General features: G+C 55.2%; 82 protein-coding genes and 1 pseudogene (1 of these 83 running past the window's edge). 58 read left to right on the top strand and 25 right to left on the bottom strand.

Annotated elements, in window-relative coordinates; genetic code table 11:
• On the bottom strand, window positions 1-203 hold a 203-nt coding region (locus tag D3A97_RS25190; protein ID WP_232826008.1), incomplete at its 3' end, for a hypothetical protein.
• Between the two features lie 8 nt (window positions 204-211).
• On the opposite strand from D3A97_RS25190, the gene D3A97_RS17720 reads away from it, so the two are divergent.
• Both D3A97_RS17720 and D3A97_RS17715 read left to right on the top strand, forming a co-directional pair.
• Complete coding sequence (locus tag D3A97_RS17720) at window positions 212-751, top strand: ORF6N domain-containing protein (protein ID WP_198674052.1); 540 nt, start codon at window positions 212-214, stop codon at window positions 749-751.
• 45 nt (window positions 752-796) lie between these two features.
• Window positions 797-1546 (top strand): hypothetical protein, encoded by a 750-nt coding sequence (locus D3A97_RS17715; RefSeq protein WP_119079857.1) that lies wholly within the window; start codon window positions 797-799, stop codon window positions 1544-1546.
• A gap of 43 nt (window positions 1547-1589) precedes the next feature.
• Here D3A97_RS17715 and D3A97_RS17710 read toward each other — a convergent pair whose 3' ends face one another.
• Window positions 1590-1931, bottom strand: a complete 342-nt coding sequence (locus D3A97_RS17710) for a hypothetical protein (protein WP_157986608.1) — start codon at window positions 1929-1931, stop codon at window positions 1590-1592.
• A 197-nt stretch (window positions 1932-2128) separates the two neighbouring features.
• On the opposite strand from D3A97_RS17710, the pseudogene D3A97_RS25370 reads away from it, so the two are divergent.
• The 5 genes and pseudogenes from D3A97_RS25370 to D3A97_RS17685 all read left to right on the top strand — a co-directional run.
• A pseudogene (locus tag D3A97_RS25370) lies at window positions 2129-2194 on the top strand (hypothetical protein); the annotation flags it as partial.
• 39 nt (window positions 2195-2233) lie between these two features.
• Window positions 2234-3301, top strand: a complete 1068-nt coding sequence (locus D3A97_RS17700; protein WP_232826007.1) for an ABC transporter permease — start codon at window positions 2234-2236, stop codon at window positions 3299-3301.
• A gap of 58 nt (window positions 3302-3359) precedes the next feature.
• Window positions 3360-3920 carry an SRPBCC family protein gene (locus tag D3A97_RS17695; RefSeq protein ID WP_119079854.1) on the top strand — a complete coding sequence of 187 codons (561 nt, stop codon included), beginning with the start codon at window positions 3360-3362 and terminating at the stop codon, window positions 3918-3920.
• A 51-nt stretch (window positions 3921-3971) separates the two neighbouring features.
• Window positions 3972-4520 carry an SRPBCC family protein gene (locus D3A97_RS17690; protein WP_119079853.1) on the top strand — a complete coding sequence of 183 codons (549 nt, stop codon included), beginning with the start codon at window positions 3972-3974 and terminating at the stop codon, window positions 4518-4520.
• A gap of 76 nt (window positions 4521-4596) precedes the next feature.
• Window positions 4597-5094: a DUF2911 domain-containing protein gene (locus D3A97_RS17685; RefSeq protein WP_119079852.1), complete on the top strand. Its 498-nt coding sequence runs from the start codon at window positions 4597-4599 to the stop codon at window positions 5092-5094.
• Between the two features lie 65 nt (window positions 5095-5159).
• Here D3A97_RS17685 and bioA read toward each other — a convergent pair whose 3' ends face one another.
• Window positions 5160-6446 (bottom strand): adenosylmethionine--8-amino-7-oxononanoate transaminase, encoded by a 1287-nt coding sequence (gene bioA / locus D3A97_RS17680; protein WP_119080166.1) that lies wholly within the window; start codon window positions 6444-6446, stop codon window positions 5160-5162.
• A gap of 178 nt (window positions 6447-6624) precedes the next feature.
• Between bioA and D3A97_RS17675 the strand changes: the two genes are divergently transcribed.
• The 4 genes from D3A97_RS17675 to D3A97_RS17660 are packed head-to-tail and all read left to right on the top strand — an operon-like array spanning window position 6625 to window position 8908.
• A complete protein-coding gene (locus tag D3A97_RS17675; protein ID WP_119079851.1) occupies window positions 6625-6924 on the top strand; it encodes a GNAT family N-acetyltransferase in 300 nt (99 codons plus the stop codon).
• A 14-nt stretch (window positions 6925-6938) separates the two neighbouring features.
• On the top strand, window positions 6939-7304 hold the full coding sequence (locus D3A97_RS17670) for a hypothetical protein (RefSeq protein WP_119079850.1): 366 nt from the start codon (window positions 6939-6941) through the stop codon (window positions 7302-7304).
• Window positions 7301-8173: a pirin family protein gene (locus D3A97_RS17665; protein ID WP_198674051.1), complete on the top strand. Its 873-nt coding sequence runs from the start codon at window positions 7301-7303 to the stop codon at window positions 8171-8173. Before D3A97_RS17670 ends, D3A97_RS17665 begins: the two co-directional genes overlap by 4 nt.
• Window positions 8174-8203: 30 nt before the next feature.
• On the top strand, window positions 8204-8908 hold the full coding sequence (locus D3A97_RS17660) for a DNA alkylation repair protein (protein ID WP_119079849.1): 705 nt from the start codon (window positions 8204-8206) through the stop codon (window positions 8906-8908).
• Window positions 8909-8920: 12 nt separating this feature from the next.
• Here D3A97_RS17660 and D3A97_RS17655 read toward each other — a convergent pair whose 3' ends face one another.
• From D3A97_RS17655 to map, 3 genes are all read right to left on the bottom strand, one after another.
• The gene (locus D3A97_RS17655) at window positions 8921-9790 is read right to left on the bottom strand and encodes an aldose 1-epimerase family protein (protein WP_119079848.1); all 870 of its coding nucleotides are present in this window, start codon (window positions 9788-9790) and stop codon (window positions 8921-8923) included.
• A gap of 30 nt (window positions 9791-9820) precedes the next feature.
• Window positions 9821-10999, bottom strand: a complete 1179-nt coding sequence (locus D3A97_RS17650; RefSeq protein ID WP_119079847.1) for a DUF5009 domain-containing protein — start codon at window positions 10997-10999, stop codon at window positions 9821-9823.
• 181 nt (window positions 11000-11180) lie between these two features.
• The gene (gene map / locus D3A97_RS17645) at window positions 11181-11945 is read right to left on the bottom strand and encodes a type I methionyl aminopeptidase (RefSeq protein ID WP_119079846.1); all 765 of its coding nucleotides are present in this window, start codon (window positions 11943-11945) and stop codon (window positions 11181-11183) included.
• Between the two features lie 104 nt (window positions 11946-12049).
• On the opposite strand from map, the gene D3A97_RS17640 reads away from it, so the two are divergent.
• The 5 genes from D3A97_RS17640 to D3A97_RS17620 all read left to right on the top strand — a co-directional run bounded on the left by D3A97_RS17640 (window position 12050) and on the right by D3A97_RS17620 (window position 17821).
• The gene (locus D3A97_RS17640) at window positions 12050-12781 is read left to right on the top strand and encodes a LytR/AlgR family response regulator transcription factor (protein ID WP_119079845.1); all 732 of its coding nucleotides are present in this window, start codon (window positions 12050-12052) and stop codon (window positions 12779-12781) included.
• Window positions 12782-12791: 10 nt separating this feature from the next.
• Window positions 12792-14684, top strand: coding sequence for a histidine kinase (locus D3A97_RS17635; protein WP_119079844.1), 1893 nt, complete (start codon window positions 12792-12794; stop codon window positions 14682-14684).
• Between the two features lie 244 nt (window positions 14685-14928).
• Complete coding sequence (locus tag D3A97_RS17630) at window positions 14929-15411, top strand: hypothetical protein (protein ID WP_119079843.1); 483 nt, start codon at window positions 14929-14931, stop codon at window positions 15409-15411.
• A 133-nt stretch (window positions 15412-15544) separates the two neighbouring features.
• The gene (gene pepE / locus D3A97_RS17625; RefSeq protein WP_119079842.1) at window positions 15545-16249 is read left to right on the top strand and encodes a dipeptidase PepE; all 705 of its coding nucleotides are present in this window, start codon (window positions 15545-15547) and stop codon (window positions 16247-16249) included.
• Window positions 16250-16357: 108 nt separating this feature from the next.
• Window positions 16358-17821 (top strand): Gfo/Idh/MocA family protein, encoded by a 1464-nt coding sequence (locus D3A97_RS17620; protein WP_119079841.1) that lies wholly within the window; start codon window positions 16358-16360, stop codon window positions 17819-17821.
• Window positions 17822-17879: 58 nt separating this feature from the next.
• Here D3A97_RS17620 and D3A97_RS17615 read toward each other — a convergent pair whose 3' ends face one another.
• Window positions 17880-18590 carry an NUDIX hydrolase gene (locus tag D3A97_RS17615; protein WP_317126382.1) on the bottom strand — a complete coding sequence of 237 codons (711 nt, stop codon included), beginning with the start codon at window positions 18588-18590 and terminating at the stop codon, window positions 17880-17882.
• 167 nt (window positions 18591-18757) lie between these two features.
• Between D3A97_RS17615 and D3A97_RS17610 the strand changes: the two genes are divergently transcribed.
• From D3A97_RS17610 to D3A97_RS17585, 6 genes are all read left to right on the top strand, one after another.
• Complete coding sequence (locus D3A97_RS17610; protein WP_232826006.1) at window positions 18758-19882, top strand: aldose epimerase family protein; 1125 nt, start codon at window positions 18758-18760, stop codon at window positions 19880-19882.
• 179 nt (window positions 19883-20061) lie between these two features.
• Window positions 20062-20643 carry an RNA polymerase sigma factor gene (locus tag D3A97_RS17605; RefSeq protein ID WP_119079839.1) on the top strand — a complete coding sequence of 194 codons (582 nt, stop codon included), beginning with the start codon at window positions 20062-20064 and terminating at the stop codon, window positions 20641-20643.
• A 63-nt stretch (window positions 20644-20706) separates the two neighbouring features.
• Window positions 20707-21738 carry a FecR family protein gene (locus D3A97_RS17600; protein ID WP_198674050.1) on the top strand — a complete coding sequence of 344 codons (1032 nt, stop codon included), beginning with the start codon at window positions 20707-20709 and terminating at the stop codon, window positions 21736-21738.
• Window positions 21739-21788: 50 nt separating this feature from the next.
• A complete protein-coding gene (locus tag D3A97_RS17595) occupies window positions 21789-25505 on the top strand; it encodes a SusC/RagA family TonB-linked outer membrane protein (protein ID WP_198674049.1) in 3717 nt (1238 codons plus the stop codon).
• 22 nt (window positions 25506-25527) lie between these two features.
• The gene (locus tag D3A97_RS17590; RefSeq protein ID WP_119079837.1) at window positions 25528-27207 is read left to right on the top strand and encodes a SusD/RagB family nutrient-binding outer membrane lipoprotein; all 1680 of its coding nucleotides are present in this window, start codon (window positions 25528-25530) and stop codon (window positions 27205-27207) included.
• Between the two features lie 125 nt (window positions 27208-27332).
• The gene (locus tag D3A97_RS17585) at window positions 27333-28283 is read left to right on the top strand and encodes a YihY/virulence factor BrkB family protein (protein ID WP_119079836.1); all 951 of its coding nucleotides are present in this window, start codon (window positions 27333-27335) and stop codon (window positions 28281-28283) included.
• Here D3A97_RS17585 and D3A97_RS17580 read toward each other — a convergent pair.
• Window positions 28280-29026 carry a DeoR/GlpR family DNA-binding transcription regulator gene (locus tag D3A97_RS17580; protein ID WP_119079835.1) on the bottom strand — a complete coding sequence of 249 codons (747 nt, stop codon included), beginning with the start codon at window positions 29024-29026 and terminating at the stop codon, window positions 28280-28282. The two genes, D3A97_RS17585 and D3A97_RS17580, sit on opposite strands and share 4 nt — an antisense overlap.
• Before the next feature lie 94 nt (window positions 29027-29120).
• On the opposite strand from D3A97_RS17580, the gene D3A97_RS17575 reads away from it, so the two are divergent.
• Complete coding sequence (locus tag D3A97_RS17575; RefSeq protein ID WP_119079834.1) at window positions 29121-29675, top strand: 5' nucleotidase, NT5C type; 555 nt, start codon at window positions 29121-29123, stop codon at window positions 29673-29675.
• An 85-nt stretch (window positions 29676-29760) separates the two neighbouring features.
• Here the strand turns inward: D3A97_RS17575 and D3A97_RS17570 are convergent, their stop codons facing one another.
• Window positions 29761-30306, bottom strand: a complete 546-nt coding sequence (locus D3A97_RS17570) for a hypothetical protein (RefSeq protein WP_119079833.1) — start codon at window positions 30304-30306, stop codon at window positions 29761-29763.
• Window positions 30303-30770, bottom strand: coding sequence for an N-acetyltransferase (locus tag D3A97_RS17565; protein ID WP_119079832.1), 468 nt, complete (start codon window positions 30768-30770; stop codon window positions 30303-30305). Before D3A97_RS17565 ends, D3A97_RS17570 begins: the two co-directional genes overlap by 4 nt.
• Before the next feature lie 592 nt (window positions 30771-31362).
• Between D3A97_RS17565 and D3A97_RS17560 the strand changes: the two genes are divergently transcribed.
• Window positions 31363-31968, top strand: a complete 606-nt coding sequence (locus tag D3A97_RS17560) for a sensor histidine kinase (protein WP_438830699.1) — start codon at window positions 31363-31365, stop codon at window positions 31966-31968.
• A gap of 37 nt (window positions 31969-32005) precedes the next feature.
• Window positions 32006-32764 carry a LytR/AlgR family response regulator transcription factor gene (locus tag D3A97_RS17555; protein WP_119079830.1) on the top strand — a complete coding sequence of 253 codons (759 nt, stop codon included), beginning with the start codon at window positions 32006-32008 and terminating at the stop codon, window positions 32762-32764.
• Here D3A97_RS17555 and D3A97_RS17550 read toward each other — a convergent pair.
• Window positions 32733-35069 carry an ATP-binding protein gene (locus D3A97_RS17550; RefSeq protein ID WP_119079829.1) on the bottom strand — a complete coding sequence of 779 codons (2337 nt, stop codon included), beginning with the start codon at window positions 35067-35069 and terminating at the stop codon, window positions 32733-32735. The genes D3A97_RS17555 and D3A97_RS17550 overlap by 32 nt on opposite strands.
• A gap of 3 nt (window positions 35070-35072) precedes the next feature.
• Window positions 35073-36575: a flavin-containing monooxygenase gene (locus D3A97_RS17545; RefSeq protein ID WP_119079828.1), complete on the bottom strand. Its 1503-nt coding sequence runs from the start codon at window positions 36573-36575 to the stop codon at window positions 35073-35075.
• Window positions 36576-36788: 213 nt separating this feature from the next.
• Here D3A97_RS17545 and D3A97_RS17540 point away from each other — a divergent pair, with 213 nt between their 5' ends.
• Window positions 36789-37682 (top strand): class I SAM-dependent methyltransferase, encoded by an 894-nt coding sequence (locus D3A97_RS17540; RefSeq protein WP_119079827.1) that lies wholly within the window; start codon window positions 36789-36791, stop codon window positions 37680-37682.
• A 63-nt stretch (window positions 37683-37745) separates the two neighbouring features.
• Here the strand turns inward: D3A97_RS17540 and D3A97_RS17535 are convergent, their stop codons facing one another.
• The 5 genes from D3A97_RS17535 to D3A97_RS17515 form a co-directional block, all read right to left on the bottom strand.
• On the bottom strand, window positions 37746-38858 hold the full coding sequence (locus D3A97_RS17535; protein WP_119079826.1) for an epoxide hydrolase family protein: 1113 nt from the start codon (window positions 38856-38858) through the stop codon (window positions 37746-37748).
• A 113-nt stretch (window positions 38859-38971) separates the two neighbouring features.
• Window positions 38972-39736, bottom strand: a complete 765-nt coding sequence (locus D3A97_RS17530) for a 3-keto-disaccharide hydrolase (protein ID WP_119079825.1) — start codon at window positions 39734-39736, stop codon at window positions 38972-38974.
• 36 nt (window positions 39737-39772) lie between these two features.
• Complete coding sequence (locus D3A97_RS17525; RefSeq protein ID WP_119079824.1) at window positions 39773-41014, bottom strand: DEAD/DEAH box helicase; 1242 nt, start codon at window positions 41012-41014, stop codon at window positions 39773-39775.
• Between the two features lie 45 nt (window positions 41015-41059).
• Entirely contained in the window at window positions 41060-41578 is a 519-nt protein-coding gene (locus D3A97_RS17520) for a class I SAM-dependent methyltransferase (protein ID WP_119079823.1), read from the bottom strand.
• A 143-nt stretch (window positions 41579-41721) separates the two neighbouring features.
• Entirely contained in the window at window positions 41722-43308 is a 1587-nt protein-coding gene (locus tag D3A97_RS17515; RefSeq protein ID WP_119080162.1) for an FMN-binding glutamate synthase family protein, read from the bottom strand.
• 431 nt (window positions 43309-43739) lie between these two features.
• Here D3A97_RS17515 and D3A97_RS17510 point away from each other — a divergent pair, with 431 nt between their 5' ends.
• The 3 genes from D3A97_RS17510 (at window position 43740) to D3A97_RS17500 (ending at window position 46908) form a co-directional block, all read left to right on the top strand.
• Window positions 43740-44270 (top strand): hypothetical protein, encoded by a 531-nt coding sequence (locus D3A97_RS17510; RefSeq protein ID WP_157986606.1) that lies wholly within the window; start codon window positions 43740-43742, stop codon window positions 44268-44270.
• A gap of 122 nt (window positions 44271-44392) precedes the next feature.
• On the top strand, window positions 44393-45700 hold the full coding sequence (locus D3A97_RS17505) for a Kelch repeat-containing protein (protein WP_157986605.1): 1308 nt from the start codon (window positions 44393-44395) through the stop codon (window positions 45698-45700).
• A 32-nt stretch (window positions 45701-45732) separates the two neighbouring features.
• Complete coding sequence (locus tag D3A97_RS17500) at window positions 45733-46908, top strand: AGE family epimerase/isomerase (protein ID WP_119079820.1); 1176 nt, start codon at window positions 45733-45735, stop codon at window positions 46906-46908.
• Between the two features lie 18 nt (window positions 46909-46926).
• On the opposite strand, the gene D3A97_RS17495 is transcribed toward D3A97_RS17500, so the two are convergent.
• Genes D3A97_RS17495 through D3A97_RS17485 form a run of 3 tightly spaced genes read right to left on the bottom strand, consistent with a single transcriptional unit; the run spans window position 46927 to window position 49838 of the window.
• A complete protein-coding gene (locus tag D3A97_RS17495; protein WP_119079819.1) occupies window positions 46927-47559 on the bottom strand; it encodes a response regulator in 633 nt (210 codons plus the stop codon).
• Window positions 47560-47567: 8 nt separating this feature from the next.
• The gene (locus D3A97_RS17490; protein WP_119079818.1) at window positions 47568-49340 is read right to left on the bottom strand and encodes a sensor histidine kinase; all 1773 of its coding nucleotides are present in this window, start codon (window positions 49338-49340) and stop codon (window positions 47568-47570) included.
• Window positions 49341-49379: 39 nt separating this feature from the next.
• A complete protein-coding gene (locus tag D3A97_RS17485) occupies window positions 49380-49838 on the bottom strand; it encodes a DoxX family protein (RefSeq protein WP_119080161.1) in 459 nt (152 codons plus the stop codon).
• A gap of 138 nt (window positions 49839-49976) precedes the next feature.
• On the opposite strand from D3A97_RS17485, the gene D3A97_RS17480 reads away from it, so the two are divergent.
• The 5 genes from D3A97_RS17480 (at window position 49977) to D3A97_RS17460 (ending at window position 58966) form a co-directional block, all read left to right on the top strand.
• Entirely contained in the window at window positions 49977-51191 is a 1215-nt protein-coding gene (locus D3A97_RS17480; RefSeq protein ID WP_119079817.1) for a sialidase family protein, read from the top strand.
• Window positions 51188-52117, top strand: a complete 930-nt coding sequence (locus D3A97_RS17475; RefSeq protein WP_119079816.1) for a dihydrodipicolinate synthase family protein — start codon at window positions 51188-51190, stop codon at window positions 52115-52117. Before D3A97_RS17480 ends, D3A97_RS17475 begins: the two co-directional genes overlap by 4 nt.
• Window positions 52118-52407: 290 nt before the next feature.
• The gene (locus D3A97_RS17470) at window positions 52408-55650 is read left to right on the top strand and encodes a SusC/RagA family TonB-linked outer membrane protein (protein ID WP_198674048.1); all 3243 of its coding nucleotides are present in this window, start codon (window positions 52408-52410) and stop codon (window positions 55648-55650) included.
• Window positions 55651-55666: 16 nt separating this feature from the next.
• Entirely contained in the window at window positions 55667-57655 is a 1989-nt protein-coding gene (locus tag D3A97_RS17465) for a RagB/SusD family nutrient uptake outer membrane protein (protein WP_119079815.1), read from the top strand.
• Between the two features lie 267 nt (window positions 57656-57922).
• The gene (locus D3A97_RS17460) at window positions 57923-58966 is read left to right on the top strand and encodes a TlpA disulfide reductase family protein (RefSeq protein WP_119079814.1); all 1044 of its coding nucleotides are present in this window, start codon (window positions 57923-57925) and stop codon (window positions 58964-58966) included.
• A 90-nt stretch (window positions 58967-59056) separates the two neighbouring features.
• Here D3A97_RS17460 and D3A97_RS17455 read toward each other — a convergent pair whose 3' ends face one another.
• Window positions 59057-59650: a GNAT family N-acetyltransferase gene (locus tag D3A97_RS17455; protein WP_119079813.1), complete on the bottom strand. Its 594-nt coding sequence runs from the start codon at window positions 59648-59650 to the stop codon at window positions 59057-59059.
• 125 nt (window positions 59651-59775) lie between these two features.
• Between D3A97_RS17455 and D3A97_RS17450 the strand changes: the two genes are divergently transcribed.
• The 11 genes from D3A97_RS17450 (at window position 59776) to D3A97_RS17400 (ending at window position 79499) form a co-directional block, all read left to right on the top strand.
• Complete coding sequence (locus D3A97_RS17450) at window positions 59776-60414, top strand: class I SAM-dependent methyltransferase (RefSeq protein WP_119079812.1); 639 nt, start codon at window positions 59776-59778, stop codon at window positions 60412-60414.
• A gap of 69 nt (window positions 60415-60483) precedes the next feature.
• Window positions 60484-60915, top strand: coding sequence for an SRPBCC family protein (locus D3A97_RS17445; RefSeq protein WP_119079811.1), 432 nt, complete (start codon window positions 60484-60486; stop codon window positions 60913-60915).
• A gap of 93 nt (window positions 60916-61008) precedes the next feature.
• On the top strand, window positions 61009-61740 hold the full coding sequence (locus D3A97_RS17440) for a GNAT family N-acetyltransferase (protein ID WP_119079810.1): 732 nt from the start codon (window positions 61009-61011) through the stop codon (window positions 61738-61740).
• A gap of 74 nt (window positions 61741-61814) precedes the next feature.
• Window positions 61815-62240: an SRPBCC family protein gene (locus D3A97_RS17435; protein WP_119080159.1), complete on the top strand. Its 426-nt coding sequence runs from the start codon at window positions 61815-61817 to the stop codon at window positions 62238-62240.
• Window positions 62241-62592: 352 nt separating this feature from the next.
• The gene (locus D3A97_RS17430) at window positions 62593-63768 is read left to right on the top strand and encodes a hypothetical protein (protein ID WP_157986604.1); all 1176 of its coding nucleotides are present in this window, start codon (window positions 62593-62595) and stop codon (window positions 63766-63768) included.
• A 9-nt stretch (window positions 63769-63777) separates the two neighbouring features.
• Complete coding sequence (locus D3A97_RS17425; protein ID WP_119079808.1) at window positions 63778-67206, top strand: DUF6603 domain-containing protein; 3429 nt, start codon at window positions 63778-63780, stop codon at window positions 67204-67206.
• On the top strand, window positions 67203-70568 hold the full coding sequence (locus tag D3A97_RS17420; RefSeq protein WP_119079807.1) for a hypothetical protein: 3366 nt from the start codon (window positions 67203-67205) through the stop codon (window positions 70566-70568). The genes D3A97_RS17425 and D3A97_RS17420 overlap by 4 nt, the downstream gene beginning before the upstream one ends.
• A gap of 22 nt (window positions 70569-70590) precedes the next feature.
• Window positions 70591-76197: a hypothetical protein gene (locus D3A97_RS17415; protein ID WP_119079806.1), complete on the top strand. Its 5607-nt coding sequence runs from the start codon at window positions 70591-70593 to the stop codon at window positions 76195-76197.
• Window positions 76194-78068, top strand: coding sequence for a hypothetical protein (locus D3A97_RS17410; protein WP_119079805.1), 1875 nt, complete (start codon window positions 76194-76196; stop codon window positions 78066-78068). Before D3A97_RS17415 ends, D3A97_RS17410 begins: the two co-directional genes overlap by 4 nt.
• 52 nt (window positions 78069-78120) lie before the next feature.
• Window positions 78121-78933, top strand: a complete 813-nt coding sequence (locus tag D3A97_RS17405) for a DUF6597 domain-containing transcriptional factor (protein ID WP_119079804.1) — start codon at window positions 78121-78123, stop codon at window positions 78931-78933.
• Between the two features lie 77 nt (window positions 78934-79010).
• Complete coding sequence (locus tag D3A97_RS17400) at window positions 79011-79499, top strand: anthrone oxygenase family protein (RefSeq protein WP_119079803.1); 489 nt, start codon at window positions 79011-79013, stop codon at window positions 79497-79499.
• A 115-nt stretch (window positions 79500-79614) separates the two neighbouring features.
• Here D3A97_RS17400 and D3A97_RS17395 read toward each other — a convergent pair whose 3' ends face one another.
• On the bottom strand, window positions 79615-80466 hold the full coding sequence (locus tag D3A97_RS17395) for an SDR family oxidoreductase (protein WP_119079802.1): 852 nt from the start codon (window positions 80464-80466) through the stop codon (window positions 79615-79617).
• Window positions 80467-80835: 369 nt separating this feature from the next.
• On the opposite strand from D3A97_RS17395, the gene D3A97_RS17390 reads away from it, so the two are divergent.
• The gene (locus tag D3A97_RS17390) at window positions 80836-81438 is read left to right on the top strand and encodes a Crp/Fnr family transcriptional regulator (protein ID WP_198674047.1); all 603 of its coding nucleotides are present in this window, start codon (window positions 80836-80838) and stop codon (window positions 81436-81438) included.
• On the opposite strand, the gene D3A97_RS17385 is transcribed toward D3A97_RS17390, so the two are convergent.
• Window positions 81431-82444, bottom strand: coding sequence for a LacI family DNA-binding transcriptional regulator (locus D3A97_RS17385; RefSeq protein ID WP_119079800.1), 1014 nt, complete (start codon window positions 82442-82444; stop codon window positions 81431-81433). The genes D3A97_RS17390 and D3A97_RS17385 overlap by 8 nt on opposite strands.
• A gap of 276 nt (window positions 82445-82720) precedes the next feature.
• Here D3A97_RS17385 and D3A97_RS17380 point away from each other — a divergent pair, with 276 nt between their 5' ends.
• The 11 genes from D3A97_RS17380 (at window position 82721) to D3A97_RS17330 (ending at window position 104980) form a co-directional block, all read left to right on the top strand.
• On the top strand, window positions 82721-85864 hold the full coding sequence (locus D3A97_RS17380; protein ID WP_232826004.1) for a SusC/RagA family TonB-linked outer membrane protein: 3144 nt from the start codon (window positions 82721-82723) through the stop codon (window positions 85862-85864).
• An 18-nt stretch (window positions 85865-85882) separates the two neighbouring features.
• The gene (locus D3A97_RS17375) at window positions 85883-87451 is read left to right on the top strand and encodes a RagB/SusD family nutrient uptake outer membrane protein (RefSeq protein WP_119079798.1); all 1569 of its coding nucleotides are present in this window, start codon (window positions 85883-85885) and stop codon (window positions 87449-87451) included.
• Window positions 87452-87453: 2 nt separating this feature from the next.
• On the top strand, window positions 87454-88344 hold the full coding sequence (locus D3A97_RS17370; protein WP_119079797.1) for a DUF5017 domain-containing protein: 891 nt from the start codon (window positions 87454-87456) through the stop codon (window positions 88342-88344).
• Between the two features lie 10 nt (window positions 88345-88354).
• Entirely contained in the window at window positions 88355-90046 is a 1692-nt protein-coding gene (locus tag D3A97_RS17365; RefSeq protein WP_119079796.1) for a sodium:solute symporter family protein, read from the top strand.
• Window positions 90047-90168: 122 nt separating this feature from the next.
• On the top strand, window positions 90169-92718 hold the full coding sequence (locus D3A97_RS17360; RefSeq protein ID WP_198674046.1) for a glycerophosphoryl diester phosphodiesterase: 2550 nt from the start codon (window positions 90169-90171) through the stop codon (window positions 92716-92718).
• 3 nt (window positions 92719-92721) lie between these two features.
• Entirely contained in the window at window positions 92722-96114 is a 3393-nt protein-coding gene (locus D3A97_RS17355; protein WP_119079795.1) for a hypothetical protein, read from the top strand.
• Window positions 96111-97610 (top strand): SGNH/GDSL hydrolase family protein, encoded by a 1500-nt coding sequence (locus tag D3A97_RS17350; protein WP_119079794.1) that lies wholly within the window; start codon window positions 96111-96113, stop codon window positions 97608-97610. The genes D3A97_RS17355 and D3A97_RS17350 overlap by 4 nt, the downstream gene beginning before the upstream one ends.
• Before the next feature lie 118 nt (window positions 97611-97728).
• The gene (locus tag D3A97_RS17345) at window positions 97729-100587 is read left to right on the top strand and encodes a glycoside hydrolase family protein (RefSeq protein WP_198674045.1); all 2859 of its coding nucleotides are present in this window, start codon (window positions 97729-97731) and stop codon (window positions 100585-100587) included.
• A gap of 20 nt (window positions 100588-100607) precedes the next feature.
• Complete coding sequence (locus D3A97_RS17340; RefSeq protein ID WP_119079792.1) at window positions 100608-102884, top strand: FAD-dependent oxidoreductase; 2277 nt, start codon at window positions 100608-100610, stop codon at window positions 102882-102884.
• A gap of 33 nt (window positions 102885-102917) precedes the next feature.
• Entirely contained in the window at window positions 102918-103457 is a 540-nt protein-coding gene (locus D3A97_RS17335) for a hypothetical protein (protein WP_119079791.1), read from the top strand.
• A gap of 251 nt (window positions 103458-103708) precedes the next feature.
• Window positions 103709-104980: an acetyl-CoA hydrolase/transferase family protein gene (locus tag D3A97_RS17330; RefSeq protein ID WP_119079790.1), complete on the top strand. Its 1272-nt coding sequence runs from the start codon at window positions 103709-103711 to the stop codon at window positions 104978-104980.
• A 312-nt stretch (window positions 104981-105292) separates the two neighbouring features.
• Here D3A97_RS17330 and D3A97_RS17325 read toward each other — a convergent pair whose 3' ends face one another.
• Window positions 105293-108190: a polysaccharide lyase family 8 super-sandwich domain-containing protein gene (locus D3A97_RS17325; RefSeq protein WP_198674044.1), complete on the bottom strand. Its 2898-nt coding sequence runs from the start codon at window positions 108188-108190 to the stop codon at window positions 105293-105295.
• A 114-nt stretch (window positions 108191-108304) separates the two neighbouring features.
• On the bottom strand, window positions 108305-112447 hold the full coding sequence (locus D3A97_RS17320) for a hybrid sensor histidine kinase/response regulator transcription factor (RefSeq protein ID WP_119079788.1): 4143 nt from the start codon (window positions 112445-112447) through the stop codon (window positions 108305-108307).
• A 214-nt stretch (window positions 112448-112661) separates the two neighbouring features.
• Between D3A97_RS17320 and D3A97_RS17315 the strand changes: the two genes are divergently transcribed.
• Window positions 112662-115076, top strand: partial view of a SusC/RagA family TonB-linked outer membrane protein gene (locus tag D3A97_RS17315; protein WP_232826003.1) — the 5' portion only. The gene runs 774 nt beyond the window's last position; 2415 of the gene's 3189 nt are visible here — the first part of the coding sequence; it begins with the start codon at window positions 112662-112664; the stop codon falls past the right edge of the window.

The following is a 115076-nucleotide window of genomic DNA, read 5'->3' as shown; positions in this document are numbered from 1 at the left end:
GTTTTTTTCGTCGGGCGGCCCCCAAAAACCCCCCCTTTTTTGGGCCCCGGCCGCGCTGTTAAAAAGTTGGAGATCACAACTTGTGATCTCCAACTTTTTAACAGCGCGGTGAAGTTTTTATCGTCTTTTTCAGAAACAATATCATATCTGGCATTCTTTCTACCAGTTAGATCATCTTTATCGTTACATTCATCATAAATCATTGTTTGTTATGCCTGCATCCAAGCATATACCTGCCGTACGCGATGAACTGATCATCGACAAGATTTACCTGGTAAGAGGCCAAAAGATCATGATAGACCGTGACCTGGCGGATCTTTACGGTGTGGAAACAAGGGCGCTTAAACAAGCCGTCAGAAGGAACATCACCCGCTTTCCCGAAGATTTCATGTTCGAAATGAACAAAGAAGAGTTCGAAAATTGGAGGACGCAAAATGCGTCCTCCAAAAAAGACCGGCAGGGGTTGCGTTATGCGCCGTTTTGTTTTACAGAACAGGGGGTTACCATGCTGTCATGCATCCTCAACAGTGAAAGGGCCATTACGGTCAATATTCGCCTCATCCGGATTTTTGCCCGCATGCGGGAGGCCCTGCTGGCGCATAAGGATATACTGCTGAAACTGGAGCAGTTGGAAAGGAAAGTGACCGGGCACGATGAAGATATTGCCCGCATTTTTGAATGCCTGAAACAACTGCTGCAACAGCCTGAGCAGCCCCGTACGCGCATCGGTTTCAGGCTGACGCAGGAATAACCGGCATATTCATTATTTTTGACGGCCAAAACAACAATAAGACCTATGAAGCGGCTACTCCCTGCCTTCCTGATATTGCTCTCCATGGCCTGCCAGCAGCAGGCTCCCCGCCAGGCTGTGCAGGCCGCCGGTATCGGGGATTCCCTCTCTACCGTTGCCCCGGGACCGGAAGCAGCGGCCATAGCGGAAATAAAAGACACGGTTACCATAGGCGGCCGCCTCTTTACCTGGTCCCCAATAGACAAAAGCGAGTTTGATGCCATCCCGGAAATGCAGCCGGATACCAGTGAGGCCGTGAACATTGCAAAGGCGCCGGAAGGCCGCGTAGTACGCTCCGGGGATTCCCTGATATTTTCCCTGATAAACGGTGGGCGGCATGTAGTGGTGAACAACCATCATGACGGTGATGATTTTGCCCAGTTCACCTACCAGGGTTTCATACCGGAGCTACAGCACTGGCTGGTGCTCAATATCGGGTATGAATGGTTCTCGTATGACCTTATCAGCGCCCGTACCGGCGCCCTGCTGCGTACCATCGGCATCCCGCAGTTTTCACCTGACAAAAAATATTTCATTGCCGCCAATGCAGACCTGGTAGCGCAGTTCAATGACAATGGTTTTGAATTGTATGAGGTCAGGGAAAGCGGGCCGGTACTGGTGCAGGAATATCAGGCTGAAAAATGGGGCCCGGCAAAGATCAAGTGGAAAGACGCCAACACTTTCTATGCAGAAATAAGAGAAGTAGATACGCAGATGGAAGAAACCATCCGCCATGTAAAATTTTCCCTTCAATAAACAAGTACATATAGCACTCCCCCTAGGGGGAACAAAGCGTTTATTAACCTTCGCCGGAATATACCGGGTCACGGTCTTCCGGGGCCAGCCTGATCACGGAGTTGCGGGTATCATCTACCACCCGCTGCGCCTGCAGCCTGAGGCGCCGCAGCCCGTCTGCCAGGGCTTCCATGCTTTTTTCCGCGGACTCGGCTATTTCATTGTGATGTTTTATAACACTGGTAAGGCGTTTGATATGTTCATTGATGACGTTGCAAATGATCTGTGAGGCGCTGAACGGGTCAAAGTCCTGCAGGTCATTCAGAATGTCGTCATAGCAGGTACACATTTTTTCAAGGTTGGCTGAAGTTGGAACAGCGGCTGATTGGATTTGATGATTTGCCATAATTGGTTGAGTTTTTCAGTTGCCGGCAACCCGGTTGGTTGATCTATCTTTATCGGTTCAGATATGCGGCGATGCAGCCGCTTGTTGCAACTTAATAAAATGTGCCATTGGCCCACGCTGTAAAATTGTTAACTACCGGTTATTGAAGAATAGGGTGAAGTGACGGACGCTTTTTTTAAAAAAATCACGATCATTCTTATTCCGGCTTATTTGCGGAGCGGTTTTCCTTATTCGGAACGGAATATTACCTTTACTCCCTTTAAAGGGAACATATGGCAGGAAAATATAATCAGTGGAAAGCAATGTGGGCAATCACCCGGGCCAGCATCCGGGGCATGTTCAGAAGTCCCTCGGCAGTAGTGTTCAGTCTTGCCTTCCCCCTGGTTTTTATACTGGTGTTCGGCTTCATCGGCGGCCGGGGCGTGTCGGTGAAGGTGGGCGTAGATGCGGCGTCAGACACAACCGGCGCCATCTACGAAGCATTGCGGGGCAGCAGCGGGATACGGCTGGTAACCACCATGCCGCAGGCACAGATGGAAGACGACCTCCGCAAGGGGCGGCTGACGGCCATTTTACGCATAGATTCGGGCGGTCAGGCGCCGCTGCCCAGGTACAATATTCATGTTAAGACCTCTACCGCCAGCGGAGAAAGCGCGGGCGTGCTGTTCAATATACTGGGCACCAGCCTCAACCAGGTGAATGACGTGGTGTACCCGCGGCCTTCCATTGCCCGCATCACACCTGAAGTGGTGCCGGGGAGGGCCTACAAGTCTATTGATTTTATATTGCCCGGGCAACTGGGCTTTTCCCTGCTCAGCGCCGCTGTGTTCGGCACGGCTTTCCTCTTTTTCAGCCTGCGCCAGACGCTGGTGCTGAAGCGTTTTTTCGCCACGCCTATCAGCCGGATGTACATCATACTGGGAGAAGCGCTGAGCCGCCTGCTGTTCCAGTCTTTTGGCTCCGTGATCATCATCAGCATCGGTTACTTTTTCTTTGGTTTTACCCTGGTGAACGGTTTTGCCACCTTCCTGGAAATGTTGGTGCTATGCCTCTTCGGCCTCATTGTGTTCATGGGCTTCGGGTTCATTGTAAGCGGTATTGCCAAAACGGAAAGCACCATTCCGCCGCTGGCCAACATTGTCACCCTGCCGCAATTTTTGCTGGCCGGCACCTTTTTTTCGGTAGACGTGTTCCCGGCATGGCTGCAGCCCGTTTGCCGGGTGCTGCCGCTAACCTACCTGAATGATGCCTTGCGCAAGGTGGCTTTTGAAGGCCTGCACCTCTGGCACCTCGGCCCGCAATTGCTGGTACTGGTGGCCTGGGGCGTAGTGGCGTACGGGGTGGCCATAAAAGTTTTCCGCTGGGAATAAGGGATAATTGCAGGAATAAACGTAACTTAAATGTCCTCCTCAATTAAAAACACTCCTTATGCAACAAGCCTTGTTCATTCTGTTGGGGGCTTTGGCTGTGCTCGTGCTGGGGTTTTTTATATTCTCCCTTTATCTTCCTTCCCGTGTAAGGGTAGAGCGTTCCCTGGTAACGGAAGCGCCGGCTTCAGCCATATTCCCGTTCGTGAACGTATTGCGCAAATGGCCGGAGTGGTCTCCCTGGCATGCGTATGACCCTGCCATGGACCTGCAATACACGCAAAAAGACGCCGGTGCGGGCGCCGGTTACGCCTGGAGCAGCCGGCACAGGAATGTAGGGAAGGGGAGCCTGGTCATCATGGAAAGCCGCCCGCATGAGTACCTTGCCGTGGAAATGAACTTCATGCAGCAGGGTACGGCCAAAAGCTGGTTCCGCTTTGAACCCGTGGCGGAGGGTACCCTGGTTACCTGGGGCATGGAGGCGGATATGGGGCAGGACCCGCTCCGGAAGCTGATGGGGCGGATGATGGACAAATGGGTGGGCGGCGATTTTGAAAAAGGATTGCGCAACCTGAAACGGGTCTGTGAAACGGAATTGAAAAAAGAAAGGATCAATCACTAAAACAACAATGGGTAAAAGAAAAGCCCCGGCTTCTTTTACGATAATACGAATATGCGACTCATCAAGATGTTTTTGGCCGCGGTGGTCATTTTAGGTACACTGGTTTTTCTTTTATCCCTGCTATTCCCGTCTACGGCCCGGCTGGAGCGCTCGGGCTCCATCAATGCCCCGCTGGCGGAAGTATATGCCGAGGTCAGCAACCTTGAAACATGGCCCTCCTGGAATCCCTGGGACCCCGCTTACAGCGGCCGGGGCAATATGCTGCAGCAATATTCCAAGCCAGCTGCCGGACTGGGAGCCTGGTATACCTGGAGCAACACGGTGGGCAATGCGGCCTCCGGCAGGGTGGAAATAGTGGTGGCAGACCCCAGGAAGGGCATTACCTACAACATGACCCACCCCGCCATGAAGCCGGTAACGGGTTTTATTGAACTGAAACCGACCACTGACGGCCAGGGTACCGCCATCCTCTGGCGCATGGAAACCAGGGTAGGTATGACGCCCTGGTGGAAGCTCCGCGGTTTTTTGCTGGACCGTATGTTTGGTGCTTCCATGGAAGAAGGCCTCAACAAACTCCGGGATATTTGCGAAAAGAACTGATTTTTATGTAAGCGGTACGGTAATTGTAAGAGGAACGGCGTATTTTTCCAACATCAAATCATCAAATCCTATTTTTATGAAAAGTATGTTATTGGGCCTTGCCTTTCTATTTACCGCCACCACCATCGTGGCGCAGCAAAAACCCCCATTGAGCCCGCGTGTTACCGCCTCTGGCGAAAATGTGGAAATTGCCTACGGCCAGCCTTCCAAAAAAGGCCGCAATATTTTCCCCGGCCTGGAAGCGTATGGTAAAGTATGGCGTACCGGTGCCAATAAATCCACAGACATTACCTTTAAGAAAGATGCCAGCTTTGGCGGTACCAAGGTAAAGGCCGGTACGTATTCACTGTTCACTATTCCCGGTGAAAATGAGTTTACCGTTATCCTGAACAGCGTACCCGACCAGCCCGGCGCTGCTGATTATGAAAAGAATAAGGGCAAGAACGTAGCGGAAGTGAAGGTGCCCCGCCAGAAAACCGCGGCTACCGTAGAAAAACTGACGTTCTCTTTCCCCAAAGGCGCTATGGTGTTTGAGTGGGACGATACCAAGATAAGCGTGCCCCTGACCTTCTAGGCAGGAAAGAAAAAATTTGAAAGGGCCGGCGGTGCAACTGCCGGCCCTTTTTATGTTGCCAGGCATCAGTTCCATTTTTCTCCGTAGGCCCGCAGCATGTCCAGTATGCTGGCGTATACTTCGTCCAGCTGCGTATCGGTAATGCAGTAGGGCGGCAGTATATACAGGGTATTCCCCAGCGGCCGGAGCATTATCCGCTTCTCCCTGAAAAAGGCATGCAGGAAACCCGAAAGGTCGTTGATATAACTGTCTGCCTCACCGGTCTCGATCTCGAAAGCCAGTATAGTACCCAGCGTGCGCACGTTCTTTACGTCTTCCTGGTAAGCCAGTTCCACGGCAAATTGCCGGTGCCGGGCGGCAACGCGCTCCCTGTTCTGCCGGCAGGCCGGTTGCTGAAAAAGTTCCAGGCTGGCCAGGGCCACGGCGCAGGTCAGGGGGTTGGCGGTAAAAGAATGGCCATGAAAGAGGGTTTTCAGCTTGTCTGAGGAAAGAAAGGCGGTATAAATCTCATCCGTGCAGGTAGTGATGCCCATGGCCATGGTGCCGCCGGTAAGGCCTTTGGAAAGGGTAATGATGTCTGGCGGGGCGGTTACCTGGTCCATGGCAAAGCTGGTGCCTGTTCTGCCAAAGCCGGTCATGATCTCGTCCGCAATAAGCAGTATGTTCCGTTGCCGGCAGTGTTGCAGCAGTTTGTCAAGCAGGGGGGCCTCATACATCACCATGCCGCCCGCACCCTGTACCAGCGGCTCAAAAATGAATGCGGCCGTATCTGGCGCAAGGGTGTCTACTTCCTGCAGCAACTGGTCAATATTTTCTTCCGTGGGGAGGTCAATGAAACTGACCTTGAACAGGTAGTCATCAAAAGCGCGGGTAAACACGCTGCGCGCGCTCACGCTCATAGCCCCGAAGGTATCTCCGTGGTAGGCATTGCGGAACGCCAGCAGGCGGTTTCTTTTTTCACCTTTGTTATGCCAGTACTGGATGGCCATTTTCATGGCCACTTCCACGGCCGTAGAGCCGTTGTCAGAATAGAACACTTTCTGCTGCCGGCCGGGGAGCACAGGCAGCAACCGTTCCGCCAGCTGTACTGCCGGCTCGTGGGTATACCCGGCAAATATGCAGTGGTGCAACTGCCGCGCCTGTTCTGCCAGCTTTTCCGTGATATATGGATGGGAGTGCCCGTGAATGTTGACCCACCAGCTGGAAGTAGCATCCAGGTAGGGGGTGCCCGCTTCGTCAAACAACAGGGCGCCTTCGCCCCGTACAATGCCTACCGGCGCGGGCGCCGTCTGCATCTGGGTGTACGGGTGCCAGATCACTGCCTGGTCACGCTCGCTCAAACTTTTTTGCATGGAGCAAATGTACATGACTAAAACAAAACATACATCATATCACTAATGGCGCCCGTGCAGAACCAAAATCCGTAACTTTGTGTTTTATTGAATACCGGCACAGGATTTGGTCAGCACATGAAAAACCGTAACAGCCGGAGTACGTTCGTGTAGTCTTCACTGTTAAAACCCGAATTTTATGGAAGCGAAGGCGCTGGAAATAACTGACAATGTGAATGCCAGGCAGTTTGAAGCCAGGGTGAGCGGCCTGATGGCAAAGCTGGAATATATGTTTGGCGGGAAAAAGATATTTCTCACCCATATAGACGTGCCGCAAGCCCTGGAGGAAGAAGGGGTGGCAGATGCGCTGATAGAACGGGTGCTGCAGGTGCTGGAAGAAAGGAACCTGAAGCTGGTGCCCCTCAGTCCGCATGTAGCCGCGTACCTGCGCAAACATCCCGAATGGAAAAAACTGCTCGCCCACGGCATCAACCTTTGATTAATACCCGTTATATGCCCATAGAAAATTTCGACAAATTACACAAGCTCCACCAGGAGTGGAAAAGAGACCTGCTGCTGAGCGAAAAGGAGATCAAGTCCCTGCAGGAAGAGCTGGGAGAGCTGGCGCGGCAACCGCTTCAGCATGACCAGCTGGTGAAAGTGGAACATTTCCAGAACGCCCTCATCCGCCAGAAAGAAGTGGTGAACGATGAGCTGCAGCTGATCATCAAGGGAGACAAAATGATGTCTGAGGCCAATGGTGACGATGCGCAGCTGCAAATGCTCCATAACAAGCTGCAGGAAGACATGGATACCTTTGACCGGTTGTTCGTAGAGCTGCGCGAAGAGTTCAAGGCCTTTAAACGCAGCCTCCCGTGAGCCCCCACCGCAGCGTAAAAACCGTACTGTACGCAGACCTGAAGGAAATGGGCGATGTGCCGGTACGCCAGCCATTCCCGTCCGTGCATGCAGACCGCATAGACCCTTTTCTGCTATTGCATCACCTGCAGGTGCAGGTACCTGATGACAGGCCGGTGAAACACGCCGGCGTAGGGCCGCACCCGCACCGCGGCTTCTCTCCCGTTACCTTTATCCTCAAAGGCGGAGTGCACCACCGGGACTCCAGGGGCAACAACAGCGTAGTGTGGGCCGGCGGCACCCAATGGATGCATGCCGGCCGGGGTATTGTACATAGTGAAAGGCCGCCGGAAGGTATCTTTGAAAAGGGAGGAGAGCAGGAAATGCTGCAGTTATGGGTAAACTCTCCCGCTGCCCGTAAAATGGAGCAGCCTGCCTATTTTGCGCTGCATGCGGAAGATACGCCGGTAGTACATAGTGTAGACGGCCTTGTGCGTGTACAGGTCATAGCAGGGGAGCTTAACGGCACCCAAGGGCCCATACCGGCCATTACCCCTGTAAACACGTTTGTGGCGCGTTTCTCCAGGGGAGGCCGGTTCTATTTTCCCCTCCCGCCTGCGCACAATGCCTTCATCTACGTGGTGAACGGTGTGGTGAAGGTAGAGGGTGGCAGCGTATATACCGCCCTGCACGCGGTGGTGTTCGGGAACGATGGGGAAGGAATTGGTATTGCCGCGGATGAAGACAGCGTGGTGCTGGTGGCCTCCGGCCAGCCGCTTAACGAAAAGATAGCCGCCAACGGGCCTTTTGTGATGAACACTGAAACCGAAGTGCTGGAAGCCATGAGAGATTACCAGATGGGGAAAATGGGTATTTTGATCGAGGAATAGGCGTACTTTTATATAGCAAACTCCTTTACCATGACGTTACAACAAACGCTGGACGCCATCAGGGCCTGTGGCAGCGAGCAAACACGCAATACCCTCATGAAGCACGGAGCGGTAAATACTTACGGCGTGAAGGTGGCAGACCTCAAGAACATCCAGAAAAAAATAAAGAACGATCAGGCGCTGGCCCTGCAATTGTATGACACCGGCGTGTATGACGCCATGTACCTGGCCGGCCTGGTGGCAGACGGGGCAAAAATGACGGAGAAGCAGCTGCAGCATTGGGTAGAAGCCTCGCAATCCCAGGGTATCAGTGAATACACCGTGCCCTGGGTGGCATCCGAACACCCCGCCGGCTGGAAGCTGGCGCTGCAATGGATAGCGTCCGGCAACGAGAAAATTGCCAGCAGCGGCTGGAGCACGCTGGGCGGCATAGTGTCTATGTACGCCGATGACGCGCTGGACCTGCCCATGCTTGAAAAACTGCTGAAACGGGTGGAGAAGGAGATCCATAAAGCCCCTAACCGCGTGCGGTACACCATGAATAGCTTTGTGATAGGCGTGGGCACCTATGTGAACGCGCTGGAGGAGAAAGCAGTGGGAACGGCCCGCAAAATAGGGCTGGTCAGCGTAGACATGAACGGCACGGCCTGCAAGGTGCCGTCCGCTGAGGAATATATAAAGGCCTCCCGGAACAGGCCGGGAGGCGCTAAAAAGAAGAAAACGATCAAGTGCTGACGGCAGTGCCCGTTAAAAGAATACGGCAGACCATTGCCGCTGGAAGATCTCTTCCGGTTTCAGGGGGATGATGCCTTCCTTTTCCTGCAATTCACCACTGGTATTTACATGGTCTGCAATACCGCACCATGGCTCAATGCAAACAAAGTCCGCATCTTTGGCGCTCCAGATGCCCATATACGGGAAACCCGGAAAATGCACCTCCACCCCATGCGCCGTTTGGGCGCTGCGGATGGCAATGGCGGTAGAAGCCAGTTGTTTGAACACCAGCGCGTCTTTATAGAACAGATCTTTTTTAAGCGGCAATTGCCTGGTTTGCTCCAGGTAGGGCAGGGGCGTTGTTTCTATTTGTCCGCCGGCTGAAAGCGGCCATACGCCTGCCGTTTCTGTTTCATTAAAGTGCAGGGCATAGTCTTCAAAGCTGGTGCCGGGCGCCAGCGGTACCCTGAAGGCGGGATGGGCACCAATGGAAAAATACATCACATCGTCTCCCATGTTCTGCACTTCATAATTGACCAGCAAGGTGGCGTCTTGCACGGTATAGCGCACGTTCAGGCTAAACGGGAAAGGATAATGTTGCAGGGTGCGCTCATTGTCCTGCAGGGAAAAGTTGATGCTGGTGGCCGTGTGAAGGGTAACGGTAAACGCCATGTCCCGGGCAAAGCCGTGCCGGCCCAACTGGTACTCCCGGCCATTATAACGGTAGGTGTTGTTTTTCAGCCCGCCTACTATGGGAAAGAGAATAGGGCTTTTTTTGCCCCAGAAAGCAGGGTCTCCGCTCCATAAATATTCCAGCTGATGGTCTTTCCGGGTAATGCTTTGCAGCTCCGCGCCTTGTGCGCTCAGCTGCACTTGTAAATAATCGTTCGAAATCTCTAACATGGATGTAGCAGGGTTTTTTCTCCTGCGAAGTTACAGTTTCAAACGTATTCCTGCTTTGGCAAGGCCGCGGGTTATTTGTATGATAATAATGGCAAACAGCAGGGATTTCAGGAGGCCGGTGATGCCGCCCAGCCTGATGAGGCCGGTCATATGGGTGACGGCCATGACCGCATATACGAAATATGGCACCAGGTAGCACAGCAGCGTGTCTGAACCTGCGGGCCTGATAATGTTGAACCAGTGGGCTTTCTGCTTCAGATCGCACAACCAGTACAGCGCTATGAACAGCAGGGTGGTGAGGGCGCTGCAAATGAGCACCCAGCTGGGCGTGGCCAGTATTTTGGAAATGCCCCATACCGGTCTTGTGGCAAAACCCGCCGCCAGCCACACCAGGGCCAGGGCGGCCAGTACGCCGGTGAGCGCCTGCCAGCGGCCCGCCGCGGTGTATTGCCTGAACAACTGGGACACTAATACGCCGGCCAGTACCAGCGCGGGCATGGCGCCGTCTTCCAGCGGGTCCAGCAGCAGGCGCAGCAGGCTGTCTGAAGGGGTAAGCCGGGCATGCGCGGCCATGCTGCAGCCCATGAACGCCAGCCAGGCGAAGACCGTGGCCAGCAGGCTGCCGCGGCCCAATACATACACCAGGGCAGACACCAGGTAGGCCCAGCCTATCAGCCCCAGAATGCCCCACCAGTAGGTGGAAAACAGCTGGCCGTCTGCGCCGCCACGGCAGATGTAGGCCAGCAGCGCCAGGGTGGCAAGGCCAATGGCCTTGAGAATGTTAACGGCCACCCGGGGAAATGTTGTGGGGTACTGGTTCCAGACCAGGATGAAGCAAACGCAGCAGATCACGTTCCAGGCATTGCGGGAGAGGCCGGTCTGCACTTCATTGAGGTATCCTCCGTTCACCAGGAAGAGACCCATCACTATGAGCGCCACAGAGCGCTCCAGCACATGACGAAACAGTTGCAGCCGGGAATCGCCCTTTTTGATGCGGCTGGCAATAGCATAGGGAATGCTCATGCCCACTATAAAAAGAAAAGCGGGGAAAACGGTATCCGCAAGGCCCATGCCATCGTCTTTTGCGGCGGTGTGCTCCAGCCAGGAGGGGATGTTGTGCAGGGTCCACAGGTCGTTCACAAATATCATCAGCAACATGGTAACGGCACGCGTAATGTCAATAGAGGCAATGCGTTGGGTGATGTTCATCTAACGTGGGTTTGATGAATCAAGATAAGGAATGAAGACGGGATTTTCCCGGAAATAATAAAGGGCCCGGAGGCCCTTTAAAATATGTTTGTTGTGCTGTTTACTCCCAGGCATATATTTCCATTTTATCCCGGAGAAGTGCATGGTTCATACACATGATGCGGCTGGTGATGCGGCTGGTTTACTCCCAGATGCCATTATCCTTCGTCAGCACCAACGGCAGCCCGTCCGTTACCACAATGGTGTGCTCGTGCTGGGCTACAAAGCTGCCATCCCGCGCTACCAGCGTCCATCCATCGCCGTTTTCATAAGCCCAGGTAGCTTTGGTGGAAATGAAGGTCTCTATGGCTACCACGGAGTTCTTACGGAACCTGGATTTGTTGTAGGGATCGTAATAGTTGGCCACGGAATGAGGCGCTTCATGCAGGCCGCGGCCAATGCCATGCCCTGTGAGGTTTTTGATAACGCGGTAGCCGCGGCGTTTGGCCTCGGCCTCTATCAGCCCGCCCACCATGGCTATTTTGACGCCATCGTGAATGTGGGCAATGGCCGTTTGCAGAATGCTGCGGGAAGCGTCTACCAGCGCCTGGTGCTGCCGGAGGTCTTCTCCCAGCACAAAAGAACCGCCGTTGTCTGCCCAGAAGCCGTTCAGCTCCGCGGAAACATCTACGTTCACAAGGTCTCCTTCGCGGAGTATGGTTTTACGGCTGGGAATGCCGTGGGCAATTTCGTTGTTAACGGAAATACAGGTCCAGCCGGGGAAACCGTAGGTCAGCTTGGGTGCGGGCCTGGCCCCTAAAGCGGTGAGGAGCGTACGTCCGTAGTTGTCCAGTTCCGCGGTAGACATGCCCGGTTGGGCATATTCCCGCATCTTTTTGAGTGTTACGGCTACTGCTTCGCTTACTTTCTGCATGCCCAGCAGCTCTGCCTGGTTCGTGATTGACATGTTTTACCTGTTAATTCCCGCAAGATACGTAATGATTCCCCTAAAAAAGATATTTTAGCAACCGGAAAAACCACGCAACCTACTGAATCTAAAAAGCAACCCCCGTGATCAGAGTAGTCATAATAGATGATGAGCCCGCCATCCGCAAAGATCTTCAGACGCTCATGCAGCAGCAAACCGGTTTTGTAGTGGCAGGCGCCTGCGGCAGCATACAAGAAGCCCGGGTGCTCATACCGGCTACGCAGCCAGACCTGCTGCTGCTGGACATATCTTTGGGAGACGGCACCGGCTTTGACCTGCTGCAGGAGCTGGCGCCTGCCTGCAAGGTGATCTTTATCACCGCCCACCAGCATTTCGCCATCAAGGCCATCAAGTACGGGGCGCTGGATTACCTGTTAAAACCGGTAGATGAGGAAGAGCTGCGGCAGGCGCTGGCCCGCGCATCCCGCATGCAGGCCGCGGAACCGGCGCAACTGGCCGTGGCCCGGGAGCAGCTGAAACAGGGCGGCCTGCCGCACCGTATTGTGTTGCGCTCCCAGCAATACCTGCAGATAGTGGCTTTTGAAGAGATCATTTATTGCCAGAGCGATGCAGGGTATACCACCTTCTTTTTGGCAGACGGGCGTAAAATTGTAGTGTCAAAATCCATCAAGGAGTATGAGGAGTTGCTGCCGGATACCTGGTTCCTGCGGCCGCATCAGTCTTACCTGGTCAACCACCGCTTTATTGACCGGTACCATAAAGACGGTTACCTGGTACTCCGCAACAATATAGAAATACCCGTTTCCACCCGCCGGAAAGATTTTGTGATGGAATACCTGACCGGCAACCGATAATTTTTCTCACATGCAACGTATACCCGTTCTGATATTGCTGCTGCTGGCGGCATGCGGGCCGCAAAACGCCCCGCGGCAGGAGCGCAGCGCCGATTCGCTGATCGCTTTCATGAAAAACGAGGTCAACCCCTATTTTCATGACCACCTCCCGCGTGAGGCCGGCCGCCTGCTGGACAGCCTGCTGCCCATGGTAAAGCAGGCCAACGATTACCGGGCTACCTGCAACTGGTTGCGCTGCAAGGGCGTGCAATACAATATGCTGAAACAGTATGACAGTGCGCGGTATTTCATTGACCGTTCCGTGCAGCTGGCCCGGGAGCAGGATACCACCGGCAAACAGATACTGGGCGGCAATGTACAGATGGCAGACCTGCTGCGCGAGCAGCGGGAATATGACAGCGCGCTGCGCTATGCCAGGGAAGCCTACTATCTTGCCAAAAAAGTGGATACGCCGGGCCTGCCCATTATCTGTTTCCGCCTGTCAGAGATCTACAACGAAATTGGCGACGCCCCCGCCGTACGGCGCTACCTGTTTGAAGGGTACGAACGCTGCACCCAGCCCCGGCTTAAAACGGTATTGGCCAACAGCATTTCCAAATATTACAAAGACGCCGGGCATACAGATTCCGCTATTCTCTTTTTCCGCGAAATGGAAAGGGATACCAGCTTTTCCAACCCTTATTTTGATGCAGTGCTGCATGAGAACCTGGGCGTGCTGCTGGTAGACGATCATAAACCGGAGGAAGGCCTGCGCCATCAGCTCCAGGCCATGGAGATCAACCGCGGGCTGGATGAGCTGGACGGAGATTCTTACCTCAACCTGGCGGTGACCTACAGCAAGCTGGGCCAGTACGGCACGGCCACCACCTACCTTGACAGCGCGCTGCACCTGGCCACCGCCCAGCAAGACCAGAACGCCATTACCCGTACCTGGAACCGCCGCGCCAACAACCTGGCGGACCAGGGGAATTACAAGGCGGCTTTCACCGCGCTAGACAGCGCTTATGAGAGCTTTGCCGCCGAGCAGGACTCTTCCCTGGCATTGCAGGCCCGCGAGCTGGAAACGCAGTACGCCGTAAAGGCTAAAGATGATGAAATTGCGGCCCTTGCCTTTGAGAACAAGGTAAACCGCCAGATCCGCCGGCAGCAGCAGGTCATTATTGCGGTAATTGCCGTTGCGGCCGTGTTGCTGGGCATACTGGGCCTGCTGCTGTGGCGCAGGAGGGCCATGCAGCTGGAGCTGCGTGAGGCCGCCCTCCGCCAGCGCCTGCTTCGCAGCCAGATGGAACCGCATTTTATTTTCAACACCCTCAGCGTGCTGCAGAGCTTTATCCGCAGCAACGAGCGGGAAAAGTCCATCAAATACCTCAATAAATTTGCCCGCCTGGTACGCATCAGCCTTGAGAACGCCAGGGAGAGCATAGTGCCGCTCAAAGACGAGCTGGTGGCGCTGGAAAGCTACCTGAGCCTGCAGGCCATGCGCTTTGAGGACGCGTTTGATTTCAAGATAGACGTATATGAACATTATGAGGAAGACGGACTGCTGATACCGCCCATGCTGCTGCAGCCCTTTGTGGAGAATGCTATCCTCCATGGCCTGCGCCGGGTAGAGCACGGAGGCATGGTAACTGTGCGTATTGAGCGCCGCCAGCATACCCTGCACTGTGTGATAGAGGATAACGGCAGCGGCATGCAGCCCGCGGAAGACGGGCGCGGTGAAAAACAATCGCTGTCCACCATCATCACCCAGGAGCGGCTGGCCATGCTCAGCAAACAGACCGGGCACCCCGCCACGCTGCATATTACAGACAAGAAGGTGGAGAACAGCCACGGCATAAAAGTGGAAATGGACATTCCCTTCCGTAAGAACAGTGCGGCGCATGCCGGCCGGGAAACGGCGTGAGGCCCGCCCCGCTATCAACACATATATCCCCCAAAAGCGCACGGATTTGAGAAAAGCCCGGGCGCTTTTGCATTATAGCCCCTGCCGCCGGGCCGTCTTTAGTATGTTTATGCCAGATACAGCTAAACATAATCTTATGACAATGGATTATAACGGTCATGTACCTACGCAATTTTGCCATGTGGCTGTTGTTGCTGCGGCTATCAGGGCCAGGATTTCGTGAGCCCTCATTATAAACATCAGTATGCCGTTCTTCCGTTTTTTCCGCAAGCAAAATAATCAGTACATCCGGCCTTCCATTGAACTGGCTTCCCTGGTAGAGCGGCGTGCGGAGGAATTTGGCGCCTTTTACAAAGAGCGCTTCGGTTACCGGCTGAATTACCGGTTGGGCAGCCTGAGCATACTGGATTTGATACTATCAGAAGCCCGTTACAGCGCACTGTCTGTCGAATGGAAGCAGTGGCTGGCCGTACATGCCGGGGCCTACCTGTTCAGGGTGGCCTCGCAGCGGTTTCATGACTGGCCGCTGCAATACCTCTGGTATCACCCGCTGGAGCAGCCGGTGCTGGTGGTAGGCGCCCCTGTTTTCCGCATCAGCCTGCTGGCGCAGCAGGCCGTGCTGCAAAGGCTGGAAGACCGGGAAGAACCGCCGCTGCCCCTGTTTTTTGAGCGTTTTGAAAAGGCGGTGCTGCCGGCGGCTGAGGGAGACGATCTTTTATTTATGTAAGTGTTGCTATGTCATCATAACCAACCCCGCGGAAACCATGCTTTCCTTCATCCATACGCCCGCCATTTCAGCCTGATTGTATGCCCTGATACGTAAACTCTCCCAATCCGGGGGAGTTTACTATTTTTGGGATATGAGAAAGATCGTTCTGGCCAGTACCTCCACCTTGTTCGGGCAGGAGTACCTCGCTTACCTGAAACCCGCTATGCAGCAGCTTTTTTTCGGTATTTCCGACATCGTTTTTATTCCCTACGCCCGCCCCGGCGGTATTTCTCACGATGATTATACGGCCCGCGCGGCAGAGGCGTTCGCCACCATCGGCATCCGCGTAAAAGGGCTACATACGTTTGAAGACCCGGCCGTGGCCCTGTTGCATGCACAGGGTTTTTTCACCGGCGGCGGCAATACCTTCCTGCTGGTCAAACAACTGCATGAGCTGGGGCTGATGGAAGCGCTGAACGCTGAAGTGGAAAAAGGGAAACCTTACCTGGGCGCCAGTGCGGGCAGCAACATTGGCGGCATCAACATGCAAACCACTAACGACATGCCCATTGTATACCCACCCAGCTTCCAGACCATGGGGCTGGTACCCTTCAACCTCAACCCGCATTACCTTGACCCGCAGCCAGGCCTGCAGCACATGGGCGAAACAAGGGAAACGCGCATCAAAGAGTTCCATACCCAAAGCTCCATACCCGTGGTGGGCTTGCGGGAAGGAGGGTGGATAGAGGTGAACGGCACAGAAATTACCCTGCGCGGCGAGCCCGGCGCGCGTATTTTCAAGGCCGGCCACGCGCCCTACGAACTGGAAAGCGGGGGCAGCCTGGCCATCTTGTAAACCGCTTTGTACCGCCCTGCGGCCGTTCCATGAAAAAAAGCTGGGGAAACTGTAAAACTTTACTATTTTTAGCAGCTCTTTATTGTCTACGCTCAACTACAAAAAACTATGAGTTCGAACCGCAGAAATTTCCTACGCCACCTGGCAGTAGGGTCAGGCGCCCTTGCCATGGGCCTGCCTTCTTTCGCTTCCACGCCCACCGCTCCCTCAGACAGGGAACTGGATGCTGCACTGAAGCAATCAAAGAAACAGCAACGTTTTAATATGTGCGGTTATGCCGCGCCCAAAATTGACAAGGTGCGCATTGGCTTTATTGGCCAGGGCCAGCGAGGCCCGGGCGCCGTGCAGCGCATGTCTTACATAGACGGTGTTGAAATTGTGGCCCTGTGCGATCTGCTGCCGGAACGCGCCACCAAGTCCAACCAGATCGTGACCAAGTCCGGCAGGCCGGCCGCCAGGGAATATTCCGGTGAGAACGGCTGGAAAGACATGATCAACAACGAGAAGCTGGACCTTGTATACATCACCACGCCCTGGGAGCTGCACACGCCCCAGGCGCTTTATGCCATGGAGCATGGTTGCCATGCCGCCTCCGAAGTGCCCATAGCCCTTACGCTGGAAGACTGCTGGAAGCTGGTGGAAACCTCCGAAAGAACAAAGAAGCACTGCATGATGCTGGAAAACTGCTGCTATGACTTCTTTGAACTGCTGACCCTTAACATGACCCGCCAGGGCATGTTCGGCGAGCTGGTGCATGCAGAAGGCGCCTATATTCACGATCTGCGTGACCTCAACTTCTCCAAAAAAGGTTACCAGAACATGTGGCGCCTCCGTGAAAATATCAAGCACAACGCCAACCTGTATCCCACCCACGGGCTGGGCCCCATTGCGCAGTGCATGAACATTAACCGGGGAGACAAAATGGACTACCTCGTTACCATGGCCAGCAACGATTTCATGATGGCAGACATGGCAAAAGAAAAAGCGGCTGCCGATCCTTTCTATAACGAATTTGTGGGCAAATCCTACCGCGGTAACATGAGCACTACCTCGGTCAAGACCGCTAAAGGCAAAACCCTCATGATACAGCACGATGTGACCACGCCGCGGCCGTACTCCCGCATTCACCTGATCAGCGGTACCAAAGGCATGGCCTCCAAATATCCCAGCCCCGAGCGTATTGCCTTCGGCCATTCCTGGATCAAGGAAGAAGAAATGACCAAGCTGAAAGAGCAATACACCCCGGAGATCATCAAACACATCGGCGATCTGGCCAAACAGGTGGGTGGCCACGGCGGTATGGACTTTATGATGGACTGGCGCCTGATAGACTGCCTGCGCAACGGCCTGCCGCTTGACCAGGATGTGTATGATGCCGCCGCATGGAGCTGCATTGTGCCGCTCAGCGAGAAATCCATTGCCAAACGCGCCAGCAGCGTAGACATTCCTGACTTTACCCGCGGCGCATGGAAAACCAACAAACCGGTAGAACTGACGCTGAAAGGCGGCGGCAACACGGGCGTAATTGGTGTGGAGAAGAAATCAGAATCGAAACAGCTCAACGTACACTAAAACGATCTTGTTGCAATACACAGGCGCATCCGGTAGGGTGCGCCTTTTTTATGTATGCCTACTGCACATAGGTGGGCCTGGGAATAAAATTGAGGAAGGCATTGAACTTGATCTGGTACTTCCGCTTGTCCAGTTTGTAATAGAACGCGCCCCGCTTGGAGCTTTGTTTTTCCTTGTCGTTCTGCTTCACCAGCAGGCCGGTAGACAGCACTTTCCTGGAAAAGTTCCGCTTGTCCAGCAGCGAGCCGTAGATGCCTTCATACAGGCTTTGCAATTGCGGGAGGGTGAATTTCTCCGGCAGCATTTCGAATACAACAGGGTGGAAGGCGGCTTTATACCGCAGCTTTTGTTTGGCCATCTCCACCATGTCCCGGTGGTCAAAGATCAGGGAGGGCAGTTTTTTCAGCGGGAACCATTCCGGATGGTAATCGTTATTGATCTGCTTTTTGTACTTGTTGATGTCTATCAGGCTGGAGTAGGCCACCGATACGGTTCTTTCTACGGGGTCCCGGTCTACTTCGCCGAAGGCGTGCAGCTGTTCCATGTATACGTCTTCCAGCCCCGTCAGTTCTTTCAATATCCTGGCCGCCGCTTTCTCCAGGTTTTCATTGGGCTGAACAATGCCTCCCATCAGGCTCCAGCGGCCCTTTTCAGGCTCAAAGCCTCTCTTGATCAGTAAAAGTTTCAGTTCCGTGCCGTCAAATCCGAATATGATGCAGTCTACCGCGAGCAACATCCTGTTCTTGCCTGCGTAGTGATTGATTTTCAAGTCTATCAGTTTTCGCGTGTGAATATTGTTAGGCTAATATCGTAAAACTATAATTGTCAATTTGACTTTTTTTGCTGGAAAATCCGGGATTAATTCCTGATATTTAAACGATAAATCCACGTGATCATCAAAACATTTTTCTCATGTTCAAGAAAACCGCTTCTGTTATGACGATTGTTACCTGCAGCCTGCTGGCTGGCTCCGCCTGCAACAACGCTGGGCCTAAAAAGAGTGTTGCTGAAGATTCCACCGCTGCCGTCCCGGCCATTGAAGTGCAGCCATACGGAGAAGTGGATGGCGAGCCGGTATCCCAGTACACGCTGGCAAACGGTAAAGGCATGATCGTAAAAGTGATCAATTACGGTGGAATTATCACAGACATTATTACGCCAGACAAAGATGGCAATGCCGGTAACGTAGTGCTGAGCTACGATTCGCTGGCGGGGTACCGCCAGAAAGGCAACCCTTATTTTGGCACGCTGGTGGGCCGCTATGCCAACCGCATTGCCAAGGCCAGGTTCAATATAGATGCCGCGGAGTACAAACTGGCGGCCAACAATAACGGCAACTCCCTGCACGGCGGTCTCAAAGGATTTGACAAAGCCATCTGGAAAGCAACACCGCTGCCCGGAGACAGCAGCCTGCTGCTGGAACACACCAGTCCAGACGGGGAAGAAGGCTACCCCGGCACGCTGCAGGCACAGGTGATCTATACACTTACCGCCAACAACGGCCTGAAAATAGAGTACGTGGCCACCACAGACAAACCCACCCCGGTGAACCTTACCAACCACACGTATTTCAACCTCTCCGCCGGAAAAGATTCTACCATTCTCAACCATGTGCTGCAACTGGACGCGCCCAGCTATACGCCGGTAGATGCCCAGTTGATCCCCACCGGCAAAATAGAGCCGGTGAAAGGCACGCCGATGGACTTTACCACCGCCAAACGTGTTGGTGACGATATTGGCAACGTAAAAGGCGGGTATGACCATAACTGGGTATTTGAGAAGGAAGGCCTCCAGACCGTAGGTTCCCTCTACGACCCCGGAAGCGGCAGGTTCATGACGCTGGCCACCTCAGAGCCCGGCGTACAGTTCTACACCGGCAACTTCCTGGACGGTAGCCTGAAGTTCACCCGCAACGGCGCATACTACGGGAAAAATGCCGGTCTCTGCCTGGAAACACAGCGTTTCCCTGATTCACCCAACCAGCCCTCTTTCCCGAATACCATCCTGAAACCGGGCGCGCGTTATACACAAACCACTATTTATCAATTCAGCATAAAATAAAGTATACCACCAGGTAAAGGGTTTGCTGCTGCTGGCGCTTATACGGGCGTTTGGGCAACAAACCCTTTTTTAATGTAATTTTTGTGAGGCAACTTTGAGAGCGGCGCCATGGCCAGGTGAACAGTAAAACTTTAAATAATATTTTCTACCTTTCTCATACGTAAGTCAGCTTTAACAGCATGCCTCAAAACGACATGACGCCTTCTGCTGACCAGTCAGCCTGGGAGGATTTCAGAAAGGGCAACCGGCAGGCATTTGAACGGTTGTACCGGGAGCATATTCATGGGCTGTTTGCTTATGGAATGCGTATCAGCAGTGAACAATATGTGGTGAAAGACGCCATACAGGACCTTTTTGTTGAACTCTGGAGGGGCCGTGGAGGGCTTTCCCCCGTGCGCTCCGTTAAAGGGTACCTTCTCAAAGCCCTGCGTTACAAGCTGCTCCGCAACAACAAGGTACGCACCCGTTATTTTTCAGACCTGCCCGAGCTGCCAGACCCCCAGAATATCGAAACGAACATCCTGGAGCGGGAAGAGGAACACGGCCGCCACCAACAGGTACGCCGCGCCATTGACCGCCTGTCTCCCCGGCAGCAGGAAGTGATCAACCTGCGCTTTTTTCATGCCTGCACTACGGAAGAGGTGGCCGAGATCATGTCTGTCAACTACCAGTCTGCCATTAACCTGCTGCACCGGGCTATAGTGCAGCTGCGGCATTACCTCAATACCGCCCTGCTGCTCCTGGTTTCCCTGTTTTTCTAAAAAAAAATGGCGCCGGGTGAGTATCCGGCCCTGGAAACATACACTTATATCAAACAAGCCAACATGTCTTATTCTCAGGAGGAACTGGAAGCATTGCTGCAGAACAACGATTTCATCCGGTGGGTGCAGTCCCCGGAGGGGAAGGAGCACGCTTACTGGCAAAACTGGGTGCGGCAGCAGCCGGACCGGCAGGCCATGGTAGAGCTGGTGCGCAGCATTTATGCGGCAGAGCAGGCCCGGCCTGGCAGTCATGAGCTGGCAAATGAGGTATGGCAGACCGTGCAGACCCAAATGGACGCCCCGGTGCGCCGCATCCGCTGGCGCCGGTATGCCGCTGCGGCCGCGGTATTGGCATTGCTGGCGGCCGGAGGCCTCTGGTACGCCTTTTCGGGAGGGGCGCCGGTGCAGCGCGGCCTGATAGTGACCAAGGCAGGGGCGGCCCAAATTACGGCCCGGAACAACGGAACGGCCCCCAAAACCGTATATCTTACAGATGGCACCCGCATTACTTTAAATAAAAACAGCAGCCTGCAATACAGCAACCTGCTGGAAGGAGAAAAAAGGGAAGTGTACCTCAGCGGAGAGGCATTTTTTGAAGTGGCCGGCGATGCGCAGCGCCCTTTCCTGGTGTACAGTGAAGGGATTGTTACCAAAGTGCTGGGTACCAGCTTCAGGGTAAAGGTGGAAGACCGGATCACCGTGGCTGTCAAATCCGGCAAGGTGGCCGTTTCCCGGCAAGAGGAGAGTGGTGCGGAAGAGCTGATATTGCTGCCCAATGAACAGGTGGTGTTCAACCGGAAAGCGAACACGCTCAACAAGACGGCGGTGGCAGACGCAAGCCTGCTGCAAAGCCCGGTAACCACCGCCACGCTCAGCTTTGATGAGGCGCCCGTAACGCAGGTGCTGGACTCGCTGGCAGATATGTATACAGTGAACATTCAATATAACCGCGCCCAATTGGCCAAATGCATGGTGACCGTATCCCTGGAGCAGGAATCTTTGCAAGAAAAACTGGAGATCCTTTGTAAAGTATTGGGCGCAACGTATGAAACACATGAGCATGTGATCTATCTAAAGGCGCAGGGGTGTAACTAAGGCCCGCTGCGTGTCGGAACGCATTTACAGTCAACCAAAATAAAACGCGTATGAATACCTTCCTTACAATGCGGGTAGCGCTGTTAAAGTCATTCCTGTTGCTATACCTGGCCGGTACCGCACTGGCGGCAGCAACGGGCACGCAGGGTGTGCTTGATAAAAAGATCTCCCTCGCCATGAACAACAAAGTGCTGAAAAATGTACTGGGCAAAATAGAACAGACGGCTGCCGTCAAGTTCGCGTACAAATCCCGCACCATCCCGCTCAATAACAAAGTTAGCATTGAAGTGGTGAACACACGGTTGGGAGACGTGCTGGAAACCCTGCTGGCCCCTTACCAGGTCACGTATGAAGTAGTGGGCAACCAGATCATCCTGCAAAAGAACGGGGTGAAAATGGTGATCAGCAGCGAAGCGCTGGAGGCCGCGTTCAAAAAAGTGACGGGGCAGGTGAAAACGGCAGACGGCAGCACCGTACCCGGTGTAACGGTGACTGTGAAAGGTACCGCCAAAGGCACTATTTCCAATGCGGACGGCCGCTATGAAATAGAAGCGGAAGAAGGCGCCATACTGGTATTTACCGCCATCGGCTTCGAAACGCAGGAGGTAACGGTAGGCGCGTCCGCCACGTACAACGTGGTGCTCCTGGAAGGCAAAAGGGAATTGCAGGAAGTAGTGGTGACCGCATTGGGCCAGCGAAAGGAAAAACGCGCACTGGGCTTTTCCGTTACGGAAGTGAAAGGTGCGGACCTGGCCGCCACCAATGAGGTGAACCCCATCAACGCCCTGCAGGGCAAAGCCGCGGGCATCAACATAGACCAGGGCTCCGGCGGCCTGTTCGGGAATTCCCGCATCCTCATCCGCGGCAACTCTACCCTCAGCACCAACAACCAACCCATATTCGTGATAGACGGGGTGATCATGGACAACGATGCGTTCAACGGGCAGGGCCGGGACTTTGGTAACGACCTGAAGAACCTGAACATGGAAGAGTTTGAGAGCGTGTCTGTGCTGAAAGGCTCCGCCGCCGCTGCCCTGTACGGCGCCCGCGCCATTAACGGGGTGGTGCTTATCACCACCAAAAAAGGGCGCGTCAAAAAAGGATGGGGCGTTACGGTATCTCAAACCGTCAACGTACAACAGCCCTACCGCGGCCCCGATTTTCAGAATGAATTTGGCGGCGGCACCGTGGGCGCGTTCTTTACAGATACCCGCGATCCCGGTTACACAGACAAGCAGAGCTGGGAAACCAAGGTGTTCCCCACCAACGGCAACGGAGACCCTTACATAGACCCGCAGAAAAACCGGGAACTGGAAAACTGGGGGCCCCGCTTCGCCAACCAGCGCGTGCTGAACTATGATGGTACGTGGACGGAGTACAAGGCCGCCCCCAACAACTACCTGGATGCCTTCCAGACCGGCGTAGGCTATATCACCAATGTGGCGCTGGACGGTGCTACGGATAAATCATCCTTCCGCCTCTCTTACTCCCGCAACCAGGCAGAAGGCATCAACCTGCGCAACAAGCTGAACAAACACGCCTTTTCGCTGCGCGCCACCCATAACCTCACCAGCTTCATAGCGCTGGATGCGGGCGCGGACTATACCAGCCTGAAAGGGGAGAACCCGCCTGCGCTGGGCCTGAACAACTACATCTGGATATTTCCCCGCAATTACGATACCAAATACTGGATGCAGCGCAGCAAATACACCAGCAGCCTGGGCGGCGTACCTAAAGTATATGATGCGGCGGAAACCAACTTTGTGCCTGGAGCAGACTACTGGTACCGTATTTTTGAGAACGATTACCTGCAGGATGAACAGATGTTCCGGGGCCGCCTCACCGTTACCGCTACGCTCAACAGCTGGCTGAAGCTCCAGCTGGAAGGCAACTTTAACAACCTCGCCATCAGGAACGAAACGAAGGAGCTGGGCCAGGGTTACAACTTTACCGGCGCGGACAATACCAGCGGTGGTAAATACGGTCTGGGGCACTCCAATAAAACCAGCTATTTCCTCAAATGGATGGGGCTGGTCACCAAACAACTCAGCAAAGACCTTACGCTGAACGGTTACATCGGAGGTGAAACACAACGTTACAGCCAGTCTTACAATTACTCCGAAACCGCGGGCGGCCTCATATTCCCGGGCAACTACTTCCTGGCCAACTCCCAGCGGCCACAGGTATCCCAGGGTGGGGTGAGAACGCGCAAAACCATCAATTCCATTTATGCCAGCGCGGACCTGGCCTATAAAGATCAGCTATACATGCAGGCTACCTGGCGGGGAGACTGGTCTTCCGCCCTCACCTATGCAGACGGCTCCGGCAACAACTTCTACAACTACCCGGCGGTGAGCCTTTCCTGGATATTCACGGAAACGTTCAAACTGCCGTCTTTCATTTCCTTCGGCAAGTTGCGCGGCAACATTGCCTGGCTGGGCGGAGACCTGGACCCCTTCATCATCAACCCCGGCTTCAAGCTGCAGAACTTCAGCGAAGCTAACGGCGGCAATACACCGCTGCTGACTTATTTCCTTGACCCCAGCGGGCAGTCTTTCGTAGTAGACAAAAACATCAAGCCGCTCAATAAAAGGGCCCTGGAAGCCGGTGTAGACCTGCGTTTCCTGCAAGACAGGCTGGGCATAGACGCCACCGTTTACCGTGACAATACGTTTAACCAGGCCATCCGCATTCCTGCCGCCGCAGAGTCAGGCGTCAACAGCATGCTCATCAACGCCGGCAACATTCAGAACTCCGGCGTGGAAATAGCGCTCAACGCCACCCCTGTTAAAACAAAGGATTTTGACTGGAATACGGTGTTGACGTATACCCGTAACCGTAACAAGATAGTGGAGCTGTACGGTGACAGGGAATACTATGCGCTGGACGATGAAGGGCTGGGCGGTAACGACCAGATACCGTATGCCAAAGTAGGCGGTACTTACGGTGTGATCCGCACCCGCATCCACTCCAAGGCCTACCAGGCCGTAGATGCCGGCGGCAACCCGAAAGAGCATCCCAATAATGGCATGGTAGTGCTTGACTGGCGCTCCGATGCCCGGGCCGCTTTTCCCAAACGCAGCAATGAATGGATGGACGTAGGAGACATCAACCCGGACTTCCGCGGTAGCTGGGACAATACCTTCCGGTACCGCAACTTTTCCCTGAACTTTTTGATAGACGCCAAAATAGGCGGTGACATGGTGATGCATACCCTGCGGTATGGCACGCATACCGGTATTTTCAAAAATTCTTTGCCGGGGAGGGATAAAGACCACGGCGGCATTGTATGGACCAGCAAGTATGACGATCAAACGTATGACGACGGCATTATACCCGAAGGCGTATTTGACAACGGGCAGACCATCAGGCAGGCAGACGGTACGGACGTAGACGTGAGCGGGATGACCTACCGCGAAGCATATGAAAAAGGGTATGTGGAGCCCACCCACCTGCCGCAGTTCAACTACCGCTATGGTTCCTTCTCCACTGCTGTGGGAGACTACTGGGTGGTAAAGAACTCGTGGGTGTCTCTCCGCCAGCTTGCGCTGAACTATACGTTGCCGCAGGCAGTGGCTGCCAAGCTGCACCTCACTAATCTGGGCGTAAGCATCATAGGCCGCGATCTGTTCTATCTCTACAATTCTTTACCCAATAATATCAACCCTGCTTCCAACAATTCCAACAGAACGAGCGTGAACAAGGAAGAAGGTTTTGTTCCACCCATGGTACGCTCTTTCGGGTTTACCATCAGGGCAGGGTTTTAATCAACGTTTAAATGATATTGTTATGAAGAAGCTAAGCCTGTACATACTCATTGCCGCGGTGGCCGGTGCATCCTGCAAAAAAGACTTTGCGGAGATCAATACAGACCCCAGCGTGGTAACTACGCCCGATATCAATTCCCTCTTTGCCTTCTCCCTTGAAAACATGGAGAGCTATCAGGGTACGGAATGGATATGGGAAAACCTGGAGCAACTGCTGCGTTTTTCCCAGCATCTTACTACAGACCCCTATGAGCTGTCTACCAACATCAACAGCCGTTACGGCGTGCTGTACAACAAGGTGCTGCCCAACCTGTTCGAGATCAGGGCGCAGGTAGAAACAAAAGCAGACAGGGAGCGCTACCGCAACATCAGGGCGGCTACCTACGTGGCGCAGGTGCTGCATGCCCTCAAGGTATCTGATATGAACGGTTCCATTCCTTACACCCAGGCTATACAAGGCAGAACAGAGGAGCAGTTCAAACCGGTGTACGATGATCAGAAAACACTGTACGATACCTGGCTGAAAGAACTGACCGATGCCGTAGACTCCCTCAGCGGTTCTCCCACCGGGCAGGTGAATTTTGGCGCATCTGATCTTTTTTACGCCAACAACTGGGAAAACTGGGCCAAACTGGCCAATACCCTCAAACTGCGCATAGCCGTGCGGTACGAAGGGCAAGACGCGAACGTGACCAAAAGGGTGTTCCAGGAAGTGATGGAAAGTGCCGCCGGACCTATAGACAGTGACAATGCCCAATTTGTGTATAATAAACCACAACACAACCCTATTGGCAATGACATCGATTACCGAAGCCCCCGCTTTGGCACCTCATCTATTATTAATTTCCTGAAAACCACTGCTGATCCCCGCCTGCAGATCTATTTCAGCCCTAACGACCTGGTAGGTTCCTTCAGGGATACGCTAACCAAATACGGTAGAACACTGCCTGCCTTCATCAACATCAATGACCCGCTGGTGGCGTTCCAGGGCGGCCCGGCAGACTGGACTACAGACCCCGGCACGGCCAGCTGGTACAAAACCACCTACGACGCGGGCGGTAACAATAAATGGCGCCTCATCGGCAACATCAACAAAAGGTTCTTTGCGCCGCGCTACGGCATCTACAGCACCAGCGACGGGCGCATGTTGGATTACATGGCCACCTGGGCCGAAACCTGCTTCTATATTGCCGAGCTTATCCAGAAGGGGCATGGGGCCGGTTTTGATACCAAAGGCAATGCAGAGTACTGGTACAACAGGGGCATTACCGCTTCCCTCCAGACCATGAATAAAATTGCCGTGGCCGCCTTGTCTACTACCGGTTTCACCGGCAACGGCGAAGCGGAAATACAGGCCTACCGCAATCATCCGAACGTAAAACTCAATGGCGTGAACAACCTGGAACGCATTTACGTCCAGGAGTACCTGAATTTTTACCGCCAGCCTAACGAGGCTTTCGTGTTTGTAAGAAGAACAGGCTACCCGAAAAACAATTCAACGTATTATCCCCGCAATGCATGGAACGAGCCTATTCCGCGGCGCTACCCGCTGGAAGAACCGCCCCTGGGCACCAATAATGAAAACTGGCAGAACGCCCAGCAGGAGCAGGGCTTTACCCCTGGAGACAGGGGCGTGCCGGCGCTTAGTACACAACGGCTGTGGTTCGACAAGAACAGTCCAGATTTCGGGAAAGGAAACTGACAGACATGGGAGCTGTTTGTTAACCTGGAATTTGGTTGAAATACAGCATACCGGGCGCCTTGATAGAGAGGCGCCTTTTTTTATGGGCATACTCCCCGTGGCCGGGTTTTTGTGTAACGCCTGTTATGAAACAACCATTACCGCTAAAAAAATGGTGGGGGCTGTTCAAATGCGCCGCAAGTGATTTTATGGATGACAAGGTGCTGAAGCTGAGCGCATCCCTCGCGTATTCTACCGTGTTTTCCATAGCGCCCATGCTTATTATTGTGCTGTTTTTCAGTGACATTTTCCTGGGCAGGGAAGCGCTGGAAGGTGATCTGTATGGTCAGCTCCGCGGCCTGATGGGACCTGCCGCCGCCCAGCAGGTGCAGGAAATTGTCAAGAACTCCACGCTTTCCCGTGACTTTGGCTGGTCTACCCTTATCGGTTTTGCCACGCTGATCATTGGCGCCACCGGCGTGTTTACCGAAATACAGGATTCCATTAATCTCATATGGCGCCTGAAAACAAAACCTAAAAAGGGCAAGGGCATTCTCAAAATTGTGTTGACCCGCCTGCTGTCTTTTTCCATGGTGATCAGTTTAGGTTTTGTAATGGTGGTATCCCTGGTGGTGCATGGTATTATTGAAGTGCTGATCAGCCGCCTCATGGCCTACTTCCCGGATATGGCGGTGGTAGCCGTGTACATCATCAACCTGCTGATCACTTTTGCGGCCATTACCGCTTTGTTTGCAGTTGTATTCAAGGTGCTACCGGATGCGCGGGTAAAATGGCGTCATGTGTGGGTAGGCTCACTCACTACCGCCGTATTGTTTATGATCGGAAAGGCCGCTATTGGTTTTTACCTGGGCAACAGTAACATCAGCAGCACCTATGGTGCAGCCGGTTCCATTGTGATCCTGCTGGTATGGGTGTATTACTCCGCCGCTATCCTGTACTTTGGCGCGGAGTTCACGCGGCAGTACGTGCAGCACAAGGGTGCGCGTATTTACCCGAATGATTATGCGGTGTGGGTGGAGCAGGTGGAAATGGAATCAAAAGGGAATTTGCCGGAGAAGTCCAATAATATCACCTAAACCACCTGGATGCCCAGGTCAATGTAGGGCTGCAGGGCTTCATCTTCGGGCTTGTCTGTAATGATCGTATCTATACCGGTGATCTCGCATACTTTAAACGGCTCCGCAGTACCCATTTTATCGCTGGTGCCGAGCGCCACCACGCGGTTGGCAGATTCCACCATGGCGGATTTTACTTCTGCTTCTTCCAGGTCAAGGCCGGTTACGCCTACAATGGGGTGCAAGCTGCATATCCCCAGGAAACAAAGGTCTGCCCGCACCCGGCGTATCATGCGGATAGTGTCAAGGCCGCTGGCTACCTGCGAATCTTTGAAAATTCTGCCGCCCGTAAAGATCACTTCCACGCCCGGGTGCTCCATCAACTGGGCCACAATGGGCACGCTGTTGGTGATAACAGTGAGTTGCAGGCCAGGGGGAAAGAGCTTTACCAGCATAAGGGTGGAAGTACCCCCGTCCAGTATGATGGTTTGCCCGTTTTTCAGCAGTGACAACGCCTTTTGCGCCATCAGCTGTTTATCCCGCTCATGCAGCAATATCCGCTCCTTGAAAGAATAGGGGTTGGGAGAGTGGGGAATGGCCCCGCCCCGCACCTTGATCAGCAGCCCGTCTTGCGCCAGCGATTCCAGGTCGCGCCGTACGGTGTCTTCAGACACCTGCAGGTCGGTGCTCAACTCTGTTTGCAGCACTTTCTGGTCGGCTTTCAGCTTCTTCAGAATGTATTCCAGGCGCTCTTCTCTTAACATGGCTTGCGGTTTTATGCAATATTATGTAAAATATTGCCATTTTCATAACGTTAGGTTAACAAATATTGCATAACTTTGCATCAAATAGCAGAATATGGCAAAAAAGAGAATTGCAATAGACATGGATGGTGTGATGGCTGACCTCAACCAGCATTACATAGACTGGTATTATGAACGTACTGGCGAGCGCGTTACCAAGGAGCAACTGATGGGCCTTCCCGAAACCACGGGTTTCCCCCAGGAGGGTATTGTATACAAGTTCCTGCACACGCCCGGGTTTTTCCGCACCGCACCGGTAATGCCCGGCGCCCAGGAGGTGATCCTGAAGCTGATGGAAAACTATGAAGTGTTCATTGTGTCTGCCGCCGTGGAGTTCCCGCAATCTCTCTCCGAAAAGCTGGAATGGCTGAAGGAGCATTTCCCCTACATCAGCTGGAAGAACATCGTGTTCTGCGGCCTCAAAACCATTGTGCAGGCAGATTATATGATTGACGATTACGACAAGAACCTCCGGTATTTCGAAGGGGAACGCCTGCTGTTCACCGCCCCGCATAACATCAATTACCAGGACTACAACCGCTATGATAGCTGGGAGGAGATAGCGCGGTTTTTCGCCATGCAGGAGGCGGAGGCAGAAGTGGAAGAATAAACAGACCGTTGAGTCCGTTCCCTGCGCGGCCCTTCCCCGGCAAAAAAGGCATCAGCAACCTCATCCCTTTACGATATCGCTTTTATCATTTATCAACGGATAACCTGTTCTGCACAAAAGCCTGCTGCTTTTTCCGGGACAGCTTATCCGTTTTGATAGCATGCGCTTTCTGTTTCTCTACTATCCTGAACCAGTAATCCGCAGGCAGAATATTGCCGGAGTGAATTTCCAGCCTGAAATAAATATACTCCGGTGGCTCCCGTTTATCATTGACAAGGTGGCTCAACAGGGAAGGATCAATTGTGATCTCCCCGGCAAACGTTTTCCGCCTCATGCCCAGTACTTTCAGGTATTCCTTCAGGAAATAACCCAGGCTGTATTGCGGCTTGTAGGATTCCGCCTTGATGTAGTCTGCCATTTTCATTCTCAGGCGAAACAATTGGAGTGCCTGTTTGTCTTCTACGGCAAAAGACGCCGCGCTCTTCCGGCGGGCTGCGGCCAGTTCCTCCGCTGCCGCCTTCCGTTCCTCCGGCGTTAAGACTTCAGGAAACACGTACGCCTCTGCCAACTCCTCCGGTGTGTTGGTTTTCAACAGTTCCTCAACGGTGTATTTTTTATGTTTTGCACTCATAGATCGTATTTTAAAAGAAGGTTTTTCAATGTCCCTTTCTCCACGTATAGCTGCCGGCCCGCATCCTGCATGCCGTATTTTTGCATGTAATGCTCCTTTAACACGGTTTTGGGCGTAAGGGAAACCGCCGCATCCAGCTCGTATAGCCCCAAAGCCTCCCGGCATGCATAAGCCATCAGGCACCCGGCCACCCCCTCGTACATCTTCTCTTTCCCCTTGTTTTCACAAGACACCGCCAGTAATTGTATCTCCACCCGCTTTTCTTCCGGGTGGTCTGCCAGGGCCATCAGCCCCAGAAGCTCCCCCGTTTCTTCCAGCACCAGCTTGAACAACCGGCAACTGTTTCTCACCTGCTTCCAGTCAAAAAAGAACCGGCGACGGGTTATTCTCTTGAAATCGCCGGATACCACGGCCGTAATCAATACCTCTTTTTCCTGTTGGGTTAACACTTCCGTCACTATCATAAAGATATGCGATTTTGTTTACAGATTTTGTCAATAAATTGCCTTCCTTTCTTCTTCACAAAGCTATGTAATCTACTGTGCTTCACCTATTTATATCTCCAATACTTTTTCAGTGTTTACCATCACTTTTTCGGTTTTCCTGATATTTTCATTAACCCAAACCGCCCATCCGTTAATTCATCTCCCAAAACCGTTATTTTCTGCCGATCTTTAATTACAAAGCAGAGAAATGGTTAGAATATTCGGGTGGATTGCTGGAATGATAGCATGGGCCGGAACTTTCAGCGGAATGCCGTGCGCGGGACAAAGCGGGGACAGGGAACCGGCTGCAGTATGGGGAAATATTGGACCATTCACCTATGCAAAAGGAGCGGAGAGTATTTCAGGGGTCAGCGTGTCCCTGAAGGCTTTCCCGGGATACAACAGGTTAAGTGCCATTGCCCTGCAGCCCCAAGCATGGTGGATGTACATATTGGCGTTATTGCCCGTCCTCATCACACTGGCCATCGTATACATTGCCAGAAATAAGCTGAAACAGCGGCTGCAGCAGCAGGACGAGCAACTGGAACGGCAACGGGAACAGATTGCCCAGATGAACCTGATGCTCAAGCTCAAGATCCTTCAGGCAAGGATGAACCCGCATTTCCTGTTCAATTCCCTCAACGCGGTGCAGTATTTTATCAATGCCGATGATAAAAAAACGGCCCTGCAGTATGTGAGCCGCTTCTCCGCGTTCCTGCGGAAAATGATACAGCACGGAGATGATATTGCCATTTCCCTGCGCGATGAGGCTGACCTCATTAATGATTACCTGGTGCTGGAACAGGCCCGGTTCCCGGATAGGTTCACTTACGAAATAGACCTGCCGGAAGAACTTTGGCTGGAAGATATACCGCCCTTTTTAACCCATAGCCTGCTGGAAGACGCGCTTTACAAGGGAGTGCTGAATCTCGGAAAAGATGAGCCTGGAAAAATCACAGTGGCCCTCAGGGCACAGGAAAACGGATTGGTAGTGGAAGTGACAGATAACGGGATCAGCTTTACCCGCGCGGAAGAACCGGACGATAAACGGGATATGCTGAATAAACGTATTCAATTGTATAACCAGCAAAATATCAGGCAGATCAGCCTGGCGTACCGCACCGGCATCAGAGGAGAGAACGGCTGGTTGAACAAGGCGGTACTGACCATCACATAAATATTGATTAATATTGTTCTCACCTCAATTCCCATATATGAAATACAAGGCTTTAATTGTAGAAGATGAAGTGCTGAGCCGTGATTTCCTGTCAAACCTTATCCGGGAGTTCTGTCCCCAGCTGGAACTGGTGGGCGTAGCCACCAATGTAGACGAGGCTGTGGCCTTCATCAATACAAAATACCCCGCGCTTGTATTCATGGATATCGAAATGCAAACGGGTACCGGTTTTGACGTATTGCAAAAGGTCAACCACCATAACTTCCATGTTATTTTTACCACCGCTTTTGACCACTATGCTATTAAGGCCATCAAATTCAGCGCGGTAGATTACCTGCTGAAACCCATCAACCTGGAAGAGCTGGAACTGGCGGTAGCCAAAGCCATCAAACACATGGACGCGCGCCCGGAAGACAACCGGCTGGAACTGCTGCTGAAGAACCTTCGCAAAACGCCGGGAGAAGATTTTTCCATCAGCCTCTCTACTTCTGAAGGGGTGGATTTTATCCCGCTTTCCCACATCATCCGCCTGGAAGCCAAGGGCCCGTACACCATCTTTTACCTGCGGGACGGGCGGCAGATCATGGTCAGCAAAAATCTTAAGGAATACGAGCTGTGCCTCTCCGAGCATGGCTTTTTCAGGATACACAACTCCTACATGATCAACCTGAAAGACGTAAAGCGCTGGGTGAAAACGGACGGCGGCTACGCCGTAATGAGTGATGACGCGCTGGTGGCTATTTCTCCCAAAAAGAAAGATGAGTTTATGACGCTGATGACAAGGCGGATGGTGTAAGCTGCCGCAGTTCCTCCATTGCTTCTTCACAAATGGCCTGCACATGCAGGAATCGGTTCTCTTCAGAATCCCGGTGCTTTTCCATGTACAGCAGGTCTTCCCCGATGTGTTGCTGCAACCCGAAGAACCCGATAGACGTGCGCAGGGTATGGGCTATTTTATATATCGCCTCGCCGTCTTTGCGGGCCAGCGCCTTCTGCAGGGCGGCCAGGTCTTTGGGGGTTTGTTTCAGGAAGGTGCGCACCATTTCCCTGATGAAAGCGGTGTTGTTATGGGTCTGTTCCCGCAGAAAGGAAAGGTCTATCAGCCGCTGTTGCCGGCAGTTGGCAATGGCCTGCATCAACTCATGCTCCCGGAAGGGTTTGGGCAGGTAATCGTTCATGCCGGCAGCAATGCATTTTTCCCGCTCGCCGCTGAAGGCATGGGCGGTGATGGCAATAATAGGGGTGCTGAGCTGGAGGCTCTTGCGGATCTTGCCGGTAGTCAGGTAGCCGTCCATGCCTGGTATCTGCAGGTCCATCAGGATGAGGTCTACCTTGTTCTTTTTCAGGAAGGCGATGGCCTTGAGGCCATTATCTGCCACGCTTACCCTGAACCCGTTGTGCAGCAGCATGATGCGCGTCATTTTCTGGTTCAGCACATTGTCTTCCACCACCAGTATATGCAGGCCGTTGCCCCTAATGCTGACAGTTGGCTGTTGCCTGCCTTCCACAGGCGCTTCGGCTTTCAGGAAAGGAAGCCGTACGCTAAATTCCGTGCCTTTTTTCTCTTCACTTTTCAACGTAATGCTGCCGCCCTGCAGCTCCACCAGCTCACGGGTAATGGCCAGGCCCAGGCCAGTGCCGCCGTATTTGCGGGTAATGGCGGAATCTGCCTGTGTAAACCTTTCAAATATCACCTGTTGTTTGTCTGCCGCAATACCAATGCCGGTATCGGATATACGGAACAGCACCTGCACGCCCTGTGGGTTTTCCTGTTCTATTTCACAACGCACGGTGATCTTTCCCTTTTCAGTGAACTTGATGGCGTTGCCGATGATGTTGAGCAGTATCTGTGTAAGGCGAACGCTGTCTCCCAGCAGGGATTGGTTCAATGCCCTGTCTACGCTGGAAATGTATTGCAGTTTTTTATGCCCCAGGCGGGAGGCCAGCATCAGCTCTATGGATTGCAGCAGGTCTGGCAGGTGGATGGGAACGGATTCAAAGCTGATCTTCCGCGCGTCCAGCTTGCTGAGGTCCATAATATCGTTGATGGTGGAAAGCAGGTTGCTGCCGGAGGTGTAGATGGCCGCCAGGTAATCATGCTGCATATTGTCCAGCTTCGTTTTCTTCAGCAGGTCCGTATACCCCAGTATGGCGCTGAGCGGCGTTCTCAGCTCATGGCTCATGTTGGCCACAAAATCAGATTTGGCGCGGGAGGATTCTTCCGCCAGTAGCCGCGCCTTTTCCATCTGCTCTTCTACGGTTTTACGCAAAAAGAAAGTAGGTATTTCCGGTGGCGTTTTTTTGATATGGCGTTTGCGGTGCGTCTTCGCAAACTGCTGGATGTGTTCCTCTATCCGGTGGGGAGGAGACATCACGAACGTACACTGGCTGTGCCCCTGCGCCCTGCAGCTTACTTCCACAGCGGTGAGGGGCACGCCGAAACTCTCTTCGCACCAGCCGGAGGAGTACCCTCCGTTCATAATACATACGGGGCTTTTGGATTGTACGCCGGCCCGTATCCAGGCGTCTGCTTCAAAGGAAAAAGGATGATGGTAGAACAAACAAAAATTTTCATCTGGGGAGGGGTTGCTTTCCGGCAGGATGTCTACATACGCCCAGCCGGTATAGGCAAAATGCACCGGGCCTGCAGACAGCTTTGACAGCGGCGTGCTGAGGTTCATCTTTGCATGGAAAGCCTTGGCGTCATTGAGGCCCAGGGCGTGGGAAATATCGAACAAAAAATTTCTGCCAATGGTGAAGGCCTCTCCTTCCCCGCGGTCCGCATACAGTTTCAGGATGCTGTCCAGGAAGTCCTTGGACAGGGCAGAAGCCCTTATCAGCACATACCTTTCGTCATTGATCTCGATGGCGGCCTTGGAAGGGTCCCACTTGAAATCGGAAAAGTACTTTCTTACGTTTTCTTCCGCCTTGCGGAACAGCGGCTGCATTTCTGCGGGTACTTTTACGGAGGCGCCGCCGTTCTGCGGCCGCTGACTTTTCTTTTTCGCGGCGGCGCGGGCGGCTTTACGTAAAGCCACGTTCTCCGCCTCCAGCGCTTTTATCTTTTCTTCCAGGTTGGATATGATACCAGGTTTTCGCATATGTTATTGGATGATGTCTGCCGTCCGGTAAACAGGTATTGGGGTTACCGGCGTCTTCGGGACCGCTCTCTGCAGCAAAATACGATAATCTTTCGGGTTAATAGGCTTGAAAAATTCATACGGCCACCACCTGGTAGCGGTAACGGGCAGGCCCATATCCCGCATCAGCTGGTCAAGGTGCATGAAGTTGAACGGCGCCACGCAGGTACCGCTGAACTCCGCCGCTATAGGCCTTCCGCTACGCCGCCATTCCGCCATGTATTGGATGTCTTGCTGCATGGCTGCCTGCGGCGGCAGGTGCAGCGTGCCCTCTACATAACGCACAAGCCAGTTTGTGGCTATTTCGGACGTGAGCGTGGTGAACAGGCTGGAATTGAAACCCACAAAGCCCAGTTGCGGTACCTGCGGGTGAATGATGTTGCGGAAAAGGCGGTAGCCGCCATCCCGGCCCGTCAGCACTTCGCGGTAGGTGCTTTCCAGGAAGGGCAGGCTCTGGGTAAAGCCGGTGCCGCAAACGATCACGTCTGGCTGCAGCACTTGCCCGTTGGTGAGGTATACATTGGGCCCGTCTATCAGCTCTATTTCAGTTTGCTGCGCTTTGATGAGGCCACTGTGTACTTTTTCGTAGAACCCTTCCGGCGCCACGCCGAGGCTGCAGCTGATCTGGTCTTCAATGCGGTGCTGCGGTACCATGCCGCAGGCATTCAGCCTGAACTGTTTTTTGAGCAACAGCTCCAGCCCGCGCCATTGCGCCCATACTATGGGGCGGCCGGCGGTGTGGAGAAATTTCTGGAAAGCGGTTTTATGAGGTGCATCAAAGAACGCTTCTGAAAAACGGGAAAACAGCAGGTACCGCATGTTGATGAGGTTGCCGAAGAAGCGGGGCACTTTCCACTGCGCCTTGCGGTATAGCAGGTGGCACTCTCCCGCGAGGCCGGCGGCCAGGGTGGCAACGTCTGTAGCAGACTTGGCAAAGCCGACCACCGCTACGGAGCGTTGCTGCAGCAGCGCGGGGTCATTTACCTGGCTGGAGTGAACAATGCGGCCGGTGAAGGTTTCCATGCCTTTGAAAGCGGGTATGTGCGCTTTGTGAAAGGTGCCGGTGCAAACCGCTACAAAGTGGAACCGCAGGCTTTCTGTAAGGTCAAGGGCTTCGTCATATACTTCCATCTGCCATTCTTCATTCCGGTATTCCAGGTGTGTAACGGTGGTACGGAAGCGGATGTGAGGGGTAACGCCGAAGTGTTCCGCATAGCTCTCCAGGTATCGCTGCACCTGGGCCCCGCTGGGCCACTGCGGGTAGGTAGCAGGCATAGGGAAATCCGAGAAAGCATATTCGTCCCGGGTGGTTTGGGTGGCTACGCCCAGGTAAGAGCGGCTGCTTTCCCAAACGCCGCCGATGGCCTTTGCCTTTTCAATAATGGTAACGCTGTAACCTTGCTGAAGGAAGGCCTTTGCCGTAGCCAGGCCGCTGAGGCCGGCGCCGATGATACCGATGTGTTTCATGTGTGTTGGGGTTTTGATGGAACGAAATTAATGACACACCGGCAGCACAAAAGCGGGAGTTAATGTATGCGGCGTTTGGGTTAATGAAATGCCCCGCGCCGTATCCGTTAACCGGTTTACAGTTCCCGTTAATTCAGCTTTCGCTCCTTTCCCGCTTCTGCCCAACTTTACGCCTGTTAACGCAAATCATTCATCTTAAAACCAGACCCCAAAATGAAACTGACGAACGAACCGCTGGCCTATCTCCGGCAGATCATCAAAAACGGCGGCCCCGAAGTACCGCAGTACGAAACGCTAAACCGCGTATTTGAGACCATTTCCGCAGCATTTAGAGCAGGCAATATTTCCGCGGAGGAACTGGACGCGCTGCAACACGGCTTTGGCGGCCACACGATGGATAGTACCATACTGGGCCATGTAAGGGCCAAGCCTTTCGGTTACGCCGGAGACTTCCTCATCATAGACAAAATTTACCGGGAACATGTATCCGCAGACGCGCGTTTCGAAAAGTGGGACAGCTTCTGGCATGGCCAGCCTGCCTGCAGGGCGGTGCGTAACCGGAAAGATTATTTTATCCGCACCATTACGCAGGCGTTAAAACAGCGGCCTTCCCTGCAACTCCTGAACGTGGCCAGCGGCCCCGCCAGGGACCTGGCGGAAGTATACGCGGCCATAGACCCGCAGCGCCTGCGCACTGTATGTGTGGAAGCAGATCAGCATGCCATTAATTACGCAAGGGAATTGAACGAGGCCCATGCTGCGCAGGTGGAATTTGTACACCAGAACATTTTCCGCTACAGCACCGCCGAACAGCATGATATTGTGTGGAGCGCAGGCCTGTTCGATTATTTTGACGATCATATATTTATTAAGCTGCTGCGCCGCTTCATGGCCTGGACAAAACCCGGCGGCGAAGTGATCATCGGCAACTTCAGCGATCAGAACCCCACGCAGAATTTCATGGAACTGATGGGCGAGTGGTACCTGCACCACCGCTCCGCGGCCGCACTGACAGACATGGCCTTACAGGCCGGCGCCCGGCGCAGTGCCATCCATGTGGGCAGCGAAGCGGAGGGCGTGAATTTGTTCCTGCATATAAGGGTATAACCCGGGCGTACCTGCAAACTGCGGGGCTGCTAATGCAGCCTCGCAGTTTGCATAGCAAATTCCTCACACCGCCTCAAAAAATGCTTTCAATTCCCCTACCCAGGCCTCCGGCACTTCCAGCGCCGCAAAGTGCCCGCCCTTAGGCATTTTGGTGAAGCGTTGCACGTTCACCCAGCGCTCCGCCCATTCACGCGGTATGGGCGCTTCACCGGGAAAGCTGGCAACACCGGTAGGTACGGCAACGCGTTTGTAAGATTGCGGCAGGCCGCCCGAAGTATAAATGGCGCGGGTATTTTCCAGGTAGGTGCGCATGCTGCTGTTGATGGTTTCCGTTACCCAGTAGATCATGATGTTGGTGATCAGCTCGTCTTTGGTAACGGCGCTTTCAATGTTGCCGCCGTTATCCGTCCAGGCATTGAATTTTTCCAGTATCCAGGAAGCAAGGCCCGCCGGGGAGTCATTCAGGCCAAACGCCACCGTTTGCGGTTTGGTGGAATGCATCATGTTGTAAGCGCCTTCCGTATACCACCAATGCTGCAGGAACTGGCCGAACTCCTGTTCCGGCGCAGACATCTGTGACCAGTCTTCCTGGCCGGTGCCGTACCCCACGTCTGTCAGGTGAATGGCTTTGACCGCTCCGGGATAGATGTTGGCCATGGACTTGGCAATGCCTGTGCCGAGGTCTCCGCCGGCTACGTAGTAGGTGTCATAACCCAGCACGTCCGTCATCAGTTTGGCGAAAATACCGGCCGTGCGGTCATGGTCACAGGCAACATGGTCGGAAAAGCCGAAACCCGGTATGGAAGGGATCACCAGGTCATATTCCGTGAGCATGGGAATGACCTTGTAATACCGGTAAAAACTGTCTGGCCAGCCATGTACGAGCAGCAGGGGGTGGGGTTTTTGGCCGGTTCCCCTGATGTGGAGAAAGTGAATGTTGATGCCGTCTATACCTGCTTTAAACTGCGGGAACTGGTTGAGCGCCGCTTCATGCTTCCGCCAGTCGTATCCCGTGGCCCAGTACTGCACCAGCTCTTTTAAATAGTCGGGATTGGTGCCGTAATTCCAGCCGGCATTTTCGGGGGCGTCTGCCCAGCGGGTACGTTGCAGGCGTTGTTGCAGGTCTTCCAGCATTTGTTGGGGAACGTCAATTTTGAAGGGTGTTACTGTTTGCATATAGATCAGGTTTAAATGATACGGTAAAACTAACAGGTGTATATGACAACGGTGTGTCAGCAGGTTTTCCGCAAACGAAAAAAAGTGGAGGTATGGGGTAAACGGGCGGGGCCTTACAGCTCCCGGATCATGATATTCCTGAAATCGATGGGCTGCCCTTCGCTCTGCAGGGCAATAAAACCGGAAGAAAGCACCTTCCCGTCGGGTTTCTGCTGGGGATCAAAGTTGTTCACCACCGGCCCGCCGATCTGGGGTTTGGAATATTGCAGCACGGTATCGCCGTTAATAACATGGGTGATCAGTGAATCTCCGTATACGATCAGCTCGGCTTTTACCCATTCGTCCTTCCCGTATGTTTTTGAGCTGGAATTGATGCAGTGGCGGGTATCCAGCTTGCCCTTGTATACAATATGCGTGCCGGGGGAGCACATGTTGCCGGTGGGGCGGGGCTGCCCGTCTCCCAGGCCGGCCAGGAACTGCATTTCCACGGAAATGGGCCAGTCCTGCCCGGCAGGCATGGTGCGCGGGTCTTGGGAATGGTACATCACGCCGCTGTTGAGAATCGTGTAGGAGGGCGCGGTCTTTTCCCATTCGCCCGTGAACCGGTATTCCAGCTTCAGGTGGTAGGAAGAGAATGGCTGTTTGTAATAAAGATGTCCGAATTGCTCTTTAAAATCCCCGTACTGGTCATACCGCACCTTGATCATGCCGTCTTCCGCGCGGAAAGTGTTGCCAAAGTTATCTCCCACGGGGTGGCGGTGTATCTTTACGTACCAGTCGTTCAGGTCTTTGCCGTTGAACAGCGGTTTCCATTCCTGCGCTTTCATGCAGGCAGACGAGAGGAAGAGCAGCAGTAAGAGAGCGGATGATCTTGTCATAAATGGCAACGTGGCTTTGCTTAAAAATAGCAAAAATTATTTCTTTTTCTTTTTTCGTTTGGCGGCTTTCATGGCGGCTTCGTGCTGGTCTATGAGCAGCTGCCAGTTTTCGTTGGGCACTTCTTCCGAAAAGCTGATGGTTTCGCGGTAGTCGTCTTTATTGATCTTCATCACCTGTATGTCTTTGCCGAGGTACTGTTGTATCTGCCGGAGAACAGGTTTTTCCTCCTCGCTGCAGAAAGATACCGCTTGCCCTTTCTGTACCCCGCGGCCGGTGCGGCCTACGCGGTGCACGTAGTTTTCAGGGTCTTCCGGCAGGTCGTAGTTCACCACGTAGTCCACGTTCGGGATGTCTATGCCCCGGGCATTCACGTCTGTGGTAATGAGCACTTTCACGTCTCCTTTCCTGAACTCGTTCATCACGGCCAGCCGGTCTTGCTGTTCCTTGCCGCCGTGCATGATGAGCGTTTGGATGTTCACCCTTTCCATGGCTGCGGCTACCCGTTCCGCCCTTACCTTGGTACGTACAAATACCAGTATTTTCTTTTCCGGGAACTCCTTTACCAGCCGTTCCAGGAAAAAGCGTTTATCGTCCATTTCCACATATGCTACGGAGTGGCTCACATTTTTGGAAACGGGGTCTTCCGGGGAGATCTGTATGCGGATAGGGTTGCGAACAATGGAATACGCCAGGTCTTTGATCTCTTCATCTATGGTAGCGGAGAAGAAGAGGGTCTGGTGATGACGGGGCAGGCGTTTGATCACGTCCCGGATATCGCGGATGAAGCCGAGGTCCAGCATATGGTCCGCCTCGTCCAGGATGAGGGTCTGCACGTAGCTAAGGTCGAGATGGCCCTGGCTGATCAGGTCAAACATACGGCCGGGGGTGGCAATCAGCACATCCACGCCTTTTTCCAGCTTTTTGATCTGGGCCTCCTGTTCCACGCCGCCAAACAGGCCCATAATGTCTACCCGGGTATGTTTGCCCAGCTGTTTGAACACGTCTGATATCTGGATGGCCAGCTCGCGCGTGGGTACCATGACGAGGCACTTTACAGCGCCTTTGGAGCGGGAGCGGCTTTGCTGGTGCATGAGCTGCAGTATGGGAATGGCAAAGGCGGCGGTTTTGCCGGTGCCCGTTTGGGCAATGGCCAGCACGTCATCTCCTTTCAGAATGGAGGGAATGGCCTTGTATTGAATATCGGTGGGCCGTTTAAACCCAAGGTCTTCCAGGCTTCTCTTGATTTCCTCTGCAATACGGTATTGTTCAAATTTCATGCGCTACAGCTTGTGCTAAAGGGTACAAAGGTAGAGAAATGAACGTTATTGCGCGGATGGTTGGGAAATAACGCATACACAGGGGCTGGGGCTCAGTTTTTTCAGGAGAACGTCTTTAACTGTAAAGTGGTGTTTCTGCAGCTGCGCGGTAATGGCGTCCGCAAAGCCCTGGGCCACCTTCATGCTGTCTGTTGGAGGGGGCTGGTGAAAAACGTACAACACCCCGTTGGGCGCTAGGCAGCGGCGTATCAACGGCAGTTCCCTGCCGGGCCCTTTATGGAAGATGTTCACATTGAAGGCAAATACCTTATCAAACTGCCGTTCCGGGAGACCGGCCTCTTCCAGCGTGCCGGCAATAAAAGCCGCATTATTGGTCTCATTGCGTTTCATGGCCTTGTCTATCATGGTTTGGGAGATGTCTATGGCGGTAATAGACCCGCTTTTCAGCCCGGGGGCAATGAGAGAGACCGCTATGCCATGCCCGCAACCAATCTCCAGGATATGGTCTGCCGGATGTACATGCAGCATTTCCACTGCCCAGTTAAATCGCTCGTTCGCTTTCATACGGTCTTGTCATATTATCATTATGAATATATTATATAATTACGAAAATTCCAAACAGCCGGATGTGAGGGATTTGTGCGGTATGGGTGAAAATAAAAAAAGGCTGCCCTTAGAGCAGCCTTTGAATAATTGATGAAGCTATGTTAGTACCAACGGTCCGCGTGGGCCATTTCATAGTCCTGCTTATACCTTTCCGGAATTTTGTTGACCAGCATGCAGCTGGGCTCCAGGCTGGGGAAAATGTCTTCCAGCGTTCTCACTTCGTTCATGAATACACGGCGGTAGATATGGGAGCGCGTGAGCTTTTTGTAATCGTCTATGCCGGCGGCGCCCATCAGTTCCACAAAGGTTTTCACGGTGTCTTCGTGGTAATTGGCCACACGTTGTTTTTTGTCTTCCACCACCAGGCCAATGGTCAGGGCGGGGTCTTGCGTGGCAACGCCGGTGGGGCATTTGTTGGAGTTGCATTGCAGGGCCTGTATGCAACCCAGGGCCATCATCATGGCGCGGGCGCTGTTGCAGGCGTCTGCTCCCAGCGCTATGGCGCGCAGCAGGTGAAAGCCGGAGAGTATCTTGCCGGAGGCTATGATCTTGATATGGTGGCGGATGTTGAAGCCCACCAGCATATTGTGTACAAAGGCCAGCCCGTCCAGCAGGGGCGCGCCAACGTGGTTGGAAAATTCCTGCGGCGCCGCGCCGGTGCCGCCTTCGCCACCGTCTACCGTAATGAAGTCCGGGTAAATGTCCAGTTCTATCATGGCCTTGCAGATGCCTATGAACTCGCTTTTGCGGCCAATGCACAGTTTCATGCCTACCGGTTTGCCGCCGGAGAGCCCGCGCATCTGGTGCAGGAGCAGTATCAGTTCCCGGGGCGTGTTAAAGGCGCTATGGTAGGGCGGTGAATAAATGGTGGTGTTGGGCTTCACGTGCCGGATGGCCGCAATTTCGGGCGTGTTCTTTTTGGCGGGCAATATGCCGCCGTGGCCGGGTTTGGCGCCCTGTGAGAGCTTCAGCTCTATCATCCTGATCTGCGGGGCTGAAGAGGTTTGGGTAAACAGCTCCGGGGAGAAATTACCGTCATCGTCCCGGCAGCCGAAGTAGCCGGTGCCTACCTGCCAGATGATGTCTCCCTTATGTTTGAGGTGATAGGGGCTGATGCCGCCTTCCCCGGTATTATGTGCAAAGTTGCCGATCTTGGCGCCCGCGTTCAGCGCTTCAATGGCGTTGCTGCTCAGGGAGCCGAAGCTCATGGCTGATACGTTGAAGATGCTGGCGGAATAAGGTTGCTTGCAATCCTTGTTGCCGATGGTCACCCGCGGGTTATGGTCCAGCTTGTGAAAGTCTTTCGGGGAAATGGAATGGCTCATCCATTCATACCCTTCTTCATACACGTCCAGCTGGGTGCCAAAAGGCATGGTGTCCATTTCCTGTTTGGCGCGCTGGTAAATGGTAGACCGGTCTATCCGGTTAATGGGCCGGCCGTCTATGTCAGATTCCACAAAATACTGGTACATCTTGGGCCGCAGCGCTTCCATCCAGTAACGCATACGCCCGAAAACAGGGTAGGTGCGCATAATGGAATGGCGGGTCTGCATCATATCATTAATACCCATTACAAAGAGGGTCAGTACTACTGCCAGCAGTACATACCACCAGGGGCTTGCATAAAAGCCCAGCAAAGAACTGCCGATGATGCCAATAATTCCACTGATAATAAATCCTTTCCGCATGTTGGTCTCGTTTAAATCAACGGCAAATTTAGGGAATAAACCGTTACGGCTGAAATGGCTGAAATGCCCGCCCAAACCCGCTATTACCCGCAGAGGATTGAATGTTGTGATAGTATTTCCGGGTATTTATGAACAAAAGCCATGGAAAGCGGGCTTTTTATGGGAAACGTCTAATTTTCCCCGCTTTACGTTATATATAATACCTCCTGCATTTCCGGCGGGCACTTTCCGGTTGGTGCGCCGGCGTGAGCCCGGGAGCTGTTGCTGCGCAGGGCTACCCGTCCCCGCACAACAAATGCTGCATCTCTCACGTTATCCATAGTACCGACCCCGGCAAATTCTGTCGATAGTTAAAGCAGCAGCACCATAAGCATAACAACAGCATCATTCTTGTATCGCTTCACTGCGTGTATACGCATAAAACGGATGTTATGAGACATTTTAAACTGTTATGTTTGCTGGCAGCTATTGTTACCTGCATGCCCGCCTCTGCGCAAGACAGTACCGCAGCCATTCTCCCGGATAATGATATTGTGCTGGACCTTTTTGGCAGAAGCCGGGAAGACCTTTTCTGCAATTACCTCAAAGTATCACGCGGAGAACGGCCGCTGTTCCTGGAAGCGCTGAGCCAGTACGAGACGGAGAAAGACCCTTACATACAGGAAAGGATAGCCCTGCTGAAAGTGTACAACGAAAAATACACGTCGCTGGACGAGCCAATGATGAACTCTCTCACGAAGAACATCATCCGGAACGACAAGGAGTTCGTTGCCCTGCAAACCCGTTTTTACCGTCGTATGATCAAGCTCCTGGGCGGCAACCGCGCGGCCATGTTCTTCCAGTTGGATAATTACCTGGAACTCAGCACCCGCCTGTATATACAGGATGCGCTGCCTTTTATCAGGGAGCTGGAATCTGACCGTAAAATGGCGGTTGCCCGGCTCAAGACGAATATTCACTGACCGCTCCGGAAAATGATCTATCTTTAATGCCGGAAGCACCCGCCTCCCGCGGCTATTCCCACGCGGAAACGAAAGTTAGATCTATTATGCACCGGAAGAACATTCATGTTATCTGTATTCTTTTGATCGGTTTGTTTATCATTACTTCTTGTGAAAAGGAAGAAAGGACCAGTAAAATGGCAGGCATCCTGGAATTTGACATTCCCGGGCTGGGGCTGGATCAGCCTTTTGTGGTCAACCAGCTTGCACGCACGGTTTATAACAGTCCGGACAGTATACATTATGCTACAGACATCCGCGCCCTCAAAGCCACTTTCGGGCTAACGCCCGGCTCCGTGTTGAAAGTAGGGGACTCCGTACAGGTAAGCGGCGTTACCGTCAATGATTTCCGCAACCCCATTACCTATACGGTAGTGGCGGAAGATGGCAAAACAGTACGGAATTACACCGTCAGGGTGATCAAGACGCTTGACCCCAAGGCCGTATCCTGGCAGAAAATGACCGGCCCTGGTTTTGGCCGCTTTCTGGATGCAACGGCCACCGTGTTCGGTACCGCTATCTATACCGCCGCCTTCACCCCGGCTGTGAACACTACCCCTGCCAGCTTCGGCATGTATTACACCAACAACGGCGCCACCTGGATACGGGTAAAGGCGGCAGACAATAAAAAAGATTCTCTTCCGCTGGCCGCGCACGGCCGCATGGCTACCTTCCAGAATAAGCTCTGGTTGCTGGGCGGCCTTACCAAAGACGCCGTGTTGAACAAGATATGGAGCTCTGAAGATGGCACCAGCTGGACGGTATCTGAAGCCACAGATCCCGCCGCAAGGTGGAGCCCACGGGAACGCCTCAACGCCGTAGTGTTCCAGGATAAGCTCTGGGTAATAGGCGGCAGCCTGTTGCCGGCCGGCGGCAATCCTTCCTTGAACGGTACCGCACTCAATGACGTGTGGAATACCGCGGATGGCGTTACCTGGACGAAGGTGACCGCTGCCGCCACTTTCCCTCCGCGTTCCAACCCAGCAGTATTTGTGTATAAAGACCGGATATGGCTCACCGGCGGTATTGACAACAACCAGCAATACCTCAACGATGTGTGGAATACGGCAGATGGCGTTACCTGGACCAAGGTAGCCGCCCAAACCCCGCCGCCCGCGCGCAACGGCCACAAAGTGCTGGTGAATAAGGCCCAGTTGCTGCTCATTGGCGGCGCGGACAACAGCGCCACGTACAACGACCTCTGGGTGTCTGCAGACGATGGGCTGAACTGGGCAAAGATCACTGACCCTGAAGATTCCCGTGCGCTGCCCGCAGACTTTCCCCAAAGAGCATACTTTGATGCCTTTACCAGCAACAAGGTGATCTGGATATTGGGCGGGCAGAACGATGGCGCCGGTGTGCAGGAGGTCTGGAGGGGACAAATGAACTAAGCGGGATGTTATTCCCGGTAAACCAAACGGTCATGCAGGAAAAACTGAAGCAGGAACTGCAGGCGGAACTCAACGCCATACTTGATTTCTGGCTGCGGTACAGTATTGATGAGAAGTTTGGGGGCTTTTACGGAAAGCTCTTTAACAACAACGCTCCTGATCCCTTTGCTATTAAGGGCGCCGTGCTGAACGCCGGTATTCTGCGGGCCTTTGCCGCGGGCTACAGCGCCACGCAGCATCCGCCATACCTGCAAGCGGCCCACCGCGCCTTTTCCTATATGGTGGAATATTTCCTGGATAATGAATATGGCGGCGTAGTGTGGAGTGTAGACTACACCGGCAACCCCGTGGAGACCAAAAAGCAGGTGTACGCCATTGCCCGCGTTATAGATGCCTTTGCGGAATATTACAAGATCACGCAGCACAAGGTAGCGCTAGACAGGGCTATTGGCCTCTACAGCCTGGTGCAACTGTATAGTTATGATTGTGTGAACGGCGGTTATGTGCAGGCTTTCAGCAGGGACTGGAAAGATATCCGGGACCTGCGCATGTTCACCCGGGATGCCAACGAGAAAAAATCTGCCGGTACGCATCTCCAACTGCTGGAAGCATACGTTAATCTTTATGCCATATGGCCGGACGAAGGCCTGAAAACCCATATCCACGACCTGCTGGTAGTTTTCTACGACAAGATCATCGATAAAACATCCGCCCACCTGCAATTGTTTTTCGAGAACGACTGGAAGCTGAAGAGTACGCATATTTCTTATGGGTACGATATGGCGGCCAGCTGGCTGCTGCCCGCCGCCGCCGAGGCCACTGGTGATGAGGCCATGCTGGAGAAGCTGCGCCCGCTGGCGTTGCAAATGGCAGAAGCCGGCAGGGAAGGGCAGGATGCGGACGGCGGTTTCTGGAACGAGTTTGCGCCCGAACATAAACACCTGGTACCGGAAAAGCTCTGGTGGCCGCAGGCCGAAGGCATCATTGCCTTCATCAACGCCTGGCAGCTCAGTAACAACCCCGCTTACCTGCAATACGCGCAGGATTGCTGGCAGTTTGTATGCAGTTACCTGCAAGATAAAAAAGGCGGAGAATGGTTCTGGGGCGTACGAAAAGACAATACCCTGATGGACGAAGAAAAGATAGGGCTCTGGAAAAGCCCCTTCCATCACAGCCGTGCCTGCCTGGAAGCCATGAAACGATTGTAGTACGATGCGGCCGCAAGGTCAAAGTATCCCGTGCTGCTTGGCAAAGTTCAGCAAGCCCGCCGTATTCTTCAGTTCCAGCTTGCGCAAAATATTCTTGCGGTGCGTGTTCACCGTCAGCTCCGAAATAGACAACTGGTTGCCGATCTCTTTACTGGTCAGCTCGCTGCCCACCATTTTGATGATCTCCACTTCGCGTTTGGTGAGGTGGTATTTTTTCATGAACTCGTCAAGAAAGTAAGCGGGTAGCGGCACGGAAGAAGGTGTCAGTTCCTCGAAATAAGGCTGCCCCGCAAGAATGCCTTGTATGGCCCCCTGCAGTGCGGCGGCAGACGCATTTTTCAGCATGTACCCGTCTGCGCCCAGTTTCTTTACTTCCGCCAGCAGCTGCGGCTGGTTATAGTTGGTAAGCACCAGTATCTTAAGATGCGGAAATTCTCTTTTCATAATGCCGAGGGCGCGGATACCGTCTATCTGCGGCATGTTCAGATCCAGCAGCACCAGGTCTACCCGTGTTTCCGCCAGCCGGGCCAGCAGGGCGCGGCCATTGTTCACGGGTTCCAGTATTTCCCAGTCGGGGTTTTGCTGCAGCACAACTATGAGGCCGTCTGTCAGTAACTGGTGGTCGTCTGCAATGAGTAAGCGGGTAAGCATAATTCAGTTTACGGTTTTACAGGTAATGGTAGTTCAATGTTCACGAGCATGCCGTTGCCCGGTGAGCTGTCTATGTTCATGATGCCTTCCAGGTAGGCCACCTTGGCGCTGATGCTGCGCAGGAAACCCGCACCGTCAGGCGGCAGGTGCATGCCTTTGCCATTGTCTTCCGCCAGCAGGGTGCAGCTGTCTTCCAGCTCCACCAGCTGTAGCAGTACATTGCCCGCGCCGGCATGTTTCAGTATGTTCTGCAGCAGTTCCTGCACAATGCGGTATAACGTATGCAAAAAGTTGGGCGGGAACTCTTTCTCTTTTGAGAAGCCGATAATGACCAGCTCTATGTGAATTTTGCCGGAGGCATTGGCCAACTGCACCATGTCTTCAATAGCATGCCGCAGCCCGTATTTTTCCATGGCCACGGGGGTGAGCTGGTGGCTGATGTTGCGCACGGTGCTGCTGATGTCTTTCAGCAGCAGGGCGGCCTGCGCCGTTTTACCGGCGTTCACCTGCAGGGAGGTGAGAGACAGCATAGCGCCAATTTCATCGTGCAGGCGGTCTGCGAGGGCCTTCCTTTCTTTTTCTTCCACCGTTACAATGGTGTCTGTCAGTTCCTTTTGCTGGCGCGCCAGTTGCAGTAGCGCGGTCTCTTTTTCTCTGCGGTAGCTGTTGAAGCGGGCGGCCAGGCCAAAGGTGATGATGATCATTTCCAGTACTACGCCCAGGAACACGCCGTAGTGGGCCACAAATTCCGGCAGCTTCACCCGGCCCAGGTGGTACAGATTTTCCAATACCACAAAAACGATGAATACCCCTGTAGCCAGCAGGTAAATAAGGGCTGCGCTGTTTTTATGCCGTACCTCCCGCACCAGCAGCCAGCCCATGAAACCCACTACCAGCAACGAAAAAACGGGTAGTGCCTGCTGGATGAGCAGGCTGGCCTGTACAAAGTCGGTATACGGCACCGGCCAGAGGATGAGCACGGCAAAGAGCAGCCATACGGCCTGGAAAACCCTGATAGGCCAGGTTTTCCGTATGCCCAGGTAGGCAATGAGGAACTGCAGGGTGAGCGTAAGGGTCAGCACCACGAACAAGGCGCGGGCACGGCTGGCAAAGAAAACGGAATCAGGCCAGAGGTAATGGAAGCCCAGGCCCTTGTTGCTCCATATCCACAGCAGCACGGCGGCAACGTAGAGCGCATACCAGCCGTATACCCCGTCGCGCGTGGTAAGGTAGAGGAAAATACCGAAGAGGATGATGAGCACAATAACGCCTGTAAAAATGCCATTCACCAGCGTTTCCGTTACCTGCTGCCGCTGCAGCGCGTCACGGGTACGCAGGAAGAGCGGGGCCTGCAGGGACTCATGGTGCTTGTCTGCTTTCAGCAGGTACAGCGGCGCGCGGGCCGCCAGTGGAAAAGCAAAGGTATTATAGCGCAGCGGGCGCTGGGCAAAAGGATGGAAATCTCCCGTAACATACAACAGGGCCGCGGTATCTGTTACCGCGTAAAACTCCAGGTGGTTAATGTGCGCATTGTCTGCCACCAGGTACCATTCTCCCGCTGGCGGTGGCTGCGTCAGCGCCACCCAGAAAACAGACTTCGTAAAACCGGGATTAAGGTAAGCGGAGGGCAGGGGCCTGAACTGGCCGGCTTTGTACGCCGCATGCACGGCCCCGGCCTGCATGGTGCGGCTGGTATCTTCAAACACCCCGAACACGGGTAGCTGTGCGGCCGCCATCAGGCGTAACAGCAACAGGCAGGTTAGTAAAAGCGCTCTCTGCATGTGGGCATGGGATAAGACAGCCAGCAAGATAAGAAAAAATTACCGCCCTCTTCTCCACCCGAAAAACCATACCCAGGCTATGAACACCAGCTGCATGGGCACGCGCAGCCACAGGTATTCAGGGCCGGGGCCACCGGTAGTGGCGGTCTGGTAGTTGATGTGATGCAGCGCCGCGTAAATATTGGCGGGCAACACCAGTATAAAAAAAATGATCAGCAGCAGGGCGGCCGTACGGCGGTAATGCTGAAAGAGCAGGCCTATGCCGCCGGCAATTTCCAGCAGGCCGGTGATGAACACCAGCCCTTTTTTGAAAGGAATGAAAGACGGCATCATCATTTCCATGCCGGCCGGGTAAAGAAAATGGCCCAGTGCCGCAAAACATAACATGGCGCACATGGCAATGCAACCGCTGAGATAAGGGTTCCATACCCTGGTGATCAGTTTTAACGCCACCAGGGCTATGCCAAATGTAACGAGCAATACCAGCAGCACTATCATTCCGTAAAACAGTTTTATGTTGTTGAAATACCATGCCGGATGCACCAGCGCCGTAAAAGTACCCCATATTTTGGCAATGTCAGTTACCTGCTGTATTTTTATATGTAGAACATATCTACATACATAAATCCACCCCTTATGAAGAACACTATTCTACTGGCTGCCTGGCTGATGCACCTGGCCTGCAGCAAATCCCCGCAGGAAAGTGCCGCCACGTTACCGCCAGCCCTGGCCGCGGCTAATGTACAGGCCGCCGCCTCACCGGTGCATACCAGCCTTTTGCTGTTCAACGGCGGCAATGAAAGCATTTACCATTCTTTCCGCATCCCTTCCATCGTCAAAACCAAGAACGGCACCCTCATTGCCTTTGCGGAAGGCCGCCGCTGGAGCCCCAGTGACTGGGGAGACATAAACATCGTGTTCAAACGCTCTACCAACAACGGCGCCACCTGGTCTGCCCTCGGAGAAGTGGCCGCAGCCGGTAACGGCACCTGGGGCAACCCCACAGCGGTGTACGACTGGCACCAGGGCACCAACGGCAGGGTATGGCTGTTCATGTCCTGGAACGATGGTACCAAAGCCGCTTGGGCAGACATACAGGCCTGGGGAGACCGGCGGGTGTTTTCCGCTTATAGTGACGATCATGGCGCTACCTGGTCAACCCCGCAAGACATGAGCGCCACCTTGCTACCGCCTTCCTACACCTGGGATGCCATGGGCCCCGGCATCGGCATACAAACCGTGACCGGTACGCCCGGCCGCCTCATCATACCCGCGTACGGCAGAAATATCTACAGCGACGATCATGGGCAAACCTGGCACTACCAGCTCATCCCCGGCGGTACAGACGAAGGCACTATTGTAGAACGGATGGACGGCTCTCTGCTCCGGAACGACCGCCCCGGCACCACGCTCTGGAACGCCGCCAAGCGGCGCCGCAAGTCGGTAGGCACCATAGCCGGCGGCTTTGCAGCATGGACGGTAGACAATACCCTGAACGACCCGAAGTGCGAAGGCTCCATGATCCGTTATAATACAGACACGCCGCACCGCATTATTTTCCTCAATCCTAACACTACAGACAAACGCTGCAACATGACCGTGCGCATCAGCTACGATGACGGCGCCACCTGGGCCAAAAGCAGGCAGATCTATAACTGGAACACCTGCGATTATGCGGCCATCACCATCGCAAAGGGCGGTTATTCCAGCATGATCAAAACGGCAGATTACTGCGTGGGCGCGCTCATAGAGATCAATGAAGACGTGCATGCCAGCAGCACCAGCAACAAATCAATAGAGTTTCACAAATTCAACCTTCCCTGGATATTAAACGGCACAACAGAACCATGATCCCATTACGCGCCCGCGAAATACGCGGTAACTGGGCTACATTGATATTGCCCGTGAACGAAGACGAAAGTATTGACCTTACAAGACTGGCGGAGGAAATAGACCAGTTGATCGTTATGCGGGTAGACGGTATTTACTCCAACGGCACCGCCGGTGAGTTTTACAACCAGACAGAACAGGAGTTTGACGCAGTGAACGCGCTGCTCGCGGAAAAATGCAACAAGGCGGGCATGCCCTTCCAGGTAGGCTGCAGCCATATGAGCCCGCAGGTATCGCTGGAGCGGCTGAAGCGGAGCCTGGACTGGGAGCCATCCGCCGTGCAGGTGATATTGCCGGACTGGTTCCCGCCTTCCATGGAGGAGATCATTGCATACCTGCGCGTAATGCAGCAGGCCGCCGGCCCGGTGCCGCTGGTGCTGTACAATCCTCCGCATGCCAAAAAGCGTTTAACGCCCGCAGATTTCAAGGCCATCCGCGAGGCGGGCGTTACGCTGGCCGGCTGCAAGCTGCCCGGTGGCGATGAGTCCTGGTACCGCAACATGCTGGGCCTCAACCCGGAGCTGTCTGTTTTCATCCCCGGCCATCACCTGGCCACCGGTGTGCAGCGCGGCGCGCACGGGGCGTATTCCAACGTAGCCTGCCTGCATCCGGGCGTAGCGCAGCAATGGTATAATACCATGCTGGTCAACATGCCTGTGGCACTGGAGCTGGAAGCCCGCATACAGCAGTTCATGACGGAACATATTGTGCCGTACATCACGCAGCAGGGTTATTCCAACCAGGCGGTAGATAAGCTGCTGGCCGCGGTAGGCGGCTGGGCCAACGTAGGCACACGGCTGCGCTGGCCTTACCGCTGGGTACCCGAAAAAGAAGTGGCCGCCGTGCGGCAGGCATGCCAGAATTTGCTGCCGGAATTTTTTGAATAAGGTGGTTATGTTAACCCCATGTTGCCGCTATGTTACCACATGGCAAAACCATAATATTCTCCATTTTTATAACGGTTTTCTCCATTTCATAAAGCAGGGCAGCACGATAAATTTATGCCGTTAGGGATCACGTAGCCGTCTGTTAATTTCACAAGAGATCACGTAGAGGTCAGCTTTTTTCACCGAACTAAAACACTTACATACACGTTTCGCCTGGTTATATTCTTAGCTGGAACCCGTGTTGCATGCCCGGCATCTCCATTATCCACGTAATAATAAAAACAAATCCAATGACCTTCGTTATGAACGCCCATGGCGCGCCTCCCGGCATATGCCGGTGGATGCCGCTGCAATTGCCGGTTAAATGCATGGCAATATTGTTATTGTTCCTCTGTGCCCTTACGCCGGCCTTTGCTTTTGATGTAACCATCAAAGGCAAGGTGACCGATCAGAACGGCCAGCCCCTGCCCGGCGTAACCGTGGTGGTGAAAGGCACTTTCGCCGGCGCGGTAACCAACGCGCAGGGCATGTATGAATTAAAAGCGCCAGATGGCGCCAAAGTGCTGGTCTTCAAGTTCATCGGCATGCAGGAGCAGGAGATCGAGATCGGGAAACGGGTTGTGATAGATGTGGTGATGGCTGCTTCCGTGCAAAACCTGGAGGCCGCGGTGGTAGTGGGCTACGGCACGCAGAAAAAGACGAACCTCACCGGCGCGGTATCTACCATCAGCGCCAAAACGCTGGAATCACGCCCGGTATCTAACGTAGCGCAGGCGCTGCAGGGCATTTCTCCCGGCCTGAACATTTCGCAGAGCGGAGCGCTGGCCGGCAGCATGGAAAACCGGCCCTCTATCAACATCCGCGGGGTAGGTACTATTGGCCAGGGCTCCAGCGCCGCGCCGCTGGTGCTGATAGACGGCATGGAGGGAGACATCAATTCCATCAGCCCGCAAGACATCGATAACATTTCCGTACTGAAAGATGCGGCGGCTTCATCCATCTACGGCTCCAGGGCGCCCTTCGGCGTTATCCTCATCACTACCAAACAGGGCAGGGCGGGCAAGACCATTATAAACGCCAGCGCCAACTACCGTTCCAGCCGCCCGGTGCTGATCCCGAAAACGATGGACTCTTACACCTTTGCCAATTACTTTAATGATGCCAACGTCAACTCCGGCCGGGGTGTTTACTTTACGCCTGAAAGGGTGCAGCGCATCAAAGATTATATGGACGGGAAAATAAAGACCACCATTATTCCCCGCCCCGGCCAGCCCAACATCTGGGCAGACGGGTATTATGAAGGGAATGATAACGTGGATTGGTACAAGGCGATCTATAAACCGCATTCCCCGGCGCAGGAATATTCCCTCAGCGCCAGCGGCGGCAAGGAGAACATCACGTATTTTCTCTCCGGCAACTTTCTTGACCAGAAAGGTTTTATGCGTTTTGGCGAAGACAAGTTCAAACGGTACAACCTCACCGCGCGCATCAACGCGAAATTGACAGACTGGGCCTCCATTGCGTTCATTCAGCGCTTCAGCCGCGAAGAGTTTGAGCGCCCCAGCAGAATGACCAATAACATCAACCAGGTAATAGGTACGCAGGGCTGGCCCATGTTGCCCCTGTATGATAACAACGGCTTTCTGTACGATTCGCCTTCGCCGGCATTGGGCCTGCGCGATGGCGGCCGTGGCGCCAAACAGTATGATGTGAACTCCCAGCAGCTCAAGCTCACCATTGAGCCGCTGGCAGGCTGGAAAATATTTGCAGACCTGAACTACAGTGTAGACAACGATTTCTATCACTGGGATATTCAGCAGCTCTTTAACCACGATGTAGCGGGCAATCCCTACCTGTACCAGTCCGCTTCTCACGTGCATGAAGAGGCCGGCCGTACCAATTACCTGAACGCCAATATTTATTCAGAATACGCCCGTTCATTTGGCCAGCACAATTTCAAGGTGTTGGGCGGTATGCAAATGGAAGAGACCAAAACACGCTGGTTCACCGCGCAGCGGGAAGGGCTGATAGTGCCTTTGCTGCCTGTGCTTGACCTTACCTCCGGCAACGATGCCAACGGTAAGCCGGTGCCTCCCGTTGCGGGCGGCAATAACCAGAAATGGGCCACGCAAGGCTTTTTTGGGCGTCTGAACTATGACTACAAGAGCAAGTACCTGTTGGAAGTAAACCTGCGGTACGACGGTTCTTCCCGCTTCCGGGAGGATATGCGCTGGATGTACTCTCCCTCCGCCTCCGCCGGCTGGAACCTGGACAAGGAAGCGTTCTGGGCCCCGCTTGAAAAATATGTGAACCAGTTCAAGGTCCGCGGCTCCATTGGCGAGCTGGGCAACCAGAACACTACAGACTGGTACCCTACGTACACCACCATGCCCGTATGGAGCTCTAACGGCAGCTGGCTGGTGAACGGCGCCAAGCCCAATACAGCTTCCGCGCCCGGCCTTATCAGTTCCAACCTCTCCTGGGAAAAGGTGAGAACGTGGAACGTAGGTGTAGATGCTGCCTTTTTGCGCAACAGGCTCACCGCCACGGTAGAATATTATACGCGCTATACGCTCAACATGATAGGCCCCGCGCCCGAACTGCCGGTAATACTAGGTACAGGCGTGCCTAGGTCTAACAATACAGACCTGAAGACCATGGGCTGGGAGTTGGAACTGAACTGGAAAGACCAGCTCCGCAACGGCCTGGGTTACTACGTAAGGCTTACGCTCTCCGACAGCAGAACGAGAATAACCCGTTATCCCAACCCCACCGGCGCCCTGAATACTTACAACAGCGGCCGCTTGACGGGCGAAATTTGGGGATACCAGACCATCGGCATCGCCAAAACGCAGCAGCAGATGGACGACCACCTGAAGGCATTGCCTAACGGCGGGCAGGATGCACTGGGCAATAACTGGCGGGCCGGAGACCTGATGTTTGCAGACGTGAATGGAGACGGCAGGATCTCCAACGGTGCTAATACCATCGGGGACCACGGAGACCTGATACTGATCGGCAACAACTCGCCGCGTTACCTAACCGGGGTGGATATTGGGGCAGACTGGAAAGGCATTGACTTCAGGGCTTTCTTCCAAGGTGTGCTGAAACGCGATTACTTCCAGAACAGCTATTATTTCTGGGGTGCATCCAATACCATTTATTCCTCCGCCGGTTTAACAGAACATACAGATTATTTTCGGGACGATCCCAATCACCCCCTGGGCCTCAACCTGGACTCCTATTACCCGCGTCCGCTGTTCAGCACCAAGAGCCAGGTGGTACAATCAGGCTACTTGCAGAACGCGGCGTATCTGCGGCTGAAGAACCTGCAGGTAGGCTATACGCTGCCCGCTTTGCTTACAAGAAAAATAGGGGTGCAGAAGCTGCGTGTATACGCATCCGGCGAAAACCTTTTCACCATTACCAAAATGGCTACCATGTTCGACCCTGAAACGGTAGACGGTGGTTACGGCGGAAGCGTGTACCCGCTTTTCAAGGTATATGCCGTTGGCCTGAACCTCACTTTCTAACACAAACTTGCAAACAATGAGATCAACATACATTCTGATAATTGCCTGCGCAGCGCTGCTGATGGGCGCATGTAACAAAAAGCTGGAAATAGCGCCGCCGTCAAAAGTGACGCCTGAAAATTACCTGGTAGAAGAATCACAGCTGGCCGCGTATGCCATCAAGCTATACGAGAACCTGCCCATATTTGGGTATTTTGACCGCGATGTACATACAGATGTGGCCGCCCGCCGTGTGTATGACGGCAGGTATACGCCAGGCCAGTGGAGAACGGGGCAGTCTGGCGGTGTCTGGTCTTTTACCACCATCTTCGAGTGTAACTATTTCCTGGAAACAGTGTTGTCGCGGCTGGAAGAGAAAAAAATAGCCGGTAACGAGGCCAATATCAAACACTACATTGGCGAAGTGTATTTCTTTCGCGCATGGGCCTACTTTAACAAGCTGGACTCGCTTGGGGATTTTCCGATCATCAAAACTACCTTGAAAGATGACAAGCAACTGCTCACCGAAGCCAGCAAGCGCGCCCCGCAAACGGAAGTAGCCCGTTTCATTTTGTCTGACCTGGACTCCGCCATCCTGCTCATGGGTGCCAATGCGCCCACCGGCGGCACTAACAGGTTGTCAAAAAAATGTGCGCAGCTGCTGAAATCCCGCGTAGCGCTGTACGAAGGTACCTTCCTCAAATACTTCAAAGGCACGGCGTACGTACCCAACGGGCCGGACTGGCCGGGTAAAACAAAAGATTACAACGCCTCCTACGCATTCCAGTCCGGCAGCATAGAAGGAGAGATCTCCTTCTTTCTTGACCAGGCCATGCAGGCCGCCAAAGCCGTGGCGGATGCTGTTCCGCTGGTGACCAACAGCATGACGGGCCGCCTGCAGACCGCCAACCAGGCTTTTGCGGAAGCCAGTGAGGCCAATCCTTATTGCAGGATGTTCAGCGCCACAGACCTTGGTACTTTTAGTGAAGTGCTGCTCTGGCGGGACTATGACCTCGGCCTCGGCGTCAGCAACGGCATTCCCAACAACGTGCAGGCCGCGCACAACTGGGGTTTCACCCGGGGGTACGTAGACGGTTTCCTGATGGCCAACGGCCTGCCCATTTATGCGCCCGGCTCCGGGTATGAAGGAGATGATTCCATCCATCTGGCAAGGGTAGGGAGAGACGGCCGCCTCTGGCTGTTCCTGGCGCAACCGGGGCAGATCAACATCCTCAAACCTTCTTCTCTCGGTACGCACGCCACACCGGTAGTAGGCTACCCGGACATCCTGAACCTCATCGGCAACCATGACCAGGTGACCGGCTACATGAGCCGCAAAGGCAATGTATATGACGGTGCGCAGCTCGGCAACGGCAAGGGAGATGTGGGCAGCATCGTATACAGGGCGATAGAAGCCTATTTCAACTACATGGAAGCCTGCTTCGAAAAGAACGGCTCGCTGGACGGTACGGCCACGGCGTATTGGGAAGCCATCAGGCTGCGTGCCGGCGTAGACCCTGATTTCCAGAAGACGATTGCCGCCACGGAAATGCCGAAAGAAGCGCTGAACAACTGGGCCGCGTACTCCGCCGGTACCCTGATAGACAAAACGCTCTACAACATCCGCCGGGAAAGGGCCTGCGAACTGATAGGGGAAGGGCTGCGGTATATGGACCTGCGCCGCTGGCGTGCAATGGACCAGATGATCAATACGCCTTACCATATTGAAGGTTTCCGGCTATGGGGCCCTATGAAAGACTGGTACAAAGCCGCTGCGCTTACCTATAACATCGGGGACAAGAGCACCGTATCTGACCCGGCCCTGAGCCCATACCTGCGGATCTATCAGAAAACGCAGTCCGTACTGGCCTACAATGGCTACCGCTGGGCTATGGCGCATTATTTCAGCCCCATTGCCATGCAGCACTTCCTGATCACCTCGGAAGGCGCAGATGTCAGTACATCACCCATCTACCAGAACCCCGGCTGGCCCACGGAGGCCAACAGGCCGCCGTTAGGGTATTGAGTATGGGGTTACCACTCCATCCCCTGCCTGTTCCGTATCCTAAATAAATACGGAACAGGTACGGGACGGATATGGTTGTACCGAAGTACACACTCCATGAGCAGCATTGCCACTGCCAGAGGCGTTTTGAATAGCCAACTGCGCGGCTCTTATTTGTAGCATTCCATTTTACCGCTTCTGCCGGCTTCCGTCACATGAACTCCCCGCTTCGTCACATTCCGGCCCGCTATTTGCTCCCCTGCGCTAGTTTTGTACGAAATAAAAAAGATGAGACCCGTTTTACTGGCACTGTTCATATGCGCGCTTCAACCGGCAAAGGCCCAGCAGCCTTTCACCCTCCATGGCACTTTCAAAACACCGTATACCGGCAAGGTATACCTGCGTTATAATAAGCAGAACCACCCCGGTACCACGCAAAACGGGGCCTTTACTTTTACGGGCAGCATCCTGCAGCCTGTAAAGGCCAGTATTGTGCTGGATGTGCCGCGCCCCACCGCGCGCACGGAGTTTTTTATAGACCCCGGTGAGCAGCGGGTGGTGGTGGATACGGCTTCCCGGGTAATGGGCGGGGACGAGTACCTCAGCATTTCCGCCGTGGTAACAGCAGGCGGCCGCTCACAGGCGGCGCTGGAGAGAACAGAGGGGGAGATCAGCGGCAAGATGCAGGGCATAGGGGATACCTATATCCGGAAAAGGATGATGAAAGAAGAGCTGACCCGCCGATTCTGCGAAGACCCCGGCAGCATTGTGCTGCTCTCCCTCATCAGCGATCATGCTTCCAATTTCACCGCAGACGAGCTGCATGCGCTGTACCAGCTAACGGATGATACCTTGCGCAGGTCTGCCTTCGGTGAAAACATCAAGGCGCTGGTAGATAAAAACGCCGCGGCCCTGGTGGGAACGGTGATCCAGGACTTTGCCCAGCCTGACGTGAACGGGAAGAGCCTTTCGCTGGCCTCCCTGCGGGGAAAATATGTGCTGGTAGATTTCTGGGCCTCCTGGTGCCAGCCCTGCCGGAGCGAGAACCCGGCCTTGCTGAGGACCTATCAGCGCTTTAAAGGAAAAGGGTTCGAGATACTCGGCGTTTCGCTGGATGCGCAGAAGGCCTCCTGGCTGAAGGCTATTGCGGACGACGGGCTTCCTTGGCTGCAGGTATCAGACCTGCGGGGCTGGCAGAACGAGGCCGCCAAACGCTTCAAAATAAAATACATTCCTGATAACATCCTCATAGATCCTGAGGGCCGCATCATTGCAAAAGACCTGCATGGCGATGCGCTGGCGCAAAAGTTGCAAATGGTGCTGGGCATCTGACCCGGCTCACAGTACATCCGCATGCGGTAGTAGTATTGAGTGACAGGCAATACCCGCCGTGCCCCCTCAACGGTGTACGCTATAAGGCATTCACCTCAGTTTTGCCTGCAGGCGCTCCTTTACTCCGCCCAGCCATTCTTCTTTCAATATGCTGAGCACAATGCTGCTGCGGCGTTTGCCGTCATGTTTCACCAGGTTGCTGCGCAAAACGCCTTCCACGGTGCAACCAATGCTTTTCATGGCGGCAATGCTTTTTTGGTTGGTATGGTCTGCCCGGAACTCTACCCGTTCCACGCCCAGCGTTTCAAAAGCATATTGCAGCAGCAGGAACTTGCAGTGTTTGTTCAGTCCTGTGCCCTGGAAATTTTTACCATACCAGGTGTAACCCAGTTGCAGGGTAGCATGCGCGGGCTGAATGTCGTAGTAACGGGTGCTGCCGGCCCAGGCCTGCTGTTTTTTGTCGAACACGATGAAAGGATATTCCTTGCCGGCGCGGCGTGCGTCTACCGCTTGCTGAATGTAGGCGGCCATGTTCTCTTCGCCGGCGGCGGGAGACATGGAATATTGCCACAACGCCGGTTCGCGCAACGCAAAAGGGAGCAGCAGGGGCAGGTCTTCCGTCGTTAGGGGGCGTAACAGTGCCGCTTCATCTTCCAGCACTACATCCGTTAAAAGTTGTTGCATGGTATTACCGTTTTGCCCGCACAAGATACGATGAAATGCCGGGGCTGCCACGCGTTGGCCATTTGATGAATACGGTTGATCATTTAGCCGCGGGGCGGCGTTGCGGCAGGGAATATCTTTGCGGCATGGATACGCAACATGCATATGATCACTGGGCCGCGCAATACGATACCAACAAAAACAGAACGCGGGACCTGGAAGCCGTGGCCCTGAGAAAGAAACTGTCTGCCCGCTCTTTTTCAGACTGCCTTGAAATAGGCTGCGGCACCGGCAAGAACACCATGTGGCTGGCGGAAAGGGCGCAGCGGGTAACGGCCGTAGATCTTTCTGAAGAAATGCTGCAAAAGGCAAAACAAAAAGTGACCGTACCCCATGTGCAGTTCATACAGGCAGACATTACACAGTCATGGCATTTTGCAACGGGATGGTATGACCTGGTGAGCTTCAGCCTGGTGCTGGAGCACATCCCCGACCTGAATGATATTTTCAGCAAGGCGGCCGCCGCATTGCAGCCCGGAGGCTACGTGTATATCGGCGAGCTGCATCCTTTCAAACAATACACTGGCACCAGGGCCCGCTTTGATACCGGAGAAGGCCGGCAGGTGCTGGAATGTTTCACGCATCACGTGTCTGACTTTACACAGTTGCCGTTGCAGTACGGGCTGGAACTGAAAGACGTAGATGAATTTTTTGATGCCGGCAACCGGGATGAAGTACCCCGCATTTTGTCTGTAGTGCTGCAGAAAACAATTGTAAACCAGTAATGTATGCCGGAGCGTGTTATTTCCTTGAAAAATTAATTTTTCGGTGTAATTTCGGGAAAAATATACGGTATGCATCACATTGAACACATGCAGTACATCAAGGCGCCTGCATCCATCGTGTATGAGGCGCTGACCACGGAGGAAGGGCTGGGCGCGGTATGGACCAATAAGCTGGTCGTAAAGCCGGAAGTGGGGTTTGTGAACGAATTTGATTTTAATGACAACTATGGCACCAGGATGGAGGTAAAGGAACTGCGGCCCGGCCGGCGCATTTTGTGGGAATGCCTGGGAGATGTAGACCCTGAATGGACGGGTACCGCCGTATCTTTTGACCTTCGGGAGCAGAACGGCGTTACCACGGTAGACATGAAGCACCTCAACTGGCAAGCGGTAACAGATGGTTTCCGCAGTTGCAACTACAATTGGGCCATGTTCCTCTTCAGCCTGAAAACGTATGTGGAAAATGGTAAAGGGATGAACTACCAGCAGCGGAAGTGGTAATGCCGCCAGTTACCACTTTGCGCTGCTGCCTTTTTTTTGTATGGCCCCCCAGATCTGCCGGAGGAATGTTAATTTCGGATACAATTTCCGCATATGGACATCGGCATTCTCCGCGCCCCGCTAGACAATATCAGCGGCCTCCGCACATTGTTCCTCCACGAATTGAACCAGCAGTTCATCTGCAATAAATGCCACCTCTACGGCTGGGCAGACACTTATCTTTTTACACTGAACGGTGAAGCCGCCGGTTATGGCGCTGTGTGGGGCACGGACCGGCGGCAGGACAGGGATGCCATCTTCGAGTTTTACCTGTTGCCGCCTTACCGCCGTTTGGCGGATGACATCTTCCTGCAGTTCCGCGCCGTTTGCGGCGCTATTTACATAGAAGTGCAAAGTAATGACGCGCTGCTGGCCTCCCTGCTGTACGCGCATGCCCGTAACATCCGCGCGGAAGCCATCCTGTTCCGGGACCAGGTTACCACCCAATTGCAAATGCCCGGCGCCGTGTTCAGGGAGGTAACGGCGGAAGACGCGGAGGCGGAAGACAATGAATACCTGCTGGAACATAACGGGCAGATAGTGGCCACCGGCGGGCTGATGCTGAATTACAACCACCCCTATGCGGACATTTACATGGCCGTCAAGGAAGCCCACCGCGGCCAGGGGTACGGCAGTTATATTGTACAGCAGTTGAAAAGCGAGGCCTACCGCCGGGGAAAGGTGCCGGCGGCCCGGTGCAACATCCGGAACAATATTTCCCTGCATACACTTGAAAAAGCAGGGCTGGCCGTTTGCGGCCACCGCCTGAAGGGCGATATAGGGTAGGAAATATTTTGTGTAACCAAATGGTTTCTCTTATATTTGTAACCAAACGGTTACTTAATATTAAATGCATCAACATGGAAACTGCACCATTCACTATTGAAAGAACGTTCAACGCGCCGGTGGAAAAGGTCTGGAAAGCCATTACAGACAAAGACCAGATGCGCGAATGGTATTTTGACCTGAAGGAGTTCAGGGCCGAGCCGGGGTTCGAGTTTGAATTTTACGGCGGCAGCGAGGAGGAGCAGTACCTGCACAAATGCAAGGTGCTGGTGGCGGATGTTAATAAAAAGCTGGCCTATAGCTGGGTGTACGAAGGGTACCAGGGCCATTCCGTGGTTACCTTTGAGCTGTTCCCGGAAGGGCAGCAAACCCGGCTGAAGCTCACACACGAGGGGCTGCATACCTTCCCCGCCAAAAAAGACTTTGCAAGAGAGAGCTTTGCGGCCGGCTGGACAGAGATCATTGGTACCTCCCTCAAGGCTTACCTGGAAAAGGCCTGAGCAGTTTTTTTCTTGTAATTCGGATTTTTTTTGTAATTATGTATTGTCATCCAGCGGTGTATGTTCGTGACTGACCGGGGATGACAATACTTTTTTAGAACAGCATATTGTTGTACCCCTTATTGAAAGACTGAGATCAGCAAACCCTGAAATTGAACCGTCAGTTTAGCAGCATAATCAGCAGCATGGCCCCGAAACAGGAGTGATCTTATTACCGGTTTTCCGTAATACCGGTGCGTGTTTGTAACAGTGCAGCCCCGAAGTTAAGTGCGTATTTTTTTATGCTGAATGTATAATTGTGGCTGGCCTTGAGAGAGGAGGCTGGTGTACTTATGTCGTAAAAAACATATTCATGGACTATTCGTTTGCCCCAGGAGGTACTCCGTTCGACGGTTTATTGAGAGCATTCTATACCCGCCGCGGAAACACCACGTTAATTGCCGCTACGGCCGCCCGCAATACCCTGCGGGAATTTATCAGCCACATAGATGGATCTGCCACCGTTACCAAGCCCATACAGGACATGCTGCTGGGCACGCATGCCAATGCGCAGGGCTACCTGGCGGCCACCATGTTCGACAACCAGATCGGGCGTACAGGCTATGAGGTGATGGAAGACGCCATTTCCGGCCGCCATACTTCCGATTCCACCACGCCTGATACCACGCTCACTTCCATCGCTATTCCCGATACGCTGATAGGTTACACCACCGGGCCCGTTGCCAACAACTTCCACATCAAGGGATGCAATGTTGGCAGGGCCACGGCTTTTTTGCAGAAAATGAAAGAGGCGCTGGGAGACCATGTGAACCTTACCGCGCCGCTGCATTTCTTCGGGTTATACCAGCATACCGCTTATGGTATATGGGAGTTCCTGGCCTACGAGTTCAAGCTGCTGAGCAAAACAGCTTTTGCCAACCGCGCCGCACTGGTAACGGCGTTTGACAACCTGGGCCTCACGTTTTACAATGGAGACCCCGTGCCGGTAGCGGATATTGAAACATGGGTGCCGCGCACTATTACGCGCGCGGCCACCACGCCGCTGAACCTGCCGCTGGGCATTTCCATCGGCAGCCGCACCACCATTGGAACGGAGCGCCAGTTCCGCTACCCCGGCCCGGAAGACTATACGTTCACCATCAATTTCCCCAATGCGTCACAAGTACCTTCCACTCCCGCGGACCGCATGACGGCGCTGGAGAACGGGCTGGACAGTTTCAAATACCGCCAGTCAGACACCGTGGGCGGTTTTGATCCCGCGCACCCTTACCCGGAATATGAACGCTGGGGGTACAGCAGCAAACAGGATTTCCTGGATGAGCACGACTGGCGTTTCGAGAAAAGCGGTTCCAGGCTCATCTGCCGCGGCCGCTTCCATGCCTACACGCTGCTGGTGCCCATTACAGACCGCGACCCCGCCAACCTGGGCAACATCATCTTCAATTTCCATCCCAATGCCGGCTCTCCACACGCCGCCATTACCACGGGGCTGGTGGAAACGGACACGAACTTTTTTGCAACGGTTTAAACGGTATCAATGGAAACAAAAGACACCCTGGTAGTGATGGCGGAAGAGCTGGGTAAGGCCATGCAGCCGCTGGTGAGCGCTTCCTCTTCTCCCGGCGCCCTGCGTGATTTTCTGGAAGAGCTGGGCTGGGACCTGGCCGCCGTACCCGCTTCCATCAACGCCCTGAAAGGGCCAGCGGAACTGGCTACACGCATGGGCGCGGAAAATGAAGGCGTGGCGGCAGGCGATGTGCAGCAGATGATCACCGCCATCAGGGCCGCGTTTGAAGCGCTGGGCAACCTCAGCAACGCGGGAGACCTGGCGGCGGCCATGAAGAACGAGCTGCCGGGGCAGTTGCTGGAATACCTGCTGGTGGAATACCTGTTAAAGAACCAGCCCTCCTTCGGGCAGTTGCTGAAAGTGGTAGGCATTATCAGGCTGGAGCAGATACCCGCGCAGGCCGGGCGTGTGGCATACCTGCGCCGTACGTTTGCCTTTGCGGACTTTGGCAGCCTTTTCTCCGATCCATTGGTCTTTTTCAAGAACGCTTTCAAATGGGGCCAGAGCGATTTCCGGGGAGAAGAATGGAGCGCCGCGCTGATGGAGCTGATCCGTTCCTGGGGCTTTAACGCGGATATGGAGACCATTTCGCCCAATGCGCTGGCCAAGCTGACAGAGAACAGTATCAACCCCGCCAATGACCATATTACGGCCTTAAAGACCTATTTCCTTAAATCAGACAACAACCCCGCAGACCTCAGCGCAGGCGCGGGCCTCTACCTGCTGCCGGAAACAGCGGCAGATAAGCCGGGCTTTGCCATCATGCCGTTCCTCAACGGCAAGCTGGAAGAGACCATTGTGATCACAGACAAACTGAGCCTTGCCATCAAAGCCGCGCTGGACCTCAGCGGCGGCGTAGGCATTATAGTACGGCCGGGAAAAGACATTACGGCGTTTGCCGGGTTGGACAGCGGTACGCCCGGCAGCATCAGCGGTACCATCAGCATGCTGTTTTCCGCCAACGGCGCGCGAGACCCGTTCATCCTCATCGGCAAGCGGGATGCCAGCCGCCTCGAAATAGGCGTGGTCACCGCGGAAGCGGGCACCCGTTTCCACAATCAGGGCAAGTTTGAAGTATTCACCGAGTTCGGCATCCAGCAGGGAAAGATTGTAGTAAAGGCAGACGGGGCAGACGGCTTCCTGGCGCAGCTGCTGCCGGGAGACGGCATTAACGTGAACTTTGACCTGGCCGTGGGTTTTTCTTCCACCAAAGGATTTTATTTTGGCGGCAGCGGCGGGCTGGAAATACAATTGCCCGCCCACATACAGCTAGGCCCCATCGAGATCAATGCCGCCATGATAGCGCTCAAGCCGAAAGACGGCGAGCTGCCGCTGGAGCTGGCGGCCACCATCAAGGGAGACCTGGGCGTGCTGAAAGCCACCGTAGAAAATATAGGCCTCAAGGCCATCTTCACTTTCCCGCAAGACGGCAAAGGCAACCTCGGCCCCGTTAACCTGGCCATGGGTTTCAGGCCGCCCAATGGCGTAGGCCTGGCGGTAGATGCCGGCGTTATCAAAGGCGGCGGCTACCTGTTCCTTGACTTTGACAAGGGCGAATACGCCGGTGCGCTGGAGCTGACCTTCAGCGAAGTGATCTCCCTGAAGGCCATCGGCATCATCAACACCAAAATGCCGGACGGCTCCGCCGGTTTCTCCCTGCTCATCATCATCACCGCGGAGTTCGGCACCGGCCTGCAACTCGGCTTCGGCTTCGTATTGCTCGGCGTGGGCGGCCTGCTGGGCCTCAACCGCACCATGAACCTGCAGGCACTGGCGGAAGGCATCCGCAGCGGGGGCATCAACAGCGTGATGTTCCCTTCCAATATTATTGAGAACGCGCCGCGCATCATCAGTGACCTGCGCGCGTTCTTCCCCATAGAAGAAGGCAAGTTCCTCATCGGCCCCATGGCCAAGCTGGGCTGGGGTACGCCCGCCCTCATCTCCGTGTCTATCGGCATCATCATAGAAATTCCCGGCAACATTGCCATTGTAGGCATCCTGAAAATTGCGCTGCCAACAGAAGAAGCGGCGCTCATACAATTACAGGTGAACTTCATTGGCGCTATAGAATTTGACAAGAGCCGCATGTGGTTCTTTGCCACGCTTTACGAATCAAGGGTGCTGTTCATGACCATTGAAGGCGGCATGGGCCTGCTGATAGCATGGGGCAATGATTCCAATTTTGTGGTCAGCATCGGCGGCTTCCACCCGGCGTTCAACCCGCCACCCCTGCCGTTCCCCAGTCCTGATAGGCTTTCTTTCAACATCGTGAACACGCCGGTGGCCAAAATACGGGTGCTGGGTTATTTTGCGGTCACCTCCAACACCGTGCAGTTTGGGGTGAAGGCGGAGCTGATGTTCGGGTTTGATGCCTGCAAGATCGAAGGCCATATTGCGTTTGACGCGCTGTTCCAGTTTTCGCCTTTCTACTTCATCATCCAGCTGTCTGCTTCCCTGTCTGTAAAAGTGTTTGGCATAGGGCTGTTCAGCGTAAGCGTACGCATGTCTCTCGAAGGGCCTACGCCTTACCGCGCCAAGGGCACCGGTACTATTTCCATCCTCTTCTTCGACTTTGATGTAGACTTTGATGAAACCTGGGGAGAAACCCGCAATACCTCGCTGCCGCCCATCGAGATCATGCCGCTGGTACGCGAGGAGTTCAACAAGCTGGCCAACTGGAAAGCGCAGTTGCCGGCCGGCAGCCACATACTGGTATCTCTCCGCAAAATAGACGAGACGGAAGAGCTGGTGCTGCACCCCATTGGCACGCTGCAGGTCAGCCAGCGGTACGTGCCGCTGGGCCTCACCATCAACAAGGTCGGCTCGCAGAAAGCTGCGGATGTGAAGAAACTGACGGTGTCTGAAGAACCATCCAGCGGTTTGAGCAAAACGGCAGACCTGCGGGAGAGCTTTGCCATGGCGCAGTTCCAGGATATGAAAAATGAAGAGAAACTCTCCCGCCCGTCTTTCCAGAAAGAACTGAGCGGCCTTGAGCTGTCAGGCGCCGGCGCGCAGGTGCGCACGGGCAGGGCGGTGCGCAGGGTAGTGCGGTACGAGCTGATCATTGTAGACAACAACTTCAGGCGTTTCATTCGCCGGTTCTTCTCCTTCTTCAGCTCCCTGCTCTTTACCCACTTCCTCAAACGTAATGCGGCCGCACGTTCCGTACTGTCTGCCAATACAAGGTCCAAGCTCAATCCGTATACAGATAAAGTGGTGGCCGGGCAGGCGGCGTACGCCGTGGCCAGCATGGCCAACAACAAGGCGTACGGGCCGGTCACTTCCTTTGCCAGCGAAGCCCTGGCCAGGGAATACATGAACGAGCAGATAGCGAAAGATCCCAACCTGAAAGAATCCTTGCAGGTGATTTCCCAACATGAATTAAACCCGGCAGCATGAGTTATACAATCGCCAATTATACCTTTCTTCCCTGGCTGCGGCAGGGCATCGCCAACAAGATCGTGGCTGCGGACAATGACGCCGGCGTGAAGGTGCGGGCCAAAATAAAGGTAGACTTCAAGCTGGATATTGAGAAGCCGGACGGCGGTGCCGCGTCTGAAGTGTTTTCGAAAGATGTGGAGCTGTACGGCCCCGGAGATATCATCGGTATAGACGCCAAAGTGGTGATCAAGCATGACCCCATGAACTGGATCACGGACTACGAACCGAACTATCTGCCGTACATCGAATTTTATGACGAAGGTTTTCCCTGGCGCTATACGCCCGCCGCGCCCGGGAATGACCGGCTGCGGCCCTGGCTGGCGCTGGTGGTGATCAAGGAAGGGGAGTTTGAGGAAGCAAAGAACATACAGGGCAAGCCGCTCTCTTACATCACGGTAAAGAACGCCGCCGCCAAATTTCCACCGGCAGACCAGCTGTGGGCCTGGGCGCATGTGCATGTGAGCGAAAGCCTGATGGACCAGCCGGAGAAGATCGTGGAGTCAGACACCGGAAAAATTGCCGCGGCCTTCCAGGCTGTGATGGACCGCAACCCTGACCTGGCCAGCTCCCGCCTCCTGTGCCCCATGCAACTGGATAACAACACCGCATACCATGCCTTTCTGATACCCACGTTCGAGACCGGCCGCCTGGCAGGGCTGGGGCTTGACCCCGCGGGCCCGGACATGCCCCACGCCACCTTTTCCGCCTGGGGCAATTACAACAACCGGCCGGAGCCGGAAAACTTCCCGGTATATTACCGCTGGTTTTTCCGCACGGGCGATGTGGGAGATTTCGAATACCTGGTGCGCCTCCTCAAACCGCAGCCTGTTGACAAAAGGGTGGGCCGCCGGGATATAGACGTGCAGTACCCCGGTAGTAACCTGCGGGGCATCACCGATCCCGAGCTGGACGGCGTGCTCAAACTGGGCGGGGCGCTGAAAGTGCCCTTTGCCACCATGACGTCGGAAGACCAGGCAGACGTGCTGAAGTATGACAACTGGGACCAGAACGGCTACCCGCAGCCTTTCCAGAAAGACCTGGCGGCGTTCATCAACCTGGCGGATGATTATTACGAAAAGAAACCGGAAGACGCCAACGCCGCCGCAGACCTCGACCCGGACATCAAAACAAATCCGGACCCGCTCATTACCCCGCCGCTCTACGGCCGCTGGCACGCGCTCACAGACCGCCTGCTCACCAACCGCAACGGCAGCAACATACCGCAGAACAAGAACTGGGTACACCAGCTCAACCTTGACCCGCGCTGGCGCGTTTCTGCCGGTTACGGTACAAAGGTGGTGCAGGAAAACCAGGAAGCCTATATGGAAGCCGCCTGGCAGCAGGTGGGTGACGTGCTGGAGGCCAACCGCAAATTACGTTACATGCATTTTGCGCGCCTCATTTCTAGCAGCTGGTACCGGCAACACCTGCAAAGCACCGTGCAGTTCTCCGCTGAAAAAGCGTTGCTGCTCACGGCGCCGGTGCAGCGCCGCGTGCTGGATGCGGCGGCTGGTGTTACCGTGCAGCACCAGGTAGACCAGAGCGTGATCACCCGTTCCCTGACCTCGCCGGTAATGCGCAAGGTGATACGCCCCGGCGGCAGGGCCATGAAAAAATCCGTGTTCACCGGTGAGGCGCGGCCAGACAACCTGGTAACCCGCGTGAACGACGGCCAGGTAGTGATAGCGCCGCCCAAAGTGGTGCCTGAAACATTGCCCACCGTAAACGAAGTGGCAGATGATATGATGCCTAAAAACATCCCGCCGTTTATACTGGACCTCATGCGCAAATGGCCCTGGCTCAAATGGGCGCTCATTATTGCCATCATCCTTCTCTTCCTCCTCATGCTGGCGGCCGGTTCACTGGGCCTTACGGCTTTGCTGGGCATTGTTACCGCCGGGCTGGCGCTGTTGCTGGCGTATATATTCAAGTGGAGCAAGGCCGTACAGTTTGCGGATGCTGTATCTGAAAACAATCAAACGCCGGATGCGGTAGACGATATGCCCAAAAGCCCGGACTTTGTGCTGAGCGAGCCGGGTGGCGGTGTTAAACCCACGGTGGGCGCAACAGACAGCGTGGAGGCCGTGAAGTTCAAGCTGGCATTGAAAGAATCGCTGGGCATGGTGCAAACCGCCAAAGAGCTGGGCGTGGTGTCGGTGCGGCCAAAGATCAATATGGCCGCCGCGGTAGATACTACCTTCAAGGCGCTTGATCCTAAACTGACCATTCCCAAACATGTGTTCAGCGGGCTGCACATCCCCGAACGCATCCGGCTGGCGCTGGTGGAAGATTTTGTGGAAGTGATGGAATACCCCAAAATAGACCTGCCCATGTATGAGCCGCTGAAGAAAATGAGCAAGGAGAACTTTTTGCCCAACCTCAACTTCATTGGCCAGAACACCATTTCACTGATGGAAACCAACCAGCGGTTCATTGAGTCCTACATGCTGGGCCTGAACCACGAGTTCTCCCGTGAGCTGCTCTGGCGGGAATACCCTACAGACCAGCGCGGCAGCTACTTCCGCCAGTTCTGGGATGTGGAAGGGTATTTTGATGACAAGAACAGAACGGAAGAGCAGCTGAAAGAAGACCTCAAAGACATACCGCCCATTCACCGCTGGTCTAAAAACTCCGGGTTGGGGGATCATGACAACCGGGAAGAGGCCGGGGACAAGGAGGAAGAAGTGGTGCTGGTGATACGGGGCGAGCTGCTGAAGAAATACCCCAACGCCGTGATCTACGCGCATAAGGCGGCCTGGGAAACAGATGACCAGGGCAACATCAACAACAAGGTAGAACGCAAGCTGGCGGAACTGGCGGAGAGCGAAAAAGAAAAGCCGCCGCGCAACAAGGTGAAATCTCCCTTGTATGAAGCGCGCGTGGAACCAGACCTCTACTTCTTTGGTTTTGACCTCACCGTTACAGAAGCGTTGGGCGGTACCGGAGAATCGCAGTCGGACATAGACAAGCCCGGCTGGTTCTTCTGCATCAAAGAGCGCCCGGGTGAGCCGCGCTATGGGCTGGATATTGACCAGGACGGTGAAACACCTGAAGTATGGAATGACCTGGCCTGGAACGATGTGATGCCGCCCAATTCCCCCGCCGGCGCTTTTATACCGGTGGGCAACGCCACCATTGAGCAAGACCTGAATGCCAACGGGCTGGAGGGAGACGATGTGGAAAAGCAGGAGCAGCGGAAAGATGACCTGCAGGTGTTCTGGAAGAAGAACATGAACGCGGCGGATGTGGCGTACATACTTTACCAGGTGCCGGTGCTCATGGCCGTACATGCTGGTGAAATGCTGCCCAAGCAACCTTAATATTCATCTTTAACTGAAAGACATGCCCAGTTTCAAAGAAACCATACAACAGCTTGAAGAGGCCCGCGGCAGCCAGTCTGCCAGTCAGGCCGGATTTTCGCAGAGCCGCGAGCGTCTGAACAGGATCAGGAAGCAAAGGGAAGCGCTGGAAAGAAAGGTGAATGACAACAGCGATGATTACGTAGCCGAGCTGAACAAGCTGAAGGCGGCGGAGAAAGAGGCCCTTGCAGCCTTCAACCAGCAAAAGGAGCAACTGGCCGGCGCCAGGGGGGCGAGCGCCGGGTTGTACAAAGATTTTATCAAACTGTCAGACCCGCGCCAGCAATTGCACAATCTGAACGATGCTCTTCCCCTGCTGCTGTTCCCGGTGCGGATAGAGACGCGTTTCAAGAAGGTAAGGGAAGATAACGCGGTGAAAGATGAGCTATGGATCAGGATCTACCCGGACGATGCGCTGGTAGATACCTTTGAAGAAACCCTTTCCGAAACGGAAGTGAAGAACGCCGTTTTCTACTGGCAGAAACAATGGGAGGCCGCGGGTAACGAAGACCAGGAGCGTGGCGCCTGGCGCACGCTGGTGAGCAACCATGGCTCCGGCCGCGCCTTTCACATACTGGAACAATACGTGCCGCAAAACCCCGCAGACGCGCCCGTGAAGGCAAAGGCGGAAGATGTGGTGCTGGTGGTAACGGCCGCCGGCCAGCCCGCGCAGCCGGAAAAAGATGCATTGGTGAAATACTGGCAGGAGGTGTGGCGGGTAATGGGTGATGCGGCAAAGGAACAGCAGGCCTGGAGCACGCTGGTAACAGATGCGGGCGGTGAGGCCAATGCGCAGGCCCTCCGTGAACAATATACGCCTTTCAACATGAGCGCGGTGCCGCCTGTTCCCAACACGAAGGCAGACGTGCAGGTATCCCTGGCGTTTTTGCAGCTACCCGCGCCGGAGAGCATTCCCACCAAAGCGCAGTCCTGGTCACAGGCGCCGTTCGTGAACATGCTGCCGGAACGTTTTGTGGTAACGGGCTACCAGGGCAGCGAAGTAGCTTTTGAGCAGTTGGGCAACCACATCCCTTCCCCGCTGTATGTAGCGCCAGATCCCGGCGCCAGCGAAGAGGAACAGTTTTCGCAAGATGAGAACGGGGAGATCATCATGCCGGAAGAGTTGCAGTGGATGGTAGATTTCAACGTGGCCGTGCAAAACGGGCTGGGGCTGAAAGTGCCTCTCTCTGCCACGCAGGCCGCCCGGGGCTTTACACGCATAGTAGTGCTGGGCGTGCGGCTAAGCGCGGATGAGTACAAGGCGAAAGAAATGGTAGAAACCCTGCTGGAACACCACCGCAGAAGCCGCAAGGGCATTGCCATTATCCCGCAGGGCACGCCTACCAACAACACGGAGTCAGACAGCGCCGGGCATCAAGGTCTTGATGACGCGGATGAGAGTTTTAACCTCCTCAAAAAGGGAAAACTGTTTGAACCTGCTGATAACTGGATAGATAAAAAAGACGGCCAGTGGCTGGCGGAAAGTTTGGGCATCAGCTACAATGCCGTCAACAAAATTTCCAACGCAGACCAGGCAGACACAGCAGAAGGCCGCATGATGAATACGGCCCTCTGGCCCGCTACCATGGGGTATATGATGGAAACGCTCATGCAGCCTGTGTTCAGTGATAACGATATTACCTTCACCCGCAACTTCTTCAACCATTTTGTATCAGGCCGCGGGCAGATACCCGCGCTGAAAATTGGTCGCCAGCCTTACGGCATCCTGCCCGCTACCGGTTTTGCCAATATCAAATGGCTCAGGCGTCAGCCGGATGCCACGCACCTGGATGTGGCAGCCGCCAACATCAATATGGCCGCAGGCGGCAGCTATCTGTTCAAACTCTACAACATTCTCAGGGAAACAGACAAGGAATGGCAAACGCTGGTCAGCAAAGTATCTCATGTTGGCAAAGCGGGAGGAGACGGCCACCAGGTATTGCTGGACGCGCTGGGCCTCAACCCCGCCTCTGTAGAATACTACCAGCGCACCGCGGAAAGCAAGCAGGATATTTTTAACCGCTTCAACCTGATGGGGCTGGGCGGCGCCCTGCTGGCGCTGTTCCTGACTGGTGGGTACGTGAAAAGCGGCATGGACCTGCTGCAGAAATTCGGGTATGCGGAAACCGAGGTGCCGGAAATACTGGAGAAGTTTTTCTTCCAGAGCCAGAACCAGTTGAAAGGCCCCCTCATTGATGACAGGCCCCTTTCCGAATCGGCCCTCATCCGCCACTACACCACAGACAACAACAACTATATACAATGGCTGATCAATGCCGTCAACACATCGCACGATGCTTTGCGCAAACAGCAGGGTTTTATTGACGGTAAAATACCCAACGCCCTGTTGTACCTCATGCTGCACCATGCGCTGGACCTGAGTTATGTGGAGGTCAGCCTGCGCCTCTACCAGAAGGCCGCCCTGCTCACCAGCGAGCAGGTGAGGGCCGCCAAAATAGAGCCCGCCTTCCTGCACATTGCCCAGCAGCAGAAAACAAGCGAGAGCCGCTGGAATTACCTCTACTCCCGGCAGGCCGCCATTACCGGCAACGCAGACCAGTACATTGGTGATTACATTCCCAAGATCATCAAAACCGAAGTGGCCAGCCAGTACATGAAAGAACAACTGGAGGCGCTCGAAAAACTGAAGGACTTGCCCACGGCGCGGCTGGAAAGGATATTTGCGGAACATATAGATTGCTGCTCTTACCGGCTGGATGCCTGGCAGTCAGGCATACTGCACTACCAGCTGTCCCTGATGCGGCAGCGGGTGAGTGATAACGAAGAAGATTTTAGACAAGGCATCTACATCGGGGCCTTTGGCTGGGTGGAAGAAGTGAAGTCTGAAAATAAAGTGCTTACCCCCGTGCAACTGGAAGCCCCGGAACTGAAAAAGATGTTCATAGACGGGCAGCCCATTCCGCTGGAGCGAGACAACACCAATGGCGGCTACATCACCGCGCCCTCACTGGACCATGCGGTGGCGGCTTCTGTGCTCCGCAACGCGTACACGGCTAACAAGAATCCCGAGTCGCTGCGCGTCAACCTTTCCTCTGAAAGGGTGCGCAAGGCCCTTTCCATGATAGAAGGCATCCGCGGCGGCCAGTCTATGGGCGCGCTGCTGGGGTATTACCTGGAACGTGGCTTGCATGAAGGGTATCCCGGCGTGGAGCTGGATTATTTTATCTACCAGCTGCGCAAGGCATTTCCGCTTGTCATCAACAAGGTAAAAGATACAAAGCTGAATGACGGTGAGGGAGACGAAGTGGAAGCCATAGAGGCCCGCAACGTGATAGACGGGCTGGCACTGGTGAACCATGTTACGCAGACCGGCAACACCGCGTACCCCTTCGGCAAAACATTGCCGCCGCTGGAGAACGCCGCGCAGGGTACGGCCATCACCAAAGAAGTGGTCAAGATCATGGACATCAACGATGCCGTGGGAGACCTGGCCATTTCGGAAAGCGTGTACCAGGCGGTGCTGGCTAACTACGAGCGCTCCAACGCCACGCTGGATACGTTCAGTGATGCCAACTTCCCGCCCATACCGGAAGTGGTGCAAACCCCACGCAGCGGCATCAACCTGACACATCGCGTAGGCCTGCACTTCAGGCCCGGCTTGCCTTCCAACCCCGCCCATACGCCCCGCGCAAAAGCGGAGCCGGCTATGAACGAGTGGCTGCAAACAGTAACGCCCGCCCCGGCGGATGTTGTTTGTTTTGTGAGCTACGGCGCCGTGGCAGACGAGGAAGTGTCTGCCGCCACACTGGGTTTGCAGCCGCTTGACCTGCTCTACATGATCAATACGGACAGCGATCAGGCCCTCCGGGAAATTGATGACCGGTTGCTGAAATACGTGATGGATAAAGGCGGCGTGCGGCCGGATGTTGCCATCAGCATCAACTACATGAAACAGGCAGCCGGCAAGTACAGCTTCTTTGAGCTGGCGCCACTGTTCAACAGCCTGCGCGCCCTGCTGCTGCGTTCCCGCCCCCTTACGCCCAATGATGTGAGCATAGCCATTGATGCCAGGGCGGGAGAAGACAACGCAGTGTTCGCAGACAATAACCTGGCCCGCCTGCAGGCCGCGCGCAATGAATTGCAGCAGCAGCTGGACAATGACCTCACGCCCTATGTGACTTCCGTAGAACCGCTGATGGCGGCAGACCTTTCCCTGCCCGCCAACGTGGCCGCCGTGATCAACGCGCTGGACGCATCTTTTATACAACCCGCCCTGCCCGTTTTTTCGGCACTGGCCAAAGCCGGTCTCACGGAAGCGGGTTATGGCTTTATCTACACGCGGCGTAAGGAAGTATTCCTTCAGCTGCTCAACAAAACCGCAGCGCTCACCACCAAGTGGGACGGCAAACTGGCGGCATTTGATGCCCTGCTGGTAGATTACGCGGCCCTGCCCGGTACAGCAACAGATGAAGAAAGAATGCGTTTCCTGCAGGATGCCGAGCTGCAGCTGTCTACCATTGTGCGCACCACGCTGCCCGCTACACCGGCAGATTACCTGAATGCGCTGCAAACCGCGGTGCGCCCGGCTTTTGAGGCCCGGTTAAACGACCTCAAATCGGTACAGGCTACCGCCGCCTCCACTTTGCTGGCCCTCCTCAATGAAGTAAAAGCCAAACTCCCCATTGATCAGTTTGATGCGGAAGCATTTGAGCTGGCTGATGTGGAAAACCAGTTCATTGTACTGGCCGGAGAAATACTGGCCGCCGCCAAAGCGCTGGCAGCCGGGCTCACTAAACGCATTGCCGCCGCAGATGCCCTGCTGGCCGAAGTGCCCGCTGTTACGGACAACAAAAAGAAAGTAAAACTGGTAGCGGATGTGGCCATACAGCTGTTCCACGAAGATTTTAAAATAGTGCCTGAATTTGGCATTACCGCCGCTGCCGGTGCGGAATGGAACAATGCGGTAGCTGCTAAAGGGCAATTGCTAGGTTATCTGACTACGCCCGGCGCGGACGGCGGCATATTGTCAGAGTTCCCGGAAGATGACTGGCTGTACGGCATTGCCCGCGTGCGGGAAAAACTGCATCACTGGGAAAACATGGTGCTGCTGAGCCCGGCCTTCGGGAAAACCGCTCCCGAGCTGCATCCCGTCCAGTTGCCCTACCAGGCTGATGATAGCTGGCTGGCGCTGGAGTACCCGGCAGACTATAGCATTGATACAGACCGCCTGTTATACACCGCCCACTATTCCACGCCCTTTGACCGCAACGCGCGGCAATGCGGCCTGCTGCTGGATGAATGGACAGAAATAATTCCTTCCAAAGATGAAACGGCGGGGGTGGCCTTCCATTACGACCGGCCGAATGCGGAGCCGCCACAGGCCATTCTGCTGGCCCTGCCCACGGAATTTACCGGGCAATGGCAGTGGGATGATCTGCTGAACACGGTGAACGAAACATTGAACGCAGCCAAAAAACGCGCAGTAGAGCCTGCGCAGGCAGATACAACCAGCTATGCCCGGTTCCTGCCGGCCATTGTGTCTTCCATGACGGTATACCCGCTGTCTGTTTCGCTTAACCTTGCTTTCAATAACAACATTCACGAGATCTTATTAAACCAGGGGCAATGAACAAATACGTAGCCATCGAGAACATCACCACAGAGCTGACCGCCAAAAGCCTGGTGGGCATCACTATGTGGAACCGGCTGGAAGCGCGCCCGCGCACTAATAATTTTGACCGTGCGCTGAAGGCCGAAGTGAGAGACGCGCTCTGGATGCTCAGCAAACAATGGCAGATGGGGGAGTTCCTGGGAGATGATGCCGGATCGCCCGTGTTCTCGCGCATGTACATGGCCAAAACGAAGCTCACCAAATATGTGCCCGGCAGTCACGGTGTGGAAGTGTTTGATGAAAGTGTGCCGCTGGAAGCGAAAGTGGAAAAACGCGCCATCCCCTTCACCATTGGCACGGCTGCCGTATCGCTCAATATGCGTTTGCTGATGGGCCGCCACTGGCTGAAAATGATACAAGGCATGGGCAATGCGGTAGCTGATGCATACATCGCGCAGTACAGCATTACGCTGCCGGATGCAGACAAAAAAGAAGATGCGCACATCACCGCTCACAAGGAGGCGTGGCAGCAGTTCAACGCCGTAGCCGGCCGCTGCATGGACGGCGGCGCGCTGTATGCCCATCTTAAAACGCCGGGAGGCAAAGCGGCTGACAGTATAGCCGTTTTAACGCCTGCCCAGGCCGCCGAGGCGGATGCCAAAGGGGAACGTTTCACCGCATGGTTCGAGAAACTGTTTTACCAGCCCGGCGCTACGGAAAACGATGCGTGGAAACCGCAGCAGCTGGAATACCAGTTTGCCTGCTCCGCGCCCGTGGAGGGACAGGAAAAGGTGATGACGGCGGATGAATACTACCAGGGCCACCTGGACTGGTACAATCTTGATATAGACCCCGCCCGCCAGCACCTGCCAGACACCGGCACGCCGCCGCCCTCGGGCATTGAGGACCCGCTGAAACTCAGCTTTATTCCCGTGCCCGTCAACTTTGACGGCATGCCCAATACCCGCTGGTGGACGTTTGAAGACGGCCGCACCAACTTCGGCAATATCAAGCCCAGCACCCGGGACATCGGCAAACTGCTTTTTATTGAATTTGCATTGCTGTATGCGAACGACTGGTTCCTGGTGCCCGTTACCCTGCCCGCTGGCAGCGTTGCCACCGTAAAAGGGCTGTCTGTTACCAACGTTTTCGGGGAGCGGCTGTGGGTAGAGCCTGCTGGCAAGGGGCTGGATGATGCCTGGAACAAATGGAGCATGTTCACGCTCAACACCAAAGGCAACATGGGCGAGCAAACAGATACCGGCCTGCTGGTGCTGCCCACCGTTTCAAAGATACAGGAAGGCAAACCGCTGGAAGAAATTCACCTCATCCGCGATGAAATGGCCAACATGGTATGGGGCATTGAAAGCACTATACCGCTGGCCACCGGTAATGGCAAGCACGGCAGCGAGGCCGCGCGTGAGCTGAAGGCCCGCTACCAGCAGATACTGGACAAGCAGATAGGCAACGGTACCGTTATCCCGCCGGCGCCGCCGGAGTACAAGGCAGACCTGCGGTACGAAGTGATGAACACGGTGCCTGAAAACTGGATACCCTTCATTCCCGCCCGCATGGAAAACAGCATCCGCGCCATCAGGCTGCAACGGGCCGCCATGCCGCGCATCCTCAACGGCAATCCCGACAAGCCGGAGAAAACCGAGCCGCGCACCTCGCTGCTCCGCGAAGGCCTGGACGCTACGCCCGCCGCTACTTACTTTGTGAATGAAGAAGAAGTAACGAGGGCTGGTACCTTTGTTATGGAATCATACCAGCGTACCCGGTGGTACAACGGCAAGGTGGTAACGTGGCTGGGCATACGAAAACAGACCGGCAGGGGAGAAGGCGCCAGCCACCTGGCATTTGACCAGGCGGTGAACGTGAAGAAGTAATACTTTCAATACTGACATTTTCCCGGTATATTTGTTATACTAATCAAGGAAAATGAAACTGAGGCAAATACCTCCGCCAGATACATTGAAAAACCATATCCGGTACTTCTGGGTGTTCGAAGGAGCGGGAGAGGCAATCCCCACCGGCTCTTTCAAAGCCATTGCAGACGGCTGCCCCGGCCTCATCTTCCAGCATCCGGACAAAGGCGTGATGTACCAGAACAGCAAGCGCCTGCCCCCCGCGTTCGTCTACGGCACAGCCTCGCGTTATGCGGAGATCAGTCTTGAAGGGACTTTCAATACTATTGGCATCTTCTTCTTTCCCCAGGCCCTTCCCGCCGTATTTGGCATCAACGCCGGCGAACTGACAGACACCTGTATGGACCTTGAGCTGATTGCCCGGCGGCAACAATACCCTTTGGTGGAACAACTGGCTGAAGCCCCTTCTTCCCAACACCGCATCGCCATCCTCAGCGATTTTTTATACCTGCTGCTGCAGCAGAACAACTGTTTTGAGAGCAGCGCTATACAGCATGCGGTTAATTTTATTGTACAGGCCAAAGGCAGCGTGTCCCTGAAGGAGTTGCAGGAGCAGCTGCAATTGTCTGAGAGAAGTTTTGAGAGGAAGTTCAAACAATATGTGGGCGTTACTCCCAAGCTGTTTGCCCGTATCAACCGCTTCCAGGCCTCCCTTCACCAGCTGCGGCAAAACGATTTTCTGAAACTGTCCGATGTTGCCTACCTGAACGATTATGCGGACCAGTCGCACTTTATCCGCTCCTTCCGCGAGTTTGCCGGTCTTTCCCCCAACCAGTACCAGAAGAAGGCGGTAGAGCTGGTGGAGAATTTTTCCGGCCTGCGGTAACTGCTGCCGGATTTATTCTATTTTGACATATGCTCCCGCCATAGTTTTGCTGTTATTGACCATTTAAACGATGCTATATGTTCAACAACATTGTTCTTGCAGTTACAGCCATCACCACGGCCCTGATGGCGGGCCTTTTTTACGCCTATTCATTCTCGGTAAGCCCCGGGCTGGGGCGGCTGGCCGATGCGGAATACATCCGCGCCATGCAGCATATTAACCGGGCCATTCTCAATCCTGTTTTTTTCCTTGGTTTTATGGGTACGCTGTTGTTGTTGCCGCTGAGTACCTACCTGCAATATTCGCAGCCCGTAACGGTACGTTTCTGGTGCCTGCTGGCGGCCACCCTAGTGTATGCCATCGGCGTGTTCGGGGTAACAATGGCAGTGAATGTGCCGCTGAATGAAGCGCTGAATACATTCAACACACAATCTGCTTCATTGTCTGAAATAGCGGCGCACCGCGCGGGCTTTGAAGCAAGATGGAACAGTTTTAACAACGTGCGTACGTTTTGCGCGGTAGCGGCTATGGCGTTGGTGGCGGTGGGGTGTATTTACAGGGAGTAAAAGAGCCGTCTCAAAAGTAATTTTTACCGGATCTTATTCGGGCGCCTGATGGAGAGATTTTTCGTTTACATGATTCTCAAGCCCGTCAAATTACTTTTGAGACGGTCCCCGTTTTTTACACTGCTTTCATATAGTCCTCCAGCCTCAACGGCTTCCTGCCCAGCAAGTGCTCCAGCGCGCCGTCTACATGTTCAAACTCGCCTTCTTTCACGCTTTCCGCCATGCTGAGGTAAAAGTCTACCGCCACCGGCGGCATTTCCAGTTTTATCAGCTCCTCTCTGAACGCGCCGGCGGGAATGTCTGTATAAGCGGCCGGCAGCCCTTTGATGTTTTGCAGCAGGGCGGCAATGTCCTGGAAGGAGTAGGCATGGCTGCCGGTGATGTCATACACCGCGTTTACATGGCCTTTGGGCGCGGCCAGTACGTTGGCCAGTGCCTCCGCAATGTCTGTACGGGCTACAAAGCTCACGCGGCCGTTGCCGGCGGGGTAATAGATCTGCCCGTTTTCCATGGCGGCGCCAATGAACAGCGGAATGGTTTCCATGTACATGCTGTCCCGCAAAAAAGTGTAGGCGAAGCCGCCGTCGCGGATGGCCTTTTCTGTTTGCACGTTGGTTTGCGCGCCATGAAAAATGGGCTGCTCGGCCAGGTTGACGGAACTGGTGTAGACGATGTGTTGTACACCTGCTGCCCTGGCCGCTTCTACCACGTTTTTTTCCTGCTGCGTGGCATGCGCGCCATAGCTGGCGGAAGATATCTGCAGCAGTTTTTCCACGCCGGCAAAAGCCGCCCGCAGTGATGCGGCATCGTCATAATCCGCCACGCGTACCTGTATGCCGCTAACATCTTTCATCTTGTCCGCGTCACGCACCACGGCAATGATGTTGCCGGGGGTGATTTGCTGCATTAAAAAACGGAGGGTGGCTTTGCCGAGGTGGCCGCTGGCGCCTGTGATTGCGATTGTCATAGTTCTTTTTTTGACAAAAGTAGGAGCGGGGTTACAAGGAAAATAGAACAAAACCGGCAGCAACCCGGTCAGGGGAGTGCGCAAAAGGCTTCCGGGAAAGTACCGCCGCACGCCGCCGCATATGCCTTTGTCGCAAACAGCATGTTGCGGGTGGTATTTACATGCGGCCGGAATGCAGTGCCATGCCGCTTTTTGTTAAGTGCTCGTTAATCGGGGTGTTTTCCGCTACGTTAACTGGAAAAATTGCAGCGTTCACCAAAACGCGCTTGACGGCATGGCGGTTTCGGTATACTTTTACATCGGTTTTTCATAGGATATGGTTAAAAATATTGAAGGGCGGTATTCTTACCGCCTTTATTTTTTTACCTTGTGAGACCATATCCCCCCACTTACGTTATGGAAAACATGCTGATCCAATACATCCGTTCTATTGTACAGGTGCCGCCGGCGGAAGCGGAAAAATTACTGGATATCGGAAAGCCCGTCACCATCCGCAGAGGCGATTATTTTCTGCAGGAAGGGCAGGTGCCCCGCAAGTTCGCTTTTGTAGGTAAAGGGTTGTTCCGTTATCTGTACATAGATGCGGAAGGCAGGGAATATACCAGGAATTTTATGCCGGAGCAGAGCTTTATTTCAGCCTATTCCGCCATGATACGGCAGAAACCTTCCCGTGTGTTCATTGAAGCGCTGGAGAACAGCGAGATACTGGAAATGGACTACAGCCGCTGGCAGGAAGTAAGGAAAGGCCATTCCTGCTGGGACCGGTTCCTGATCGCTATGCTGGAGAGCGCTTTTTCCACCAGGGAAAGCCGGGAGCGGGATCTGCTGCTGGCAGACGCGGGAGAACGGTACAACATCTTTAGGGCAGACTTCCCCGGGCTGGAGAAACGGGTATCGCAACAGCTGATCGCTTCTTACCTCGGCATATCTCCGGCCTCCCTGAGCCGCCTGCGCAAAGGCAGCCTCAGGTAGACTTGCGTACTACCAGTTCCGTTTTCAATACTTTAATGATGGATTTCCAGTCTGCCACCTCCCGGCTGATCTGGTCTATCAGCAATTGCGCGGCGGTACGCCCGATGTCCCGCACGGGCTGTGATACGGTGGTGAGCGGCGGGTCTATCAGGCCGGATACAAAATCGTTGCTGAACCCTACTACGGCAATATCTTCCGGCACCCGCAGCCCTCTTCTCCGGATCACCTGAATGGTCTCTATGGCGGTGGGGTCGTTTACAGCAAAAATGGCGTCTGGCCGGTTTTCCAGGTTCAGCAGGTGATTCACGTATATTTTTACCTTGTCTATATTCAGGTCATAGGAGATCATCAGTTCTTCATCCAGCGGTACGTTGTGCTTGCGCAGGGCGGCCTTGTAGCCGTTGAGCCTTTTTTCGCTGATCTTTAGAGAGGCCGGGCCCGCCAGGTGGGCAATCCGCTTGCGGCCGGACTCTACCAGGTAACTCACGGCGCGGAAAGAACCGTCATAATCGTCTACGATCACCTTCGGCACGTCCATTTCATCACATACACGGTTAAAAAATACGATGGGAATGCCTTTGCGCTGGAAGATCTTCAGGTGGTCATAGTTGCGCGTTTCCCGGGTAATAGATACCAGTATGCCGTCTACCTGGTTGGCCAGCATCACTTTCGTATTGGCTACTTCCGTTTCGTAACTTTCGTCAGACTGGCAGATCACCGTGGTGTAACCCGCCTTGCTGGCCACTTCCTGCGCGCCAATGATGGCGGTGGGGAAGTAGGAGCTTTTGAACTCCGGCACAATAATGCCGATGGTATTCGTTTTTTTGGTAATGAGGCTGATGGCCAGCATGTTCCGTTGATAATCCAGCTTCTCCGCCAGCTCCAGCACGGCCTGCCGGGTTTCCGGCTTCACGCTCTTATGCCCGGTCAGCGCCCGGGATACGGTAGATTTGGAGAGGTTCAGCTCTTTCGCAATGTCAATAATGGTTACCTGGTGCCTTTTCATACCGCTAAGAAACGAATTATTTGCAATTGGTGGGAACATTCCCGCAAATTGGGAATGTTCCCATGCTGTCATGTGTCATTTTTTTGTTCGGGTTATAGTTGTTAGTTGCCATCTTTGGTTATCAACTAAATTCACACGTATGAAAAAGCTGTTGCTCACCATCGGCTTACCGGTGCCTGTTTATGCCACGTTTACTTTAGTTTCCGGTATTACTGCACTACACGCATAGTTTATCTTTAAAACAAGTTGCTTGTTATGAATGTCAAGATTTTTTCAATGTTGCTATTGTGTATTGCGCTGATCCGAACCGCCTATGCACAAACGCCGGCTGCTTCCCCCGGCCAGTCCCGTACCGTTACCGGGAAGATCACCGATATGGAAGGGGAACCGCTTCCCGGTGTTACTATTCTTTTAAAAAGCGGCCAGGCGCAGGCCATGACCAACGATGCGGGGGTATATACCATCCGTATCCCGCAGGGGCCGGACGCTGTGCTGGTATTTTCATTTGTGGGCTTCCACACCAAAGAAGTAAAGCTGGCGCCCACCGCCACCGTGTACAACACCAAAATGGAGCCTTCCATTAAAGGCCTGAACGACGTGGTGGTGATCGGTTACGGTACCGTAAAGCGGAGAGACCTGACCGGCTCTGTGGGCGAAGTGAAAGTGGAAGACCTGCAGAAAGCGCCCGTGGCCAGCTTTGAACAGGCCCTGGCCGGCAGGGTGGCCGGGGTACAGGTAACCGCGGCAGACGGGCAGCCCGGGGAAGGCATGAAAATAGCCATCCGGGGCAACAACTCGGTTACGCAGGATAACTCCCCGCTGTACGTGATAGACGGCTTCCCGATGGAAAGCCCGGACAACAACATCATCAACCCGGCGGATATTGCCTCCATAGAAGTACTGAAAGATGCTTCCGCCACCGCTATCTACGGTGCGCGCGGCGCCAACGGGGTGATCATGATCACCACCAAGCAGGGCAAGATAGGCGCGCCCGTAGTGAACTACCAGATGTGGGTAGGCATGGACCAGAACATCCGCCAGCAGGAAATGATGGACCCTTACGAGTTCGTGAAGTACCAGCTGGAACTGAATCCCGGGCTGTACGGGCCTATCTACCTGAAAAACGGTAAAAAGCTGGAAGATTATAAGAACGATAAAGGGATCAACTGGCAAGACCAGGTGTTCCGCAACGGCTTTGGCCAAAGCCACAACCTCTCCGTACGCGGAGGGAGTGACAAAACGCGGTACTCGCTGTCCGGCTCCGTTTTTTCGCAAGACGGTATTATTATCAACAGCGGCTTCCGCCGTTACCAGGGCCGCGCGTCTATAGACCAGACCATCAGCAGCAAGGTAAAAGCCGGTTTCAATGCCAACTATACCGGTACCAAAACCTTCGGCACCTTTGCCAACAGCACCAGCAGCGGCCAGGCTTCCGGCCCCACTTCCAGCCTGATGTACAGCGTATGGGGCTTCAGACCGGTAACGGGAGATTCTCTCAGCGACCTGTCTATGATAGACGAGCCGTTTGACCCGAATATTGACCCAGGGGCGGAATGGCGCATCAACCCTATCATATCCACTAAGAACGAATACAATCCATCCTTCAACAATACTGTTATTGCCAACGCTTACGCGGAGTTCAAACCGCTGAAGTATTTCACGCTGCGCATTACCGGCGGCCTCACCAAGATCAACTGGCGGCGTGAACTGTTCAACAACTCCAACACGCGTATGGGCAACCCGCGGAGCAGCAACCTCGGCGTAAACGGTTTGGTAGACAACCGGGAAACCACCAACCTGCTGAACGAGAACACGCTTAGCTACATCCGCACCATCAATAAAAAACACAGCATCAACGCCGTGGCCGGTGTTACCATGCAGAAAATATCCATGTACCGCCACGGCTTTACATCTACCCAGGTGCCCAATGAAGCGCTGGGCATGAGCGGGCTGGATGAAGGTACCATTGCCACCGCACCCAACGAGAAATCAAGCAGTGCGCTGATGTCTTTCCTGGGCCGTGTAAACTATGGGTATGATTCAAGGTACCTGTTCACCGTGTCTTTCCGGGCAGACGGCTCCTCCAAGTTCGCCAATGGCAACAAGTGGGCCAGCTTCCCGTCCGGCGCCTTTGCATGGCGGCTGATAGAAGAGCCTTTTATGAAGAACATCAACTGGCTGTCTGACGCCAAGCTGCGCGCAGGGTATGGCCTCACGGGCAACAACCGCGTGCTTGACTTTGCCTACCTCTCTTCCATGCAAATGTTCGTGTATTCCGGTTACTCTTACGGCAACAACCAGGAAGCGGGCATTATTCCCAACAACCTGGGTAACCAGAAACTGAAATGGGAAACTACAGAGCAGATAGACCTCGGGCTGGACGTAGGTTTCCTCAAAAACCGCATTGCGTTCACCGCGGACTACTATAAAAAGAACACGCGAGACCTGTTGCTGCTGGCTACGCTACCCGCTTCTACCGGTTACCTCAACGGCTTCCGCAACGTGGGCCGTGTGTCTAACGAAGGGGTGGAGCTGACCCTTAATACGCAGAACATCACCGGGAAAAAATTCACATGGTCTTCCAGCTTCAACATTTCATTCAACCGCAACAAAGTGCTGCAGCTGAATGAAGGGGAGCCCAGCATGGCTACGCGCATTACCTGGGGCAACTTCAACAACGCGTTCCCCTACATTGCCATTCCCGGCCAGCCCATTGCGCAGTTTTACGGCTTTTTGTTTGACGGGGTGTACCAGTACAGCGATTTCAATAAATTGCCTAACGGCTCCTATGTGCTGAAAGATGAAGTGCCCAACAACACCATGCCGCGCGCCAATATCACGCCGGGGCATATCAAATACAAGGATATCAACGGAGACGGGCAGGTAGACAACAACGACCTCACCATCATCGGTGATCCGAACCCGATTCACGTTGGCGGGTTTTCCAACAACTTCACCTACGGCGGGTTTGACCTGAACGTGTTTTTCCAGTGGAGCTATGGCAACGACCTGCTGAACGCCAACCGCATCGAGTTCGAGAACGGTGACGTACAGCGTAACTTCCTGAACATGTTCAAGTCTTTCGAGAACCGCTGGACGCCTGAGAACCAGACCAACGCCCTTTACCGCGTAGGCGGCCAGGGCCCGCAGGTATACTCTTCCCGCACCATAGAAGACGGTTCCTACCTCCGCCTCAAAACCGTGGCGCTGGGTTATTCGCTGCCGGCGGCCATGCTGCGCAGGGCGAACATCAAAACGCTGCGTGTGTACGCGGCGGCGCAGAACTTGCTCACATGGACCAACTATACCGGTCTTGACCCGGAAGTATCCGTACGGCACACCGCCCTCACACCGGGCTTCGACTGGTCTGCCTATCCCAAGTCGCGCACGCTCACCCTGGGACTGGACATTACTTTTTAATGCTTAAAAACTGTGCAGATGAAACGCATCCTCATATTTTTATTGCTTGCAGCCAGTACTTTCAGCAGTTGCAGCAAGTTTCTTGAAACGGAGCCGGAAGATTTTGTAACGCCGGACAATTATTACAATACGGAAGCCGACCTGCGCCGCGCGCTGAACGGGGTGTACAACCGGCTGATAGATAACTTCGGGCGCATGTACTCCCGCGGGTTGTTCAGTTACCTGGCTATCAGCGACGAGTTTTTCTTCAAGAACATCACTATTGCCCAGCTGAAGGTAATGGAGTTTGACGCCGGCCAGCTGGATATTGGCCGTTTCTGGGAAACCGCCTACCAGGGCATAGACCGGGCCAACCTCTTGCTGGAGAACATCAACAAGCCGGATATGGATGAAACCAAGCGCAACGTGATCAAGGGCGAAACCCTTTTCCTGCGGGCGTATTATTACTTCCTGCTGGTAGACCATTTTGGCGGCGTACCGCTGAAGCTGACCTCCACCAAGTCTCCTACCGACAAATACCTGCCGCGTTCAACCGTGGCGGAAGTATATGCGCAGATCGTGAAAGATATGCAGGAGGCGGAGCCGCTGGTGAGTGACATCAACGGGTACAACTACAATGAAACCGTTACGCAAACCGCCGTGCAGGCCATCCTGGCCAGGGTTTTCCTGACCATGGCAGGGGAGCCGCTGAAGCAAACAGAGCGTTATAAAGATGCGCTGGCCTATGCCGATAAAGTGATCAGCTCCGGCCGCCATTCCCTGAGCCCTGATTACAAGCAGATATTCATCAACCACTCCCAGGATAAATACGACCTGCAGGAGTGCATATGGGAGGTGGGCATGTTCGGCAACCAGCTGGGCAATGCACAACTGGCGGGCGCTGTAGGCATCGAGAACGGGCTGGAGTGCCTGGATGAAACTATCGGTTACAGTGGTGGCGGCATGCACCCCACCGCCCGCATGTTCGAGATGTATGACCCGGCAGACCCGCGCCGCGACTGGGCCATTGCTCCCTATAAATACACCGTTGCCAACGGCGTAACCACTAAAACCTTTTATACGGATGCGCAGGTATATGACCGTACCGTAGGTAAATGGCGCAGGGAGTATGAAACGGCTACGCCCAAGAACAGAACGTATAATTCCACCAACTTCCCCGTGATCCGCTATGCAGACGTGCTGCTGATGAAAGCGGAGGCGGAGAACGAAGTGAACGGCCCTAATGCAGACGCTTACAACGCCATGAACATGGTGCGCAGAAGAGGCTACGGCAAACCGGTAAATACGCCAGACGCCACTGTTGACGCGCCGGCCGGTATGGATAAAGCCGCTTTCCTGGCGTACCTGCAGGATGAGCGCGCCCGTGAGCTGGCTTTTGAAGCCATGCGCAAACATGACCTCATCCGTTGGGGCCTGTATCTTCAGCATATGCAAACGCTGGCGGCGGAAATCAACGCTACCGCCCCCTCCGGCTTCAAGTACTCGGGCAATGCCGCCAAGAACGTAACGGCAAGGAACCTCGTGTTCCCCATCCCCAACTCTGAAGTAACGGTAAATCATTTGATCATTCAAAATCCCAACTGGTAATTATGCGAAAGCTCATATATATGCTGGCAGCCGCCGCCGCGCTGGCCGCCTGTAAAAGAGAAAAGGTGCCTATGCCTGACTTCCAGGTGCATACCAGCTCCCTGACCTATAAGGCCGGTGATACCGTACGGTTCGTATTCAGCGGCAACCCTGACAATATCACTTTTTTCTCCGGTGAGCCGGGTCACAACTATGAGTTCAGGAAACGCACCAGCGCCGCCAATGACCTGCAGGTGCAATTCAGCACCTGGGTGCGGTACGGCCTGGTCCGTGACAACCTGCAGCTGATGGTGTCTAACAACTTTAACGGCAAAGCCACCGCAGAAGACCTGGCCGCCGCTACCTGGACGGACATTTCAGACCGCGCCGTGTTTTCTACCGGTGTAGACCGTACGCCCTCCGGCGTAGTGAGCCTGAAGGAGTTTGCCAGGCCGCCGGAAGATTCCGCGCTGGTATACGTTGCCTTCCGTTACACAGACTATAAAAAACCGCAGGGGCAAAACCAGTGGGTGATCCGCACTTTCGAGGCCAACAACGTGTCTGATGACGGGGTGGTATCTCCGCTGGCCGTAATGAGCACCGGCGGCTGGCTGCAGGTGGATGTCAAGAACCCGGGCTTCAAATGGACCATTACCACCGCGCAGCTGCTCATTGCCAACGCTCCCGGCACGGCGGATGATAATGAGGACTGGGTGATCAGCAAGGGCTTCAACCCCTGGCAGATCAAGCCGGATGTGGGCACCGCGCTGAAAAACGTGAGCACTGTACTGGAAGAGCACACATACGTATATAAGGAACCGGGCACTTATAAAGTTATATTTGATGCGTCTGCCGTGCGGTACACGGGAGAAAAGCGCCTGCTGCGCGAAATTAACTTAACCATTACACCATAGGAAGAAGAACATGAATGTAGCGATTGACACGTCGGTAATAGTTGTATTTTCTGTATTTATCATGCTGGTGGGCTTTTCGTTCTCCAGAACGGGAAGGAACCTGAAGTCTTTTTTTGCGGCGGGAGAGGCGGTGCCCTGGTTCATTGGCGGGTTGTCTCTTTTTATGAGCTTCTTTTCTGCCGGTACTTTTGTGGCCTGGGGCTCCATTGCCTATAAATATGGCTGGGTGGCCGTTACCATTCAGTGGACGATGTGTATCGGCGGTCTGGTAACGGGCCTCTACATTGCCCCCAAATGGAAGGCCACCGGCAACCTCACCGCGGCGGAGTTTATCCGGGAGCGGCTGGGGGCCGGCGTGCAGCAATCCTACATTTATATTTTCATGCTGGTATCCCTGCTGATCAAAGGCTCTGTGCTGTATTCCGTGGCACGGCTGGTCAGCTCATCGCTGGGCTTTCCGTTGATGCCGAGTACGGTGGTGCTGGGCCTTTTCATGATAGCCTATACCGCGGTGGGCGGCCTCTGGGCCGTAATGGTAACAGATATTCTGCAGTTTGTGATACTGACCGCTGCCGTGCTGATCATTATCCCGCTGGCCTTTGACGCGGCGGGCGGGGTGCAGCAGTTCCTGCATTTTTCGCCGGAAGGTTTTTTCAGCGTGGTGAACGGTGAATATACCTGGGGCTTCATTCTTGCTTTTGCCCTGTACCACGTGTTTTACATTGGCGGCAACTGGACGTTCGTACAGCGGTACACCAGTGTGGACAAACCTAAGTCAGCCTCCAGGGTAGCGTACCTTTTTGCGGGATTGTATATTATCAGCCCCGTGCTGTGGATGCTGCCGCCCATGCTCTACAAGCTCATCAACCCTTCCCTGCAGGGGCTTGACGCGGAGAACGCCTATCTCATGGTGTGCAAGCATGTGCTGCCGGCCGGGTTGATGGGGCTGATCCTCACCGGTATGTACTTTTCCACGTCCGCTTCCGCCAACACGGCCCTGAACGTAGTGTCTGCCGTGTTCACCAATGATATTTACAAAGGCCGCATCAACCCCGCCGCGTCAGACAAAAAGCTGATGCTGGTGGCCCGCCTGTCTTCCTGGGTGATAGGTCTTGGCATGATAGGCATTGCCCTCATAGTGCCGTACATCGGCGGTATTGTGGAGTTCACCCTGAGCATTGGCGCCATTACCGGCGGGCCGTTGCTGGCGCCGCCCATCTGGGCGCTGTTTTCCAAACGGCTCAACGGGCGTGCCACCCTGTATATCACCATTCTCAGCCTCGGCGCCAACCTGCTGTTCAAGATCATACTGCCCTTTACCTCCGGCATCCGCTTAAACCGCGCGGATGAAATGCTGGTAGGCGTGGGCCTGCCTTTCCTGCTGCTGCTGGCGTACGAGGTGTATGCCCGTATGACTAACAAGGTAAGTGAGGAGTATCTGCAACTGCAACAGGTAAAGGCGGAGCGGAAGATCATGCGGCAGGCGCCAGACCCGGAAGAAGCGCTGGCCATACAACAGCAGAACGTGTTCGGGCTGAAGGTGATCGCTTTTTCACTGGCCTTTATTGCGGTGCTGCTGTACGTGCTCTGTTTCTTTGCCGCCGGCAGCGCCCCGCTGGTAGCGGGCATTGCCACCGCCATTCTTTTGCTGGCGCTGATACCTTTACGGGCGGCCAGGAAAGGAATGGGGCTGCATGGGTAGACCGTACCGCTGGCAAATGAAGCCGTGAGTGACATTGCTTTCCGCGCGGCTGCTGTTAGCAAAAGCAGCAACAGGCATGACCATGGAACATGCCGGCGGAATGCGGCCATAAAAACGAAACGATGCAACTGAAAACATATATTATTCCCATACTCTTCTGCAGCTTGCTGCACCTCACCGCGGCCGCGCAACAACGCGTTGCGCTGGAAAGCAGTGCCCTGCGGCTGCAATGGGAGAGAACGGCCAGGGGCTACGAGCTGAAGAAATTAGCTGTAAAACAGGGCGCCGGCTGGGCCAGCCAGGCAAACCCCAGCGGGGAGTATACCCTGCTGTATTCCGCCACCCCGCCGCCGCAGGGTCCTGCGCCGGTGTACAATGCAAAAGGCGAAAAGATCAATTTCCCTGAAAATATCTACCATTACATTATACCGCTTTGGAAAGAACTGACCAGCCCCGTGCAGCTGAACACCGCCGGGGAGGCGCTGCACTTTTACCCCGCTGCCGCCACCGGCGGGCAGGGCGGGGCGCAGGTGTTCTCCGCTGAAAACAGCCGGGCGGCCGTAACCGCTACCTGGGCCATAGACCCCGCTTACCCGGCTGATGTAACGGTAACGGTTAAACTGAAAGCAAAGGCGGCCGGATATTTTTCCATGGCCACGCCCACGCTGGCTACCTTTGCCAGCAACGGCTTTGCCTGGGCCGGCATTCCCGGTTATTTCCAGAGCAATGCCATAGAAAAAGATTTTATCAAGGCGGCCGTGTACATGCAGGGCATTCCTGACAAGCCCATCCTGGTGAGAGACAGGGCGGCGTCTACACTGTCTCCTTTCATCCAGGGCAAAAACCGGGTAACCCTGGCAGTGATACCGCAACCCGGCACGGCGCGAGACCCGTGGGCGGACAGTGTAAAAACGCAAACCGTGTGGAAGCTGGGCCTTTCCCTGATGAACCGCAAGGGAGCGCTGACGCCCACCCTCTACCGCCCCGTACTGGGGCAGCAAGGCTCTGCGCTGAAGCAAGGGGAAACCATCACGTTCTCTTTCCGTTATACCCTGCAGGCCGCGGACTGGTACACCGTGTACCAGCACACTATTAACGACATTTACCGCTTCCCGGATTTCCTGCGGCTGAAAAGCACGCAACGTTCGCTGACAGACCGCATCCTGGCCATGCACCGCTATGTGATCAGCGATGCTACCTCCCTGTGGCGCACGGAAGATTTTAACGGCATGAAGATAGGAGCGCAGGCCTACCTGGGCGGCGTGTACGGCTCCGAGAAAGATGCCATGAAAAATTCCGACTACGGCGCCATGTGGATGCTGGCCGGTATCATGAATGACGATGTGCTGCAGCAGACCCGTCTGCCGTATGCCCGCAATTTCAAATTGCAGCAGCAGGTAACCGCGCCCGGGTTTTTCAACGGCGCGGCGGCGGGGCAATACTACCTTTCCAAAAGCAAACGCTTCACCGAAGAGTGGGGCCCCTACGTAGAGCCTGTTGCCACCACCTATTACATGCTGATGGACGCGGGCAATATATTGCTCTTCAACCCCGGGGATACCGCCATGAAGCGGGTGCTGGCCCACGCGGCAGACCGCCTGCTGGCCTGGATGGGGAAGGAAGGCCAATGGCAGGTGGCGTATGACCACGCTACCAGGGCGCCCATGTTCACGGAGGTGGAAGACCTGCGGCCCACTTTTTACGGGCTGCTGATAGCGTATAAAATATTAAAGCGCCCGCAGTACCTGGCCGCCGCCAGAAAAGGGGCGGACTGGTACATCCGCAACGCGGTGAACAAAGGCCGTTTCCTGGGCGTTTGCGGAGATACGCGTTTTGTGCCAGACTTTGCCACGGGTCAAAGCGTGCAGGCATTGCTGGAACTGTATGAGATAACCGGGGAGCAGCGTTACCGCACCGCGGCGGTAAAGGCGGCGCAGTTGTACACCACTTCCGTGTACACGCATCCCATCCCTTCCAATACGGAGAAAAGAGTGAACGGGGTGGAAAGGAAAGACTGGGAGATCAGCCAGGCCGGTTTGAGTTTTGAGCACGGCGGTACCTTTGGCAGCGCCAACTACCGCGGCCCCATATTGTTGGCCAGCCACGCCGGTATGTTCGTGCGTATGTTTGCGCTCACCAAAGATTCCCTGTTCCTGAACATGGCGCGTGCGGCCGCATTGGGGCGCGATGCTTTTGTAGACCCCGCCACCGGCGTAGCCTCCTACTACTGGGACGTGATGAATAAAGGCGCAGGCCCATATCCGCATCATGCCTGGTGGCAAATAGGCTGGATCACGGATTACCTGCTGGCCGAAGCGGAGCTGCGCTCCGGCGGAAAGGTGAAATTTCCCCGGGGGTTTATAACGCCGAAGGTAGGGCCTCACCAGTCGTACGGCTTTGCGCCCGGCATGGTGAACGGAACGCCCGCGCAATTGCTGCTGCGGCAGGGGCTGATCAATACCACCAGCCCGTACCTGGACTATTATTGCGCCATTAACCGCGAAAAAAAGAAACTGTTCTTCATCCTCCTGAACAACGATGACGCCCCGCTGCGTACTACCATACAGGCCAATTACGCCGCTGTACCGGTAACGCCGGTGCAGGCAGCTGCGGCCTTTTCTGTGGAGATACCGCCCTACGGCATACAGGTCATCGATATAAACTACCGTTAACGTATGAGAGCGCTGCTGATAGGTTGGGTGTTATGTGCGGGCTGGCTGCCTGCGCAGGCCCAGCAATCTTATTTTATTGAAGCGGAAGATTTCCGCATCCGCGGCGGGTGGATAGCAGAAAAGCCGCCGGGCGCCAATGTTTCCGGCCACCAGATATTGCGTGTGCTGTCTGGCAAAGTGAAGGCGGCCGATGCCCTTACCGTGATCGATATCAAAACACCCGGTGAATATACCGTCTGGACGCGTACCGTTGATTACCCGGACAACCGCCCCGGCACAAGACTTTTCCGTGTATTGGTGAACGATGTGCCGCTGCAGCGGGAATCAGGCGCGCACGGAAAGGACGGTTACCATTGGGAACAGGCCGGTACCGTAAAGCTGAACAGCGGGGACAATGTGATACAGCTGCATGACTCCCGCGGTAACTATGCGCGGGTAGACGCGCTGTTCCTCACGTCAGAGAACATAGACCCCGCCAAGGCAGACCCGCTGTTATACAAAACGGCCCATGTAGCCGTTCAACCCGTGCCGGCACAGCAGCCGGCTACCGTGATAGCTGGCATCAGCGCGGGCGCCCAACCGGTGGCCGCGCTGGAAAACGAGCATATCAGGCTGGAGCTGCTGCGGGGAGAGCGCCTGATGGCCCGCACCGCCGTACGCCGGCAGGGAAAATGGGAATACCTCGGCGGCGGCATGGAAGAGAACAGGATATTGTTGCTGAGCGGCGAAGACCCGCAGATCACGTTCGGTGGTTTCTTTCCCGGCTGGAATGGCTCGCGCGGCTTCAGTACTTTTACATGCAGGGGGAAAACCTATACCATCATGGAGCCTGACAACCTGCGCAATCCTTTCCTTGCCGGGCAGCTGACCGCGTTTGTGCCCGTAGCCGCTACGGCAACGGACAAGCAGCATTTGCACGTAGTGTACCGCTCGGAACAGGGAGATACCATTACCGGCCGCTGGGAACTGCTGCCGGGGCAGCGCCACTTCCGGCTCAACCTGCAATACAAGGCCCCGCAAAATGCTTTTTACAGCCTGGCCGTACTGGCCTTCCAGGGCATGGCATCCAACCGGGTGTCTAACGTGCAGCTGCCACCCATGTTCCAGTACCAGCGCATGCCGGAGCAGCCGCTGATATTGCCCTCCGCCATGATGCCGCAGCCGCTGGCCATGGTGGAGCTGAAAGAGAGCGGCATTACAACGTTCATTACCGGCGCGCAGGACGGTTTCCCGCTAGATTGGGCCATGTCTTCCACTTCCGTGATGGGCTTCGGCATTAAGAACGAAAAGAACCAGGTGCAGCCCGTGGCTTTTTCGCCCGTGCCCGGTTTGAAAGACGCGCAGTTAAAAGCAGGCCAGACGCTGCGGCGCAGCTTTATGATAGGGGCGTTGCCTTCCGGCTGGAACGATGCGCTGGAATATATTTCAGACAGCATCTATGCCGTTAGGGATTACCGCCGGCAGCAGCTTTCGTTAACGGAAACCATGTTCAACATTACAGACCTGCTGCGCAACGATGAGGCGGCGGGCTGGGCGCCCCTGCTGAAAGGGTATTATGATATTGAAGGAGATCCCAAAGCAGCGCCTACCGTGGTACAGTCCGCGCCCCTGGCCGTTATTGCCACGGCCATGCTGGCGCGTGACGAAGCGTTTTACATTAGCCGCGCCCTGCCGGCCATTGAATACACCCTTTCCCGCAGCGGCTTTCGTTGGGCGCAGCGGGGCATGAGCAAAAAAGCGGGCACTCTCAGCCCGTACGGTTCACAATTCACCACCGCTTATTTTGAAGGCCTGCACCGCCTGCTGGGAGAGGCCAATCCCTGGCTGAAGAAAATTGCGTTGCCGGGTAACAACGTGCGCGATGCAAAAGGATACTCCGTAGCCATTCCCGCATGGACGCAGGAGCTGGCCGCCTACCGCCTCACCGGGCAACGCGCCTGGCTGGATGCCGCTGCCAGGCATGCGGATGCGTTCATGCAGCAGGAGGTATACGGTACCAAAACCGCGCCGCTCAGCAAGCAGCCTTTTTACAATACTTCGTTTTACGCTTACTGGTGGGACCTGACAGATCTTTACGATGCCACCGGCCACCAACAATACCTGGATGCCGCGCAGGCCGCCGCCTTTCATACGCTGGCCGGTGTGCGCAGCTACCCCGCCGTGAAAGATACCCTGCAAACCATTCACCCCGGCGGTCACTACGAAGGCAACACCACGCTCTGGTGGAAAGGCGGAGAGAAATACCGCCTCGGTTTTCCCCGCCGCCCCGGCGATGCGCAGGAAAAGCAAGTGCCGGAATGGCTGGTATCTCCCGTGGGGTTGGGCTTTGAGCAGCCTTTCACGTTCTTTGACCCGGGCAAGCTGGCGCGCCATGTGTTCATGAGCAACTGGGCGCCGCACCTGCTGCGGCTGTATGCGCACCAGCCGCGAAAGATATTCGAGACCTATGCCCGCAACGCGGTGATAGGCCGGTTTACGAACTATCCCGGGTATTACGCCACCGGTTTTACAGACATCACCATGCAGCGGGATTTCCCGTACAAAGGCCCTGACGTTAGTTCTATCTACTATCATCACATACCGCCGCACCTTGCTTTTACCATGGATTACCTGGTAACGGAGGTGATGCAGCGGAGCGGCGGCAAGGTGAATTTTCCCTACGTGAAGCAGGATGGTTTTGTATGGTTCAACAACCGCGTTTTCGGTGCGGGCAAGGGAAAGGTGATGGACGATGAAGGTGTTGGCCTCTGGCTGAAACGGGGCCTTGTCAGCATCAATACCCCGGGTGTCAACTACATCACGGGCATGTCTGATAAACGCTTCTGGGTATTGCTGGCGGGAGAAGAGAATACGCCTGTTGATTGCCAGGTTACGCTGGGAGCGGAAGTGCCGGTGAAAGATAATGCGGCCGGGTTGCTGTATAATAATGCGGGAGCTGCTTCAGAAGGAAACAACGCGGGCGCTCCGGCGAGCGGCAGCACAACCGCGGTGCCGGCGCCTGTGGCAGCCGCCATGAGCGGCCGTACCATTGCCGTAAAGGTGGGGGCAAAGGGTTTCACCGCCCTGTCTTTCCCGCTAACGGGCAAACGCGCCGCTGCAAAAATCCCCCCGCTTAAAAACGGCATGCAGGAGGTAGACTTTGGCCCGGGCATTGGCAAGTGTACCCTGTTCCGCATCCGCTCGCCGTTTGGCTGGGACGCGGTGTACGGGTACCTGGAATCCACTTTGTCCCAGGGTACCACGGTGACCGTAACAATGAACCATAAAGAAGAAACGCTAACGGCCTATCCTTTTGAATGGTCTTTTCACCCGCTGTCCTTCCGGGAGGAAGCCAGCGTGAAAGTGGTGGTCAGAACAAGGGATGGCCGCACATTTGAAAGAAACATGATTTTATGAGCAATAAATGGATCATGAGCAGCCTGGTAGTAATGATGGCGGCAGGGCCGGCGGCGGCGCAGCAAGACCTGATAGCCGCTTCCCAGGCCGGCGCTTCACCGCTGTATTTTGAGCCTGCCGCGGGCACGCCGCTGGTAACGCCCGGTACTTTTTATAACGCGCGGGAATGTACGCCGCGCAACGGCCTGCCCGCTTTCTTTAAAAAGGCGGCGGCAGAAGAGCCGTTGCTGGTGGGCTTCATCGGCGGCAGCATCACCCAGGGCAATGCCGGTTACCGCCCGCAAACCTTGCGCTACCTGCAGGCTATGTTCCCTGCCGTCAACATCAGGGCATTGAATGCCGGTGTGTCCGGCACGGGTACAGACCTGGGCGCCAGCCGCGTGCGGGAGCAATTGCTGCAGCACGGGCCAGACCTGGTGTTTGTGGAGTTTGCGGTGAACGGGGCGTATGCGCCGGGTATGGAAGGCATTGTACGGCAGGTGAAAAAGAGCGGCGCGGACGTTTGCCTGATCTACACCATAACAGGGCCGCAAACAAAAATATACGCGGCCGGCCAGGTGCCGGAAAATATACAAGGGCTGGAGAAGGTGGCCGCGCACTACGGTGTGCCGTCCATTCATCTTGGTATGGAAGCGGCCATGCTGGAGCAGCAGGGCCGCCTGTTGTGGAAAGGCGCTGCGGGAGATACCACCGGCCACCTCCTCTTTTCCACAGACGGTGTTCATCCTCTAACGGCCGGGGGGAATGTATACGCAGCGGCAATTGCCAGGGGGCTGGAGAAGATGCGGAAGCGGGCAGAGCAAGGTACGCGGCCTCCTGCAACGGTCGATAACCGCAAGCAGGCAGAACATGGTACGCCGCCTGCGGTGGCAGCTGGCAGCGGGAAACCTGCAAAGGCCCGCTTGTCTCAACCGGCTGGCGGCGAAAAAGAGACTTTGCCGCCGCCTTTATTCCCGGATAACTGGGAAGCGGCCGGCATGTACGCCCCGCGCAGCATTGCCACCTTCAGCGGGCGCTGGGAGCAGGTTACGCTGCCGCAATTTGCGCCCTGGTTCCCGGTCATAGAAAAAGCCGTTACACCCGGTGCGGCCTGCACCTTTCGTTTTACCGGCAGCGGCTTCGGCATTTTTGACGTAGGCGGCCCGGAAGCGGGGCAGATCACTATTACGGTGAACGGCAAAACCATGCAGGTACAACCGCCGCTGGTACCGGGTACACAGGTGTACCGGCTGGTGGAGGGAGACAGCCTCCCCGTTAACCGTTTCAACAGTTATTGCAACAACCGGTACCGCGGGCAGCACCAGTTCTTTACGTTGCCGGAAGGCAGGTACACGGTCAGCATCCGGCTCTCGTCCCAGCGGGCGGATAAAGCCGCCATATTAGGGCCAAAGCAGCAGGAAGATATCCGGCAGCACCCTGAAAAGTACAGCCAGGGCGTGTTGCACCTGGGCCGCATCCTGGTAAAAGGAACGCCGGTGTTAAACGGGAAGGAGTGAGAATTGTTTGGGAATGCTCCCATGAATTGGGAATGTTCCCAGCATGATTTTGATACAAAGTGTATCACAGCGCGTGCTGTGCCGCATTAAATTTGACTGATAGTAGCAAACGCACTTTATGAAAAACGCAACTCCACGTATGATCGCCTGTCTTTTATTGCTCGCCGTTGGCGCGCAGGCCCAGGTATCATCCGGCAGGGAAGGGGTACAGGTCACATCAGCCGGGCAAACGTACACTTTCGCTCCCGTTTTCAGGATATTGTACAACGCCACAGATCCCGGTATGGCGCTGAAACCCGCCGGTATCAAAAAGGTGGAGTACAACGTGCTCACCTGGAAAGTGAAAGACAGCAGCAAAGCAGATTTTATACAGAAGAAAATAAACGCTTCCATGGCGGGAGACGGGTTTGATGACCGTATCCTGCGCGCCAAAAGCGATTGGCGCACGGCCAACATCCACCACGCCGGGGAAAGCGTCACCCTGCAGGCCAGCGGTTACCGCCGGCATAAAGACACCGTGTTCTTTTCATTCCCCGCCGCCGCCGGTTTTTCATTGAGCGCTTATGTGCTCACCGCGGCCCAACCGTACCCCGTGCTGCATTTCACGTTCAGGGCCGCCAGGCCGGGCTTTTACAGCATCGGGTATACCGGCGCGCCTGCTTTCAGCGTTGCGCAGGCAGCGGCCATCTGGCAGCCGCTGATATGGCAGGAGAAACGGGTGCCGGATGCGGCTTACCTCACGCCCGCCTTTATGGCGCCATTGCCCACCACCATGGTGAACGACGGGCGCAACACCCTCGGCGTGCTGGCCTCCCCGCAGCACCTCCCGTTCCAGCCGCTGCCCATGCTGCCCAACAGCCAGTTCGGCATTGCCCTGGTGAATGAACGTGGGCAGGTGCAGCCGCAGCTGTACGCGCCCATACCAGGTGGTTACGGCTCACAGATGAAAGCGGGCCATGTGTTTGATTTCTCCCTGCAACTGGTAACCGAACCGAAGAACATTACCCATACCTATCAGCATATTGCGGAAACCATATTCGGCTTCCGCAACTACCGACGCAATGATATTGCCTCGCTGAACACCGTGCTGGACAACATGACGGCGTACGCCATGACAGACTATGCCTGGTTCGTAGACAGCCTGAAAGGGTTTGCCTATTCTACGGACGTGCCCGGCGCCGTAAAGAACGTATCCAGCCTCAACCCGCTGGAGCTGGCGCTGGTGCGGGACGATTCCGTGATGTTTGAGAAGCGGGCCTACCCGCTTGCGGAATTTATGCTCAGCCGTGAGAAGTTCCTGTTCAGCCTTGACAGCCTGCAGAAGATACAAAGCCCTTCGCGCAAGCTGAAAGGCCCCGTAGCGCCGCTGTCTGAACTGGCCGCGTTGTACAATGTGTTTGGCAAAACAAACCGCTTTTACCTGCAGATGATGGAGCGGGAGTACCGCGGCAACCGCGTGCGCAACCTCGATGTGAAAGAAAAAGGCAATAGCTGGATCAATGCCATGCACCTGTACCGGGCCACCGGAGATACCGCGTACCTGGCCGCTGCCCGCCGTATGGCAAACGAATACCTTCGCCAGCGCGTGTACCAGCCGCAAACGGCCTTTGACGATCCTTTTGCCGGCAGTTTCTTTTTCTGGCCGGCATTCACCAACCGCTGGATAGAACTGTCTCAGCTATACGAAATTACAGGAGATACGGCCTACCTCAACGCGGCCGTGCAGGGCGCGCGGCAATACACCATGTTCACCTGGATGGCGCCGGCCATACCGGATAGCATGGTGACCGTCAATAAAGGCGGCAAAGCGCCCATGTACTGGTACCTGCGCTCCAAAGGCCATGCGCAGATGTATTACCCGGAAGAAAAAGCGCCTGCCTGGCGCCTGTCTGAAACGGGGCTTACGCCGGAGTCTTCCGGTACGTCTACCGGCCACCGCGGCATTTTCATGACCAACTTTGCCCCATGGATGCTGCGCATCGGGTACTATGCCAAAGACACTTTTTTGATGAACGTGGCCAAAGCGGCCGTAGTGGGGCGCTACCGGAACTTTCCCGGTTATCATATCAATACGGAGAGAACAACGGCTTACGAGAAAGCGGATTTCCCGCTGCATGCCCACAAGGAGCAAAGCGTGAACTCTTTCCACTATAACCACATTCTGCCCATGGCGTCTATGCTGATAGACTACCTCGTAACGGACGCGGCTGTGCGCAGCCGCGGGCAGATCAGTTTCCCGGCTGAATACATGGAGGGCTACGCTTACCTGCAGAACTATATGTACGGCAGCCGTCCCGGCACCATGTACGGTGTGAAGGACGTGCAGCTGTGGATGCCTTCCCACCTGCTGGCTACCGGCAGCACGGAGCTGAACTACATAGCCGCCCGTAAAGGCAACAGGTTGCTGCTGGCATTCACCAACCAGTGCGCCTCGCCGGTAACCAGCATGGTTACGCTGGACCGTGCGCAGGTAAAAACCGCGGCGGGCAGCAGGGTAACGCTGTTGAACGCCTCCGGCAAAGGTGGTACCGCACGTCCGGGAGCGGGCATCGTCAAAGCCACACCGCTGAAGGGCAACACCTTCAGCGTAACCGTGCCCGCCAACGGCATTGCCGTGGTAGCAGTAGAGAATGCCGTGCCGCAGGTGCGTTTCCAGCAGCGGATATTGGCCCGTGTGGAAGATAACGGGAAAGACTATGGCGAAATAAAGCCCGGCAACGCCAAAGCGCTGCTGTTCAAGCTGGGCGCGTATGGCCGCAGGCTGTTCCTGTACCTTCAGGATGATGATAACCTTTGGCGCAGCGTGCGCCTGCATTATACGGATGCGGCAGGGAAGGAGCAACAGGTGACCGATGCGGCCTATCCCTTCGAGTTTACCGTGCCGCTGCGGCAGGCGTACCCGGTACAATGCTGGCTGTCGCTCACCGGAACGGACGGCAGGGTGGTAACGAGTGAAAAAATAACCTTAGGCAATTAAAACAGACATAAAAGAGCAATATGATAAAGCAGGACGCAGCCGGGTGCCGTACATTCCCGGAGAAGAACATTGTTGTTGACCTGGTGATCACCGGTGGCGGCCTTTCAGGCGTATGCGCCGCCATAACGGCCGCGCGCCAGGGGCTCAGGGTGGCGCTGGTGCAAGACCGGTCTGTGCTGGGCGGCAACGCCAGCAGCGAAGTAAGGTTGTGGATACTCGGCGCTACCTCTCACATGGGCAATAATAACCGCTGGGCAAGAGAGGGCGGCCTGGTAGACGAGATACTGGTGGAGAATACGTACCGCAACCCCGAAGGCAACCCCGTGATATTTGATATGATCTTGCTGGATAAAGTAACGCAGGAGCCCAATATAACGCTGCTGTTGAACACTACGGTGTATGAAGCGGAAAAGAAGAACGATGAAGAGATCAGCGCGCTGCGCGCCTATTGCAGCCAGAACCAGACGGCGTACCTGCTCAAAGCCCCGTTGTTCATAGATGCCTCCGGAGACGGGGTGGTAGGTTTTTTGTCAGGCGCCGCTTTCAGGATGGGAGCGGAAAAGAGGGAAGAGTTCGGGGAGCTGTTTGCCCCTTCTGAAGCGTACGGCGAGCTGCTGGGCCACAGCCTTTATTTCTACAGCAAAGACACGGGCCGCCCGGTAAAGTTCACCCCGCCTGCCTTTGCGCTCCAGGATATTACAAAAGTACCCCGCTACCGCAGCTTCAACGCGCGTGAATACGGCTGCAAGCTGTGGTGGATAGAATATGGCGGCCGGCTGGATACCGTGCATGACACGGAGATCATCAAATGGGAGCTTTGGAAAGTGGTATATGGCGTATGGCACCACATCAAGAACTCCGGCCAGTTTCCCGAAGCGGAAAACCTGACGCTGGAGTGGGTGGGCATGATACCCGGCAAACGCGAGAGCCGCCGGTTTGAAGGGGACTATATGATGCGCCAGCAGGATGTGGTGGAGCAGCGCACGCATGAAGATGCGGTGGCCTTTGGCGGCTGGTCTATTGACCTGCACCCCGCGGATGGCGTGTTCAGCGAAAAGCCCGGTTGCAACCAGTGGCATAGCAAGGGTGTTTACCAGATTCCCTACCGCAGCCTGTACAGCCGCAACATCCGCAACCTGTTGCTGGGCGGCCGCACCATCAGCGCGTCTCACGTAGCCTACGGCTCCACCCGCGTAATGGCCACCTCCGCCCACGTAACACAGGCCGCCGCCATGGCGGCGGTGCTCTGTACGGAAAAAGGCATATTGCCGGCGGATATTATCGCCAACGGGCATACGAAAGAACTGCAGCAACGCCTCCTGCAAACGGGGCAATACATACCGGGCCTGTTGTACCGGTCCCCGCTTGACCATACCGCTACCGCCACGCTTTCCGCCAGCAGCGAGCTGGTGTTGAAAGAATTTCCCGGCCAGCCGCTGCTGAAACCGCTGGATGTTTCCGTGGCGCAAATGATACCGCTGCCCGCGGGCAAGGCGCCGCTGATGGCTTTCCATGCGGAGGCAGATGCTGCCGGCACGCTGGAAGTGGAGCTGCGCATCAGCAGCAAAAGCGGCAACCACACGCCTGATGAAACGCTGGCCCGGCAAACGCTGGCCCTCCAGCCGGGGCGCAACTGCCTGCAATTGCAGTTTGACGCGGATATGAAAGAAGCGGGGTACGCCTTCGTTACCTTCTTCAAAACCCCGGGCGTGCGGCTGCACTACACCGGTAAACGGGTCACCGGCCTGCTGTCTGTGTTCAACACGGTGAACAAGGCCGTGTCCAACTTCGGTAAACAAACGCCGCCGGAAGACATCGGGATGGACGCTTTCGAGTTCTGGTGCCCCCAGCGCCGGCCGGAAGGGCATAACCTGGATTTCAGGCTGCCTGATGGCCTGCATGCCTTTTCAGTAGAAAACATCCGCAACGGCGTAGAAAGGCCCACCACACAGCCTAACGCCTGGGTGGCAGACTGGAACGATCCCAACCCGGCCATCACGCTGCAATGGAGCAAGCCGAAGAAGATCAGCACCATAGAGCTGTTCTTTGATACAGACTATGACCACCCCATGGAATCCGTGCTGATGACGCATCCTGAAACGGCGATGCCCTTTTGCGTACAGGCTTACCGGGTGAAAGACGGCGCCGGCAATATCCTCTTCGAGAAAAAAGACAATTACCAGGCCTTCAACCGGCTGCAGTTGCCGGAAGCGGTGCATACAGACCAGCTGGTGATAGAAGTGGAACACCCCTCCTCGGAGGTGCCGGCGGCGGTTTGTGCGGTAAGATGTTATTAAGTTGAGTATATTGCGGGGCTAAATTCCGTTTCTATGAATAAGTATCTGTTGTGCTCCCTGCTGCTGGCCGTTGCCTGCAACGCCGCGCAGAAGGGGGGAGAGAAGGGAGGTTCATCTGCAAACAACGCCTCCGCCGATATAGTGGACACCGCCCAGGTAGTGGCCGCTTTTGAGCTGCTGAAAAGCGACAGCGTTTTTTTGGACGGCATGGACCTCATCTCTGAAGGCACGTACGCCTTTTACGATGAGGAACGCCCCCTGCTCATAGGAGACATTAACCGGGACAGCCTGCCGGACGCCCTGATGCCCTTTTCCATAGAAGGCATGGGCGGCGGCAATAACTATACCGCCCACTATGCCGTGCTGCTCAACGAGGGCGGCCGCCTCATATATAATTCCGTGCTGCGCCGCGGCAGCAAGCTGTCTGAGAACATGCTCACCTTCACCGGTATTGCCAACGGCGTAGTAGAGGGCTGGGAACTGCCGGGCTTCCACCACCCGGAAGCGGATTCCATCTATGTGCAGTATGCGTTCCGCAACGGCAGGCTGGAAGAAACGGTACGGGAGAACTAGCAAGATGTTTCGTATAACATAGAGAATGTGCATCCATGCTGATGCACATTTTTTTTGCAGCATAAGGCCCAGGGCCCGTACACTGCTGTTGCTGAACCGCGGCAGCGCGGCAAAGCGCGCGGAAAGTTCAGGACAACGGGCATCTCCCGGCCTGTTCTCAATTATGCTGTCCGTTGACCGTAATCAGTTCCCGCTATGCTCCGCGGTGGTAATTTCAATAATTCGTATCTTTTAAAGAAATCATTGAGCCCATGCATTACCAGTCAGCGGAAGAAGCTGTGAAAGTTATCCAGAGCGGCCAGCGCGTGTTCATACACGGCAGCGCCGCCACCCCCATGGCCCTGTTGAGCGCCCTTTTCAAACGCGGCCCCGAATTGAAGAACGTAGAGCTGGTGAGCATCACCACCCTGGGAGACGGGGCGTTCAACAATCCTGATTTTGGCCGCAGCTTTTTCATGAACTCCCTGTTTGTTTCACAAAACGTACGCCAGGTGGTCAACAGCCAGCATGGAGATTATGTGCCGGTGTTCCTTAGCGAGATCAACCAGCTCTTCGAAAGAGGGGTGCTGCCGCTGGATGTGGCGCTGGTGCATGTTTCTCCGCCGGATAGGCATGGTTACTGCACCTTCGGCACGTCAGTAGATATTGCCCGCTCCGCCGTCAAACATGCCCGGTACGTAATTGCCCAGGTAAACCCGAACATGCCGCGCACGCATGGGGACGGCATTATCCATATCAGCAACATCAACGCGCTGGTGCAAACAGACCAGCCGCTGCCGGAGGTGAGCTATGCCAAACAGGTAACAGAAACGGCGCTCACCATTGGCCGGTACTGCGCGGAGCTGATAGAAGACCGCTCTACGCTGCAAATGGGGATCGGCGCCATACCGGATGCCGTGCTTTCCTGCCTGCACAACCACAAAGACCTCGGCATACATACGGAGATGTTTTCAGACGGGGTGATCCCGCTGGTGGAAAAAGGCATTGTGACCAACAAATACAAAACAAAGCACCGCGGCAAGATAGTGACCGGGTTTGCCATTGGCACCCGCAAGCTGTACGATTTTGTTGATGATAACCCCATGGTGGCCTTCCTCGAAATAGACTACGTGAACGATACCAAGGTGATACGCACCAACCCCCGTGCCGTGGCCATCAACTCCGCCATAGAAATAGACATTACCGGGCAGGTATGCGCGGATTCCATTGGCACGTACCAGTATTCCGGTGTGGGCGGGCAAATGGATTTCATGCGCGGGGCGTCTCTCTCCGAAGGCGGCAAGCCCATTATTGCACTGCCTTCCACTACCAAAAGCGGCGCGTCCAAAATAGTGCCTTTCCTGAAAGAAGGCGCGGGCGTGGTCACCACGCGGGCGCATGTACGGTACGTGGTCACGGAGTTTGGCGTGGCGGACCTGTTCGGGAAAAACCTGCGGCAAAGGGCCAGGGCATTGACGGATATTGCCCATCCTGATCACCGGGAGTGGCTGGACAAGCATATTGCGGAGCGGTTCGGGAAGTAGGGAGTGCCATACCCCGCAGCGGCGCCTGAGCTGGCTGCAGATGCTCCGCCATATGGAGCATTACGTACCCATAGCAAAAGAGCAAGCCCTCTGCTGCAGGCACTCCGCCATATGGAGCATTACGTACCCATAGCGAAAGAGCAAGCCCTCTGCTGCAGGCACTCCGCCATATGGAGCATTATGTACTCATAGCGAAAGAGCAAGCCCTCTGCTGCAGGCACTCCGCCATATGGAGCATTACGTACCCATAGCAAAAGAGCAAGCCCTCTGCCGAAGGCCTGCCCTTTTTGGATTGTTCGTATGAGCGCTTCTTTACAGTTTTACTATTTTTTTCACGGCATTGCCTTTCCCGCCGGTGAGCTGCAGAAAGTACACGCCGCTTTGCACGCGTTCCAGGCTGATCCGGAACTGCTGCTGCCCGTTCAGCGTTTCTACCCTGATCACCTTGCCGCCCGCATCCCGCAGCTCCGCGCGGTGGTAAGGCACGGCCGTTTCCACCCTGATGAAACCCGCGGCGGGGTTGGGGTAAACGGTGATGCCTTTTGCATTACTTTCCGCTATGCCTGGTATTTTAGTGATCAGCGGCGCCCCGGCGGTGCTCACCAGCGCGGGCCGCTGGGCGGTATTGCCTGCCTCGCGGGCCGCAAAGGAGGCGTCTGTAGTGCTGCCAGTGGCATTGGATACTATCTTGAGAGTTAACACGCCGTCTGCCGCCTGCTGGGCCAGCGCTATGGCCGTTACGTCCCATTCCACATAATTGCCGGCGGCGGCGCCCATGGCGGTATCTATATTGGATGTGGTGATGGGCATGTTGTTCCAGTTAATGCCTGTTTCCGTCCAGCTGTCATTACTGACGTACTGGGCTATCCAGGGCACGGCGGCCACGCCGGTGTTGGCGTAGTTCACGTATAGCCGCAGCTTTACCGTATTGGCGTCTTCCGGCAGGTCTGCCACGTTGAATTTCAGGAATACTTCGCGGGCATACCCGGGGTTGTCTTTTTTCACCACCAGTGAACCGGCCGTGCCGTAGTTGACCCCGGCATAGGCGGTACCGTTGCGTACATAGGCATCCGTAATGGCGGTGGTGGTTTCCGAAGGAACATACACCGGCGTAGACAGGTTCACCGCATACGCCGCGGTGGAACCGGCAAAGTTGCCGGAAGGCAGGCTGGCGGCCAGCTGGCGGGTTTGCGGAATGTTGGGTAGCGTAAGCAGCATATTCACCGGCGAGGAAGATTGCGCGGGGTCTGCCACAGATACCTGTACGCTGGTGCTGCCCACTTGTTTCAGCATTACCGCGCAAGCCCGGTCTACCGTAACGGTCACGGAATCTTTGCTGAACGTGCCGGCCTTGTAGAATATGATCTGCCACACGTTGAGGCCGGTATGGCGAACGGCCTGCATGTCCCCGTTGTTTTGCAGGATGCGCACCGCCGTGGTATCGTAAGCGGCCATGCTTTGCCCCGGTATCACGTAGTAGGCGTAGCTGCCGCCGGCGGGCTGCGTGCCGTGGTCGAACCACAGGCCGAACACGTTCATGGTTTGCACAGTAGTGCTGCCGCCGTTGTTAATGCTCTTCCAGGTGCCGCTTTGGGCGGTGGTGCTCAGTTGTACATTGCCGCCCGCGGGGAAGTAGTAACTCACGCCGTTGTGTTCTACCCATTGCAGGTTATTGTAGCTGTACGTGCCCGCGGGTACGGTGCTCTGGCTGCCGCCCGCGGATACGGTAACGGCGCCGCTGAGCAGGCACTGGTTCACCGTGGTGTTGATGGGCTGCGTAGCGGTAGCGCTGATGCCTGCGCCCAGGCATACCACCTCATCGTCAAAAAAGAACCAGGCTTTTCGGGCCTGCGTGCTGTAATCATTAAAAGCAAGGGCCGTGGCGCCGTACAGAGAGTCAGACACCCCGCCCGAGAAAGCGGCGGTGCCGTAGTTGCCGCCCCATGACGGCCGCAGCGGGAAGGTGGTGATGTAGGGCGCCGTGGTGCCGGGTATGCGGCTCCAGTTCCACACCGGCTGTATATTGTAATACTCGCTGCCGCTCACGTAAATATTGGTAGCGCCTTCAGACAGGTAATAGCCTTTGAGGTTTTCCCCGTTGCCGTTCTCTGATTTGGAGGTGCGGGGAGAAACGTTCCGCAGCCCGAAGAAGTACCCCGGCCGGTGATGTACCGTGTAGTCCGAGTGCCAGAAATGGCTATGTACCGGGCTTACCATGTAGGAGGGCGGCTGCGCGCCCTGGATGCGTGCCCTGGCCTGGTCATACTCCGTGGCATGCGCGGGGTCCAGGTCTTTCAGCTTGCCCAGCTGGCTGTTCACGCCGGCCTGTGAGAGGTTGTTCACGCGGCTGATGCTGCGCCCGTTCACGCTGAAATCTATGTATTTGCCCCGCATGGAAAGCAGGTAGCCCTTCCGCACAAAGTTGCTGAACAGGGATAACTGCGTGCCGGAAAGGGCCCAGGAGGTGCCGCGGAGGTGGTGGGCTATTTTCACTTCGCCCCCCACAAACACAGACCCGTACCCAAACACGTACAGCTGGGGCCCGTGCTGCTGATAGGAGTAGTCGTACTGGATGCCTTCCTGCGTGGTTTGGGAAATGGGCATGTAGAACTGGGTCACGCCGGTCTGCATCAGGGTACTGTCTGCCGTGAGGCAGGCCCGGTAGATGAAGTGCATGGCCACGTCCATTTTATTGGCCCCGGTCTGGGCGGCGGGGTTGCCCCGGTTCATCTGGGCCAGCAGGTTGCTGCGCAGGGCGGCGGGCAGCAGCTGGGGGGTGTTGTATAGCAGTATCATCACTTCCCCCAGCATCTGCGGGTTGGATATCTGGTTATGGTACCAGTTCCAGCTCTGCGGGTCTGCCGTATCCCAGTAGCCCAGGCTGCTGGTGATGGCCGTAAAGAGGGCGGCGCTGTGGTAATGGGCGCCGGTGGGCTGGTTGTAGGCCAGCGCAAAGTTCTTGATGCGCCGCAGGTGCAGGTCTGCCGTATAGGTGGTGGAGCTGTAGGCGTAGCTGATGTCTGGCCAGGAGCCGTTGGCCTGCAGGTTACCCATGTTGGTGGTTACCTCGGCGTTGAGGGTGGTCACGGAAGGGGCGGCCGCCAGCAGGTCTGCCTTCACGCGGTCCATCACCAGGGTGAAATCGGTTTGTGCGCGGGTGGCGGTGGAACATAGCAGCAGGAAAAAAACAAGGTGTAGATAGTTTTTCATAGCAATTGATTTTGGTGGAAGAATACCGTGGAACATACATCACCATGCCGGTACCAAATCTAGTAAAACGGCCGTTGCGAAAGGGGGGAAATTTGTAAATAAATGGGGCGGTTTTTATAATTCCGGGGCGGCGGCAAACTCGGAAGGGGTTTTGCCGAACTGTTTTTTGAACTCCCGGCTGAAGTACTTCCGGTCATTATACCCCACCATATAGGCCACTTCATACACGGTGTGGCGGCGGGTACGGATCAGCTCCGCGGCCTTTTTGAGGCGGAGGGACTTTACAAAGTCATTGACAGACAGGCCGGTAACCGCTTTCAGCTTTTTATAGAGCACGGGCTGGCTCATGGCTACCTTGCGGGCCAGCATGTCTACGCCAAACTCCGGGTTGTCCATATGTTCGTCTACCAGCTGCATCACCTTTTCCAGGAAGGCGGTATCTACGCTGTTGGGGATGGCATCCGGGGCGGCGGGGGGCTGGCCGGCCTGCCACTGGCGGCTGAACTTTTCCCGCATCTTTTCCCGCAGCGCCAGCAGGTTGCGTACGTTCAGCTCCAGCACGCGGGTGCTGAAGGGTTTGGTGAGGTAAAGGTCCGCGCCGGTTTCCAGGCCGCTCACATGGTCTGCCTGCGAGCTTTTGGCAGTGAGCAGGATAACGGGGATGTGGCTGGTGCGCTCGTCTGTTTTCAGGGCGTGGCAGAACTGGAGGCCGTCCATTTGGGGCATCATCACATCACTGATCACCAGGTCAGGGATCTGTTCTTTGGCCAGGGCCAGGCCCTCCGCGCCGTTCTCGCTTTCCAGCACGTTATATTGAGGGCCGAAGGTACCGCGGATGAGCTGGCGCAGTTCGGGGTTGTCTTCCACAATGTGGAGGGTGAAGCGGGCGGGGGCCGGTTCACCGGAGGAGCTTCCATGGTGGCCGGGAGCCGGTTCCCGCGCGGGGGCGGCAACGTTCTTCTGATGGCCGGCAACAGGTTCTCCAATACCCGTTGCTGCCTTATCTGCGGCAGGCAACGCCCTGGGAGGCGGAACACCTTCGTCCGCAATTGCCACCACCTCTTCCTTTCGTACGGCCGCTCCCGTTCCTTCCGCCGCCCCGCCTTCTTCCACCACATGCGGCCCGCCCGCAAAGTGCCGCTTCCCTTCCGGCAGGGTAACGGTGAAGCTGGTGCGGCCTTCTTTGCCGGGGCCGGGCGGCTCGCTTTCTACGGCTACCGTGCCGTGGTGCAGCTCCACAATATGGCGGGAAAGCGCCAGGCCTATGCCATACCCCGTGTTCTGCCGCCCGTGGTCCGCCACCTGGAAGAAGTTGGTGAACAGCTTGTGCAGGTACTCCGGGGCAATGCCGCGGCCGTTGTCTGTTACCGTAATGATATACCCGCCGCGGCCGCGCTGCAGGTGCAGCAAAACCTGCCCGCCGTCTGGCGTGAATTTGAAAGCGTTGCTCAGCAGGTTGAAAAATACCTTGTCCAGCTGCGCCTGGTCAAACCAGGCGGGGGCTTCGGGTATGTCGTAACGAAAGGTGGTGCTGATATGGCGGCCCAGGGATTGTTCTCGGAAGCTGTCATGGATGTGCTGCAGGAAGGGGATGAGGTTGTGCTGCTGCACGTGCAGCGCAAGGTGGTCGGTTTCCGCCTTCCGGAAATCCATCAGCTCGCTCACCAGCTGCAGCAGCCGCTCCGCGTTGTTGCGTACCTGCTGCAGCGGCTGGCGCTGGGCGCTGCCCGCCGGCAGGCCGTGCAGCATTTTTTCTACCGGCGCCATCAGCAGGGTGAGGTGCGTGCGTATTTCGTGGCTCACGTTGGTGAAGAAGTTGAGCTTCACCTGGTGCAGGTCTTCTTCCTTGCGCAGCAGTGCCTGTAAAAAGAAGTACCGCGCCACCAGGAAGATGATGGCCGCCACCAGCAGCGCATAGATGCAATATGCCCACCAGGTGCGCCAGAACGGCGGCAGAACAGTGATCTCCATGCGCACGGGCTGGCTCCAGATGCCGTCATTATTGGCGCCTTTTACCTGGAAGGTATAGCTGCCGGGGGCCAGGTTGGTATAGGTCACTTCCGGTGTGCGGGTTTCCACCCAGTCCCGGTCAAGCCCCTCCAGCCGGTAGGCATAACGGTTCTTGTTGCTGCCAATATAGTTCAGCAGGGCAAATTCAAGGGTGAACACCTCCTGGTTGTGGCGGAAGCGGAGGGCATGGCTATGCCCGATGGCCTGCCGCAGCAGCCCGTCTTCGCCAAGGATGCCCACCGGCCGGTTAAAGAGCCGCAGGCCGGTGAATACCATGGGGGAGGTGTAGGTGTTGTTGATGATGTTGCGGGGAAAGAAGCTGGTAATGCCGTTGAACCCGCCAAAGAAGAACTCGCCCCGGCTGTCTTTCAGGAAAGAATTATAATTGAAGTTGTTGCCGGCAATGCCGTCTGCGGTGGTGTACGTCTGGAACGTTTGCTGCGCCGGGTTGAATTTCACCAGCCCATTGTCTGTACTGATCCACAATTGCTGCCCGTCATCCTGCAGCAGGCCCAATATATTGCTGCTGGGCAGGCCGTTCTTTTCCGTATACAGCGCAGGGTGGGCCAGTTCGGCATCCAGCTTCACCAGCCCGCCGTAATACATGCCCACCCAGATGTTGCCGGCATGATCTTCAAACATGGAATTGACATACCCTTTCAGTATTTCCCGGTAGCGGCCGTTCTCGCAGGCGTAGAGGCCGGAGGTAGTGCCGATCAGCACCCGCCGCCGGGTGTCTTCGTAAAGGTACCGTACAGATCTTTCGGGAATGTTGCGAACGGAGGTGTCTTTTGCGGTTTCCGTGAGAAGCTGGCCGCTGCGCCGCATCAGGTACAGGTCTTTGTTGGTGCCCACCCAAAAGCGGCCCTGGGAATCCTCCAGCAGGGCGGTCACCTCCAGCACAAAGCTGGATGCGTCTTGCGGCTGGTAGAGGAAACGTTTGAAGGTGCCGTTGGGCTGCAGCAGGTTCAGCCCGCCGCCGTGGGTACCCGCCCAGATGTGGCCGTCCTTGTCTTCCAGTATCACTTTTACGAGGTTGGAACCAATGCTGCCGGCATCTTCCGGGCGGTGCCGGTACCAGGTGAAGCGGCCGGTCTGCCGGTTGTAATAATTCAGCCCGCCGCCTTCGGTGCCTATCCAGAAATTATGCTGCCGGTCTTCCTGTATGCCGCTTACTACGTTGTTGCTGAGGCCGGGCTTGAAGGGGGCGTTCTGAAGGGTGGTAAAGGCCGTGCCGTAAGAATTGATCATGTTCACCCCGCCAAAATAGGTGCCTATCCAGACGGAGCCGTTGTTGTCTTCAAACAGGCTGTGGATGGAGCTTTGGCTCAGGCTTTTTTTATTGCCGGGGTCATGCTGGTAGGTAGCGCCTTTCATGAGAGCGGGGTCCATGATGCTGAGGCCTTCCTGGGTGCCTATCCACATTTTACCCGCTTTGTCCGCTATAATGCGGCGTACATAATTATTGACGATCACCGGCGGGGCCAGCGGGGTAAAGGTATGGGCAACGGGGTTGTACAGGCAGATACCCGCGCTTTGCATGCCCAGCCACAGGTGGCCGCCGCGGTCTTCCGCAATGGTGTTGATATAGTTGGCCGGCAGGCTGTTGGCATTGCCGGGCTCGTGGCGGTAGTTGGTGATGGTGAACGCTCCGCCGCTTTCCGTGAGTTTGCTGAGGCCGTTGGTAGTGCCCGCCCAGATGTTGCCGCGCGTATCTTCATAAATACAGCGTACAATATCTCCCGCCAGCCCGTCTGCCTGCCGCAGCACGCGGAAGCCGCGGCCGTTGCGCAGGTACAGGCCAAAGCTGGTGGCCACCCACAGCCTTTTTTTGCGGTCTGTATAAATATGTATGATGCCCGGCTGCCTGGCCGGGTACGCCGGGTACAGCGGGATGTGCTCAAAGGCGTCTTTTTCCGGAACGTAGCGGGCCAGCCCGTGAACGGTGCCCACCCAAAGGGTGCCCTCCCCGTCTGTATGCAGGAACATCACATGGTTTTCCGGCAGGCTGGTGCTGTCTCCCGGTTGCCGCAGGTACACCTTGAAACGCTGCCCGTCGTACCGGTTCAGGCCGTACCGGGTGCCGTACCACATAAAACCCTGCTTGTCCTGCGTAATGGCCAGCACGGAATTGTGCGAGAGCCCGTCTTCCACCATCAGGTGGTTGAATGCAATGCTTTGCCCCCTGCCTGGCTGAAAAGCCAATACCATCACCAGTACCCATAGCATGCGTTGCGGAAAAAACATGGCCCAATATACACATTGCCCGCATGCAAACCACGGGAGGAGGGTAGAATTTTATAAAAACAGTGTGCGGTATATTGCTGATAATCAGTTGATTGATGGGGGATTTATAAAAATCGCCCCATTCATTTACGATTCTCCCCCCTGGTTTTCTACCCGCCTCCACATATTTGCCAGCACGTTATGCTGATTCCACCATTCTTCCAAAATCATCAATATGCAAATGAAAAATGATGTAGAAATGTCCCGTTATGATATGAGATATATAATGGGAACGATATGGATGTTACTCTTCCCGCTTTTTCTCTTTGCCCAGAAAAAGCCGGTTACCGGCCGGGTAACAGACGAGAACGGAGCGCCGTTGCAGGGCGTTACCGTCATGATCAAGAACGACAAGACGGGTACTACCACGGGGCCAGACGGCAACTACGCCATTTCCGCCGCGCCCGGCTCCACGCTGGTGTTCTCCTTTATTGGTTTTGACAGGGCCGAAGCAGCAGTGAACGGCGGCTCGGTCTACAATGTGCGCCTGCTGGAAAAAGCCGGCTCGCTGAACGATGTGGTGGTAGTGGGCTACGCTACCCAGAAGCGGAAAGACCTTACCGGCGCCGTGGGCAGCGTGAATATGAAAGACTTTGAAAAGGCGCCCGTAAAAAGTTTTGACGAAGCGCTGGCGGGCAGGGTAGCCGGGGTGGTAGTGTCCAGCAACGACGGGCAGCCCGGTTCCGTGGCCAACATTGTGATACGCGGGGCGGGCTCCATCACGCAAGACAATTCACCGCTCTACGTAATTGACGGTTTCCCTATGGAAGACGGCAACGCCAACTCCATCAGCCCGGCAGACATTGAGTCCATAGACGTGCTGAAAGACGCTTCCGCCACCGCCACTTACGGCGCCCGCGGCTCCAACGGCGTTATTCTCATCACCACCAAAAAAGGCAAGCAGGGCCCGCCCAAAGTGACCTACAACGGTTATTACGGCTGGCAGCAGGTACCCGCCAAACAGGAGCTGATGAGCCCTTATGAATTTGTACGGTACGTAGGCGAGATCAACGCCGGCATCCGGGATTCCGTATACCTTGCAAAAGGCATTACGCTGGATGATTATAAAAATGTGGAAGGAACGGACATGCAGGACCATATCTACCAGACGGGCCAGAACCAGAACCACGATATTGCCGTGCGCGGCGGGAACGACAAAACAAGGTATTCCCTTTCCGGCAACTACAACAACCAGAAAGGCGTTATCATCAACGGCGGCTTCAAGCGTTACCAGGGCCGTTTTGCCATAGACCAGACGGTGAGCGCAAAGCTGAAAGTAGGCATTAACGCCAACTACGCCCACACGGAATCTTACGGCATCCCGGTTTCCGCCACCAACTTCTACGCCTCCGCCACCACGTTGTATTCCGTATGGGGCTACCGCCCCACCACCAGCCTTTCCGGCCGGGACAGCGCGGTGAACCTGGTAGACGAGTTCTATGACCCCACCAATGAACTGGCCAACAACCAGGACTACCGGGTGAACCCGTTGCAGAACATCCGGAACCAGCAGACCTCCGCCAAAACCAATACCCTTATTGCCAATGCCTATGCGGAGTACGCGCTCACCAAAGACCTTACGCTGCGCGTGTCCGGCGGCATCAACAGCGTAACGAGGGAAACAAACATTTTCAACAACTCGCTCACGCAGTCCGGCAGCAAATGGAGCGCCGCCGGGGTGAACGGCAGCATCACCTTTGAGCCTTCCTCCACCTGGCGGAGCGAGAACATGCTGACCTACCGCAAGCGCTTCGGCAAAGACCATCACCTCACCGCGCTGGGCGTGTTTGAAGCGCAGGGCAGCAAATATGCTTACCGGCGCCTGTCTGCCACGCAGATACCCAATGAAACGCTGGGGCTGGACGGTATAGACCTGGCGCCCGCGGCCAACACCACGCTCACCTCCCGCAGCAGCCGGTGGACCATGGCTTCCCTGCTGGCCCGCGTCAACTATGACTATGCCGGCAAATACCTGCTCACCGCTTCCATCCGCGCAGACGGTTCTTCCCGCTTTGCGCCGGGCAACAAATGGGGCTATTTCCCGTCCGCTTCGGTGGCATGGCGCTTCAGCAGCGAAAACTTCATGAAGCCGCTTACGTTCGTGTCAGATGCCAAGATCAGGCTGGGGTATGGCGCCTCCGGCAACAACAGGGTGGGAGACTTTGACTACCTGGCGCAGCTGCAGCTTACGAGCAACCAGTACTGGTACTCCCAGGGCGGCGGGCCGCTGAACATCGGCTCCGTGATCACTTCTTCCGCCAACCCCGGCCTGCGCTGGGAAACCAACGAGCAAACCAACCTGGGCCTGGACCTGGCCTTCCTGAAGAACCGCCTCAATTTTACGGCAGACATCTATCAGCGCACCACTACAGACCTGTTGCTGCGCGCCTCCCTGCCGTACGCGCACGGCGTGGAAAATTCCATCGGCTACAAGAACGTAGGCAAGCTGCAGAACAAAGGTCTGGAGCTGGCCCTCTCCGGCGATGTGATAGACCAGAAAAAATTCGGCTGGCGCAGCAGCTTCAATATCAGCTTCAACCAGAACAAGATACTGTCGCTCACAGAAGGGCAAACCTCCATCCTGTCCGGC

Origin of the sequence: Chitinophaga alhagiae, assembly GCF_003568665.1 — a bacterium.
GTDB lineage: Bacteria > Bacteroidota > Bacteroidia > Chitinophagales > Chitinophagaceae > Chitinophaga > Chitinophaga alhagiae.
The sequence above is the reverse complement of the archived record's forward strand: the minus strand, read 5'-3'. Positions and strand labels throughout refer to the sequence as shown.

Bases quoted from the DNA above. Each gene is read 5' to 3' on its own strand.
- D3A97_RS17720 (WP_198674052.1), top strand. From the start codon at position 212: ATGCCTGCATCCAAGCATATACCTGCCGTACGCGATGAACTGATCATC.
- D3A97_RS17715 (WP_119079857.1), top strand. From the start codon at position 797: ATGAAGCGGCTACTCCCTGCCTTCCTGATATTGCTCTCCATGGCCTGC.
- D3A97_RS17710 (WP_157986608.1), bottom strand. From the start codon at position 1,931: ATGGCAAATCATCAAATCCAATCAGCCGCTGTTCCAACTTCAGCCAAC.
- D3A97_RS17700 (WP_232826007.1), top strand. From the start codon at position 2,234: ATGTGGGCAATCACCCGGGCCAGCATCCGGGGCATGTTCAGAAGTCCC.
- D3A97_RS17695 (WP_119079854.1), top strand. From the start codon at position 3,360: ATGCAACAAGCCTTGTTCATTCTGTTGGGGGCTTTGGCTGTGCTCGTG.
- D3A97_RS17690 (WP_119079853.1), top strand. From the start codon at position 3,972: ATGCGACTCATCAAGATGTTTTTGGCCGCGGTGGTCATTTTAGGTACA.
- D3A97_RS17685 (WP_119079852.1), top strand. From the start codon at position 4,597: ATGAAAAGTATGTTATTGGGCCTTGCCTTTCTATTTACCGCCACCACC.
- bioA (WP_119080166.1), bottom strand. From the start codon at position 6,446: ATGCAAAAAAGTTTGAGCGAGCGTGACCAGGCAGTGATCTGGCACCCG.
- D3A97_RS17675 (WP_119079851.1), top strand. From the start codon at position 6,625: ATGGAAGCGAAGGCGCTGGAAATAACTGACAATGTGAATGCCAGGCAG.
- D3A97_RS17670 (WP_119079850.1), top strand. From the start codon at position 6,939: ATGCCCATAGAAAATTTCGACAAATTACACAAGCTCCACCAGGAGTGG.
- D3A97_RS17660 (WP_119079849.1), top strand. From the start codon at position 8,204: ATGACGTTACAACAAACGCTGGACGCCATCAGGGCCTGTGGCAGCGAG.
- D3A97_RS17655 (WP_119079848.1), bottom strand. From the start codon at position 9,790: ATGTTAGAGATTTCGAACGATTATTTACAAGTGCAGCTGAGCGCACAA.
- D3A97_RS17650 (WP_119079847.1), bottom strand. From the start codon at position 10,999: ATGAACATCACCCAACGCATTGCCTCTATTGACATTACGCGTGCCGTT.
- map (WP_119079846.1), bottom strand. From the start codon at position 11,945: ATGTCAATCACGAACCAGGCAGAGCTGCTGGGCATGCAGAAAGTAAGC.
- D3A97_RS17635 (WP_119079844.1), top strand. From the start codon at position 12,792: ATGCAACGTATACCCGTTCTGATATTGCTGCTGCTGGCGGCATGCGGG.
- D3A97_RS17630 (WP_119079843.1), top strand. From the start codon at position 14,929: ATGCCGTTCTTCCGTTTTTTCCGCAAGCAAAATAATCAGTACATCCGG.
- pepE (WP_119079842.1), top strand. From the start codon at position 15,545: ATGAGAAAGATCGTTCTGGCCAGTACCTCCACCTTGTTCGGGCAGGAG.
- D3A97_RS17620 (WP_119079841.1), top strand. From the start codon at position 16,358: ATGAGTTCGAACCGCAGAAATTTCCTACGCCACCTGGCAGTAGGGTCA.
- D3A97_RS17610 (WP_232826006.1), top strand. From the start codon at position 18,758: ATGACGATTGTTACCTGCAGCCTGCTGGCTGGCTCCGCCTGCAACAAC.
- D3A97_RS17605 (WP_119079839.1), top strand. From the start codon at position 20,062: ATGCCTCAAAACGACATGACGCCTTCTGCTGACCAGTCAGCCTGGGAG.
- D3A97_RS17600 (WP_198674050.1), top strand. From the start codon at position 20,707: ATGTCTTATTCTCAGGAGGAACTGGAAGCATTGCTGCAGAACAACGAT.
- D3A97_RS17595 (WP_198674049.1), top strand. From the start codon at position 21,789: ATGAATACCTTCCTTACAATGCGGGTAGCGCTGTTAAAGTCATTCCTG.
- D3A97_RS17590 (WP_119079837.1), top strand. From the start codon at position 25,528: ATGAAGAAGCTAAGCCTGTACATACTCATTGCCGCGGTGGCCGGTGCA.
- D3A97_RS17585 (WP_119079836.1), top strand. From the start codon at position 27,333: ATGAAACAACCATTACCGCTAAAAAAATGGTGGGGGCTGTTCAAATGC.
- D3A97_RS17580 (WP_119079835.1), bottom strand. From the start codon at position 29,026: ATGTTAAGAGAAGAGCGCCTGGAATACATTCTGAAGAAGCTGAAAGCC.
- D3A97_RS17575 (WP_119079834.1), top strand. From the start codon at position 29,121: ATGGCAAAAAAGAGAATTGCAATAGACATGGATGGTGTGATGGCTGAC.
- D3A97_RS17570 (WP_119079833.1), bottom strand. From the start codon at position 30,306: ATGAGTGCAAAACATAAAAAATACACCGTTGAGGAACTGTTGAAAACC.
- D3A97_RS17565 (WP_119079832.1), bottom strand. From the start codon at position 30,770: ATGATAGTGACGGAAGTGTTAACCCAACAGGAAAAAGAGGTATTGATT.
- D3A97_RS17560 (WP_438830699.1), top strand. From the start codon at position 31,363: ATGAACCTGATGCTCAAGCTCAAGATCCTTCAGGCAAGGATGAACCCG.
- D3A97_RS17555 (WP_119079830.1), top strand. From the start codon at position 32,006: ATGAAATACAAGGCTTTAATTGTAGAAGATGAAGTGCTGAGCCGTGAT.
- D3A97_RS17550 (WP_119079829.1), bottom strand. From the start codon at position 35,069: ATGCGAAAACCTGGTATCATATCCAACCTGGAAGAAAAGATAAAAGCG.
- D3A97_RS17545 (WP_119079828.1), bottom strand. From the start codon at position 36,575: ATGAAACACATCGGTATCATCGGCGCCGGCCTCAGCGGCCTGGCTACG.
- D3A97_RS17540 (WP_119079827.1), top strand. From the start codon at position 36,789: ATGAAACTGACGAACGAACCGCTGGCCTATCTCCGGCAGATCATCAAA.
- D3A97_RS17535 (WP_119079826.1), bottom strand. From the start codon at position 38,858: ATGCAAACAGTAACACCCTTCAAAATTGACGTTCCCCAACAAATGCTG.
- D3A97_RS17530 (WP_119079825.1), bottom strand. From the start codon at position 39,736: ATGACAAGATCATCCGCTCTCTTACTGCTGCTCTTCCTCTCGTCTGCC.
- D3A97_RS17525 (WP_119079824.1), bottom strand. From the start codon at position 41,014: ATGAAATTTGAACAATACCGTATTGCAGAGGAAATCAAGAGAAGCCTG.
- D3A97_RS17520 (WP_119079823.1), bottom strand. From the start codon at position 41,578: ATGAAAGCGAACGAGCGATTTAACTGGGCAGTGGAAATGCTGCATGTA.
- D3A97_RS17515 (WP_119080162.1), bottom strand. From the start codon at position 43,308: ATGCGGAAAGGATTTATTATCAGTGGAATTATTGGCATCATCGGCAGT.
- D3A97_RS17510 (WP_157986606.1), top strand. From the start codon at position 43,740: ATGAGACATTTTAAACTGTTATGTTTGCTGGCAGCTATTGTTACCTGC.
- D3A97_RS17500 (WP_119079820.1), top strand. From the start codon at position 45,733: ATGCAGGAAAAACTGAAGCAGGAACTGCAGGCGGAACTCAACGCCATA.
- D3A97_RS17495 (WP_119079819.1), bottom strand. From the start codon at position 47,559: ATGCTTACCCGCTTACTCATTGCAGACGACCACCAGTTACTGACAGAC.
- D3A97_RS17490 (WP_119079818.1), bottom strand. From the start codon at position 49,340: ATGCAGAGAGCGCTTTTACTAACCTGCCTGTTGCTGTTACGCCTGATG.
- D3A97_RS17485 (WP_119080161.1), bottom strand. From the start codon at position 49,838: ATGATAGTGCTGCTGGTATTGCTCGTTACATTTGGCATAGCCCTGGTG.
- D3A97_RS17480 (WP_119079817.1), top strand. From the start codon at position 49,977: ATGAAGAACACTATTCTACTGGCTGCCTGGCTGATGCACCTGGCCTGC.
- D3A97_RS17475 (WP_119079816.1), top strand. From the start codon at position 51,188: ATGATCCCATTACGCGCCCGCGAAATACGCGGTAACTGGGCTACATTG.
- D3A97_RS17470 (WP_198674048.1), top strand. From the start codon at position 52,408: ATGACCTTCGTTATGAACGCCCATGGCGCGCCTCCCGGCATATGCCGG.
- D3A97_RS17465 (WP_119079815.1), top strand. From the start codon at position 55,667: ATGAGATCAACATACATTCTGATAATTGCCTGCGCAGCGCTGCTGATG.
- D3A97_RS17460 (WP_119079814.1), top strand. From the start codon at position 57,923: ATGAGACCCGTTTTACTGGCACTGTTCATATGCGCGCTTCAACCGGCA.
- D3A97_RS17455 (WP_119079813.1), bottom strand. From the start codon at position 59,650: ATGCAACAACTTTTAACGGATGTAGTGCTGGAAGATGAAGCGGCACTG.
- D3A97_RS17450 (WP_119079812.1), top strand. From the start codon at position 59,776: ATGGATACGCAACATGCATATGATCACTGGGCCGCGCAATACGATACC.
- D3A97_RS17445 (WP_119079811.1), top strand. From the start codon at position 60,484: ATGCATCACATTGAACACATGCAGTACATCAAGGCGCCTGCATCCATC.
- D3A97_RS17440 (WP_119079810.1), top strand. From the start codon at position 61,009: ATGGACATCGGCATTCTCCGCGCCCCGCTAGACAATATCAGCGGCCTC.
- D3A97_RS17435 (WP_119080159.1), top strand. From the start codon at position 61,815: ATGGAAACTGCACCATTCACTATTGAAAGAACGTTCAACGCGCCGGTG.
- D3A97_RS17430 (WP_157986604.1), top strand. From the start codon at position 62,593: ATGGACTATTCGTTTGCCCCAGGAGGTACTCCGTTCGACGGTTTATTG.
- D3A97_RS17425 (WP_119079808.1), top strand. From the start codon at position 63,778: ATGGAAACAAAAGACACCCTGGTAGTGATGGCGGAAGAGCTGGGTAAG.
- D3A97_RS17420 (WP_119079807.1), top strand. From the start codon at position 67,203: ATGAGTTATACAATCGCCAATTATACCTTTCTTCCCTGGCTGCGGCAG.
- D3A97_RS17415 (WP_119079806.1), top strand. From the start codon at position 70,591: ATGCCCAGTTTCAAAGAAACCATACAACAGCTTGAAGAGGCCCGCGGC.
- D3A97_RS17410 (WP_119079805.1), top strand. From the start codon at position 76,194: ATGAACAAATACGTAGCCATCGAGAACATCACCACAGAGCTGACCGCC.
- D3A97_RS17405 (WP_119079804.1), top strand. From the start codon at position 78,121: ATGAAACTGAGGCAAATACCTCCGCCAGATACATTGAAAAACCATATC.
- D3A97_RS17400 (WP_119079803.1), top strand. From the start codon at position 79,011: ATGTTCAACAACATTGTTCTTGCAGTTACAGCCATCACCACGGCCCTG.
- D3A97_RS17395 (WP_119079802.1), bottom strand. From the start codon at position 80,466: ATGACAATCGCAATCACAGGCGCCAGCGGCCACCTCGGCAAAGCCACC.
- D3A97_RS17385 (WP_119079800.1), bottom strand. From the start codon at position 82,444: ATGAAAAGGCACCAGGTAACCATTATTGACATTGCGAAAGAGCTGAAC.
- D3A97_RS17380 (WP_232826004.1), top strand. From the start codon at position 82,721: ATGTTGCTATTGTGTATTGCGCTGATCCGAACCGCCTATGCACAAACG.
- D3A97_RS17375 (WP_119079798.1), top strand. From the start codon at position 85,883: ATGAAACGCATCCTCATATTTTTATTGCTTGCAGCCAGTACTTTCAGC.
- D3A97_RS17370 (WP_119079797.1), top strand. From the start codon at position 87,454: ATGCGAAAGCTCATATATATGCTGGCAGCCGCCGCCGCGCTGGCCGCC.
- D3A97_RS17365 (WP_119079796.1), top strand. From the start codon at position 88,355: ATGAATGTAGCGATTGACACGTCGGTAATAGTTGTATTTTCTGTATTT.
- D3A97_RS17360 (WP_198674046.1), top strand. From the start codon at position 90,169: ATGCAACTGAAAACATATATTATTCCCATACTCTTCTGCAGCTTGCTG.
- D3A97_RS17355 (WP_119079795.1), top strand. From the start codon at position 92,722: ATGAGAGCGCTGCTGATAGGTTGGGTGTTATGTGCGGGCTGGCTGCCT.
- D3A97_RS17350 (WP_119079794.1), top strand. From the start codon at position 96,111: ATGAGCAATAAATGGATCATGAGCAGCCTGGTAGTAATGATGGCGGCA.
- D3A97_RS17345 (WP_198674045.1), top strand. From the start codon at position 97,729: ATGAAAAACGCAACTCCACGTATGATCGCCTGTCTTTTATTGCTCGCC.
- D3A97_RS17340 (WP_119079792.1), top strand. From the start codon at position 100,608: ATGATAAAGCAGGACGCAGCCGGGTGCCGTACATTCCCGGAGAAGAAC.
- D3A97_RS17335 (WP_119079791.1), top strand. From the start codon at position 102,918: ATGAATAAGTATCTGTTGTGCTCCCTGCTGCTGGCCGTTGCCTGCAAC.
- D3A97_RS17330 (WP_119079790.1), top strand. From the start codon at position 103,709: ATGCATTACCAGTCAGCGGAAGAAGCTGTGAAAGTTATCCAGAGCGGC.
- D3A97_RS17325 (WP_198674044.1), bottom strand. From the start codon at position 108,190: ATGAAAAACTATCTACACCTTGTTTTTTTCCTGCTGCTATGTTCCACC.
- D3A97_RS17320 (WP_119079788.1), bottom strand. From the start codon at position 112,447: ATGTTTTTTCCGCAACGCATGCTATGGGTACTGGTGATGGTATTGGCT.